The organism is Burkholderia sp. AW33-5, from assembly GCF_053427615.1.
In genome coordinates this window covers 1-115343 of sequence record NZ_JBSAXA010000007.1, presented here as the reverse complement: position 1 = coordinate 115343, position 115343 = coordinate 1, and the positions used below count along the sequence as shown (strand labels likewise).

Genomic DNA, 115343 nt, shown 5'->3' with positions numbered 1-115343 from the left:
ACCCTCTGTGACAGCAGAAGAAATGGTTACTGCATGTCAATTTCCGCCACGGATTCAGGCTCGATGGCGAACGAACTTCAGAAATTCATGGGAAATAACCGAAACGACGGCACGTCTTAAAACCGCGCCCGGCCTTGCCAGCCGGCCGTCTGCGCCTGTTATCGGGGTGGTCGATCCCGCTCCGGCAATCGCACTGTCCGCTCAGGTTCTCGCAACTTACAGCGCAGGTTTCCCAAACGCCGGCATTATCGCATGGAAGTAGGACATGTCCGAATTCAGTCCGAAAACCATAGGATCAGTCCGCATCTGCGATCTCACGGTAATAAGCGGTAATTAACTCCGATTGCACTCCGGAATTAACAATGCCCGTGTCGCGGCAAACGGCGTGCGTCGCGCTGATTGAAACGTTTTCGATACCGGCGTCCAGGCAGGCGCGACGGTTGTCTCGGTCTCACAGGTCGGTTATAACCGTGCGACGAATATCGGCCGCAGGCCGTTCTTTAAACCCGTCTTGGAGCCCTCATGCCGAACCTGGAATCCGCCCAGCAATTCCTGATGACCCGCGGCCTCGACTTTGGCCTCAATCTCCTCGCCGCGATCGTGTTGTGGTTCGTCGGCCGCTGGGCGATCCGCATCGCCACGCGCCTGCTCGGCAAGGTCGTGCGCCGCAGCGGCAAGGTCGACCCCACGCTCACCGACTATCTGACCTCCGTCGTCAGCGTGCTGCTGACGATCCTGCTGATCCTCGCGATCCTGCAGATCTTCGGCGTGCAGACCACGTCGTTCGCCGCGCTGCTCGCCGGCCTCGGCCTCGCGATCGGCACCGCCTGGGGCGGCCTGCTCGCCCACTTCGCCGCCGGCGTGTTCATGCAGGTGCTGCGGCCGTTCAAGATCGGCGACGTGGTCAGCGCGGGCGGCGTCACCGGCACGGTGAAGGAACTCGGTCTGTTCGGCACGACGATCATCACCGCCGACAACATCGTGACGATCGTCGGCAACAACAAGATCTTCTCGGACAACATCTCGAACTACAGCGCGACGCCGCATCGCCGCGTCGACCTGACCGCCAAGATCGCGAACGGCGTGGATGCGGTCGATGCGATCAACCGCCTGAAGTCGCAGATCCAGCAGATCCCGAACGTGCTGCCTCAGCCGGCGCCGGACGTCGGCGTGCTGCAGTTCACGCCGGAAGGCCCGCTGCTGTTCGTGCGTCCGTCGACGCAGCCGGAGAACTACTGGCAGGTGTACTGCGATACCAATCGCGCGATTCTCGAGACGTTCCGCGACGCGCAATACCCGACGCCCGAAACGCCGATCTTTCATCGCACGACCTGATGGAACGATGGCGCCCGACGGCCCGCCGGATTCTGGCTGAAGCGGCCTGCGTCGAGCAGCCGGAACGGCCGATACCGCCACTCGGCAATCGGCCGGACCGCACGGACGAAAAAAAAGCGTGGCAGCCGCCACGCTTTTTTATTGCGCCGAAGCGAAAACGTTCGGCTCAGTGGCCGCCCGTGTTCGGCGTATCGCCCGATCGCCGCCCGCGCACCAGCTTCCACAGCGCGCCCAGCGCAACCGGCACGATCGCCGCACCGATCCCGGCCAGCACGATCACGTTCAGATACTGGCGGATGAACGGAATATTGCCGAAGAAGTAGCCGAGCAGCACCAGCAGCAGCACCCAGACCAGCGCGCCGATCACGTTGAACAGCTGGAAGCGCGCGACGCTCATCGACGACGCGCCGGCGACGAACGGCGCGAACGTGCGCACGACCGGGATGAAGCGCGCGAGCACGATCGTCTTGCCGCCGTGCTTGTCGTAGAACGTGTGGGTCTTCTGCAGCGCCGCGCGATCGAGGAAACGCTCGAGCACCGGGATATGCGTATTGAACACCTTCGGCCCGATCCAGCGGCCGATCAGGTAGTTGACGGTATTGCCGGCAATTGCCGCGACCAGCAGCAGCACGATCAGCCCGCCGACGTTCATGTCGCCCGTCGCCGCGAACGCGCCGCCGATGAACAGCAGCGAATCGCCCGGCAGGAACGGCAGCACGACGAGCCCCGTCTCGCAGAACACGATCAGGAACAGCACCAGATACACCCACGCACCGTACTGCCGGATGAAGTCGCCGAGGAACGCGTCGATATGCAGGACCAGGTTGACGAAATGAAGCAGCGTATCCAAATGCGATTCCTCGAAGGCGAAAGGGCCGGAACGGCCGAAAAAGCGGAAGTGCCCGCCGGACAAGGCGGCGCGCGGAACGGAGCCATCATACCGAAACTACCTTAAGGCTCCGTGAAAAAACGTAACCGGCCGCGGCCCGGCACGCCCCCGCCGCCTCGCTATAATTCGGCCATGTCCGAAATCACCGAAACGGCCGCGGGCGCCGCGCCCGCCCCTGCTCCGCGCCCGCTGCGCGCGATCCAGCCCCTGCCCGACCAGCTGATCAGCCAGATCGCGGCCGGCGAGGTCGTCGAACGCCCGGCGTCGGTCGTCAAGGAACTGCTCGAAAACGCGATGGACGCCGGCGCGACGACGCTGCGCATCGTGCTCGAGGAAGGCGGCGTCAAGCGCATCTCGATCACCGACGACGGCTGCGGAATCCCGCCCGACGAACTGCCGCTCGCGCTGATGCGTCACGCGACGAGCAAGATCCGCTCGCTCGAGGAGCTCGAGGCGGTCGCGACGCTGGGTTTTCGCGGCGAAGCCCTCGCGTCGATCGCGTCGGTCGCCGAAATGTCGATCACGAGCCGCACGGCCGACGTCGCGCATGCGACGAAGATCGACTCGACCACGGGCGCGCTGTCGCCGGCCGCCGGCGCGGTCGGCACGACGATCGAGGTGCGTGAGCTGTACTTCAACACGCCCGCGCGCCGCAAGTTCCTGAAAAGCGAGCAGACCGAGTTCGGCCACTGCCTCGAAATGATCCGCCGCGCGGCGCTCGCGCGGCCGGACGTCGCGATCTCGGTGCTGCACAACGGCAAGGCCGTCGAGCACTGGAACGCGACCGAGCCCGCACTGCGGGTCGCGAAGATTCTCGGCGACGGCTTCGCGACCGCGCACCTGCCGCTCGACGAGCAGGCCGGGCCGCTCGCCGTCTACGGCTGCGCGGGCCTGCCGACCGCGAGCCGCGGCCGCGCCGACCAGCAATACTTCTTCGTCAACGGCCGCTTCGTGCGCGACAAGTTGCTCACGCACGCGGTGCGCGCGGCGTACGAGGACGTCCTCCACGGCGATCGCTACCCGTCGTACGTGCTGTTCCTCGACCTGCCGCCGGAAGCCGTCGACGTCAACGTGCATCCGTCGAAGATCGAGGTGCGGTTCCGCGATTCGCGCTCGATCCACCAGTACGTTTTCCACGCGGTGCAGCGCGCACTCGCGCGCCACGCGGGCGCGTCGCCGGAAACCACCGCGGGCGGCCATGCCGCGCAACTCTCGCCGGCGCCGAGCGGCCCCGCGTCGTTCCTGAATACGCCGCTCGGCCAGGGCGCGGCCACCGGCACGGGCGGTAGCGGCTTCTCGTCGCCGCCGTCATCGTCGTCGGGCAACACGTGGATGCGCCAGGCGCGCATGACGCAGGGCACGCTGCCGGTCGCGCAACCGCTCGCGCTCTACGATGCGCTGTTCGGCCGCAAGGACACGGGTGCGGGCACACCGGACGGCACGACGATCGTCGCCCGCGATTCGGCCGATGCGGCCAATGCGCCAGTCGCGCCGCTGCCGGGCTTCGCCGCGTCGTCGCTTGGCGCCGCCGTACACGACGAGCAGCCGCTCGGCTTCGCGCTCGGCCAGATCCACGGGATTTACGTGCTCGCGCAGAACGCGCACGGCCTCGTGATCGTCGACATGCACGCGGCGCACGAACGGATCCTCTACGAACAGTTCAAGAACGCGCTCGCCGACCGCACGGTCGCGGTGCAATCGCTGCTGCTGCCGATATCGATGACGGCGACGCCGGTCGAGATCGGCACGGTCGAGGAAGAACGCGACACGCTCGAATCGCTCGGCTTCGACCTCGCGGTGCTGTCGCCGACGACGCTCGCGATCCGCGCGGTGCCCGCGCTGCTGAAGGACGCCGACTTGCAGTCGCTCGCGCGCGCGGTGCTCGCCGACCTGCACGCGTTCGGCGGCTCGCGCGTGCTCACCGAGCGCCAGCACGAGCTGCTCGGCACGCTCGCGTGTCACCACGCGGTGCGCGCGAACCGGCGCCTGACGCTCGACGAGATGAACGCGCTGCTGCGCCAGATGGAAGCGACCGAACGCGCGGACCAGTGCAATCACGGCCGGCCGACGTGGTATCAGCTCACGCTGAACGATCTCGACCGTCTCTTCATGCGCGGCCAATGAACGCTTCACCGCAGTCCCGCCCAACGACGATCGCCTGCCTGCTCGGCCCCACCGCATCGGGCAAGACGGCCGCGGCGCTGGCGCTTGCCGCGCGCCGTCCGATCGAGATCGTCAGCGTCGATTCGGCGCTCGTCTACCGCGACATGGATATCGGCACCGCGAAACCGACGCGCGACGAGCGCGCGAGCGTGCCGCACCACCTGATCGACATCATCGACCCGGCCGACGCCTATTCGGCGGCCGAATTCCGCGCGGACGCGCTGCGCGTGATCGGCGAGATCGCCGCGCGCGGCCGCACGCCGCTGCTCGCGGGCGGCACGATGCTGTACTACAAGGCGCTGACGCAGGGCCTCAACGATCTGCCGACCGCCGATCCGGCCGTGCGCGCCGAGCTCGATGCCGACGCCGCGCGCGACGGCTGGCCGGCACTCCATGCGCGGCTCGCGCAGGTCGACCCGGCGACGGCCGCACGGCTCGCGCCGAACGATTCGCAGCGGATCCAGCGCGCGCTCGAAGTGTTCCTGCTGAGCGGGCAGCCGATGTCGGCGCTGCTCGCCGCGCCGCGCCGCGCGGACGATGCCGCCGCCGCGTACCGCTTCGTCCCGGTGGCGCTCGAGCCGTCGGACCGCGCGGTGCTGCACGCGCGCATCGCGCAACGTTTCGACGCGATGCTCGACGCGGGCTTCATCGACGAAGTCGAACGGCTGCGCCGCCGCGAGGATCTGCATCTCGGCCTGCCGTCGATGCGCTGCGTCGGCTACCGACAGGCATGGGAATTCCTCGACGGCGACACCGATTACCGGACCATGCGCGACAAAGGCATCTTCGCGACGCGCCAGCTGTGCAAACGGCAGATCACTTGGCTGCGCGCGATGCCGGAGCGGATCGTCGTCGACTGCGTCGCGCCGGATTCGACCGACCGCGCGGTCGATGCGCTCGAGCGCGTGCTGGACGGCCGTATCGAGGATCGCTAACGGAGCCCCATCGGCCCGCATCGCCCCTGCCCCGGAAAGAAGCTCTTCGCGGAATTTCGTGAACCGATGACGATGCGTGTGCCTCTGGCCGCGAAGATCCCGGCTCTGTCGCCGCGATGACCGCGGTCATCCGTTGTGCGCGAATGCCAGCACGATCGCGTTGCCCAGTTCATCAACAACCCGGTCCGACGCGCCCGGGGCCGCAAACATCGTGAACTCGACATCGGGCAGGGCCGGCAGGCCGGCATCCGGTGGGATCGCACGCAAGCCATGCGCCAGTTGTGTATGCACGATTGGCGTCACCGCAAAGCCCGCGTGCGCGGCGGCGCACAGGCCTGCGCCGCTCGGGCACACGAGCACGATCCGGTAATCCACGCCCGCGCGGGCCAATGCTGCCAGCGAGGCCTCACGATACGGGCAGGGTTCCGGCAGAAGCGCAATCGGCACCGGTACACCCGGCGTGAGCGGCGCCCAATCCGCACCGGCCCACACAAGCGGCTCGCGCCACAGCACGCGTCCGGTGGGCCCGCCGTGGCAGCGTCCACCCATCACCACATCCAGCTCGCCGTGATCCAGCGCCTGGAGCAATTCTCCCGGGATACCGACTCTGATGCTGAACGCGATGCGCGGGTACCGCGCGGCAAACGCCTGCATCACATGCATCAGCCTGACATTGGCGAGGTCTTCCGACAGACCCACGCGGATCGTGCCCGCACTCGGTTCGCGCAGCAGTTGCGCCCGAGCGTCCTGATTGAGCGCGAGGATGGCGCGCGCGTAACCCAGCAGCAGTTCCCCGTCCACCGTGAGCGTGACCGAGCGCGTGGTGCGCACGAGCAGGTCACGGCCGATCTGTTTTTCCAGGCGCCGAAGATGCGCGCTGACGGCGGACTGCGTCAGATTCAGACGGGCCGCGGCATGCGTGAATCCGCCTTCCTGGACGACGGCCACGAAAGAGCGCAACAAAACGGTATCGAACATGAGATGTCCCACAATACAGTGCGAATGCTACTGAATAGCGCGATGATACTTCGTTTATATTTCGAATCGAACTATGTTCTGATGAGGGCCGTCAACCCGTCAGGAGCCGTTCCATGTCGACCTTGCTGCATATCGAATCTTCTCCGCGCAAGTCGCGGTCCGCATCACGCGACGTTGCGCACGCGTATCTGGAAGCCTGGCGCGACGCGCATCCGGAGCATCGGGTCGACGTGCTCGACCTCTGGGCGACGCCATTGCCGGAACTCGACGGCGATGCGCTCGATGCCAAATACGCGGACTTGAGCGGCACGCCGCTCAGTGAAGGCCAGCAACAAGCGTGGGCAGGTTTCCGGCAGCTCGCGCAGCGGATGCACGACGCGGATACGCTGCTGTTCTCCGTGCCGCTGTGGAATTTCTCCATCCCCTACAAGCTCAAGCATTTCATCGACGCCGTGTCCCACCGCGGCCTGCTCTTCTCATTCGACGAGCGTGGGTTAGCGGGATTGCTGAACGGCAAGAAAGCAGTCGTGATCTACGCGAGAGGCCTCGACTATTCGAGGCAATCGAGCACGCCCGCCGAGTCGTTCGACTTTCAGCGGCCGTTTCTTGAAGCGTGGCTGCGCTTCATCGGTATCACCGACATCGAATCGATCATCGTCGAGAAAACGCTGTTTGGACCTGAAGTCGATCACGCGGGCAGAGAGGCTGCGCGCGAACAGGCAGTGACGCTGGCACACGCAGCTTCATCATCCGCTTCGGCTTCGGTTGATGGCTGAACTGGCCATGGCTGGAAGCATCAACAACGCCATCAAGGTCATCGAGCGTCGGGCTTAAGGGTATCCGGACGGGGAGTCCTTCTCCCCGGAGATTCGCGTCGCGTCCCCCGGGAATCCTCGAAGAACCGAAAAAAAAGCCGCCCGGATCGACTCCGGGCGGCTTTCCTTGCTGCATCTTGCGTGCGGTGCGTCAGACCACGACCGTCTGCGCCTCGCCTTCACGGCTTGCACGCACGGTGCCGATCTTCCATACCTGCTCGCCGGCGGCCGTCAGGTCGGCGATCGCAGCGTCGGCATCGGCCGCCGCGACGATCACGGCCATCCCGATCCCGCAGTTGAACACGCGGTGCATTTCGGCGTCGGCGACGCCGCCGTGCTCCTGCAGCCACTTGAACAGCGGCGGCAGCGGCCACGCGTTCTGGTCGAGCTCGGCCGTGAGGCCTTCGCGCAGCACGCGCGGAATGTTCTCGACGAGGCCGCCACCGGTGATGTGGGCCATGCCCTTCACCGACAGCTTCTGCATCAGCGCGAGCAGCGGCTTCACGTAGATGCGCGTGGGCGCCATCAGCGTGTCGGCCAGCGAACGGCCGTGGAAATCGGCGGACAGGTCGGGGTTCGCGCGCTCGATGATCTTGCGCACGAGCGAGAAGCCGTTCGAGTGGATGCCGCTCGAGGCAAGGCCGAGCACCACGTCGCCTTCGGCGATCGTGCTGCCGTCGATGATCTTGCTCTTCTCGACCGCGCCGACCGCGAAACCGGCCAGATCGTATTCGCCGTCCGGGTACATGCCCGGCATTTCGGCCGTCTCGCCGCCGATCAGCGCGCAGCCCGACAGTTCGCAGCCGTGCGCGATGCCCTTGACGACCGTTGCGGCCGTGTCGACATCGAGCTTGCCGCACGCGAAGTAGTCGAGGAAGAACAGCGGCTCGGCACCCTGCACGAGGATGTCGTTCACGCTCATCGCCACCAGGTCCTGGCCGACGGTGTCGTGTTTGTTCAGATGAAAGGCCAGCTTGAGCTTGGTGCCCACGCCGTCGGTGCCCGACACGAGCACGGGCTCCTTGTACTTCTTCGGCACTTCGAACAGCGCGCCGAACCCGCCGATGCCGCCGAGCACGCCGTCGCGCAGGGTTTTCTTCGCAAAAGGCTTGATCTTGTCGATGAGCGCGTCGCCTGCGTCGATGTCGACGCCTGCGTCACGGTAGGACAGACCCTGAGCGTCGGGAGCGGATTTCGGAGGATTCATGGGGGAATGCGAGAAGGTCGGTAAAATGCGATTTTACCCGAAGCCGGCCCGTTGGCCGGAATTCCCAGCACCGAATCGTCAGGGATTGCATCTTGGTCGACACGTCCCCGTTTTCATCGCCACGCGAGCCGCGCCGAAACCCGCGCGCCGCCGTGCGTGCGGCCGCGTGTGCAGGCACCGGAGCAGCCCCCCGCGCGTGCCCGGCGTACGGCGCGCGTTTCATCAACCGACCCGCATTGTGACTGTTGTGTCCCGTCAACTGACGCTCGATCTCGGCACGCCGCCGCCCGCCACGTTCGACAACTTCATCATGAATGAAGAGAACGACGAGCTCATCTCGCGGCTCCAGAAGCTCGACCTCGCGCTCGCGGCAGGGCCCGTGCCGGACCGGTCGTTCTATATCTGGGGCGAGCCCGGCAGCGGCCGCACCCACCTGCTGCAGGCGCTCGTGAGCGACGCGTCGTACGGCTACGCGCGCTACCTGACGCCGCAAAGCCCGCTCGGCGCATTCACGTTCGACCCGCGCATCGGCATCTACGCGATCGACGACTGCGACCGGATGAGCGACACGCAGCAGGTCGCGCTGTTCAACCTGTTCAACGAGGTCCGCGCGCACCCGTCGAGCGCGTTCGTCGCGGCGGGCCCCGCGGCGCCGCTCGCGCTCGACGTGCGCGAGGATCTGCGCACGCGCCTCGGCTGGGGGCTCGTGTTTCACCTGTCGCCGCCGTCCGATGCCGGCAAGATCGCCGTGCTGAAGCTCGCGGCGAAGGAGCGCGGGATCGCGCTCACCGACGACATCGCCGCCTACCTGCTGACCCATTTCCGCCGCGACATGCCGAGCCTGATGGCGTTGCTCGACGCGCTCGACCGCTTCTCGCTCGAGCAGAAGCGCGCCGTCACGCTGCCCCTGCTGCGCCGGATGCTGGCCCGCCCCGGCGACGACATCGCACCACCGGGCACAGGCCCGAACCGCTTCGAGTAAAATGCGCATCCATGACTAATCTGGCACTCTTTGACCTCGATCACACGCTGATCCCGACCGATAGCGACCACGAATGGGGCCGCTTCATGGTGAAGCTCGGCATCGTCGACGCGGAAAGCTTCTCGCGTCAGAACGATCAGTTCTTCGCCGACTACAAGGCCGGCAAGCTCGACATCCATGCGTACCTGTGCGCGATGCTCACGCCGCTCGCGAAGTACTCGCGCGCGCAGCTCGCCGAATGGCACGAGCAGTACATGCACGAGGTGATCCGCCCCGCGATGACGCCCGCCGCGCTCGAACTCGTGCGCAAGCATATCGATGCCGGCGACCTGTGCTGCGTCGTGACCGCGACCAACGAGTTCATCACGCGTCCGATCGCGACCGCGTTCGGCGTCGACACGCTGATCGCGTGCGAGGTCGAAACGACCGACGGGCACCCCGACTCGCCGTACACGGGCCGGCCGACCGGCACGCCGAGCTATCGCGAAGGCAAGATCGTGCGCACCGAAGCGTGGCTCGCGTCGCTCGGCAAGCACTGGGACGACTTCGAACACAGCTACTTCTACAGCGACTCGCACAACGACATCCCGTTGCTCGAGAAAGTCACCGACCCGATCGCGACCAACCCCGACGACACGCTGCGTGCGCATGCAAGCGACCGCGGCTGGCGCATCCTCGATCTCTTCTGAACGTCGTGATCAAAAAATTCATTCGCAAGCTGCTCGGCCAGGACGGCGCCGAACAAACGTCGCCCGTCGAGGCGCCCGCCGCCGACACGGCCCCTGCCCAGCGCCCCGCGAAGGGTAGCCGCGGCAGCACCGCCAGGAAGCCGCGCAGCAATCACGAACCGACCGTCGTGCCGGCCAGCGTGCATCAGATCGATCCGTCGCTGATCTCGCGCAATGCCGTACGCGTGACCGACACGCTGCAGCAGGCGGGCTTTCGCGCGTTCATCGTCGGCGGCGCGGTGCGCGACCTGCTGCTCGGCATCGCACCGAAGGACTTCGACGTCGCGACCGACGCGACGCCGACCGAGGTGCAGCGCCTGTTCCGCCGCGCGCGCCTGATCGGCCGCCGCTTCCAGATCGTCCACGTGCAGTTCGGCCAGGAACTGATCGAGGTGTCGACGTTCCGCGCCCTGGTCGACGCCCCGCCCGAAGCCGCCGCGGCCGAGCCGCCGAAGCGCCTGAAGCGCGACGAACTCGATCGCCGCACGCATGCGGTGGACGCCAGCGGCCGCGTGCTGCGCGACAACGTGTGGGGCGAACAGCACGAAGACGCCGCGCGCCGCGACTTCACGATCAACGCGATGTATTACGACCCGTCGACGCAGACGGTGCTCGACTACCACGACGGGATGGCCGACATGCGCGCCCGTCTGCTGCGGATGATCGGCGACCCAGCCACGCGCTATCGCGAGGATCCGGTGCGGATGCTGCGCGTCGTGCGTTTCGCGGCGAAGCTCGGCTTCGAGATCGAGCCGCACACGCGCGAGCCGATCAACGCGCTCGCCGACCTGATCAACAACGTGCCGGCCGCGCGCCTGTTCGACGAAATGCTGAAGCTGCTGCTGTCGGGCCACGCGCTCGCATGCCTGAAGCAGCTGCGCAAGGAAGGCCTGCACCATGGGCTGCTGCCGCTCCTCGACGTCGTGCTCGAACAACCGCAGGGCGAGAAGTTCATCACGCTCGCGCTGAACAACACCGACGCGCGCGTGCGCGCCGGCAAGACGGTGTCGCCGGGCTTCCTGTTCGCGACGCTGCTGTGGCACGACATGCGCCAGCGCTTCGAGCAATACTCGGCGGAAGGCGAATTCCCGGTGCCGGCGCTCCATCGCGCGATGGACGACGTGATCGACATGCAGACCGAGAAACTCGCGATCCACAAGCGCTACTCGGCCGACATGCGCGAGATCTGGGGCCTGCAGCTGCGCCTCGAAAAACGCTCGGGCCGCAGCGCGATGCGGCTGCTGGAACACCAAAGGTTTAGAGCGGGGTATGATTTCCTCCTGTTACGCTGCGAATCCGGCGAGCTCGATGCGGAAGTCGGACAGTGGTGGACGGATTTCATCGAAGGCGACGCGGCCGCGCGCGAGGCACTCCTCACGCAGGGCGGCTCGAAGGAAAAATCGCCCCGCAAGCGGCGCCGCCGCGGCGGTGCGCGAAATCGCAAGCCGGGCGAAGGCGCCGCCGAGCAGGCGCCGGACACCGCGGGCGGTTCCGACGACTGACGCGCTCGCCGGCGAACGACGTAGGAAGTGATGCCATGACGGTTGCATATATCGGACTGGGGGCGAATCTCGGCGATGCGCGCCAGACCCTGAAGGACGCGGTGGTGTGCCTCGCGCAGCAGCGCACCATCTCGATCCTCGGCAAATCGAGCCTGTATCGCACGGCGCCCTTCGAAGCGGGCGGCGACGATTACTACAATTGCGTCGTCAAGCTCGACACGACGCTGTCGGCCCGTGAGTTGCTCGCGCTCTGCCAGAAGATCGAACATCACTTCGGGCGCGAGCGCCCGTATCGCAACGCGCCGCGCACGCTCGACCTCGACATTCTGCTGTTCGGCACGGATTCGATCGACGAACCCGACCTGATCGTCCCGCATCCGCGCCTCACCGATCGCGCATTCGCGCTCGTGCCGCTCGTCGAGATCGAGCCCGCGCTCGACATCCCCGCGCGCGGCCGCGCCGATGCGTACCTCGCCTCCGTCGCGGATCAGCGCGTCGAGAAGGTGCAGACCTGTCAGTGCCTGATGCAGAAGGCCCTTGCCGCCGGCGCTGACGCCGACAAGAACCGCTGCCGATGAACATCACTCCGCTGACCGTCACCGCGCCCGACCTGCGCGCCCCGCATCGCTATCTGGTGATCGAAGGGCCGATCGGCGTCGGCAAGACGACGCTCGCGCGCCTGTTCGCCGAGCGCTGGTCGATGCAGACGCTGCTCGAGCGCCCGCAGGACAACCCGTTCCTCGAACGCTTCTATCGCGACACCGCGCGCTACGCGCTGCCCGCGCAGCTGTCGTTCGCGCTGCAGCGCGCGCAGCAGGCGCGCGAACTGATCGGCGCGCTCGATACGGGCCGGCCCGTCGTCGCCGATTTCATGCCGCAGAAGAACGACATCTTCGCGCGGCTGAACCTGCCGGAAGACGAATGGCAGTTGTACCGGTCGATCGCGACGCACCTCGACGTCCCGCAGGCCCCCGCGCCCGATCTCGTCGTCTACCTGCAGGCGAGCCCCGAAGTGCTGTTCTCGCGCATCCAGAAGCGCGGGCTGCCGATGGAGCTGCAGATCAGCGACGCGTACCTGCGCTCGCTGGTCGATGCGTACAACGAATTCTTCTATCACTACGACCGCACGCCGGTGCTCACGGTCGCAGCCGAACACCTGAACCCGCAAGACTCCCCCGAAGACCTCGCGCTGCTGATCGAGCGCATCGACACGATGCGCGGCCGCAAGGAATTCTTCGTCAAGGGCGAAACGGCGCGCTGACGCGTCCTCGCCCGTCGTTCCTCCCCCATCGAACCGGATTTCCCATGACCTATCTCCAGGAATCGAGCCGGCCTGCCGTCACTGTGCCCAAGCTGCAGGCAATGCGCGAAGCCGGCGAGAAGATCGCGATGCTCACCTGCTACGACGCGAGCTTTTCCGCGCTGCTCGATCGCGCCGGCACCGACGTGCTGCTGATCGGCGACTCGCTCGGCAACGTGCTGCAGGGCCACACCACCACGCTCCCCGTGTCGATCGACGACATCGCGTACCACACCGCATGCGTCGCGCGTGCGCAGCCGCGCGCGCTCGTCGTTGCCGATCTGCCGTTCGGCACGTACGGCACGCCGGCAGAGGCGTTCGCAAACGCGGTCTCGCTGATGCGCGCCGGCGCGCAGATGGTCAAGCTCGAAGGCGGCGAATGGCTCGCCGACACGATCCGCTTCCTCGTCGAACGCTCGGTGCCGGTGTGCGCGCACCTCGGCCTCACGCCGCAGTCGGTTCACGCGTTCGGCGGCTTCAAGGTGCAGGGCCGCACGGAAGCCGGCGCCGCGCAGCTGCTGCGCGATGCGCGCGCGGTCGAGGACGCGGGCGCGCAGCTCGTGGTGCTCGAAGCGGTGCCGACGCTCGTCGCGTCCGAAGTCACGCACATGCTGAAGATCCCGACGATCGGCATCGGCGCGGGCCTCGAATGCTCGGGCCAGGTGCTGGTGCTGCACGACATGCTCGGTATTTTCCCCGGCAAGCGCCCGCGTTTCGTGAAGGATTTCATGCAGGGCCAGCCGAACATCCAGGCGGCCGTCGAGGCGTACGTGAGCGCGGTGAAGGACGGCACGTTCCCGGGCCCTGAACACTCGTTCTGACGCGCGGCCGGCGCCCGTTCGATACGAAAAAAGCGCGGCACCCTTTGCGGGGCGCCGCGCTTTTTCTTTGGATGCCGTGTTGCCGAAGGTCAGCGGTGCCGGTTCTTCCGGCACGCGGCCCCGTCGTTCATCGCGTCATTTCAATACCGCATCGAGCGCGCCGCGCAGTGCATTGGTCAGCAGCAGCGCCTCGGCGCGCGCCAGATCGTCGAGCGTGACGACGCGCTCCTCGGCGCCGAATGTGCGGTCGTCGAGCAGCACGCCGCGCATCACGCCCGGCAGCACGCCGCTCGACAGCGGCGGGGTCACCCACCGGCCGCCGAGCTTCACGAACAGGTTCGAACGCCCGCCTTCCGTCACCTCGCCGCGCTCGTTGACGAACAGCATGTCGAAGCCGCCAAGCGCCTCCGCCGCCTGCCATGCGCGGTCGTATTCGGCGCGGCGCGTCGTCTTGTGCAGCAGCAGCGCGTCGTCCGTGCGGGTCGGTGCGAAGCCGTGCGCGGATGCGAGCATCACGCCGACCGGCCCGGCGGGCAGCGGTTTCAGCGTCGCGGCCGTGATGTCGACCGTGCCATCCTTCGCGAGCGCGAGCTTCATCCGGTACGGACCGTCGCCGTCGAGCGCCGCGCAGCGCGCGTCGATCTCGCGGCGCAACGCATCGGCGTCGAGGCGGAAGCCGAATGCATCCGCGCTGCGCTGCAGCCGCGCGAGATGGCGCTTGAGATGCCGGATGCCGTCCGCACGCGTCGCGGCGGTGGTTTCGAACAACTGGAAGCCTGGATCGGCGTCGGTCAGGAATCGCGCTTTCAATTCGCACTCCGCATATTCGTCGGCGGCGACGCTGTCGAGCACGATGCCCGCGCCAACACCCATCGTGCCGCGCCGCCGGCCGGCGGCGGCCGTTGCCGCGTCACGCGTGTCGATCGTTGCGGCGGCATCGACATCGACCGGCTCGAGCGTCAGCGTCCGGATCGCGACCGACAGGCAGAAATCGCCGCAGCCGGCCGCCTCGTCGGGCGACGCATCGCCTGCCGATGCGCGTTCCGTCGGTGCGTCGAGCCAGCCGATCGCGCCCGTATAGAGCCTGCGCGGCGTCGATTCGATCGCGTCGATCAGTTCCATCGTCTTGTGCTTCGGCGCACCGGTGATCGATCCGCACGGAAACAGCGCGCGCAGCATCTGCGCGAACGTGGTGCCGTCGCGCCAGCCGGCCTCGACCGTCGACGTCATCTGCCATACCGACGCGTACGGCTCGACCGAGAACAGCGCCGGCACCCTGACCGTGCCCGTGCGCGCGATCCGCGACACGTCGTTGCGCAGCAGGTCGACGATCATCACGTTTTCCGCGCGGTTCTTCGGATCGTTCGCGAGGAACGCGGCGGCCGCCGCGTCGTCGCGCGGATCGGCCGAGCGCGGCGCCGTGCCTTTCATCGGCCGCGCGCGCAGCACGTCGCCGTGCTTCTCGACGAACAGCTCCGGCGAGCACGACACGACCCACGCACCGTCGGGCAGCGCGATCAGCGCGCCATAACGCACGGGCTGACGCGCGCGCAGGCGCCGGTACAGCGCGAGCGGCGTGCCGAACATGTCGAAATTCAGCCGGTACGTGTAGTTGATCTGGTACGAATCGCCCGCGCGCAGCGCGTCGTGCACCGCGGCGATCGCCGCGTCGAACGCGTCGCGCGACACGCTCTTCGCGACATGCGCGACGCCCGCGATCGACGGCGGGCCGCCGCCGTCCTGCTGCGCGAGCCACGCGTCGACTTCGTCGCGCGACAGGCGCTCGCAGCGCGCATACAGCAAAAAGCGCAGCGGGGCATGGCCCGGCTGCGCTCTTTCGAGGTTGCGTCCGAATTCGTAATCGCCGACGACGACCGCATGCAGCCCGTCGCGCAGATCCTGCGCCACTGCCGCATCGAGCTCGTCGAGCCGTGCCGGATCCGTGCACACGCGTTCGCGCACGAAACCGGAATACAAACGACTCGACCGCGCGGACGCGGTCGAGTCGCAATCGTCCAAGAGCGCGAACGACGCGCTCTCGTTGCCTTCAGTCATGCCGTTACTCGAAGAAGCTCTTCACCCGGTCGAACCAGCTCTTGCTCTGCGGGCTGTGACGCGCACCGCCCTCGGCCAGCGACTTCTCGAACTGCTTGAGCAGGTCGCGCTGCTGGTCGGTCAGCTTCACGGGCGTCTCGACCTGCACGTGTACGTACAGATCGCCCGCGATGCTCGAACGCAGACCCTTGATCCCCTTGCCGCGCAGGCGGAACGTCTTGCCCGACTGCGTGCCTTCCGGCACCGGGAACGTCGCACGGCCGGCCAGCGTCGGCACCTCGATCTCGCCGCCGAGTGCGGCGGTCGTGAACGGAATCGGCATCTGGCAGTGGAGATCGTCGCCGTCGCGCTCGAACACCGAGTGCGGCTTGATGTGGATCTCGACGTACAGGTCGCCCGGCGGCCCGCCGTTGATGCCCGGCTCGCCGTTGCCGGCCGAGCGGATCCGCATCCCGTCGTCGATGCCGGCCGGGATCTTCACTTCGAGCGTCTTGGTTTCCTTCACCTTGCCCGACCCGTGGCAGTGCGCGCACGGTTCGGGAATGTAGGTGCCGGTGCCGTGACACTTCGGGCAGGTCTGCTGGATGCTGAAGAAACCCTGCGACATGCGCACCGTGCCCTGGCCGTGGCAAGTCGGGCAGGTTTCCGGCTTCGTGCCGGGCTTCGCGCCCGACCCGTGACAGACTTCGCACGACACCCAGCTCGGCACGCGGATCTGCGTGTCGTAGCCGTGCGCGGCCTGCTCGAGCGTGATTTCCATGCTGTAGCGCAGGTCGGCACCGCGATACACCTGCGGACCGCCGCGGCCGCCACGCGCGGCACCGCCCGCGGCCTGACCGAAGATGTCGCCGAAGATGTCGCCGAACGCATCCGCGAAGCCGCCGAAACCCTGTCCGCCCGCACCACCCATGTTCGGATCGACGCCCGCGTGGCCGTACTGATCGTACGCCGCGCGCTTCTGGTCGTCCGACAGCATTTCATAGGCTTCCTTCGCTTCCTTGAAATGCTCTTCCGCATCCTTGCTGTCCGGATTGCGGTCAGGGTGATACTTCATCGCAAGCTTGCGATACGCCTTCTTGATTTCGTCGTCGCTCGCATTCTTCGCGACGCCCAGAACCTCGTAGTAATCCCGTTTCGCCATATCGATTCGCTGTGCCGTCGCGCGTCACGCACGCGGCGGCTCCTTTCGCCCGCAGTAAAGTCTCTCGACTCGTCTGGCGCTGCGCCGTCCGCGGACGGCTCGCGCAGCACCCGCCAAAAAACAAATGTGCCCGGAGGGCCGCGAAGCCCGCCAGGCGTGGAGTCGATCCGGCCATCCGGAAGGAAAGACAGACCGCTGTTCAGCCGCGCCGCGCGCGTGTCGCGCGCGGCGTGCGGTGCCATGGCAACCCGGCTTAGTCCTTCTTCACTTCCTTGAACTCGGCGTCGACGACGTCGTCCGCAGCCTGCTGCGCACCGCCCGCGTGGGCCGCGCCTTCCGCTGCACCCGCCGCGCCGGCCGCACCGGCCTGCTGCGCCTGCATGTCGGCGTACATCTTTTCGCCGAGCTTCTGCGAAGCCTGACCGAGTTCCTCGACCTTCGCGTCGATCGCCGCCTTGTCGGCCGACGTATCCTTCAGCACGTCCTCGAGCGACTTCAGCGCCGCTTCGATCTTTTCCTTCTCGCCCGCGTCCAGCTTGTCGCCGTACTCGGTGAGCGCCTTCTTCGTGCTGTGGACCAGCGCGTCGCCCTGGTTGCGCGAATCGGCCAGCTCGCGCAGCTTGTGGTCTTCCGCTGCGTTCGCTTCCGCGTCCTTGATCATCTGGTCGATTTCAGCGTCGGACAGGCCCGAGTTCGCCTTGATCGTGATCTTGTTTTCCTTGCCGGTCGCCTTGTCCTTCGCGCCGACGTGCAGGATGCCGTTCGCGTCGATGTCGAAGGTCACTTCGATCTGCGGCACGCCGCGCGGCGACGGCGGGATGCCTTCGAGGTTGAACTCGCCGAGCAGCTTGTTGCCTGCCGCCATCTCGCGTTCGCCCTGGAACACCTTGATCGTCACGGCCGACTGGTTGTCGTCCGCCGTCGAATACACCTGTGCGTGCTTCGTCGGGATCGTCGTGTTCTTGTTGATCATCTTCGTCATCACGCCGCCGAGCGTCTCGATGCCGAGCGACAGCGGGGTCACGTCGAGCAGCAGGACGTCCTTGCGGTCGCCCGACAGGACCTGGCCCTGGATCGCCGCGCCGACTGCGACGGCTTCGTCCGGGTTCACGTCACGGCGCGGATCCTTGCCGAAGAACTCCTTCACCTTCTCCTGCACCTTCGGCATGCGGGTCTGGCCGCCGACCAGGATCACGTCGTCGATGTCCGACACCTTGACACCGGCGTCCTTGATCGCGATGCGGCACGGTTCGATCGTGCGCTCGACCAGATCCTCGACCAGCGCTTCCAGCTTCGCGCGGGTGATCTTCAGGTTCAAGTGCTTCGGACCCGATGCGTCTGCCGTGATGTACGGCAGGTTGATTTCGGTCTGCTGGCTCGACGACAGCTCGATCTTCGCCTTTTCAGCGGCTTCCTTCAGGCGCTGCAGCGCGAGCACGTCCTTCGACAGGTCGACGCCCTGCTCCTTCTTGAACTCGCCGATGATGTAATCGATGATGCGCTGGTCGAAGTCCTCGCCGCCGAGGAACGTGTCGCCGTTGGTCGACAGCACTTCGAACTGCATTTCGCCGTCGACGTCCGCGATCTCGATGATCGACACGTCGAACGTGCCGCCGCCGAGGTCATACACGGCGATCTTGCGGTCGCCCTTCTCGGCCTTGTCGAGGCCGAACGCGAGCGCGGCCGCCGTCGGCTCGTTGATGATCCGCTTGACTTCGAGGCCCGCGATACGACCGGCGTCCTTGGTTGCCTGACGCTGGCTGTCGTTGAAGTATGCCGGCACCGTGATCACGGCTTCCGTGACCGGCTCGCCGAGGTAGTCTTCGGCCGTCTTCTTCATCTTGCGCAGCACTTCCGCCGAAACCTGCGGCGGCGCCAGCTTCTCGCCGTGCGCTTCGACCCATGCGTCGCCGTTGTCGGCCTTGATGATCGCGTACGGCATCAGGCCGATGTCCTTCTGGACTTCCTTCTCTTCGAAACGGCGGCCGATCAGGCGCTTCACCGCGAACAGCGTGTTCTTCGGGTTGGTCACGGACTGACGCTTGGCCGGTGCGCCGACGAGCACTTCGTTGTCGTCCATGTAGGCGATGATCGACGGCGTCGTGCGCGTGCCTTCCGAGTTCTCGATGACCTTGACCTGGTTGCCTTCCATGATGGCGACGCACGAGTTCGTGGTGCCGAGGTCAATACCGATGATCTTTCCCATTTTTCCTAATCTCCAGAAATGCCTGTTTGCTGCGCGAAACCCCGCGTTTTTGGGCAGTTTCGCGCGCCAGAATTCAACTCTGTTCCCGAAATGCGTCCGGCCGATCCGTTTTCAAGACCCGCCGAGCGATGCGGATATTAAATTTTTTCAATCGACGCCGGTAGCTGGATCGTGCGGACCATCGTCGCGGTCCGACGGCGCGCCGGCCGCCGCTGCGATCTTCGCGCGCGCCGCCGACACCGCCGCCTGGAACTGCGCGAGGCCATGCCAGCCGGTCGCGCGGCCGAGCCGCTTGCCGCGGTGGAAAAAGACCCACGTCGGCACGCCGTGCAGGCCGAAGCGGCGCCCCAGCTCATGATGTTCGTACACGTTGCAATGGAACCACTTCAGGTCCAGCGCGCGGATCGCGTCCGGCTGGGCGAGCATCGCCTTCTTCGCGATCTCGCAGTTGAAGCAGTCGACGCCCCAGAAGAACATCACCGCGAGCGCATCGCCGGCGCCGGCGATCCCGGCGTCGAACGTGTCGGCCGCCAGCGCCTGCATGTCGAACGCTTCGAACGCGGCCGGATCGACGCCGGCGGGAACCATCGCGGCAGCCTTACTTCGGCTGGGCGACCGTGACGAGCGCCGGGCGCAGCACGCGGTCCGCGATCGTGTAGCCCTTTTGGAGGACGGTCACGACGGTATTCGGCTCCTGATCGGCCGGCACCATCGAAATCGCCTGGTGCTGGTGCGGATCGAACTTCTCGCCGACCGGGTTGATCGCGACGACGCGGCCCTTCTCGAGCGCGCTCGTCAACTGGCGCAGCGTCAGCTCGACGCCTTCGCGCACCTTCGTGATGTCGCCGGACGTGTCGCTGACGGCGGCCTCGAGGCTGTCCAGCACGGGCAGCAGGTGCTCCGCGAAGCCTTCGATCGCAAACTTGTGCGCCTTCGAGACATCTTCCTGCGCACGGCGGCGGACGTTCTCGGTCTCGGCCTTCGCCCGGAGGAAGCTCTCCTGCAGCTCGGCGACCTTGGCTTGAGCCTCCGCGAGCGCCGCGTCGGCTGCTTCGGCGGCGGGAGCAGCGCCTTGCGCCGCCTGCTTCTCGCTGCCGATGTCTTCGGCCGATTGGGTAGACGGGTTCTCTTGCGTGTTTTCCATGTCGCTGAAAGTCGATTAGAGGTTGAAGCCAAATCGGCAACCGCCGGACCGTATGCCGGCGGCACCGCACATTGTTGGTGCAAATAAGGGCGAAAACTGCGATTTCAAGAGGGTTATTCGCCGGCATTCGCCAATACCGCGAAACAACCGCGCTGCGCGTCGCCCGATTGCGCGCATTTGTCGCCAGATTGGACGAAACGGCCTGTAACAACGCTTACCAGGCAAGTACTAGCCCGGCACAGGGGGCTGCACTACACTCCACTCAAGCGTCGAGAAAGCGCGTTTACCCTAGCTTACCGCCGCCTGACATCCACCTGGCGCTGCATTCACCGTCCCATCGAGGCGAGTACCGTGAAACTGACCTTTGCCATATCGGTGGTCGCGCTGGTACTGATTGCCGGCACCACCACCATCTGCCTGTCCGGAGCCGTGACCGACCGCACGACCGAATACGGAAGCGCGCGGGCGACGTTCGACCAGATGTTCAGCTCCCACCAGAAAATCTGTCGATGATGCGCCGGTCGCGCTTGGTCGGCCGGCCGTGCAGTTCCGCCGCCGGCTCGCGATACGTGCGGCGCCGCTCCAGTTCGGCGAGCCGCGCGACGCGCCCCGCTTCCGTTTCCTCGTAAAGCGTCTGCGCGATGCTCGCGGGCCCGCGCACGTCGCAAATGCCCAGCACGGCAATGTGCCAGACGACACCGTCGATCGCAATCTCGACCTCGTCGCCGACGCGCACGTCCTTCGCCGGCTTGACCGCCGCGCCGCCGATCTTCACGTGGCCCTTGTCGACCGCGTCGGACGCGAGCGAGCGCGTCTTGAAGAAGCGCGCTGCCCATAGCCATTTGTCGATGCGCAGCTTCGCACCGGGTTCCGTCGAAATCTTGTAGTTCATCGCGCTCAACTCACCGTTTCGGGCTGCGCGGCCTTCACCGGCCAGCCCTGCAGATTCTCGGCGACGATCTCGCCCACCGCGCCGATCCACGCGGGCGCGCCGTTCAGGCACGGAATCCGGTGGAAGGCCTGACCGCCGCCCGCGATGAATTCGTCGCGTACCTCCATCCCGATCTCCTCGATCGTCTCCAGACAATCGGCCGTAAAACCGGGACAGAACACGTCCGCTCGCCGCACGCCGGCCTCACCGAGTTCGCGCAGCGTCGGCGCCGTGTACGGCTGCAGCCACTCGGCCTTGCCGAAGCGTGACTGGAACGTCACGCGGCACTCGAGCGTCGACAGCCCGAGCGCGGCCATCAGCAGCGCGCCCGTCTGCTGGCACTGTTCATGATAGGGGTCGCCCAGGTCGAGCGTGCGTTTCGGCACCCCGTGAAAGCTCAGCACGAGCTTGTCGCCGGCCGCGAAGTCGGGCCGGCCGTGCTGCGCCCAGTACTGGCGCACCTGCTCGGCGAGCGCATGGATGTAGGCGGGATGGTCGGCATATTGCCGCACCGTGCGCACTTCCGGCTGGTTGCGCATCCGCGCGAGCGCGGCGAATGCGGCATCGAACGCGGTCGCGGTGGTGGACGCCGAATATTGCGGATACATCGGCATCAGCAGCACGCGCTCGACGCCCGCGCGCTTGAACTGCGCGAGTGCCTGCGCAATGCCCGGGCTGCCGTAGCGCATCGCATAGTCGACCGTCACCTGGTAGTCGTTCGATGCGAGCAGGTGGCGCACGCCTTCGGTCTGGCGCTCGGTATACACGCGCAGCGGCGAGCCCTCGGGCATCCAGACGGCCGCATATTTCTTCGCGGACGCGCGGCCGCGCAGCGGCAGGATCAGCGTGCGCAGCAGCACCTGCCAGACGACCTGCGGGATTTCGACGACGCGGGGATCCGACAGGAATTCGGCCAGATAGCGCCGCACCGCGCGCGGCGTCGGAGCGTCGGGCGTGCCGAGATTGATCAGCAGCACGCCGATGCGATGGGCGGCCGCAACGCTCGAAGGCGGTTCAAGATCGAAACGCATGGGCAGGAACGTGCTCGGGGCACGCAGTCGGACGGCCCTCAATTATAGCGGGCCGCCTCGCTCGGGTCGGCTGGCCGTTCGGCCGACTGGCGGCGCACGCGGCGTCGCGGCACGATGGCGGAACGGTATCGGTTCGGGTTATTGCTGGCTCAGCGTGAGCGACAGCAGCCGCGCGGTGATGTCGACGATCGGGATCACGCGGTTGTACGCCATGCGGGTCGGGCCGATCACGCCGAGCGTGCCGACGATCTGGCCGTTCACCTCGTAGGGTGCGGTCACGACGCTCATTTCCTCGATCGGCACCAGCGTCGATTCGCCGCCGATGAAGATCTGCACGCCCTGGGCGTGGCTCGACACGTCGAGCAATTGCAGGAGGCCCGTCTTTTGGTCAAACACGTCGAACAGCTTGCGCAGCCGCGCCATGTCGGACGACAGATCCGCCACTTCGAGCAGGTTGCGCTCGCCGGAAATGAGCACGGTGTCCTCGGTGTCGGGCACCTCGGTGCTGGCCGTCACGGCCGCATGCATCAGCGTGGTCATGTCGCCGCGCAGCTGGTCGATCTCGTCACGCAGGCGGCGGCGCACCTCGTCGAACGACAGCCCGGCGAAATGCGCATTGATGTAGTTGGACGCCTCGGTGAGCTGCGACGGCGAATAGTCGCGCGGCGTCGCGAGCATCCGGTTCTGCACGTCGCCCTCGGGCGTGACGATGATCAGCAGGATGCGCTTGTCCGACAGCCGCATGAACTCGATCTGCTTGAACACGTGGCTGCGGCGCGGCGTCAGCACGACACCCGCGAACTGCGAAAGGTTGGACAGCACGCTCGCCGCGGCGGCCACCACCCGCTGCTGCGGTTCGCCGGCCTGCAGCGTGTTCTGCACCTGGCGCGCGACGGCCTCGGCATCGATCGGCGCCTCGACCGTCAGCATCGTGTCGACGAACAGGCGATAGCCGCGCGGCGTCGGCACGCGGCCGGCCGACGTGTGTGGGCTCGACACGAGGCCGAGCTCCTCCAGGTCGGACATCACGTTGCGGATCGTTGCCGGGCTCAGCTCGAGCCCCGAGTAACGGGACAACGTGCGCGAGCCGACCGGCTGACCGTCGGCGATATACCGTTCGATCAGGGTTTTCAGGAGGGTTCGTGCGCGAGGATCTAGCATGGTGGAAAATTTTAGCGCAACCGCGCGAGCACGGCGAGTGGCCGCGGCCACTGTCGCGCGGGCTGACCGATCCGGCCCCGTCTTCACACAGCCGGTTCTTTTCGTCAACGAGCTATGGTGTAATGCCGGCATGAAAACCGGTAATCAGTTCAATACTGTCGCGCTCGTGGGCCGGAGCAACACGCCCGGCATCGCCGAGCCGCTCGCCACGCTGGCTGGCTGTATCGCGAAGCTCGGCTTCGAGGTCGTGTTCGAAGCCGAAACCGCGCGCGAGATCGGCATCTCCGGCTATCCGGCGCTCACTCCGGCGGAAATCGGCGCGCGCGCGGACGTGGCGGTCGTGCTCGGCGGCGACGGCACGATGCTCGGCATCGGCCGCCAGCTCGCGCCGTACAAGACACCGCTGATCGGGATCAACCACGGGCGGCTCGGCTTCATCACGGACATCGCGGCGGCCGACATGCAGGCGCGCGTCCCGGTGATCCTGTCGGGCAAGTTCGAGCGCGAGGAGCGCTCGCTGCTCGAGGCCCGGATCGTGCGCGACGGCGAACCGATCTACCACGCACTCGCGTTCAACGACGTCGTCGTGAACCGCAGCGGCTTTTCCGGGATGGTCGAATTGCGTGCGTCGGTCGACGGCCGGTACATGTACAACCAGCGTTCGGACGGCCTGATCGTCGCCACGCCGACTGGCTCGACCGCGTACGCGCTGTCGTCGGCCGGGCCGATCCTGCACCCGCAACTCCAGGGCATCGTGCTCGTGCCGATCGCGCCGCATGCGCTGTCGAACCGGCCGATCGTGCTGCCCGACGATTCGAAGATCGCGATCCAGATCGTCGGCGGCCGCGACGTCAACGTGAACTTCGACATGCAGTCGTTTACCGCACTGGAGCTGAACGACACGATCGAGGTGCGCCGCTCGAAGCACACGGTGCCGTTCCTGCACCCGGTCGGCTACAGCTATTACGCGACGCTGCGCAAGAAGCTGCACTGGAACGAACACGCATCGAACGAAGACGACAAGGCGTCCTGACGCACCCGAGCCCGACACCATGCTTCGCCACCTCTCGATTCGCGACTTCGTCATCGTCGCCGCGCTCGATCTCGAATTCGACAGCGGCTTCACCGTCTTTTCCGGCGAAACCGGCGCCGGCAAATCGATCCTGATCGATGCCCTCGCCCTCGCGCTCGGCGAACGCGCCGACGCGAGCGTCGTGCGCGCCGGCTGCGGCCGCGCCGACATCACCGCCGAATTCACGCCGCACGACCGCGTCGCGCGCTGGCTCGACGAACACGCGTTCGACGCCGAGGACACCGTGATGCTGCGCCGCGTGATCGACGCGAACGGCCGCTCGCGCGCATTCATCAACGGCACCAGCGCGACGCTCGCGCAGTTGCGCGAGCTCGGCGAGATGCTGGTCGACATCCACGGCCAGCACGCGCACCAGTTGCTGATGCGCCCCGATGCGCAGCGCGAGCTGTTCGATACGCACGCGGGGCTCGTCGCCGATGCCGCGAACGTCGCACGCGCGTGGCGCGTCTGGCGCGACGCGACGCAGGCGATCGACGCCGCGAAGGCGCACGAGCGCGAACTGCAGCTCGAACGCGAGAAGCTCGCATGGCAGCTCGCCGAGCTCGACAAGCTCGCACCGCAACCGGGCGAATGGGACGAAGTCGGCAGCGAGCACAAGCGCCTGTCGCATTCGGCGAACCTGATCGCCGGCGTGCAGGGTGCGCTCAACGCGCTGTCCGAGGCCGACGACGCGATGCTCCCGCAGCTCGGCGCGATCGTGTCGAAACTGCGCAGCCTGGCCGACTACGACTCGGGGCTCGGCGACGCGCTCGCATCGCTCGAACCGGCCGAGATCCAGCTGCAGGAAGCCGTCTATTCGCTGTCGCACTACGCGCAGCGCCTCGATCTCGACCCGGCCCGGCTCGCGCAGGTCGAGACGCGCCTCGACGCGCTGCACTCGACCGCCCGCAAGTTCCGGCTGCCGCCCGACACGCTGCACGAGGAACATGCGGCACGCCGCGCGCAGCTCGCCGCGCTAGACGCAGCCGCCGATCTCGGCGCGCTCGAAGCCGCGCAGGCCAAGGCATGGGAAGCCTATCTCACCGACGCGAAACACCTGTCGAAGGCGCGCGCGCAGGCCGCGAAGGCGCTCGGCACGGCCGTCACGGCGGGCATGCAGGAACTGTCGATGGCAGGCGGCAGCTTCGAAGTCGCGCTCGTGCCGCTCGCCGACGGCGGCCCGCACGGGCTCGAGCAGGTCGAATTCCGGGTCGCCGGACACCCCGGCGTGCCGCTGCGGCCGCTCGCGAAAGTCGCGTCGGGCGGCGAACTCGCACGGATCAGCCTTGCGCTCGCTGTGATCGCGAGCGCCGCCAGCCCGACGCCGACGCTGATTTTCGACGAAGTCGACACGGGCATCGGCGGCGGCGTCGCCGAGGTGGTCGGCCGCCTGCTGCATCAGCTCGGGCGTGACCGCCAGGTACTGTGCGTGACGCACCTGCCGCAGGTCGCCGCGCGCGGCGACCATCACTTCCAGGTCGCGAAGGGTGCCGACGACCGCGGCGGCACCGTCTCGTCGGTCGTCCCGCTCGACAAGGCGAGCCGGGTCGAGGAAGTCGCCCGCATGCTCGGTGGGCTCGAGATCACCGCGACGACGCGCAAGCACGCGAAGGAAATGCTGGCGGCCTGACGCGGGCACCCGGGTCGCGAATGAAACAAGACCGGTGCATGCGCCGGTCTTGTTTCATCGGCAGCAGCGGCCGCCCGATCGCGCCCGCCCTGCCCCGATAATCCGAACGCTCGATTCGAACGCCCGACTCAAACACCCGTTTCGACCGCGCCGAACACCCGCTCCCACAACGCCGTCACGGCCGCCCGTTCGTCGGCCACCAGCGCCGGATCGACCCGCGCCTTTTCCATCCCGTCGAGCCGCAGCTTGTGCTGCAGCTTCCGGTACTTGCGGTACGCGGCGCCGACACGTTCGGCTTCGTCCTCGCCCATCAGCCCGAACCGGGCCACCTCGCGCAGCAGTGCGATATTGCCGGTGTTGCGGATCAGCTCGGCATCGCTCGACGCATGCAGCAGCACCCAGTACTGGACGATGAATTCGATGTCGACCATCCCGCCGCGATCGTGCTTCAGGTCGAACAGGTCCGTCTGGTTCGGGTGGCCGGCGAACACCTTGCCGCGCATGTCGACGATCTCCTTCGCGAGCACCGCCCCGTCGCGCGGCGTCGTCAGCACCTGCTGGCGGATCGCCTCGAAGTCCGCGCCGATCTGCGTGTCGCCCGCGCTGTAGCGAGCACGCGTCAGCGCCTGGTGCTCCCACACCCACGCGGTGTTCGCGGCGTCTCCCTCGCGCAGCTGGTAGCGGCGGAACGCGTCGAGATCGGTCACGAGCAGTCCGGCCTCGCCGTTCGGCCGCAGCCGCAGGTCGATGTCGAACAGCGCGCCCGCGCCGGTCGCGGTCGTGAGCCACGTGATCAGCCGTCGCGTGAAGGTCGTGTAGACGTCCGCCGAGCGCTCGTCGGGGTCGTCGTACAGGAAGATCAGGTCGAGATCCGACGCGTAGCCAAGCTCCTTGCCGCCGAGCTTGCCGTACGCGATCACCGCGAACTTCGGCACGTCGCGGTGGCGCTTCGCGAGCTGCGACCAGACCACCTCGATCGTCACGTCGAGCACCGCGTCGGCGAGCTCCGACAGACGATCGCTCACGTGCTCGACCGACAGCTGGCCCGCCAGATCGATCAGCAGGATGCGGAACACCTCCGCGTGCTGCGCATGCCGCAGCAGGTCCATCTGCTGCTCGGGGCCGTCGGCGGCCGCCAGGCGCGCACGCAATGCGTCCTTGAACGCCGGCCAGTCGAACGGGCTCGCGATCGCTTCGTCGTCGAGCAGTTCGTCGAGCAGTTGTGGATGACGGATCAGGTAGCCGCCGCCCCAGCGCGTCGCGCCGAGCACCGACAGCACGCGATCGAGCGCGGCCGGATACTCGGTCAGCAGCGCGAGATAGACGCCGCGCCGGCTGACCGTCTCGAGCAGGTCGAACAGCCGCACGATGGTGTCGTCGCGGCGCGCGGCGTCGATCCGCGGCGCGGCCTCGAGCGCGCGCTGCGCAACGCTGTCGAAGCGTTGCCGGCTCTTTTCCGGCAGGCCCGCGTAGCGCGACGACTGCCAGATCGCGCGCAGCCGCGCGAGCACGGTCGCCGGATCGCTGAAGCCGAGGCCGTCGAGGCGCGCGCGCAGCGTGTCGTCTTCGCCGTCGTCGGCGAGCGCCCCGCTCCAGATCCACGATGCGGTGGTGTCCTCGCCCGCCGCGCAGGGGCCGCCGTTCGCCTTGTCGGCAAAGATCTGGTCGAACTGCGCCTCGACGAAGGTGCGGTAGCCGTCGAGCACCGTCATCAGCGCCGCGTAGTCGGCAAAGCCGAGCGACGCGGCCAACGCCGCGCGCTCGTTCGGATCGACCGGCATCGCGTGCGTCTGCGCGTCGTCGCGGTACTGCAGCCGATGCTCGAGCGTGCGCAGGAAGTTGTAGGCGTCGGTCAGGCGCTCGCGCACGTCCTCGCCGATCAGCCCGCGCGCCTGCGCATGGCGCAGCACCGCCAGCGTCGGCCGCACGCGGAATTCCGCATCCTGGCCGCCGCGGATCAGCTGGAACACCTGCGCGCTGAATTCGATCTCGCGGATCCCGCCGCGCCCGAGCTTGATGTCGTCGGCCTTGTCGGGCCGCATCGACGCGCGGCGCGCGGCTTCCTGGCGAATCTGCTGGTGCAGCGAACGGATCGCGCCGATCACGCCGAAGTCGAGATAGCGGCGGTACACGAACGGCTTGACGATCGATTCGAGCTGCGACTCGAGCCGCCGCGCCGCGTCGCTGTCGCCTTCCGACACGAGCCGCCCCTTGATCCACGCGTAGCGCTCCCATTCGCGCCCCTGCACGTAGAAATATTCCTCGAGCATCCCGAGGCTGCACACGAGCGGCCCCGAATCGCCGTTCGGGCGCAGCCGCATGTCGACGCGAAACACGTAGCCGTCGGCCGTGACTTCGGACAGCACGCCGATCAGGCGCCGGCCGAGCCGCGTGAAGTATTCCTGGGTGGACAGCGGCGAGCGCGTGCCGCCGGCCGTCTCGCCGTCGTCCTCGTAGACGAAGATCAGGTCGATGTCGGACGACACGTTCAGCTCGCGGCCGCCGAGCTTGCCCATCCCGACCACGCCCAGCACGACGCGCTGGCCGTCGGCGCCGCGCGGCTCGCCGTACATCGCCTCGAGTTCGGCCGACAGCAGCGCGAGCGAGCGCTGCACGGCCACCTCGGCGAGATCGGTCATCGCGGACGTCACCTCGGCGACATTCGCGACGCCCCGCAGGTCGCGCTCCGCGACCGCGCCGAACACCTCGACACGCAACTGCCGCAGCGCGCGCTTCAGTTGCTCGTCGCCCGGCGCGGCCGCGCCGGCCGGCGAAGCGAGCAGTTCGGTCAGGCGCGCGTCGAGCTGCGCGCGGGCGAGCGGCGCGGCGGCCCACGCGGCGATCTGGTTGGACAGCGCGGGACGCGCGGCCACCGCGCGGGCGATATAGCGGGAGTAGGACGGGCTGATCAGGGCGAAAGCGTCGGTCATCGAAAAGCGGGCTTGGCGGTAAGGCCCGCCGCCGCGGGAGAACGCTTGCGCGCCCCGCCGCCGACAGGCCCCGTGGACTCGGCGCGGTGTCGCGACGCGGATGCGCCGCCGCGAAAACCGCGCGCCGGAAAGCCCGTGCCGCGCCGCCGCAACGGCCGCCGGCACGAACCCCTGTGATACATTTCAACGTCAGTCTGCAAAACTACCATATCGCCGCCCTTCCGCCGCATGTCCGACCGTCAGGAATCCGCCTTAGCTGAGCCCGAAGCGGGACCTCCGAAGCACGATCATCCAGTCCTGCGTCGCGTGTTCAGGGTGACGCTGGCGGTCGGGATCGGCACGTACTTCGTCGCGGCCGGCGCGTTCCTCGGGCTGCGCTACGTGGTGCTGCCGCGCATCGACGAATTTCGCCCGCGCATCGAGCGCGCGGTGTCCGACAAGCTCCACGCGCAGCTTTCGATCGGCAAACTGTCCCCCCACTGGTCCGGCATGCAGCCGGGCGTCGAAGTCGCCAACCTCACCATTCGCGGCCGTGACGGCCAGATCGCGCTGTCGGTCCCGCACGCGACGGCCGCGTTGTCGTGGATGTCGCTGCTACGGCTGTCGCCCGCGCTGTCGAGCCTGATCGTCGACCATCCGGACCTCGTCGTCGCGCGCGCGGCCGACGGCTCGCTGAGCATCGCGGGCGTCGGCGTCGCGACCACCCATGGCGGCAACGACACGTTCAGCACCTGGCTGCTGAAGCAGGAAGCGATCGTGCTGCGCAACGGCACGCTGCGCTGGCGCGACGCGCAGCACGACGCACCGGAGCTCGCGCTGTCCGGCATCCGCCTCGCGGTGCTCAACCACGGCCGCGAGCACAAGGCCGCGCTGCAGGCGCCCGCGAACGGCACCCTGCTGCTCGGTCCGCTCGATTTCCGCGCGCGCTTCCGGCACAAGCCGCTCGCGCCGATCGGCAAGCCGACGAACTGGACCGGCGACGCATATCTGTCGACCGGCCCCGTCGACCTGCAGACGCTCGGCCGCTATCTCGACATCCCGCTCACGATGCACGCGGGCCGGATCGACAACGCGATCTGGGCGACTTTCGAGAACGGCCACCTGCGCTCCGCCGGCGGCGACCTGCAGGGCGCCGACGTCGTGCTGCGCGTGCGGCCGACCCAGCCGCGCCTCGACGTGCCGACGGTCGGCTTCGGCTGGGACATGGCGCTCGACACCGGCCGCGACTACACGCTGCACCTGACGCGCTTCAACGCGGAGCTCGGCCAGCCGCCGCTGCCGGACGGCACGCCGCTCGCCCGCTCGCTCGCGCTGTCGACGCTGACCGCCCGCTACCGCGTGCCGGCCGCCGACCAGGGGCAGTTGCTGAGCGTCGTCGGCGACCGCGTCGATCTCGGCATCCTCAGCGAGTTCATCCGCGGGCTGCCGCTGCCGGCGCGGCTGCGCAACGAACTGATCAAGCTCGACCCGCGCGGAATGGTGTCGAACTATCACATCGAGGTCGAACGCGCGAAGCCGGCGCGGGCCGAGCTCGCCGACGAAGAGCGTCGCACCGGCGCCGCGCCGATCGTCCGCTACCGCTTCCTCGGCGACCTGCAGGGCATCAGCTTCGCCGCGCAGGAGCCGCCTCCCGGCCTCTCGCCGCGCGGCCATCCGCGCGCCGGCTGGCCGGGCGTCGAGAACCTGTGGGGCCGCGTCGACGCGAACGAGACGGGCGGCGCCGCGCACTTCGATACCGTCAACGCGGCGGTCACGGTGCCGGGCGAATTCGACGAGCCGCGCCTCACCTTCGACCGGCTGCGCGGCAACGCGAAATGGGTGATCACGCCGGCGCCGGGCGAAAAGCACGCGCGCGTCGACGTGACGCTGCCCGACCTGTTCGTCGCGAACCCGGATGCGGAAATCGCGGTGTCGGGCTCGTACACGAACCCCGGCCACGGCCGCGGCTCGCTCGACCTGCGCGCGGATTTCGCGCGCGCGTCGGTGGCGCGCATTCCGCGCTACCTGCCGACCGGGATGTCCGAGCACCTGCGCGACTATCTCGGCCATGCGCTGCAGGACGGCCAGGTGACCAAGGGCGCGTCGATCGTCGCCCGCGGCCCGCTCGAGAAATTCCCGTTCGAACACGAGCCGGACGCCGGCGTGTTCCATATCGTCGCGCCGTTCACCGGCGGGCGCTTCGAGCCGACGCCGTACCCGCCGCGCAAGCTCGCGAACGGCACGCCGAGCGTCTGGCCCGCACTCGACGGGATCGACGGCGTGTTCGAGCTCGCGCAGAACAAGCTGCATTTCGACATCGCGCGCGCGCACTACAAACACGTCGCGCTGACGAAGGTTGCCGGCCGGATCGACGATCTCGGCAACCCGTCGAAGTCGCCGCTCATCATCGACGGCCATGCGCAAGGCCCGCTCGCGGACCTGATCGACTACGCCGACAACAGCTCGCTCGGCGCGATGAGCGGGCACATCGGCCGGCGGATCGATGCGCAGGGGCCCGCGGCGCTCGCGCTCAAGATCACGATTCCGCAACACGTTCCGCATCCGCATACCCATGTCGAAGGCGCACTCGCGTTCGGCGGCAACACGCTGTCGGCCGATGGCGTGCCGCCGCTGTCCGCGCTGCGCGGCAGCGTGCGTTTTTCCGAGACCGGCGCGTCGCTGCAGGGCCTGTCGGGGCGCTTCCTCGGCGGCCCGGTGCGTGCGAACGGCAACTTCCAGTCGCACGGCCCGTACGCGGTGGACGTCGACGGCAAGCTCGCGCTCGACGCCGCGCGCGGCCTGAACCTGCGCGGCACGGCCGCGGCGCTGCTCGAGCACGTGGTCGGCGACGCACCGTACCAGCTCGCCGTGCGCGGCGCGCCGGGCCGTCTGCCGGCGGTCACCGCGCGTTCCGACCTGACGGGCGTCGCGCTCAACTTCCCGGCGCCGTTCGCGAAACCGGCCGGCACGCCGATGCCGTTCCGCTTCACGCTGCAGCCGGCCGCCCAGGCGGGCGGCAAGCGCCTCGAGCATGCCGACCTGACGCTCGGCCCCGTGGCCGCGACCTACCTGCTCGACGCGACGCCCGGCCAGCCGCTGCGCGCGGTGCGCGGCGCGATGGGCATCCACCGGATGCCCGACCTGCCGCAGGACGGCGTGAGCGCCGCCGTCGACGTCGACGAACTCGATGCCGACGCCTGGCTCGCGCTGGCCCGCACGCTGCAGCACGACGCGCCGCGCGCGCCGGAACCGCAAACCGCGCCGCGCATCGACGTCGCGAGCTTCACGCCGAAGCGCTTCGCGCTCCACTTCGGCACGCTGAAGCTGCTCAAGCGCAACTGGGAAAACGTGATCATCGGCGCGTCGCACATCGACGAGCTGTGGCAGGCGAACATCGCGTCGAACCAGGTCTCCGGCTACCTGTCGTGGGCGCCGGGCGGCGGCCACAACGGCGCGGGCGTGCTGAATGCGCGGCTCGCGAAGCTCGTGATTCCGCAGAGCGCGCAGCACGACCTCGTCGGCCGCGCGATGAACCTGCCGACGCCGACCGACCGGCCGATGCCGTCGGTCGACCTGATCGTCGACCAGGTCGTCGCACGCGATCACGACATCGGCCGGCTCGTCGTCAATGCGCGCAACATCGAGGAAGACGGCGCGCCGGTGTGGCAGCTCGACAAGCTCGAGCTGGCGAACCCGGCCGCGAAGCTGACGGCGACCGGCAACTGGCGCACGTCGCGCCGCGCGCTGGCCCGCGGCGTCGACGAGAACGATGCGCCGCGCCGCAGCGTGTTCGACTTCAAGCTCGACGTCGGCAACGCGGGCGCGCTGCTCGACCTCGTCGGCCTGCCGCGCACGCTGGCGGACGGCCACGGCACGGTGACCGGCAAGGTCGGCTGGCGCGGCGGCCCGACTGCGGTCGATCTGCCGTCGCTCGGCGGCCAGATCGCGCTCGACCTGGAGCACGGCCAGATCCTGAAGGTCGATCCGGGCGCCGCGAAACTGCTCGGCGTGCTGAGCCTGCAGAGTCTGGCGCGCTTCCTGACGCTGAATTTCCGCGACGTGATCGGCAAGGGACTGCCGTTCGACAAGATCACGGGCACCAGCCGGATCTCGAACGGGATCGCACGCACCGACGACTTCTCGATGACGACTGCGCCGGCCAACGTGACCGTGCGCGGCGCGGTCGACCTCGGCACCGAGACGCAGGACCTGCACGCGCACGTCGCGCCGAAGATCGGCGCCGGCACGGCCGCGATCGCGGCCGCGATCATCAATCCGCTGCTCGGCGTCGGCGTGCTGGCGGCGAACTACGCGCTGTCGGAGACGCTGTCGCACGCGTTCGCGCTCGACTACACGATCACCGGCTCGTGGGCGCATCCGCACATCGAGCGGGTGCGGGGCGATCAGGGTAAGATGAATCACGGTCCGGCCGATGCGGCGAGCCACTGACGCGCGCAAGGTGCCGGGCCGCACCCCATTTATGATGCAACCGATCCAGCGATGACCGATCACACCCGTTCCGCCACACCCTTTCGGGTCGCCGCGCTGCAGATGGTGAGCACGCCGGACGTCGCACGCAATCTCGCCGAAGCCGGCCGCCTGATCGCGGAAGCGGCCGGCGACGGCGCACAGCTCGTGCTGCTGCCCGAGTATTTCTGCTTCATGGGCCATCGCGACACCGACAAGCTCGCGCTCGCCGAACCCTACCGCGACGGTCCGATTCAGCGCTTCCTTTCGGGGGCGGCGCACCGTCACGGCGTCTGGGTGATCGGCGGCACGCTGCCGCTGAAGGCGCCCGAACCCGATCGCGTGCTGAACACGACGCTCGTGTTCGACCCGAGCGGCCACGAAGCGGCCCGCTACGACAAGATCCATCTGTTCAACTTCGAGAAAGGCGACGAATCGTTCGACGAGGCGCGCACGATCCGCGCGGGCGACACGGTCGTCGCGTTCGACGCGCCGTTCGGGCGGGTCGGCCTGTCGGTCTGTTACGATCTGCGCTTTCCGGAGCTGTATCGCAGAATGGGCGACTGCGCGCTGATCGTCGTGCCGTCGGCGTTTACGTATACGACGGGCCGCGCGCACTGGGAAATGCTGCTGCGCGCGCGGGCCGTCGAGAACCAGTGTTACGTGCTCGCGGCCGCGCAAGGCGGCAAGCACGAGAACGGCCGGCGCACCTGGGGCCACAGCATGCTGATCGACCCGTGGGGCGAAATCGTCGCGGTCCGCGACGAAGGCGCGAGCGTCGTGACCGGCGCGCTCGATCCGCAGCGCATCGCCGACGTGCGCCAGAGCCTGCCCGCGTGGCGGCATCGCGTGCTGGCCTGAACATCCGATCCGCCCTGGCGCTTGAAACGCCGCCCGGCCAACCCATCTGCCCAGCACGCACCCGACAACTTTTTGAGAACCCTCGATACCCGCATGAACATCATCGAACCCGGCATCCGCAATCTTGCGCTGGCGAAGGACATCCTCCTCACGCCGTACGGCCTCGACGAGAGCCTGCTCACGCGCACGATCGCCGACATCTTCACGCATCGCGTCGACTACGCGGACCTGTACTTCCAGGCCACCCGCAGCGAAGCGTGGAGCCTCGAGGAAGGCATCGTGAAGTCGGGCAGCTTCAGCATCGACCAGGGCGTCGGCGTGCGCGCGGTCGCGGGCGACCGCACCGCGTTCGCCTACTCGGACGACCTGTCGCCGGAAGCCATCGCCCAGGCGGCCGCGGCCACCAAGGCGATCGCGGCGGCCGGCGGCGGCCGCCAGAAGATCAAGGCGGCGACGTCGCTGAAGGGCATCTCGGGCCGCGACCTGTACCTGCCGTCCGATCCGCTCGCGTCGCTCGACGCGACGGCCAAGGTCAAGCTGCTCGAGCGCATCGAGCAGATGGCGCGCGGTCGCGACCCGCGCGTCACGCAGGTGATGGCGGGGCTCGCCGGCGAATACGACGTCGTGCTGGTCGCGCGCAGCGACGGCGCGCTCGCCGCCGACATCCGCCCGCTCGTGCGCGTGTCGGTCACCGTGATCGCCGAACAGAACGGCCGCCGCGAAATCGGCTCCGGCGGCGGCGGCGGCCGCTTCGACTACGGCTACTTCACCGACGAAGTGCTGTCGCGCTACGTCGACGACGCCGTGCACGCGGCGCTCGTGAACCTCGACGCGCGCCCCGCCCCGGCCGGCGCGATGACGGTCGTGCTCGGGCCGGGCTGGCCGGGCGTGCTGCTGCACGAGGCGATCGGCCACGGCCTCGAGGGCGACTTCAACCGCAAGGGTTCGTCGGCGTTCGCCGGCCGGATCGGCGAGCAGGTCGCCGCGAAGGGCGTGACGGTGGTCGACGACGGCACGCTGCCGAATCGCCGCGGCTCGCTGAACATCGACGACGAAGGCAACCCGACGCAGTGCACGACGCTGATCGAGGACGGCATCCTGAAGGGCTACATCCAGGACACGCTGAACGCGCGCCTGATGAAGATGCCCGTCACCGGCAACGCGCGGCGCGAGTCGTATGCGGCGCTGCCGATGCCGCGCATGACCAACACGTACATGCTGAACGGCGACAAGGATCCGCAGGAAATCATCGCGTCGGTGAAGAACGGCCTGTACGCGGTGAACTTCGGCGGCGGCCAGGTCGACATCACGAACGGCAAGTTCGTGTTTTCGGCGTCCGAGGCGTACATGATCGAGAACGGCAAGATCACCTACCCGGTGAAGGGCGCGACGCTGATCGGCAGCGGCCCGGAATCGCTGAAGTACGTGAGCATGATCGGCAACGACATGTCGCTCGACTCGGGCGTCGGCGTGTGCGGCAAGGAAGGCCAGAGCGTGCCGGTCGGCGTCGGCCAGCCGACCCTGCGGATCGACAAGATGACGGTCGGCGGTACGGCATAACCGCATCGCGGCGCAGACAATCCGCGCATTTCGACGAAAGCGCGCGGATTGTCCGCATTTTCGAGCATCCCCGGTTGCCAGCGGCCCGGCGACCGGGTATAAATTCCGAATCAACTTTTTGACGAACCGAATCTCCGTCATGTCCGCCAAGTTTTATTTTTACTTTTTTTGGCATCTCAGACCGCTGGCGGATCGAGAGGGTTGATGGCGCGTAAAGCGCAACCGAAATTCCCGAAAAAACCGCCGGCGAACCCGGCGGTTTTTTTTCGCCCTTCGCCACCCGGTCGCCGCCGCAGCGCATCCCGCGGCCCCGACCGAAATCACTGAATCGCTTGAATTGATGAATCTGCCGCACGCGCACTGACCGAACGGCGCCCGCAAAATTAGGAGAAACAGCATGCCCCCGCACAACACCGACGACGTCCGCATTCGCGAGCTCAAGGAACTGACGCCGCCCGCCCACCTGATCCGCGAATTCGCGTGCTCCGAGGCCGCGTCCGAGCTGATCTACAACTCGCGCCAGTCGATGCACCGCATCCTGCACGGGATGGACGACCGGCTGATCGTCGTGATCGGACCGTGCTCGATCCACGATACGAAGGCGGCGATCGAGTACGCGGGGCGGCTCGTGAAGGAGCGCGAGCGCTTCAAGGGCGAGCTGGAAATCGTGATGCGGGTGTACTTCGAGAAGCCGCGCACGACGGTCGGCTGGAAGGGGCTCATCAACGATCCGCACCTCGACAACAGCTTCAAGATCAACGAAGGGCTGCGCACCGCGCGCGAACTGCTGCTGCAGATCAACGAGATGGGGCTGCCGGCCGCGACCGAATACCTCGACATGATCAGCCCGCAGTACATCGCCGACCTGATCTCGTGGGGCGCGATCGGCGCGCGCACGACCGAGTCGCAGGTGCACCGCGAGCTCGCGTCGGGGCTGTCGTGCCCGGTCGGTTTCAAGAACGGCACCGACGGCAACGTGAAGATCGCGGTCGACGCGATCAAGGCCGCATCGCAGCCGCACCATTTCCTGTCGGTGACCAAGGGCGGCCACTCGGCGATCGTGTCGACGGCCGGCAACGAGGACTGCCACGTGATCCTGCGCGGCGGCAAGACGCCGAACTACGACGCGGACAGCGTGAACGCCGCGTGCGCGGACATCGGCAAGGCCGGCCTCGCCGCACGCCTGATGATCGACGCGAGCCACGCGAACAGCTCGAAGAAGCACGAGAACCAGATCCCCGTGTGCGCGGACATCGGCCGCCAGGTGGCGGCCGGCGACGAGCGCATCGTCGGCGTGATGATCGAGTCGCACCTCGTCGAGGGGCGCCAGGACCTGAAGGAAGGCTGCCCGCTGACCTACGGCCAGAGCATCACCGACGCGTGCATCGCGTGGGACGACAGCGTGAAGGTGCTCGAAGGTCTCGCGGAATCGGTGAAGGCACGGCGCGTCGCGCGCGGCAGCGGCAACTGATCGCCGACAGGCCCGAGGCGGCGCGCGCGGCCCGCGCCGCAAGAAAAAGCCCGGCTCGCGCCGGGCTTTTTTCGTTGACGGGCAGCCGCCGTCAGGATCTCACTCCAGCGCGCCCGAGCCGAAGATCTCGGTATTGATGCGCGCCGGCGCGACGCCGAGCGCGACCAGCGCGTCGCGCTGCGCCTTCATGAACGCGATCGGGCCGCAGACGTAGTAGTCGGCATCCGGCACCAGCGCGTATTGCTTCACGCGTTCCGGCGTCAGGCGCCCTTCGAGGTCGTGATCGACGCCGCCCCGGTCGTTCGGGCCGACCAGCTCGTACAGCACCGTGCGCTTCACGTTCGCGTGTTCGCGCACCGTATCGTTCAGCCATTCGCGGAACGCATGCACCGCGCCCGACCGGCATGCGTGGACGAACCGCACCTCGCGCGCACTGCCCTCGCCGGCCAGCGTCGATGCCATCGACACCATCGGCGTCAGGCCGACGCCGCCGGAGATCAGCACGACCGGCGTATCGACGCCGCGCTTCAGCGAGAATTCGCCCATCGGCGCGGTCACTTCGACGATCGCGCCCTCCTCCACGCCGTCATGCAGCAGCGTCGACACCTTGCCGGCCGGGATCGCTTCCGGCTGGCCGGCCTCGCGCTTCACCGAGATGCGCAGCCACTTGCCGTGCGGCGCGTCGGACAGGCTGTACTGGCGCGGCTGGTCGACGCCGAGGTCGCCGACGAAACGCTTCACCGTGACGTACTGGCCCGGCGCGAAGATCGGCGCCTCGCCGCCGTCGGCGGGCGTCAGGTAGAACGACGTGATCTCGTCGCTTTCACGCACCTTTCGGGCGACCTTGAACGGACGGAAGCCGCTCCACGCGGCGCCCGCGTACAGATCGGCCTCGGCGCCGATCAGGATCTGCGCGAGCTGGCCGTACGCGACACGCCATGCCTCGAGCGTCTGAGCATCGACCGCGTCGCCGAGCACTTCGACGATCGACGCAAGCAGGTTCTCGCCGACGATCGGGTAATGCTCGGGACGGATGTTCAGGCTCGCGTGCTTGTGCGCGATATGCGACACCGCGCCGCCGAGCGCGCCGAGGTTGTCGATGTTCGCCGCATATGCATAGACCGCCTTCGCGAGCGTTTCCGGCTGGCTGCCGGTCTTCTGGTGCGTCTGGTTGAACAGGTTCTTCAGTTCCGGATGGCGCGCGAACATGCGCTGGTAGAAGTGCTTCGTGATCGTCGCGCCGTGCACGGCGAGGACAGGGGCAGTGGCCTTCACACGAGCCATCTGGTCAGCAGTGATGTGGGTCATGTTCGTATTCTCCGTTAAACATGCTCATACGATACATCTTTAAAAATCGATGGCCCCCCGGGCAAATTGTCGCAGCGCGCAACAACGCTGCCGCGCGTCAGCGGACGCGCCCGCGCTCCCACAGCACGTCCGAACCGCCACCCGCGCGGTTCAGCACGCGCGCCAGCACGAACAGCAGGTCCGACAGCCGGTTCACGTAACGCCGCGGCGCATCATTGAGCGCGTCGTTCCGCCCGAGCGCGACGATCGAGCGCTCCGCGCGGCGGCACACCGTCCGGCATACGTGCGCGAGCGACGCCGCGCGCGAGCCGGCCGGCAGGATGAACTCCTTCAGCGGCGGCAGCGTCGCGTTGTAGTCGGCGAGCCAACGGTCGAGGCGCGCGAGGTGCGTGTCGTCGAGCACCGCATCGCCGGGAATGCACAGCTCGCCGCCGAGATCGAACAGATCGTGCTGGATCGTGACGAGCGCGGTGCGCACGTCGTCCGGCAGCGGCTCGGCGAGCAGCACGCCGAGGTTCGAGTTCAGTTCGTCGACGTCGCCGATCGCGGCGATCCGCGCGTCGTCCTTGCCGATGCGCCGTCCGTCGCCGAGGCCCGTGGTGCCGTCGTCGCCCGTGCGCGTCGCGATCTTGCTCAAGCGGTTACCCATGCGAATGTCCTCTCGTGCGCGGCCGCGATGCGGCCCGGTTGCCCAGGAACGCGATTATCGCAGCCCGCGGCGGCGGGCGCAGCGGGCGTTACAGCGTAGAATGGGCCGAAAGTTTGACAAGCAGTCGTCAGGAGACATTCGTGAATCACCCTGCCCCGCCGGCCACCGCGCGCCGCCCGCTGCCCTCCGCCATGCTCGATGCGCTGCGCGCCGCCTTCGGCGAGCGCGTGTCGACCGCCGACGCCGTCCGCGCCCATCACGGCCGCGACGAATCGCCGTTCGATCCGCAACTGCCCGACGCCGTCGTATTCGCCCACAACGCCGATGAAGTTCGCGAAGTCGTGTCGCTGTGCGCGCTCTACGGCGTGCCGCTGATCCCGTACGGCGCCGGCTCGTCGCTCGAAGGCCACCTGCTCGCCGTGCGCGGCGGCGTCTCGCTCGACCTGTCGGAAATGAACCGCGTGCTGTCGATCAACGCGGAAGACCTGACCGTCACGGTCGAGCCGGGCATCACGCGCAAGGCGCTCAACGAAGCGCTGCGCGACACCGGCCTGTTTTTCCCGATCGATCCGGGTGCCGACGCCAGCATCGGCGGCATGACCGCGACCCGCGCATCGGGCACCAACGCCGTGCGCTACGGAACCATGCGCGAGAACGTGCTCGGCCTCACCGCCGTGCTCGCCGACGGCCGTGTCGTGAAGACGGGCTCGCGCGCGCGCAAGTCGTCGGCCGGCTACGACCTCACGCGGCTGTTCGTCGGCTCCGAAGGCACGCTCGGCGTGATCACCGAGATCACGCTGCGCCTGCATCCGCTGCCCGAAGCCGTGTCGGCCGCGATCTGCACGTTCCCGTCGATGGGCGACGCGGTGCGCACCGTGATCGAGACGATCCAGATCGGCGTGCCGATCGCGCGCGTCGAGTTCGTCGACTCGCTCGCGGTGCGCTCGATCAACCGCCACTCGAACCTGACGCTCGCCGAAGCGCCGACGCTGTTCTTCGAATTCCACGGCACCGAAGCCGGCGTGAAGGAACAGGCCGAGCTCGTGCAGACGCTCGCGGGCCAGAACAACGGCCAGGGCTTCGAATGGGCGACCCGCCCCGAGGATCGCACGCGGCTCTGGGCCGCGCGCCACAACGCGTACTTCGCGATGCTGCAGCTGAAACCCGGCTGCCGCGCGGTGACGACCGACGTGTGCGTGCCGATCTCGCAACTCGCCGCGTGCGTCGAGGAAACCGAAGTCGACCTGCGCGCGTCGTCGCTGCCCTGCCCGATCGTCGGCCACGTCGGCGACGGCAATTTCCACGTCGCGATCCTGATCGATCCCGACAAGCCCGAGGAAATCGACGAAGCCGAACGCATCAACGACCGGATCGTCGAACGCGCGCTGCGCCTCGGCGGCACCTGCACCGGCGAGCATGGCGTCGGCCTGCACAAGATGCGCTTCCTGCCGAAAGAGCACGGCGACAACGCGATCGACGCGATGCGCGCGATCAAGCTCGCGCTCGATCCGCGCAATCTGATGAATCCCGGCAAGATCTTCACGTGCTGACATGGCGGCGCGCCGCCGCGCCGCCCGCAGGAGACCCGATGAACGCTTCCGTCGAACTGTCGAGCGCGACCCGCGCGCAGCGCCAGCGCGAAGTCGTGCAGGCGCTGATGGCCGTGCTGCCGACGCATTGCCTGCTGTTCCGCGACGAAGACACCGCGCCGTACGAATGCGACGGCCTGTCGGCGTACCGCCGGCTGCCGCTCGCGGTCGCGCTGCCCGAAACCGAATCGCAGGTGCAGCGGATCGTGCAGATCTGCCGCCGCATGGAGGTGCCGATCGTGCCGCGCGGCGCGGGCACGAGCCTGTCCGGCGGCGCGCTGCCGATCGCGAACGGCGTCGTGCTGTCGCTCGCGCGCTTCACGCGCATCGTCGAGGTCGATCCGTACGCGCGCACGGCCACCGTGCAGCCCGGCGTGCGCAACCTCGCGATTTCGGAAGCCGCCGCGCCGTACGGGCTGTACTACGCGCCCGATCCTTCGTCGCAGATCGCCTGCACGATCGGCGGCAACGTGGCGGAGAATTCCGGCGGCGTCCACTGCCTGAAATACGGGCTGACGGTGCACAACGTGATGCGCGTGCGCGCGGTCACGATCGACGGCGAGATCGTCGAATTCGGCTCGCTCGGCCTCGACACGCCGGGCCTCGATCTGCTCGCGGTGATGATCGGCAGCGAAGGGATGTTCGCGATCGTCACCGAGATCACGGTGAAGCTGATTCCGAAGCCGCAGACCGCGCAGCTCGTGATGGCGAGCTTCGACGATGTCGTGAAGGGCGGCGAGGCGGTTGCCGCGATCATCGCGTCGGGCATCATCCCGGCCGGGCTGGAGATGATGGACAAGCCGGCCACCCAGGCCGTCGAGGCGTTCACGCATGCGGGCTACGACCTCGACGCGAAGGCGATCCTGCTGTGCGAATCGGACGGCACGCCCGAGGAAGTCGCGGAGGAAATCGTCCGCATGACGGCCGTGCTGCGCGAACATGGCGCAACGCGGATCCAGGTATCGCGCAACGAAAGCGAGCGGCTGCGCTTCTGGTCCGGCCGCAAGAACGCGTTTCCGGCCGCCGGGCGCATTTCCGCCGACTATTACTGCATGGACGGCACCGTGCCGCGCCGCGCGATCGGCCCCCTGCTCGCGCGCATCGAGCAACTCGAGACGCGCTACGGGCTGCGCTGCATCAACGTGTTCCACGCCGGCGACGGCAACATGCATCCGCTGATCCTCTACAACGCGAACGATCCGGACGAGCTGCACCGCGCCGAACAGTTCGGCGCGGAAATCCTCGAATGCTGCGTGGAATTCGGCGGCAGCGTGACGGGCGAGCACGGCGTCGGCATCGAAAAGCTCAATTCGATGTGCGTACAGTTCTCGCCGCAGGAGCGCGATGCGTTCTTCGCGGTCAAGCGCGCGTTCGATCCGGCCGGGCTGCTCAATCCCGACAAGGGCATCCCGACCCGCGCGCGTTGCGCCGAGTACGGCCGCCAGCACGTGCGCGGGGGGCTGCTGCCGCACCCCGACCTGCCGCGCTTCTGAGCGCCGCGCAGTCGCGCGGCCCGTGCCGGCCGCGCGCGTGGCGGCGGCATGCCTTCGTCATACGGGGCTTAGGGATAGTCGCGATGTGGATTCGCGCCACCCCGGTACAATCGACCGGACAACAACGAGGCAGCAACAGAACATGGAAGAGGACGACATCGTCGCCGGATGGGCCGAGCGCATCCGTGCCGCCAGTGCCGACGGCCGGCCGCTGCGGATTCGCGGCGGCGGCACCAAGGACTGGTACGGCCAGGCGCTGGACGGCGAAATACTCGACACGCACTCGTTTCAGGGCATCGTGTCGTACGACCCGGCCGAGCTCGTCGTCACGGTCCGCGCGGGCACGCCGCTCGCGCAGCTTGAAACCGTCCTCGCCGAGCGCGGCCAGATGCTGGCGTTCGAGCCGCCGCATTTCGGCCGCGCGGCCACCGTCGGCGGCTGCATCGCGGCGGGCCTCGCCGGCCCGCGCCGCGCGACCTGCGGCGCGCCGCGCGACTTCGTGCTCGGCGTCACGCTGATGAACGGGCGCGGCGAAGTGCTGCGCTTCGGCGGGCAGGTCGTGAAGAACGTCGCCGGCTACGACGTGTCGCGGCTGATGGCCGGCTCGCTCGGCACGCTCGGGCTGATGCTCGACCTGTCGATCAAGGTGCTGCCGGTGCCGGTCGCCGAAGTCACGCTGAAGTTCGAGATGACCGCGACCGACGCGGTGCGCAAGCTCAACGAATGGGGCGGCCATCCGCTGCCGGTCAGCGCAAGCGCGTGGCGCAACGGCACGCTGGTGCTGCGGCTGTCGGGCGCCGAGGCCGCCGTGAAATCGGCGAAGACGCTGCTCGGCGGCGAAGTCGTCGACGCGGTCGAGGCCGAGCGCTTCTGGGCCGGCCTGCGCGAGCACACCGATCCGTTCTTCAACGGCATTCCGCCCGGCTATGCGCTGTGGCGCCTCGCGCTGCCGTCGATCACCGAACCGATGCACCTGCCCGGCACCCAGCTGATGGAATGGGGCGGTGCGCAGCGCTGGTGGATCACCGACGCCGACGCGCAGACGGTGCGCATGAGCGCGAAGCAGGCCGGCGGCCATGCGACGCTGTTCCGCGCGGGCGAATCCTACGACCGCAGCGCGGGCGTGTTCACGCCGCTGCCCGCGCCGCTGATGAAGATTCACCGCGGGCTGAAGACGGCGTTCGATCCCGCCCGCATCTTCAACCGCGGCCGGCTCTACCCCGATCTCTGAGGGCTCGATGCAAACGAACCTCGCCGATTTCATCCGCAATACGCCCGACGGCGACGAGGCCGACGCGATCCTGCGCAAGTGCGTGCATTGCGGCTTCTGCACCGCGACGTGCCCGACCTACCAGCTGCTCGGCGACGAACTCGACGGCCCGCGCGGCCGCATCTACCTGATCAAGCAGATGGTCGAAGGCGCGCCCGTCACGCGCAGCACGCAGCAGCACCTCGACCGCTGCCTCACCTGCCGCAGCTGCGAGACGACCTGCCCGTCGGGTGTCCAGTACGGCCGGCTCGTCGAGATCGGCCGCAAGCACGTCGAGGCGCATGTGCAGCGCCCCGTGCAGCAGCGGCTCGTGCGCCGCGTGCTCGCCAGCCTCGTGCCGAACGAGGCGCTGTTCTCGCCGATCATGCGGCTCGGCCAGCACGTGCGGCCACTCTTGCCGAAACGGCTGCGCGACAAGGTGCCGCCGCGCACGCGGCTGCTCGAATGGCCGCAGCGCACGCATCCGCGCAAGATGCTGATGCTCGCCGGCTGCGTGCAGCCGTCGATGCTGCCGAACATCAACATCGCGACCGCGCGCGTGCTCGATGCGCTCGGCGTCGAGACGATCGTCGCGCCCGACGCGGGGTGCTGCGGCGCGATCCGCCTGCACCTGAACTATCACGACGAAGCGCTCGACGACGCGCGCCGCAACATCGACGCGTGGTGGCCGTACGTCGAGCAAGGCGCCGAGGCGATCGTGATGAACGCATCGGGCTGCGGCGCGACGGTGCTCGAATACGCGCACCTGCTGCGCGACGATCCGGCGTATGCGGAGAAGGCGCAGCGCATCGTCGCGCTGACGCGCGACATCTCCGACGTGCTGCTCGCGTTCGAGGCCGAGCTCTCGACGCTCGCGCGGCGCCGCGCGATCCATACCGTCGCGTATCACCCGCCGTGCACGCTGCAGCACGGCCAGCAGTCGCGCGGCAAGGTCGAGCGCCTGCTCGAGACGCTCGGCATCGACGTGCGGCTGCCGGCCGACAGTCACCTGTGCTGCGGGTCGGCCGGCACCTATTCGCTGACGCAGCCATCGCTGTCGTACCGGCTGCGCAAGCAGAAGCTGCTGAAGCTGCAGGCGCTCGAGCCGCAGATGATCGTGTCCGGCAACGTCGGCTGCATCGCGCACCTGCAAAGCGGCACGCAGATTCCGGTCACGCACTGGATTCAGCTCGTCGAGCATCTGCTGTACGGCTAGCGCGGCACCCGCGGCGGCGTCCGTATAATGGGCGAATCGAAGCGGCGCGTGCCGTGCCGCATTCGTCACCGTACTCGCCGCCGTAATCGCTTCCCCGTGCCTGCTTCCGTGCCCGTCATGTCCGACTTCGCCGCCCGTCTCGATTCCGTTCACCGCCGCATCGCCGACGCCGCCCGCGCGGCCGGCCGCGATCCCGCCACCGTCTCGCTGCTCGCCGTGTCGAAGACGTTTCCCGCCGACGACGTGCGCGCCGCGCATGCGGCCGGACAACGCGCGTTCGGCGAGAACTATGTGCAGGAATCGATCGACAAGATCGACGCGCTCGCCGACCTGCGCGCGGACCTCGAATGGCATTTCATCGGGCCGCTGCAATCGAACAAGACGCGCCCGGTCGCCGAACGGTTCGACTGGGTCCATTCGGTCGACCGGCTGAAGATCGCGCAGCGCCTCGCCGAACAGCGCCCCGCGCACCTGCCGCCGCTCAACGTGTGCGTGCAGGTGAACATCAGCGGCGAGGCGTCGAAGAGCGGCGTCGCGCCGGCCGACGTGGCCGATGTCGCGCGCGCGGTCGCCGCGCTGCCGGCGCTGCGGCTGCGCGGCCTGATGGCGATTCCCGAACCGGCCGGCGATACCGACGCGCAACGCGTGCCGCATCACGCGCTGCGCGCGCTGTTCGATGCATTGCGCGCCGAGGGCCTGCCGCTCGACACGTTGTCGATGGGCATGTCCGCCGATCTCGAAGCCGCGGTGCTCGAAGGCGCGACGATCGTGCGCGTCGGCACCGCGATCTTCGGCGCGCGCGACTATTCGCACTGAGCGCTGCCCTTTTCCGCCTTTCCGTTCACTCATCTGCTCAATCGGACATCATGAAAATCGCATTCATCGGCGGCGGCAACATGGCCGCGGCCCTCATCGGCGGCCTGATCAAGCGCGGCGTCGCCGCTGACGGCCTGTACGCCATCGACGTCAACGAGGACGCCCGCGCACGCACGGCGCAGCAGTTCGGCATCCGCACCGGCGCGGCCATCGACGCGACGCTGGCCGCCTACGACGCGATCGTGCTCGCGGTGAAACCGCAGGTGCTGAAGGACGTCGCGCAAGCGCTCGCGCCGCATTTGAAATCGCAGCTCGTGATCAGCATCGCGGCAGGCATCCGCGGCACCGACCTCGCCCGCTGGCTCGGCGACTACGCGCGCGTCGTACGCACGATGCCGAACACGCCCGCGCTGGTCGGCATGGGCGTGACGGGTCTCGCCGCGCTGCCGGGCGTCGACGCGGCCGGTCGCGAGCTCGCGTCGAACGTGCTCGGCGCGGTCGGCGAGATCGTGTGGTTCGACGACGAAGCGCAGCTCGATGCGGTCACTGCGATCTCGGGCAGCGGCCCGGCCTACGTGTTCTATTTCATCGAAGCGCTGCAGGAAGCCGCGCGCCGCCTCGGCATGAACGACGAACAGGGCCGCGCGCTTGCGGTCGCGACGTTCGCGGGCGCCGCGCAACTCGCCGCGCAATCGGGCGAGCCGGCAAGCGTGCTGCGCGAGCGCGTGACGTCGAAGGGCGGCACGACGGCCGCCGCGCTCGCGTCGTTCGACGCGCAGGGCGTGAAGGAAGCGATCGTGCGCGGCGCGCTCGCAGCCGAGGCACGCGCGAAGGAAATGGGCGACGAGCTCGGCCGCGCATAAGCGCCGCGACCGCCGCCGGGTTTCCGGCACCGGCAACAAAAAAGCGGCCTCGGCCGCTTTTTTGCTGGCATCGCGCGTCGGCGCGCGGCCACTTCAGTTGCCGGCCGCACCCGCCAGCAGGTAATGCGCGGCGATTCCCGCGAACAGCACGCCGCCGAGCCAGTTGTTGTGCCGGAACGCCGCGAAGCACGGCATCCGCTCGCGCCCCTTGATCAGCGTGTAGTGATACAGCGCGCAGCCGACCGCCGCCGCCCAGCCGGCCCAGTACGCGAGACCGAAGCCGAGCGTCACGCCGATCCATACGTAGATGCCGAGCGTCACCGCATAGCATGCCATCACGGCCGCGACGTCGAAGCGGCCGAACGTCAGCGCGGACGTCCGAATGCCGATCTTGATGTCGTCGTCGCGGTCGACCATCGCGTATTCGGTGTCGTACGCGACCGACCAGAAGATGTTCGCGATCAGCATCACCCACGCGAGCATCGGCACCGTGTCCTGCACGGCCGCGAACGCCATCGGGATGCCGAAGCCGAACGCGATGCCGAGATATGCCTGCGGAATCGCGAAGAACCGCTTCATGAACGGATACGAACCGGCGACGAACAAGGCGACGACCGACAACTCCTTCGTCAGCGTGTTGAGCGGCAGGATCAGCAGGAACGCGATGAACGACAGCACCACCGCGATCGCGACGGCTTCCCATGCGCGGATCTTGCCCGACGTCAGCGGCCGGTCGGCCGTGCGCTTCACGTGACGGTCGAAATCGCGGTCGGCATAGTCGTTCATCGCGCAGCCGGCCGAGCGCATCAGCAGCGTGCCGAGCGCGAAGATCACGAGCAGCGGCCAGCGCGGATGGCCGTCCGATGCGATCCACAGTGCGTTGAGCGTCGGCCAGAGCAGCAGCAGGCTGCCGATCGGCTTGTCCATCCGGACGAGCCGCAGATACAGGGGAAAGCGGGCAAGCATGGCGAAGCACCGGGAAGATAATCCCGGCATTTTAGAGCCGAGGCACGGTTCGCGTCATGTCGGGATGGCCCGCGGCCGCGTGCCGCGGCACGCGCGTCGGCCACGCCGGCCCGCTGCAAGCGGCCGAAGCAGCCCTGGCCGCCAATCAAGGGACAGATGCGCGGCAAACATGCACGGGCGGCCAAGGCAGGATTCGATCCGCTGCAGGCGACCCGGCCCCGATTTGAGCTCGGGCTGCCGCCGATGCCGGCCGCGTCGAACTTACGCGAGCAGCGACCGCAGCATCCACGCGGTCTTTTCATGCGTCTGCAGGCGTTGCGTCAGCAGGTCGGCGGTCGGCTCGTCGCTCGCCGCATCGGCGATCGGGAAGATTTCGCGCGCCGTGCGCACGACCGTCTCGTGCCCTTCCACGAGCTGACGGATCATCTCTTCGGCCGCCGGTACGCCGTTCGCTTCCGGCACCGACGACAGCTTCGCGAAATCCGCGAAGGTACCCGGCGCGACGACGCCGAGCGTGCGAATGCGCTCGGCGACCGAGTCGACCGCGAGCCACAGTTCGTTGTACTGCTCTTCGAACATCAGGTGCAGCGTGTTGAACATCGGACCCGTGACGTTCCAGTGGAAATTGTGGGTCTTCAGGTAAAGCGAGAACGTATCGGCAAGCAGACGCGACAGGCCGTCCGCGATTTTCCTGCGGTCCTTGTCGCTGATGCCGATGTTGATCTGCGTGGCGTTGCCTTTCCTGGCCATCTTCGGAACTCCTCATTCGAAATGTTGAACCGGAGAAAATGCGTCGAGCAATCCGCATGCCGCGTCGCACGGCATCCGTTCACGCCTCGCCCGTCTGGTGCGGCGAGCGATTCGCGCGCTCAGCCGCCGGCGCTCGACACGAGCGGCGCGAGCGCGTGCAGCGCCTGCGCGACCAGCTCGGCCGCGCCGCCGACGACGATCGCGAAACCGACGATACGCCGCGCCCACTCGGCCGGCGTGAACGCGGCGCGCATGTTCAGCATCAATTGCGTCATGATCGTCACTCCTTCGACACGATCCTGGAAGAAAAAACGGCCGGTCGTGCGACCGGCCGTTTCACGTTACAGCGAAACTGCGTTACCGCATCGCGACATTCACTTGAGGTCGAAGCGGTCGAGGTTCATCACCTTGTTCCAGGCCGCGACGAAATCCCGCACGAACTTCTCGTTCGCGTCCGCGCTGCCGTACACCTCGGCCAGCGCACGCAACTGCGAGTGCGAACCGAAGATCAGGTCGACGCGCGTACCCGTCCACTTGACCTGGCCCGACGCACGATCGCGCCCTTCGAACACGTCGTTCGCGGCCGACGCCGGCTTCCACTCCGTGCCCATGTCGAGCAGGTTCACGAAGAAGTCGTTGGTCAGCGAGCCCGGACGATCGGTGAACACGCCGTGCGTTGAGTCACCGACGTTCGCGCCGAGCACACGCAGGCCACCGACGAGCACCGTCAGCTCCGGCCCGCTCAGCGTCAGCAGCTGGGCCTTGTCGACCAGCAGCGCCTCGGCCGGCGTCTTGTACGCGCTCTTCAGATAATTGCGGAAACCGTCCGCAACCGGCTCGAGCACGGCCATCGCTTCGATATCGGTCTGCTCCTGCGACGCGTCCATCCGGCCCGGTGCGAACGGCACCGTCACCGCGACACCCGCGTTCTTCGCGGCCTGTTCGACGCCGGCCGCACCGGCCAGCACGATCAGGTCGGCGAGCGACACCTTCTTGCCGCCCGTCTGCGCATCGTTGAACGCCTTCTGCACACCTTCCAGCGTCTCGAGCACCGTCGCAAGCGCGGCCGGCTGGTTCACTTCCCAGTCCTTCTGCGGCGCCAGACGGATGCGCGCACCGTTCGCGCCGCCGCGCTTGTCCGAACCGCGGAACGTCGAGGCCGACGCCCATGCGGTCGACACGAGCTGCGCGACCGACAGGCCCGATGCAAGCACCTTCGCCTTCAGCGCCGCGACGTCGGCGTCATCGATCAGCTTGTGATCGACAGCCGGGATCGGGTCCTGCCACAGCAGTTGCTCGGCCGGCACTTCCGGGCCGAGATAGCGGGCGCGCGGGCCCATGTCGCGGTGCGTGAGCTTGAACCAGGCGCGCGCGAACGCGTCGGCGAACTCGGCCGGGTTCTCGTAGAAGCGGCGCGAGATCTTCTCGTAGGCCGGGTCGAAACGCAGCGACAGGTCGGTCGTCAGCATCGTCGGGCGATGCTTCTTCGCCGGATCGAACGCATCCGGAATCACCGCGTCGGCGCCCTTCGCGACCCACTGATGCGCGCCGGCCGGGCTCTTCGTCAGTTCCCATTCGTAGCTGAACAGGTGCTTGAAGAAGTCGTTGCTCCACTTCGTCGGGGTCGACGTCCACGTGACTTCGAGGCCGCTCGTGATCGCGTCGCGGCCCTTGCCCGATGCGTACGTGCTCCTCCAGCCGAGACCCTGCTGCTCGATGCCGGCCGCTTCCGGTTCCGGACCGACGTTCGATGCGGGGCCCGCGCCGTGCGTCTTGCCGAACGTGTGGCCGCCGGCGATCAGCGCGACCGTCTCTTCGTCGTTCATCGCCATCCGCGCGAACGTCTCGCGGATGTCGCGTGCCGCCGCGACCGGGTCGGGATTGCCGTCCGGGCCTTCCGGGTTCACGTAGATGAGACCCATCTGCACGGCCGCGAGCGGATTCTCGAGGTCACGGTCGCCCGAGTAACGGCTGTTCGGGCCGCCGCTCAGTTCCAGCCAGATCTTTTCCGAACCCCAGTAGACGTCGTCCGGTTCCCACGTGTCGACGCGGCCGCCGGCGAAGCCGAAAGTCTTGAAGCCCATCGACTCGAGCGCGACGTTGCCGGTCAGGATCATCAGATCGGCCCACGAGATGTTGCGGCCGTATTTCTGCTTGATCGGCCACAGCAGCCGGCGCGCCTTGTCGAGGTTGCCGTTGTCCGGCCAGCTGTTCAGCGGGGCGAAGCGCTGTTGCCCGCCGCCCGCGCCGCCACGGCCGTCGGCGGTCCGGTACGTGCCGGCGCTGTGCCAGGCCATCCGGATGAACAGGCCGCCGTAGTGGCCGAAGTCGGCCGGCCACCAGTCCTGCGACGTCGTCATCAGCGCCTGCAGGTCGCGCTTCACCGCCGCGAGGTCGAGCTTCTTGAACGCTTCCGCGTAGTCGAAATCCTTGTCCATCGGATCGGACAGCGCCGAGTGCCGATGCAGGATGTTGAGATTGAGCTGGTTCGGCCACCAGTCCTTGTTCGACGTGCCGCCGGCCGCCGTATGGTTGAACGGACATTTCGATTCGGTCGACATGCTTTTTTCTCCTTTACTTGCTCGTAAGCCCCACTTGCCGAGCGCGGTTCGTGGAGCATTGCGGGGGGATGAAACGGAACCGGTTGGTCCTGTCGTGCTACGGGGTGTCAGGCGGCGTGGCCTTCGATGCGGACTGCGGGACTTCGGACATGCAATGCTCCCTCATGGCTGAACGGCAGTGAGTCGGGAAAGACAGAACCGGCATGCCGCGGCACTCATCCGCCATACACACGGTCCGCCAGATACGCGAACGCAATCGGGCGCAGGCTCCGGGCCGCGGCCCTCGCGCGATTTACGACCTCGTCGCGCGAGGGGATGTTCCGCTGCGCGTGCTGCAATACCGCCCACATCATGATATCGCCCTTTGATATCTGTATTCAGCGTGCAAATCGGACCGTCTATCGAGTGCGATCCATAAAAATGATTCTATGTATTTCTATCGCTTATTTGAATTTGATAAATTTCATCTATCCGATAGGCAAAAATAAACGGGGTCGCCAGGCCCCGTTGACTGCCTGCCTCAGATGCATCGCACCCTGCTCAATTCATCGTCGCGGGCATGTCGAGCTTCGCGACGCCCGGCAGTTCGCACGCGGCGATCGCCTCGCTGATCGCGTCGATCGCCGGCATCCGCGTGAAGCTCTTGCGCCACACCAGCACGACGCGGCGATCCGGCACCGGCTCGTTGAACGGCACGTACGACAGCAACTCGGCGTCGGGACCGTTCGCGCGCGGGCCGATCTCGGCGACCGACATCCGCGGCAGCACCGTGATGCCGACACCGCTCGCGACCATATGGCGAATCGTTTCGAGCGACGAGCCTTCGAAGGTCTTCTGGATGCCGTCGGCCGTCTGCGAGAAGCGCATCAGCTCCGGGCACACGCCGAGCACGTGATCGCGGAAGCAGTGACCGTTGCCGAGCAGCAGCATGGTTTCCTGCTTCAGATCCTCGGCGTCGATCTCGTTGCGCTTCTCCCACGGATGGCCGGCCGGCAGCGCGACGACGAACGGCTCGTCGTACAGCGGCCGCACCATCAGGCCGGTTTCGGGGAACGGCAGCGCCATGATCGCGGCGTCGATTTCGCCCTGCTTCAGCAGTTCGAGCAGCTTCAGCGTGTAGTTCTCCTGCAGCATCAGCGGCATCTGCGGCACGCGCTGGATCATCTGCTTGACGAGCGTCGGCAGCAGGTACGGCCCGATCGTGTAGATCACGCCGAGCCGGAACGGGCCGACGAGCGGGTCCTTGCCCTGCTTCGCGATCTCCTTGATCGCGAAGGTCTGCTCGAGCACGCGCTGCGCCTGCGTGACGATCTGGTCGCCGATCGGGGTCACGCTCACTTCGCTCGCGCCGCGCTCGAAAATCTGCACGTTGAGCTCGTCTTCCAGCTTCTTGATCGCCACCGATAGCGTCGGCTGGCTCACGAAGCATGCTTCGGCCGCGCGACCGAAATGCCGCTCGCGCGCGACCGCGACGATGTACTTCAATTCAGTCAGGGTCATTGTGGGTCAATCAGGGTTATACAGGCGATAGGTTTAATTTATACACCCGTTGGCACCGATTCGCCAAGTTTCTCTGCATCGAGATGCGCCGAATCGCCGCCGAATGGCGGTTTTAAATCCGTCCCCGAATGCGCGGATCAGGCCTTCAGGTACTGCTCGCGCGCGCCGAGCCAGCGTGCGAGATGCTGCGTGACCACGTCGGGATACGCGGCGATCAGTCGCGCTGCCGCGTCGCGGGCCGGGTCGATCAGCCAGCCGTCGGTCTCGAGGTTCGCGAAGCGCAGCATCGCGGCGCCGGACTGGCGCGCGCCGAGGAATTCGCCGGGGCCGCGGATTTCGAGGTCGCGCCGCGCGATCTCGAAGCCGTCGGTCGTCTCGCGCATCGTCTTCAGCCGCTCGCGGCCGGTCAGCGACAGCGGGCCCGTGTAAAGCAGCACGCAGACCGACGCCGCGGTGCCGCGCCCGACGCGGCCGCGCAACTGATGCAGCTGCGCGAGGCCGAAGCGCTCCGCGTGCTCGATCACCATCAGCGACGCGTTCGGCACGTCGACGCCGACCTCGATCACGGTCGTCGCGACGAGCAACTGCACCTCGTTGCGCGTGAAGGCTTCCATCACGGCCGCCTTGTCGGCCGGCGACAGCCGCCCGTGCACGAGCCCGACCTTCAGCTCGGGCAACGCCTCGGCCAGCGTCTCGTAAGTCTCGACGGCCGTCTGCAGCTGCAGCGTCTCGCTCTCCTCGATCAGCGGGCACACCCAGTACACCTGGCGGCCGGTCAGCGCGGCCTCGCGCACGCGGGCAATCACCTCTTCGCGCCGCGCATCGCCGACGAGGCGCGTCAACACCGGCGTGCGGCCCGGCGGCAGCTCGTCGATCGTCGACACCTCGAGATCCGCGTAATACGTCATCGCGAGCGTGCGCGGAATCGGCGTGGCCGACATCATCAACTGGTGCGGCTGGAAATCGCGCGCGCCGTTGGCCGCGTTCGCGGCCTTCGCGCGCAGCGCGAGACGCTGCTCGACGCCGAAACGGTGCTGCTCGTCGACGATCACGAGGCCGAGCCGCGCGAATTCGACCGTGTCCTGGATGATCGCGTGCGTGCCGATCACGAGCTGCGCGGTGCCGAGCGCCGCGGCTTCGATCGCCGCGCGCTTTTCCTTCGCCTTCAGGCTGCCCGCGAGCCATGCGACCGAGACGCCGAGCGGTTCGAGCCACGCGCGCAGCTTGCGTGCGTGCTGCTCCGCGAGGATTTCGGTCGGCGCCATCAGGGCGGCCTGGTAGCCGGCGTCGATCGCCTGCGTGGCCGCCAGCGCCGCGACGACCGTCTTGCCGCTGCCGACGTCGCCCTGCAGCAGCCGCTGCATCGGATGCGCGAGCGTGAGGTCGTGCGCGATCTCGTCGACGACGCGCGACTGCGCGCCCGTCAGCGCGAACGGCAGCGCCGCGTAGAGACGCGTCGTCAGCGCGTCGGCATCGGCCGCGGTGCGGCGCGGCATCGCGGGCGCCGCGCGCGTGCGGCGCTCCTCGTGCGCACGCTTGAGCGACAGCTGCTGCGCGAGCAGCTCCTCGAACTTGATGCGTGTCCACGCCGGATGCGAGCCGTCCATCAGCGCGGCTTCATCGGAATCGACAGCCGGGTGGTGCAGGATCCGCACGGCCTGCGCGAGCGTCGGCACGCCGAGCGGCTTCAGGTAGTCGCGTTCGATCTCGGGCGGCAGCAGCTCGGGCAGCGGCGTGCGCTCGACCGCGTTCTCGATCGCCTTGCGCAGATACGCCTGCGACACGCCGGCCGTGCTCGGATAGACGGGCGTGAGCACCTGCGGCAGCGGCGCGTCGGCTTCGACGACGCGCACGGCCGGATGCACCATCTCCATTCCGAAGAAGCCGCCGCGCACGTCGCCGCGCACGCGCAGCCGCTGGCCGACGGCCATCTGCTTGACCTGCGAGCCGTAGAAATTGAGGAAGCGCAGCACGAGCTGCTCGCCGTCGTCGTCCTGGATCTTGACGACGAGCTGACGCCGCGGCCGGTATGCGACTTCGTTGTCGAACACCACGCCCTCGGTCTGCGCGATGCCGCCCGGCAGCAGTTCGCCGATCGGCGTGAGCGTGGTTTCGTCCTCGTAGCGCATCGGTAGATGCAGCACGAGATCGATCGAGCGCGTGAGGCCGAGCTTCGCGAGCTTGTCGGCAGTCTTCACGGCGGCGGTCTTCACGGGTTTGTCGGCGGCCGGCTTCTTCTTGCGCTTCGCGCCGGACGTGCCGGCTGCCCCCGCCTCGTCGCCGTCCGCGCCCGGGTCGACGTCGGGCGCGGCGGCGGCCGGCTGCGCGAGCCGCCCGTCGGCGCCGCGCTTCGGGCCCGCGCGGCGCGGCGCGCCACCGCGCGGCTCCGCGCTTTGCGCGGGTAACGCGGCATCGTCCGCGTCGAACGGATCGGCGGAATCGGCAACGGCGGCGGAGGAACGGCGTGGTGACACTGGCATCGGATCGTCTGGGTGCTTCGCAAGGCAAGTACAATAGCGGCTTTCACGTCGTCCGAACGAACGACGCCGGCCAGGCCGCGCATCCCGCCATCATAGCGGCTCGCGCGCCCCATTCATGCGTTTCCGCCCTGTCGGCGGCGCCCGCCGGCCGTTTCGAACCAGCCCGCATGTTCACGCTTTCCGATTTCGATTTCAATCTGCCCCCCGAGCTGATTGCGCAGACCGCACTGCCCGACCGCACCGCGAGCCGCCTGCTCGAGGTCGACGGCACCGTCGAGCCCGCGCGCCTCGTCGACCGCCGCTTCGCCGAGCTGCCGTCGTGCATCGCGCCCGGCGACCTGCTCGTGTTCAACGATACCAAGGTGCTGAAGGCGCGTTTCTTCGGCCAGAAGGCCAGCGGCGGCAAGATCGAGGTGCTGATCGAGCGCGTGACCGGCACGCATACCGCGCTCGCGCAGATCCGCGCGAGCAAGTCGCCGGGCGCCGGCACGACGCTGCGTCTCGCCGACGCGTTCGACGTGACGGTCGGCGAGCGCGTCGAGCCGTTCTTCACGCTGCATTTCCCGGAGCCGTGCCTCGCGCTGATCGAGCAGCACGGCCGCCTGCCGCTGCCGCCGTACATCGAGCACGACGCCGACGCGAACGACGAGACGCGCTACCAGACCGTCTATGCGAGCAACCCGGGCGCGGTCGCGGCGCCCACGGCCGGGCTCCATTTCGACCAGCCGCTGCTCGAGAAGCTCGACGCGATGGGCGTCGAGCGCGCGACGCTGACGCTGCACGTGGGCGCCGGCACGTTCCAGCCGGTGCGCGTCGAGAACCTCGCCGAGCACCGGATGCACAGCGAGTGGTACGACCTGCCGCAATCGCTCGTCGACAAGATCGCCGCGACCCGCGCGCGCGGCGGCAACGTGATCGCGGTCGGCACGACGTCGATGCGCGCGCTCGAAGCCGCGGCGCGCAGCGCCGACGAAGCGGGCCGCCCGCTCGCGGCGACGCAGGCCGAGACCGACATCTTCATCACGCCGGGCTACCGTTTCCGCGTCGTCGACCGGCTCGTGACGAACTTCCACCTGCCGAAGTCGACGCTGCTGATGCTGGTGTCGGCGTTCGCGGGTGTCGAGACGATCCGCGCCGCGTACCGGCACGCGATCGACGAACGCTACCGCTTCTTCAGCTACGGCGATGCGATGCTGCTCACGCGGCGCGACACGCCGGAAACGCCGCGCGCGTGAGCGCGGCAGGTGCGAAGACGCACCGGCCCGCGACCGCGCAGCCGCCGTTGCACCGTTGTCCCGCTGCGCGCGCTCCGATGGCGCGCGCCCCGCTTTTCCCAGCCGCCGGCTTGCCGGCGGCGTTTCCAACATGCGCCGGACTTGCGATCCGGAGTCAGCGCTTCAGCGCATACTCCGGTCCCATGCAAGGCTTCTTCGGTGGCAAGGAGAATGACGCGATGACCGAAGGTTCATCCCACGATACGCACGCTCCCGTGCAGGACCGCCCGGCCAACGGGCTCGAATTCGAACTGCTGACGACCGACGGCCATGCGCGCCGCGGCCGCGTGAAGCTCAACCACGGCGTGGTCGAGACGCCGATCTTCATGCCGGTCGGCACGTACGGCACCGTGAAGGCGATCCAGCCGCGCGAGCTGCACGAGATCAACGCGCAGATCATCCTCGGCAACACGTTCCACCTGTGGCTGCGCCCCGGCCTCGAGACGATCGACGCGCACGGCGGCCTGCACGGCTTCATGGGCTGGAACAAGCCGATCCTGACCGACTCGGGCGGCTTCCAGGTGTTCTCGCTCGGCGACCTGCGCAAGATCACCGAGGACGGCGTGACGTTCGCATCGCCGATCAACGGCGACAAGCTGTTCCTGTCGCCGGAAGTGTCGATGCAGATCCAGAAGGTGCTGAACTCCGACATCGTGATGCAGTTCGACGAATGCACGCCGTACGCGACCAACGGCGTGCCGACCACGCACAAGGAAGCGGCCGACTCGATGCGCATGTCGCTGCGCTGGGCGAAACGCTCGCTCGACGAGTTCGACCGGCTCGGCAACCCGAACGCGCTGTTCGGGATCGTCCAGGGCGGGATGTTCGAGGACCTGCGCGACGAGTCGCTCGCGGGCCTGTCGGAGCTCGGCTTCCACGGCCTCGCGATCGGCGGGCTGTCGGTCGGCGAGCCGAAGGAAGACATGATGCGCGTGCTGCGGCACGTCGGCCCGAAGCTGCCGGCCAACAAGCCGCACTACCTGATGGGCGTCGGCACGCCGGAGGATCTGGTCGAGGGCGTCGCGAACGGCGTCGACATGTTCGACTGCGTGATGCCGACCCGCAACGCACGCAACGGCTGGCTCTTCACGCGCTTCGGCGACGTGAAGATCCGCAACGCGACGCACAAGAATTCGCTGAAGCCGCTCGACGCGAGCTGCACGTGCTACACGTGCCGGAACTTCTCGCGCGGCTACCTGCACCACCTGCACCGCGTCGGCGAAATCCTCGGCGCGCAGCTCAACACGATTCACAACCTGCACTACTACCTGCAACTGATGAGCGAGATCCGCGACGCGATCGAGACCCATACGTTCGACGCGTTCCGCCAGCGCTTCGCGGAGGATCGCGCGAGAGGGGTCGACTGACCGGGGGCGGCGGCCCGCGTGGCTGCGCACCGCTGCCCGCACCGCTGCCCGCACCGCGCCACGTCACATAAGACATGTACTAAATATCGCGTCCCGACGGCCGGTCGTGGCCGCCGAATATTACAATCGCCTTTCCAAACGAGCCGCAACGGTGCCGTTTCATGCTTTAACAGCTTGATCCGAAAGCGCATTTGCTGCGCCGTTTGCACATGGGGCCGGTGGTAGAATAACCGGCTTAATTTTCGATCTTCCCCTACGGAGAGACCAACGTGCCGTTCATTTCCAATGCCTTCGCGCAAGGCGCCGGTGGCGCCGAATCGAGCCTGATGAGCTTCCTGCCGCTCATCCTGATGTTCGCGGTGCTGTACTTCATCATGATCCGTCCGCAGATGAAGCGCCAGAAGGAACACCGCAACATGCTCGCGGCCATGGCGAAGGGCGACGAAGTCGTCACGAGCGGCGGCCTCGTCGGCAAGGTGACGAAGGTCACCGAAGGCTACATCGGCGTCGAAATCGCCGAAGGCACCGAAATCACCGTGCAGAAGGCTGCCGTCACGACCATTCTGCCGAAGGGCACGATCAAGTCGCTGTAAGGCTTTTACCGAGCGTCCGGCTCCCCGCGTCGTGCCCGCCTGAGAGAGCGGGCCGCCGCGGCGCCGGACGCGACGCTTTCACGCCAACCACCCGTTCGGCCCCCTCATGAATCGTTATCCACTCTGGAAATATGTCGTGATGGTCGTGGCGCTCGCCATCGGCCTTCTGTACACATTGCCCAACTTCTTCGGCGAAGCGCCGGCGGTGCAGGTGTCGAGCGGCAAGGCCACGGTCAAGCTCGACTCGACCACGCTGACCCAGGTCGAATCCGCGCTCGCCTCCGCGCAGATCACGCCGGACGACGTCACCTTCGAGAACACGGCGTCCAACGCGAACATCCGCGTGCGCCTGAAGGACACCGATACGCAGCTGCGCGTCAAGGACCTGCTGCAGAAGTCGCTGAACGCCGATCCGAACGATCCGCAGTACGTCGTCGCACTGAACCTGCAAAGCGCGTCGCCGCGCTGGCTGACCGCGCTGCACGCACTGCCGATGTATCTCGGCCTCGACCTGCGCGGCGGTGTCCACTTCCTGCTCCAGGTCGACATGACGGGCGCGCTCACGAAGAAGCTCGACTCCGACGCGTCCGACGCGCGCACGCTGCTGCGCGACAAGAACATCCGCGACGGCGGCGTGAGCCGCGTCGACCAGTCCGTCGTCGTCAACTTCAGCGACGCGCAGACGGCGGAAGACGCCCGCAAGGTGCTCGCCGCGTCGGTCACCGAACTGCAATGGGCGACCCAGCCCGGCGGCGGCGGCACGCAAGTCGTCGGCACGTTCACGCCGGCCGTGCAGAAAGCCGTCGAGGACGCCGCGCTCAAGCAGAACCTGACGACGCTCCACAACCGCGTGAACGAACTCGGCGTGTCCGAGCCGATCCTGCAGCAGCAAGGCAGCGACCGCATCGTCGTCGAACTGCCGGGCGTGCAGGACACCGCGAAGGCGAAGGACATCATCGGCCGCACCGCGACGCTCGAGGCGCGCCTCGCCGATCCGATCAACACGCACCCGAACCCGAACGACCCCGTGCCGCCGGGCGAGGAGCTGTTCACGCAGGGCAACCAGGCGCCCGTGCTGCTGAAGAAGGACGTGATCTTCACCGGCGACCGCATCATCGATGCGTCGGCCGGCTTCGACGAACACCAGCGTCCGTCGGTCAACATCCGCCTCGACTCGGCGGGCGGCCGCTCGGTGCGCGCGGTGTCGCGCGAGAACATCGGCAAGCCGATGGCGATGGTGCTGTTCGAGAAGGGCAAGGGCGAGGTGCTGACGGTCGCAACGATCCAGTCCGAACTCGGCGACCGCTTCCAGATCACGGGCCAGCCGACGCCGCAGGCCGCGGCCGATCTCGCGCTGCTGCTGCGCGCCGGTTCGCTCGCCGCACCGATGGACATCATCGAGGAACGCACGATCGGCCCGAGCCTCGGCGCGGACAACATCAAGATGGGCGTCCACTCGGTGATCTGGGGCTTCTGCGCGATCGCCGTGTTCATGATCGCGTACTACATGCTGTTCGGCGTGATCTCGGTGATCGGCCTGTCGGTGAACCTGCTGCTGCTCGTCGCGGTGCTGTCGCTGATGCAGGCGACGCTGACGCTGCCGGGTATCGCGGCAATCGCGCTCGCGCTCGGCATGGCGATCGACTCGAACGTGCTGATCAACGAGCGCGTGCGTGAAGAACTGCGCGCCGGCCAGCCGCCGCAGACCGCGATCCAGGCCGGCTACGCGCACGCATGGGCGACGATTCTCGACTCGAACGTCACGACGCTGATCGCCGGCCTCGCGCTGCTCGCCTTCGGCTCGGGCCCGGTTCGCGCGTTCGCGATCGTGCACTGCCTCGGCATCCTGACGTCGATGTTCTCCGCGGTGTTCTTCTCGCGCGGGATCGTCAACCTCTGGTACGGCGGCCGCAAGAAGCTGAAGTCGCTCGCGATCGGCCAGGTGTGGAAGCCGGAAGGCGCCACGGCCGGCGCCTCGTTCGCCGCGGCCGACGAATCGACCGACACCGCGCGCGCCGCGAAGCTCGCCGCACCCGCGAAGGGCAACGCACCGCGTGCCGGCAAGCCGCAGTTGCGCAACCGCGCGCAGCAAGGCGTGTCGCCGAAGAAACCGGGCTCGACCCAATAAGGCCCCGGAGACGAAGCCATGGAATTTTTCCGCATCCGTAAAGACATTCCGTTCATGCGGCACGCGCTGGTGTTCAACGTGATCTCGCTGGTCACGTTCCTCGCCGCCGTGTTCTTCCTGTTCCACCGCGGGCTGCACCTGTCCGTCGAATTCACCGGCGGCACGGTGATCGAGGTGCAGTACCAGCAGGCCGCGCAGCTCGAACCCGTGCGCGACACGCTCGGCAAGCTCGGCTACGCCGACGCGCAGGTGCAGAACTTCGGCACGTCGCGCAACGTGCTGATCCGCCTGCAGTTGAAGGAAGGCCTCACGTCCGCGCAGCAGAGCGACCAGGTGATGACCGCGCTGAAGGCGCAGAGCCCCGACGTGACGCTGCAGCGCGTCGAGTTCGTCGGCCCGCAGGTCGGCCGCGAGCTCGCGACCGACGGTCTCCTCGCGCTCGCGTGCGTGGTGATCGGCATCGTGATCTACCTGTCGATCCGCTTCGAATGGAAGTACGCGGTCGCCGGCATCATCGCGAACCTGCACGACGTCGTGATCATTCTCGGCTTCTTCGCGTTCTTCCAGTGGGAGTTCTCGCTGGCGGTGCTCGCGGCGATCCTCGCGGTGCTCGGCTACTCGGTCAACGAGTCGGTCGTCATCTTCGACCGGATCCGCGAAACGTTCCGCCGCGAACGCAAGATGAGCGTGTCGGAGGTGATCAACCACGCGATCACGACCACGATGTCGCGGACGATCATCACGCACACGTCGACGGAAATGATGGTGTTGTCGATGTTCTTCTTCGGCGGCCCGACGCTGCACTACTTCGCGCTCGCGCTGACGGTCGGCATCATGTTCGGCATCTACTCGTCGGTGTTCGTCGCGGGCTCGCTCGCGATGTGGCTCGGCATCAAGCGCGAAGACCTGATCAAGGAAAAGAAGACGGCGCACGATCCGGACGATCCGAACGCGGGCGCGCAGGTTTAAGCGCCGCGTCGTTTCGGCGGATACCCGAAGGCCGGTCCTGTTGGACCGGCCTTTTTTCATGCGCGAGCCGCGTCCGCTTCCTCCGGCGCGGCCGCACGGACCGTCGGCTACAATCGCTTCACCATCCCGCCCCGCCACCCGTCGAAGCCGCGGTCCCTCATGATGCCTGCCTCGCGTGTCGTTCATCGCATCGTCGCCTGGAGCACCGGTGCCGCCGCCGCGGCTGTGTTCGTTGCATGCGCATCGGCCGCCCGCGCGCAATCCGCGTCCGCCCCGCACGCTGCTGCTGCTGCGGCGGCGTCACAACCGTCACCCTGCCCGCCCGACTGGGAACCGCAGCTCTGCGAACTGAAGGCCGCGGTCGAAGTGCTGAAGAAGCAGCACCTGACCGACGTCGACATCGGCGCGTTGCTCGACGCCACCGTGCACGACGGCATCAAGACGCTGCCGTACGCGCGCTTCTTCAACGCAAAGGAAGAGCAGGAACGGCGCGACGACGAGCGCCGCGCACGCGACGGCACGCCGGGAATCGGCATCGTGTTCGAGACGCGGCCCGACGGGCTGCACATCATCGACGTGATCCCGGACGCGCCAGCCGAACAGGCCGGTGTGCGGCCCGACGATCTCGTCGTCGCGATGAACGACCGGAGCGTCGTCGGCATCGACAGCAGCGAGGTCGTGAAACTCGCGAAGGGCGACGCCGGCGTGCCGCTGAAGCTCACGGTCCGGCGTGGTCCGAACCCTGCGACGCTGACCTTCGCGCCGGTCCGCGCGATCGTCCGGCCGCACCCGGCGACCGCAAGGCGGCTCGCCGGCGACATCCTGTACACGCGGCTGTCGAGCTTCCCGGAGCCGGCGGTCGGCAACTATATCGACGCGGTGCAGGCCGCGCGCCGCGGGGGGCCGCCGGTGAAAGGCGTGATCCTCGACCTGCGCATCAACGGCGGCGGCGCATTGAATGCGGCGATCGGCATCACCGCGCTGTTCGCCGGGCGCGACCGCACTGCGATGACGACGCTCGAGCGCGACGGCACGAAGCGCCGCCGCTTCACGACCAACTGGCCCGACTACGAACTGCCGGTCATGCACGGCCAGGATCCGCTCGCGCCGCTGCAGGCGGACGACTGGTGGCGCACCGTGCCGCTCGTCGTGCTCGTCGACGGACAGAGCGCGTCGGCCGCCGAAGCGACCGCGGCGGCACTGAAGGATCTCGGCCGCGCGCGGCTGCTCGGGATGCCGACCTACGGAAAGGGGCTCGCGCAGACCGGCGTCGACCTGATCGACGGCACGCGCATCAATTTCACGTTCGCGCGCAACCTGCGGCCGAACGGCTGCCCGATGGACGGCTATGGCGTCGTGCCGGACTGGCTCGTGCCGCCGCGCCGCGACTCGGACGTCGACGGCGTGCTGCTCTGGTACCGCGAAGTCGATCTCGCCCGCGCGCCGTATGCGGACCGGCTGGCGCCCGATCCGTTCGCGCAGGTACGCAAGGCACGGCAAACACTGCGCGAAGCACGCGTGCGCGAAAAAATCGATACGTCGAAGAGCGCGGCGCTGCCGCAGCGGGAATTCGGCACGGATGCCGACTGGCAGTTCCGGCAGGCGCTTGACGCGCTCGCCGGCCGGCCGGTGCGGACCGTCGCCGCGCCCGCGCAACTGATGCCGGCGCAGCCGGTATGCGAGCGCGTCAGCGACTGACGCGCCGCCGCGCGCCCCGCGTCACCGGAAGCCGAACCGCCGGCGCAGCACGACCAGCGCCGCGAGGCTCAACACGGCCGCGAACATCAGGTAGAAGCTCGGCGCGGTCTTCATCCCGGTCGCGCGGATCAGCCACGCGATGATGAACGGCCCGAAGCCGCCGAAGATCGTCACCGCGACGTTATATGCAAGCGACATCCCGGTCGTACGCGTCTGCACCGGAAACACTTCGGACAGCAGCCCCGGCAGCGCCGCGAAGTAACCGGTCATCAGGAACGCGAGCAGCACCTGCAGCGCGATCAGCGTGCCGAAGCCCGGATGCGCGACCAGGTATGCGAACGCCGGATAGATCAGCACGAGGATGCCGACGGCCGGCGCGAGCATCACGCGCACGCGTCCGTACCGATCCGACCAGTGGCCGACGAGCGGCGCGAACGCCATCTGGATCACGCCGACGACGAGGATCGCGGCGAACGCGGCCGACGGCGCAAGGCCGAGCTGCTTCACGCCGTAGGTCGGCATGAACAGCACGAGATAGGTCGCGACGGTGCCGAGCACCACCACGCCCATCGCGGCGACGAGCCGTGCCTTGTGCGACGCGAACGTGTCGCGCAGCGGGCTCGCGGTGCTTTCGGCGGCGAGGAATTCGGGCGTCTCGTCGACCTTCGAGCGGATGTAGTACGCGACGGGCCCGAGCAGCAGCCCGAAGAAGAACGGGATGCGCCAGCCCCACGCGGCCATCTGGTCGGCCGTGAGCTGTGCGTTCAGCACGGTGCCGAAGCCGGCGGCGAGCAGCGTCGTGAGCCCCTGGCTCGCGACCTGCCAGCTTGCGAAGAAGCCGCGCCGGCCCGGCACATGCTCGGCCAGGAACGCGGTCGCGCTGCCGAATTCGCCGCCGGCCGAGAAACCCTGCATCAGCCGCGCGGCGACGAGGATCAGCGGCGCGGCAACGCCGATCGTCTGGTAGGTCGGCAGCACCGCGATCACCAGCGTGCCGGCCATCATCAACAGGATCGACAGCGTGAGCGCAGCCTTGCGGCCCGCGCGGTCGGCGTATGCGCCGAGCACGATCGCGCCGAGCGGGCGCATGAAGAACGACACGCCGAACGTGCCGAGCGTGAGCAGCAGCGACACGGTGTCGTTGCCGGCCGGGAAGAACAGCTTCGAGATCGTCACCGCGAAGAAGCCGTAGACGACGAGGTCGAACCATTCGAGCGCGTTGCCGATCGACGCGGCGACCACCGCGCGCCACACGCGCGGCGACGAGGCAATGGAGCTGGACTGCGTGACGGCGTGCATCGGCGATCTCCTTGTCGTTGTACGTTGTATCCGGCGCGCCGGTTCTCGCGCCGCGAGCTGCGCCGACGATTATAGGCGCGCAAAAAAAACCGCCGCGCCCCCTGAAAACGGGAGCGCGGCGGCTGGCTCGCGACGGGCCGGCGGCGTGACGCGGCGGCCGGCCCGGTCGGGCGCGTTACTGCTGCTTGACGGCTTCGGCCGTGATCAGCAGCTTCGTCTTCATCTTGAAGCCGTACTGCTTGCCGTAGTCGAGGCCGAAATCGTCGCGGCTGAATTCGCCGACCGCGTCGACGCCGCACACTTCGCGCTTGAGCATCGGATGCGGCATGCACTTGAACGAATCGATCTTCAGCGTGACCGGCTTCGTGACGCCGTGCAGCGTCAGGTTACCGACCACCGACACCGGCTTGTCGCCGTCGAACTTGATGGCGCCCTTGTAGTTCGCCTGCGGGAACTTGGAGACGTCGAAGAACTCGGCCGTCTGCAGGTGCTCGTCGAGCTTCGCGCTGCCCGTGTGGATCGACGCGATGTCGGTCGTCACGTCGACCGTACCGGTCTTCGCCGCGCGGTCGAGCGTCACGGTGCCGCTCGACTTGTCAAACTTACCGCGCCAGACCGACAGGCCGCCGAAGTGGTCGGCCTCGAAGCTCGGGTACGTATGGCTCGGGTCGAACTGGTACGTCGCGCTGTCGGCGAATGCCGAGAACGACAGCGAAGCGGCCAGCGCGCCCGCGGCGATGATCAGATGCTTTTTCAAACGATTTCTCCTTGGAACAGCGCCGCGCCCTCGCGCGGCATTCGGGGTGATGCGACAGTCCGCCGCTTACTTCGTGGCGACGAGATGGAACTTGATCTGCACTTCATCGGCGACGATCGACGTGTCCTTCCACTCGCCGGTGCCGACGTTGAACGCCGAACGCTTGATCGGCAGCACGCCGTCGAAGGTCTGCGTCGCGCCGCTCTGCGTGACCGTGACGGGCACCGTGATGGTCTCGGACTTGCCCTTGATCGTCAGCTTGCCGGTCACGTTGTACTTGTTGCCGCCCGCCGGCGCGATCGCCGACGACGCGAAGGTCGCCTGCGGATACGCCTTCGCGTCGAACCAGTCCTTGCCCGCGACCTGGTCGTTGTACATCTTGTCGCCGAGGTCGAAGCTCGCGATGTCGATCGTCATTTGCGCGCTGCCCTGCGCGGCCTTGGCCGGGTCGAACTTCACCTGCGCGGAGAACTTCTTGAATGCGCCTTCGGTCGGCACGTTCATCTGCTTCGACACGGCTGACACCTTGCTCTTCGCGAGATCGACGTCGGCGTGCGCCGCGGCCGACGCGACAAGTGACACCGCGGCGAACGCGGTCAGCATGGAGCGGGAGAAAGACACTTTCATGGGATCCTTCATTTGGCGGAGGGAAGCATCCGCGACAGCAGGCCGTCGCGGTCCAACAACTGGTGCTTGAACGCCGCGAGCACGTGCATGGCGACGAGCGCAAGCAGAATGTAATTCAAAGACACGTGCAGCGTCTTGAAGGTTTCCTTCAGCGCAGGATCGGGATCGATCAGGCGCGGCAGCGGCACGATGCCGAGATAGACGACCGGGATGTTCGACGCGGAGCTGTACAGGTAGCCCGTCACCGGAATCACGATCATCAGCGCGTACAGCAGCATGTGCACGCCGTGCGACACCGCACGCTGCCACGCCGGCGTGCCGCCCGGCAGCGGCGGCGGCACGTGGGTCGCGCGCCACAGCACGCGCACGACGGCCAGCGCGAACACCGTCACGCCGATCCACTTGTGCCACGAGAAGTACTTGAGCTTCGTCGGCGTGAAGCCGGGGATGTCGGTCATCACCCAGCCGAGTGCGAAGCCGCAGACGATCAGCAGCGCGATCAGCCAGTGCAGCGCGATCGCGGTGTGCGCGTAGCGTGCCGGCGCGGCCGGCGGCGATTTCGATGCCATCATGGATTCCTCAGTTGAGCGAACGGCTGCGCCGGTAAATTCGTCCGACGCTTGTCAAGGCCGCCATGCTACCGCAACCTTTTGTCACGCGCGGACTCCGAGGACAGGCGCGCCAGCCCGCTGTCAGGTTTGCGCCATGTTACCGCCCGGTCACCCGGCAACCGGACGTTGACACGCCGAAAAAGCCGTTTTGGTAAGATTGGCGCGGGTTCCGGCCCCGTCGACGCGTTCCCCCGCCCGTCGCACCACCGCCTTTTCCATGCAACGACACGACCTGATTGCCTGCCACGAATGCGACGCACTGTTGCATAAACCGCGCCTGAGCGGTCGCGAAATCGCGCGCTGCCCGCGCTGCGACGCGCTGCTCTATCGCAACAGCACCACGCAGATCGAGCGCATCAGCGCGCTTGCGGTCGCGGCGCTCGTCACGTTCGTCATCGCGCAGGCGTTCCCGATCCTCGAAATGGACCTCAACGGCACCCGCGTGCAGACGACGCTGATCGGCGCGATCGACGCGCTGTGGCATCAGGGCATGGAGGCCGTCGGCGTGATGGTGTTCTGCTCGACCGTGCTGTTCCCGCTCGTCGAGATGGCCGCGCTGCTTTACGTGCTGCTGCCGATCCGGCGTGGCGTCGTGCCGCCGGGCCTCAACTTCGTGCTGCGCACGATCCAGCTCGTGCGGCCGTGGGGGATGATCGAGGTGTTCATGCTCGGGATCGTCGTGACGATCGTCAAGATGGTGAGCCTCGCGCGCGTCGTGCCCGACGCCGCGCTGTTCGCGTTCGGCGCGCTCACGCTGATGACCGCCGTCGTGCTGATGTTCGATCCACGCACGCTGTGGGACATCGCCGACGACCTGCGCGCCGGGCGCTCGCCCGCCTCGCCCGACGGCACCACTTCGCCGCCGCAAGCGCCCCGCCAATGACGATGCCGACCGCCGCTCGCGAGGGCTACGCCAGCTGCCACGCATGCGGGCTCGTGCAGACGATCGACCGTCCGCACGCGCATTGCGCGCGCTGCGGCAGCACGCTTCACTTCCGCACGCCGAACAGCATCATGCGCACGTGGGCGCTGCTGATCGCGGCCGCGATCCTCTATATTCCGGCGAACCTGCTGCCGATCATGCGCACGTCGTCGATCGTCGGCTCGCAGGAGGACACGATCATGAGCGGCGTCATCTATTTCTGGACGTCCGGCGACTGGCCGCTCGCGGTCGTCGTGTTCGTCGCCAGCATCCTCGTGCCGATGCTCAAGCTCGGCGTACTGACGCTCCTCGTCGGCACCGCGCAGCGGCGCACCGTATGGCGGCCGCTGCAGCGCACGCGCCTGTACCGGATCGTCGAGCGGATCGGCCGCTGGTCGATGCTCGACATCTTCGTCGTGACGCTCACCGTCGCGCTCGTCCATTTCCGTTCGCTCGCCGTCATCACGGCCGGACCCGGCGCGCTCGCGTTCGGCTCGGTCGTGATCCTGACGATGCTCGCGTCGATGCAGTTCGATCCCCGCCTGATCTGGGATCCAGTCGAAACCTCAGGGAAACACCATGAATAGTCCGCAAGGCCCGCAGCAAGACGCGTCCCGGCCGCCCGATCCGGCGATCTCGACGAAAAGCGGCTGGCTGCCGTCGCTCGTCTGGCTCGTGCCGCTGATCGCCGCGCTGATCGGTATCGGCCTCGTGATCAAGTCCGTGCGCGAGCGCGGCCCGGAAGTCTCGATCAGCTTCCACAGCGCGGAAGGGCTCGAGCCGGGCAAGACGCAGGTCAAGTACAAGGACGTCGAGATCGGCATGGTCAAGACGATCAAGCTGTCGAAGGACCTGTCGCGCGTGCTCGTCCAGGTGCAGTTGAAGAAGGAGGCCGAGGACTTCGCGGTCAAGGGCTCGCGCTTCTGGATCGTGCGTCCGCGCGTCGGCGCGACCGGCGTGTCGGGCCTCGGCACGCTGCTGTCGGGCGCGTACATCGGCGTCGATGCCGGCCACGGGCAGGACACGCAGACCGACTTCACCGGCCTCGAGACGCCGCCGGCCGTGACCGGCGACCAGAAGGGCACGCAGTACGTGCTGCGCGGCGATTCGCTCGGCTCGGTCGACATCGGCTCGCCCGTCTACTACCGCCGCGTGCCGGTCGGCCAGGTGGTCGGCTTCTCGCTCGACAAGGACGGCACGGGCGTCACGTTCAACGTGTTCGTCAATGCGCCGTACGACCAGTACGTCGGCGTGAACTCGCGCTGGTGGCAGGCGAGCGGCGTCGATCTGCGGCTCGATTCGAGCGGCCTGAAGCTGAACACGCAGTCGCTCGCGACGGTGATCCTCGGCGGCATCGCGTTCCAGACGCCGCCGAACCAGGACAGCGGCGCGACGGCGCCGAACAACACGACCTTCCGCCTCGGCTCGGACGAGACGGACGCGATGCGCGATCCGGACGGCCAGCCGCTGCAGGTCGTGATGAACTTCAACCAGTCGCTGCGCGGGCTCGCGGTCGGCGCGCCGGTCGACTTCCGCGGCATCGTGCTCGGCGAAGTGACGAACATCGGCATCGACTTCGATCCGAAGACCAAGAACTTCCTCATGCCGGTGACGATGAACGTGTATCCAGAGCGGCTCGGCCCGCGCTTCCGCGAAACGATCGAGAGCAAGGGCGAAGCCGGCCGCCGCGAGATCGTCGAGCGCCTCGTCAGGCACGGGCTGCGCGGCCAGCTGCGCACCGGCAACCTGCTGACGAGCCAGCTGTACGTCGCGCTCGACTTCTTCCCGAAGGCGCCGGTCGTGAAGATCGACGCGGCACGCCAGCCGCTCGAGCTGCCGACCGTGCCGAACACGCTCGACGAACTGCAGCTGCAGGTCGCCGACATCGCGAAGAAGCTCGACAAGGTGCCGTTCGACCAGATCGGCGCAAACCTGAACAGCGCGCTGTCGAACGCCGACAAGCTGTTCAAGCAGCTCGACACGCAGGTCGCGCCGGAAGCGCGCGACACGCTGTCGGCCGCGAAGCAGACCTTCTCGACCGCCGAGGCGACGCTGCAGCAGGATTCGCCGCTGCAGTCCGACGTGCGCGGCGCGCTGAAGGAACTCACGCGCACGCTGCAATCGCTGAACGCGCTCGCCGACTATCTGGAGCGCCATCCCGAATCGCTGCTCAAGGGCAAGCCAGGAGATCAATAATGACGACGACACGCGTGAACATCCTCGCGAGCGGCGCGGCGGCAGTCTTCGCCGCGCTCGCGCTCGCCGCGTGCAGCTCGCCGCCCGCGCGGTTCTATACGCTGAGCCCGGCCGACGCCGCCGCGCCCGTGCGCACCGCGCCCGCCAACCCGTCGTTCCTGATCGAGGTGCCGTCCGTCGGCGTGCCCGAGCAAGTCGCGAAGAACCAGCTCGTCGTGCAGAAGAACGCCGCGCAGGTCGACGTGCTCGAGCAGGAGCGCTGGGCCGCGCCGCCCGCCGACGAAATCCGCCGCGCGTTGTCCGACGACCTCGCCGCGCAGCTCGGCACGATCGACGTCGCGAATTCCGCGTATCCGGCCGGCGTGCCCGTCTATCGGATCAGCGTGAACGTGCAGCGCTTCGAGTCGTGGCCCGGCAAACGCGCGGCGATCGATGCGGTGTGGAGCGTGCGCGCGCTCGGCACGCAGGCCGTGATGACGTGTCGCACGAGCGTCGCGGAGCCGGTCGCCGACGGCTACGACGCGCTCGTCGCGGGCCACCGGCGCGCGCTCGACGTGATCGCATCGCAGGCCGCGTCCGGCGTGCGCGCGATGGCCGCGCGGCGCGGCGCCGCGGCTGCGTCGACCACCTCGACGACCGCATCCGGCAAGGCAACGGCCGCTGCACCCGCGGTGCCCTGCCCGGCCAGTCCGACACCCGGCGACGACGCGGGCGCGACCGGCAAGTCCGGCGCGTAAGCGCGACGCGCAGGCCGGCGTCCGACGCATGCGCGCGGTGCGCCTGCGCTCGGCACGCGCCGCCCGATAGACGTCGCCGGCATCGATCCGCGTGCGCACGCAACCGCGCACGCGAACCTGCCGCCCTCGCCGCTTCGGCCGACGCTGCCCGGCATCCATCGGCCGGACGGCGGGTTTGCACTGTTTGTCAAAATCCGCCGGAACCGGCACCACGCAATACGGTCGGCTTGCGTTTTCGCGCCCGATTGACGATCCTACGCACTTTCCGGCTCGCGCCGCTCGTCGTGCGCGCCCGCCGGCGGCGATCCGCCCGTCGTGTCCGGTCCGATCGCCGCGTCTCCCGGGGCGCGCATGCGTGTCCGCGTGCACCGCACCGGGGCAGCCGCATCGCGGGTCGCCGCGCGTCGTCCGGCCACCCGGCCAGCCTCACCGTTCTCCCCGGCGCCGCGCCGTGTTCCGGCCGGCATCCCGAACCCGCCCGTCCAGGGCTTTCGCTATTCCGTTTATGTTTCGTTCCCTGACGACCCTGATCAAGAAGTGGCGCGCGTCGCGCAATGCGGGCCACCAGCTCGACGCGCTGCTCGCGCATGCCGACGCGGACGCGCCGTACGCCGAGCGCAGCGAATGGCTGATCGAGCTCGCGCACTGGCTGCGCCGCAACGGCGCGATGCAGGTCGCGCACGACGCGCCGGCCGAACGCGACGCCGACGCCCGCGCATATCCGGCGCACGCGCGGCTGCGCTACCTGTTCCACGTGCTGGACCGCAATCCGGCATGGAAATCGCACGCCGCACGCATCCTGCGCGGGATCCTGCGCGAATGCGACGGCATCTCGCTGCTCTGCGACGCGGGCATGCCCGTGCATTCCGGCTTCTTCGGCGCGCTGTTCGAGCGCATCGACACGTCGCTGATCCCGCCCGCGCCGAACCGCCGCGAACTGACGGCGCTGTTCACGCTGATGTTCCCGACGCCCGAAGACGTGCAATGGATCGACGCGCTGCCCGACGACCTGCTCGCCCGCCTCGCCGAGCTGATCTCGTTCGACGTCACCGACGAAGAGCGCCACGAGCCCGGCTCGTTCTCGCGCGATCTGCTCGCCGCGCTGCACAACCTGACCTGCCAGATCAGCTCGACCGGCCTGTCGCAGACGGTGCGCAGCCGCCTGTCCGACGACGACGCACGCAAGCCGCTCGAAACGCAGCCGTTCTATCGGCTCACGCGCGCGATGCTCGCGGTCGAGACCGCGCACGCGGCCGTCGAGGACGGCGGCGACCCGAGCAAGCTGCTGCACGAGGTGAACTACCTGCGCGTGCTGCTCGACGAATGCCGGATCGCCGTCGACGACGTGTTCGCGCACCTGTACCGCAACGGCGTGTCGGTCGACATCGTGTTCCAGGTCGAACGCACGCGCATGCGCATCCTGCGCGCGGAAATGCTGCTCAACGCGTGGATGGCACGCGACGACCTGCGCGGGATGGCGCGCCTGACGGCCGAGCTCGTCGACGCGAACCAGAACAGCCAGAGCGTGTCGCACCTCGTGCGCAGCAACTTCTCGCTGTTCGCGCGCAAGCTCGTCGAGACCAACGCGGACACCGGCGAGCACTACATCTCGCGCGGCCGCGCCGAGTACCTGAAGATGCTGCGGATGGCCGCGGGCGGCGGGCTCGTCACCGTCGTGACCGTGTGCGTGAAGTTCGCGATCACCGGCGCGCACCTGCAGTCGATGCTCGAAGGGCTGCTCGCGGGCGTCAACTACGCGGCGAGCTTCATGCTGATGCACTTCCTGCACTTCACGCTCGCGACCAAGCAACCCGCGATGACCGCGCCGACGCTCGCGCGCGAGCTCGACGACACCGGTCACGAGGCAGGCGTGAAGGCGTTCGTGGCATCGGTGATCGCGCTGATCCGCACGCAGGCCGCGGCGATTTCCGGCAACGTGCTCGTCGTGCTGCCCGTGTGCCTGCTGGTGCAGCTGTTCTCGAGCAACCTGATGCACGCGAACCTGATCTCGCCGGAGAAGGCGCACGCGACGCTGCACTCGTTCTCGCTGCTCGGCCCGACGCCGCTCTACGCGGCGCTGACCGGCGTGCTGCTGTGGGCGTCGAGCCTGCTCGCGGGCTGGGCCGACAACTGGTTCGTGCTGCATCGGGTCGGCGACGCGCTGACGTACAACCGACGGCTGCGGCTCACGCTCGGTGCGTCGGGTGCCGCGAAACTCGCGCACTTCTGTCGCTCGAACGTCGCGGGCGTGGTCGCCAACGTGGGTCTCGGCCTGATGCTCGGCCTGGTTCCGGCGATCGTCACCGTGTTCCTGTTCCCGTTCGAGGTGCGCCACGTGACGCTGTCGGCCGGGTCGATCGGGATCGCGCTCGGCGTGCTCGGCAAGGGCGCGCTCGGCACGCCCGAGCTGTGGTGGGCCTGCGCCGGCGTCCTGAGCATGGCGATCCTCAACGTGCTCGTGAGCTTCGCGCTCGCGTTCACGATGGCCGTGCGCTCGCGCAGCCTGCGCCGCACCAAGGTGCGCGCGCTGGTCGGCGCGATCGTCCGCACGGTGCTGTCGAAGCCGTCCGCGCTGTTCTGGCCGGCCGGCACCCCGGCCGCGCGGGCCAGCCAGCCGGGCTCGCACTGATCCTTCGACGGCAGCGTGCCATCCGGGCGGGCGCCGCGGCACGGGCCTGCCGGCTCGCCGTCGCGGCCGGCGCACCGGCGCCGGCGTCCCGAATCGGATGCAACGCCGGCTCCGGCCGCGCGCGCCGCGTACAATAGTGGACTTTTGCACGTCCTCACCCGCCTTATGTCCTCGCCCACCCTGTACGAATTCTTCGCTCCCTGCCCGCGCGGCCTCGAAGCGGCGCTTGCCGCCGAGCTGGCCGAAATCGCCGGCCGACATCTGGACGGCGCGCCGTTCACCGCGGGCGCGCAGGTGCCGGGCGGCGTTCATTTCCGCGGCGGCTGGGCCGCCGGCATGGCCGCGAACCTCCATTCGCGGATCGCGAGCCGGATCCTGCTGAAGATCGCGCACCGCCCGTACCGCACCGAGCAGGACGTCTACGCGCTCGCGCTCGAGCAGCCATGGGAACGCTGGTTCGCATCGACGCAGACGCTGCGCGTCGACATCACCGCGATCAAGTCGCCGCTGAAGAGCCTCGAATTCGCGACGCTGCGCGTGAAGGATGCGATCTGCGACCGGATGCGCGACAAGACCGGCGCACGCCCGAGCATCGACACCGGCGCGCCGGACGTGCGCGTGTTCGCGTTCCTGACGGCCACCGAGTGCACGCTGTACCTCGATACGTCGGGCGAGCCGCTGTTCAAGCGCGGCTGGCGCCTCGACAAGGGCGCGGCCCCGCTGCGCGAGAACCTCGCGGCCGGCATCCTGCGCCTGACGGGCTGGACGCCCGGCACGCCGCTGTACGACCCGATGTGCGGCAGCGGCACCTTCCTCGCGGAAGCCGCGCAGATCGCGCTCGGCGTCGCACCGGGCGTCGAGCGCCGGTTCGGCTTCGAAAAGCTCAAGCAGTACGACATCACCGCATGGCAGGGCCTGAAGGTCGCGGCGCTCGACGCGAAGCGCGCGGCGCGCGGCAAGCGCGATTCGCTGGGCGTGTACGGCAGCGACATCTCGGGCGACATGCTCGAGAAGGCGCGCGCGAACCTCGAGCGCGCGGGCGTGCCGTCGGTGTGGCTCAAGCAGGTCGACGCGCGCGGGATGACGCCGCCGTGCGACGGCCCGGGCATCATCCTCGCGAACCCGCCGTACGGCGAGCGGATCGAGGTACGCGGCCGCAGCGCGCGCGGCGAGGTGCGCGAGACCGGCCGCAACCGCGGCAACGACGACGCTTTCCGCCGCACGCACACCGACGCGCCGGACAGCGAATTCTTCAACGCGCTGGGCGATGCGCTCAAGCAGCGCTTCACGGGCTGGCAGGCGTTCCTGCTGACGTCGGACCGGTCGCTGCCGGGCCAGCTGCGCCTGCGCGAATCGGCGAAGACGCCGCTGTTCAACGGCGCGCTCGAATGCCGGCTGTTCCGCTTCGACCTGATCGCCGGCAGCGTGAAGGCACGCCCGGCCGCGCCGGAAGGCGACGCCTGACACGCGAGACGGCCGCCGCGGCCGCCTGCTGACACCCCACGACGCCCGGCCTGTGCCGGGCGTTTTTCTTTCCGCCGCACCCACGCGGGCGGACGCCCCGCGTGCCGCCCCGCCACCCGCGCGCCGATGCGCTTCCCGCACCGCCCTTACCCGCCCAGGCCGTCAGGTTCGCCCTTTTGTCAGCACCGCCACGACTACTGACAGCACGCTGTCAGCAGCCCCCGATCACACTGCAATCCCGGCGCAATGCAAGGCTGGTTTCCATCAAGAACCCGAACAACAAGGAGCTCGTCATGACGTCCGCAACTGCAACTGCAACCGAAACCGCAACCCTGGAACGCGCGATCGCGTGGTTCGACATCCCGTCCCTCGATTTCGACCGGGCGATCCGTTTCTACGAAACCGTGCTGCAGACGACGCTGCAGCGCGAAGTCATCGGCGGCGTGCCGATGGCCGTGTTCGATCACGAAGCGTCGAGCACGGGCGGCAGCATCGTGTTCGATCCGCAGCAGATGAAGCCGAGCGCGAACGGCGTGCTCGTGTACCTGAACGCCGGGGAATCGGTCGTGGCGGCGCTCGAACGCGCGAAGCGCGCAGGCGGCGTCGTGCAGGGCTCGGTCGTCGAGCTGCCGAACAACTACGGCTACATCGGCTACCTGATCGATACCGAAGGCAACCGCGTCGGCCTGCACGCACCGAAATGCCACTGAGTGCATCCACGAGCCGGCCGGCACGGCGCTATCATCGCGAAGTCCCCGTAGCCGTTGGAGTCGAGGTTCAGCCATGACGCGCCGTGCAGACCGCCTGTTCCAGATCGCCGAGCTGCTGCGCGGGCGCCGTCTCACGACCGCGCAGCAGCTCGCCGACTGGCTGTCGGTATCGCCGCGCACGGTCTATCGCGACGTGCGCGACCTGCAACTGTCAGGGGTGCCGATCGAAGGCGAAGCCGGCATCGGCTACCGGCTGAACCGCAACGCGAGCCTGCCGCCGCTCACGTTCACGGCCGAGGAGCTCGCGGCGCTCGCGGCCGGCGCGCGGATGCTCGAGACCTGGGGCGGCGCGCGCTTCGCGGGCGGCGCGCGTTCGGCGCTCGCGAAGATCGCGTCGGCGATGCCGGCCGACAAGCGCACCGCGCTCGATCGGCTGCCGGTGTTCGCGCCGTCGTTCCACATCGACGAGACGTTCTGCGCGAAGGTCGACGCGATCCACCAGGCGGTCGACACGCACCACATCGTCAGCTTCGACTACCGCGACCGGCTCGGCGCGCACACGAAGCGCCGCGTATGGCCGCTCGGGCTCGTCTACTGGGGCGGACGCTGGACGATCGGCGCGTGGTGCGAGCTGCGCGACGACTTCCGCACCTTCGACATCGCGCGAATGGGCGACATCACCGTGCACGAGCAGTTTCCGGACATGGAAGGCCGGCGCATCGCCGACTACATGCGGATCGCGGAAGCGCCGATGCGCTGACGCGCGCCGCCGCCATTCGCATGCCGGGGCGTCCGCGCCCCGGCAACGCCCGTCATTCCCCGAACACGACCGGCCGCTGCGGCCGCTCGTCGACGTGCAGCGAAAACACGTCGGGGCGCGCATAGTGCCCGACCACGTCGAAGTCGTAACGCGCACGCACGAGCTCGTCCGTATCGATGCGCGCGGTCACGAGCCCGGCCTCGCCGATCAGCGGCTCCGTCAGCAGGTCGCCGAGCGGCCCGACGATCACGCTGCCGCCGCGGATCAGCGGCCGCTCGGGATCCCAGCCCGGCACGTCGATGCCGAGCGCGCGCGGCGACGGCTGCACCTGGCACGCGCTCACGACGAAGCAGCGCCCTTCGTGCGCGATGTGCCGCATCGAGCTTTGCCACAGGTCGCGCTCGTCGACGGTCGGCGCGCACCAGATCTGCACGCCTTTCGCATACATCGCGCAGCGCAGCAGCGGCATGTGGTTCTCCCAGCAGATCGCGGCGCCCGCACGGCCCGCGGCCGTGTCGATCACCGGCAGTGTCGAGCCATCGCCCTGCCCCCAGATCAGCCGCTCGGTGCCGGTCGGCATCAGCTTGCGGTGCTTCGCGACGAGCCCGTCGCGCGGCTCGAAGAACAGAGCCGTGCAGTAAAGCGTGCTGCCGCCACGCTCGATCACGCCGATCACGAGGCTCGCGCCCGTGCGCTGCGACAGCGCGGCCAGTTCGTCCGTTTCGGGCCCCGGCACGTCGATCGCCTGCGCGGCGTAACGCGCATACGCGTCGCGGCCCTCGGGCAGCCGGTAACCGAGCCGCGTGCCGAAGATCTCGCCCTTCGGATAGCCGCCGAGCACGGCCTCGGGCAGCACGACGAGCGACGCGCCGCTGTCGCGGATCGCGGCTTCGTAGCCGAGGATCGTGTCGAGCGTGGCGCGCGTGCCGGCGGGCGATGCGCCGATCTGCAGCGCGGCGATGACTGAGGTGGACATGAAGGCGTCTCCGGTGAGTGGGTGACGCCATCTTTATCGATATCATTTCATCGATCAAATCGATAAAACGATAACTGACATGAATACGGATGATATCGCCGCGCTCGACCTGAATCTGCTGAAGGTGTTCGAGGCGCTGTACGAGGAAGGCGGCGCGAGCCGCGCGGCGCTGCGGCTCGGCCTCACGCAATCGGCGGCGAGCGCGGCGCTCGCGCGGCTGCGCGTGATCTACGCCGATCCGCTGTTCGTGCGCACCGGCCGCGGGCTCGCGCCGACGCCGCGCGCGGACGAACTGAAGCCGATCCTCTCCGACGCGCTCGACCGCTGCCGCGCAAGCCTCGCGATCGCGGCCGACGGCGGCGAGCGGGTCGGCCGTACGATCTCGATCGGGCTGTCGGACGACTTCGAGATCGCGCTCGGCCGCGCGCTGATTGACGCGGTCGCCCGCGAAGCCGCGGGCATCCGGCTGATCTTCCGGCAGACGCACAGCGGCATCGCGGGCGACGCGCTGCTGCGGCACGGCGTCGATCTCGCGATCGCGTCGGGCGGATTCTCGGCGAACGGGCTGAGCCGGCGCGCGGTCGCGACGGGCGGCTACGCGTGCCTGATCGATCCGGCCGGCCGCGCGCACGCGCCGAGCACGCTCGCGCTCGCCGATTTCGTGCAGCGCGACCACCTGCTCGTGTCGTCGGGCGGCGTGATCGGGATCGTCGACGAAGCGCTGGCCGCGCTCGGCCATAAACGGCGCGTCGCGGCGTCGACCACGCATTTCGCGGCGCTGCCGTACCTGCTCGCCGGCTCCGACGCGGTGGCGACGATTCCGGCGCACGCGGCTCGCGCGATCGCGCAGGCGACGTCGCTGCGCGCGCTCGCGTGCCCGGTCGAGCTGCCGCGCTATCCGGTGGAAATCGGCTGGCGCACGAGCACGCAGCGCGACCCGGCGATCGTGCGCGTGCGGGATACGATCGCCGCCTGCGTCGCGACCATCGTCGCACCGTGAAAAACGGGGCGCGATTCGGCGCGTGACGGTCGGACCGCCCTGGCTGGCCGCCAGCCTGGGCAGGCGGCGGCGCCGGAACGCGTCGCGGCGATCGGGCAGACCTGTTGCCGCCACAAGAACGACCGGGGTCGGATTCGTCTAACCTGACGGCCGGCAGCGTCCGGGCGCAACCGGTAAAATGCCGAACCATGAAACCCGAAATCTGGACCCCGCATGTGACCGTCGCGGCGCTCGTCGAGCGTGCCGGTCGCTTTCTCGTGATCGAGGAAGAAACCTCGACGGGCCTGCGCATCAACCAGCCGGCCGGCCATCTCGAAGCCGGCGAGACGCTCGCCGACGCCGTGATCCGCGAGACGCTCGAGGAAACCGCGCATCCGTTCGTGCCCGACGCGCTCGTCGGCGTCTATCTCGCGCACTACGACCGCCCCGACAGCGCCGGTGCGACCTACCTGCGCTTCACGTTCTGCGGCACGGCCGGCGAGCCGCTGCCGGGCCACATGCTCGACGACGGCATCGTCCGCACGCTGTGGATGAGCGCCGACGAACTGCGCGCGTGCAGCGAGCGCCACCGCTCGCCGGCGGTGATGCGCTGCGTCGACGACTATCTCGCCGGGCGGCGCATTCCGCTCGATTTCGTGCACACGCATTCGGTCGCGCCGCGCCCGGAAGCATTCGACCGTCAGGCGGTAAACAAATGAGCAAGCGCCGTGTAGTAGTGGGCATGTCGGGCGGTGTCGATTCGTCGGTGACCGCGTGGCTGCTGAAGGAACAGGGGTACGACGTGGTCGGCCTGTTCATGAAGAACTGGGAAGACGACGACGACGGCGAATACTGCTCGACGCGCCAGGACTGGATCGACGTGGTGTCGGTGGCCGACCTGATCGGCATCGACGTGGAAGCCGTGAACTTCGCGGCCGAATACAAGGACCGCGTGTTCGCCGAATTCCTGCGCGAATATTCGGCCGGCCGCACGCCGAACCCGGACGTGCTGTGCAACGCCGAGATCAAGTTCAAGGCGTTCCTCGACCACGCGATGTCGCTCGATGCGGAAATGATCGCAACCGGCCACTACGCGCGCGTGCGCGAACGCGACGGTCGCTTCGAACTGCTGAAGGCATTCGATCATACGAAGGACCAGTCGTACTTCCTGCACCGGCTGAACCAGGCGCAGCTGTCGAAGACGATGTTCCCGCTCGGCGAGATCCCGAAGACGAAGGTGCGCGAGATCGCCGCGCAGATCGGCCTGCCGAACGCGAAGAAGAAGGACTCGACCGGCATCTGCTTCATCGGCGAACGGCCGTTCCGCGACTTCCTGAACCGCTATCTTCCGACGAAACCCGGCCCGATGAAGACGCCCGACGGCAAGGTGGTCGGCGAGCACATCGGCCTCGCGTTCTACACGTTCGGCCAGCGCAAGGGCATCGGCCTCGGCGGCAGCAAGGACGGCAGCGGCGAACCGTGGTTCGTCGCGGCGAAGGACATCGCGTCGAACACGCTGTACGTCGTGCAGGGCCACGACCACCCGTGGCTGCTGTCGCGCGAACTCGTCGCCGGCAACGTGAGCTGGGTCGCGGGCGAGCCGCCGGCCGAAGGCTTCTCGTGCGGGGCGAAGACGCGCTACCGGCAGGCCGATGCGGCCTGCACGTTCGGCCGGGCCGCGCTCGATCAGGCCGACGGCGAGCGCTTCTCGCTCGCGTTCGACGACGCGCAATGGGCGGTCACGCCCGGCCAGTCGGCCGTGCTGTACGACGGCGAGATCTGCCTCGGCGGCGGCATCATCGAGTTCGCGGCCACCGGCCAGCCCGGCCAGACGGCGCCGGCGGCAACGCACGCGGGCGCGCTCGCGGAAGCACGCTGACATCCATTCGGTTTAGACTTGCGGCACGCCGCGCCCGGCGGAACACGATTCCGCCGCGGCCGGTGCGCCGCCGCGCAGCGTACGCATGGCGGCATTTCAAGATGCTTACGGAGCCCCCATGCTTTCACGACGCTACCTCGCGATGTGGTGTGCCGTCCTGCTGCTCGTTGCCGCGGCCGCACTCGCGTCGATCCACGTGCTTTCCTGGCTGTGGATCATCCTCCCCGTCGCCCTCGTCGCCCTCGGCCTGTACGACCTGAACCAGGACCGCCACGCGATCCTGCGCAATTACCCGCTCTGGGGCCATTTCCGCTTCCTGTTCGAGTTCATCCGCCCCGAGATCCGCCAGTATTTCGTCGAGGACGACACCGACGAGAAGCCGTTCTCGCGCGCGCAGCGCAGCCTCGTCTACCAGCGCGCGAAGAACGTCGCCGACAATCGCCCGTACGGTACCGAGCTGAACGTGAAGGCCGTCGCGCACGAATGGATCAGCCACTCGCTCGCGCCGACGAAGCTGCCGAACCATGACTTCCGCATCCGGGTCGGCGCGAACCGCGCGCAGCCGTACGACATCTCGATCTTCAACATCTCGGCGATGAGCTTCGGCTCGCTGTCCGCGAACGCGATCCGCTCGCTGAACCTCGGCGCGAAGAAAGGCGGATTCGCGCACGACACTGGCGAAGGCTCGCTGTCGAAGTACCACCGCGAGAACGGCGGCGACATCATCTGGGAAATCGCATCCGGCTACTTCGGCTGCCGCAACGACGACGGCACGTTCAATCCGGACAAGTTCGCGAAGCAGGCCGCCGATCCGCAGGTCAAGATGATCGAGATCAAGCTGTCGCAAGGCGCGAAGCCGGGCCACGGCGGCGTGCTGCCGGCCGCGAAGATCACGCCCGAGATCGCCGAGACACGCGGCGTGCCGATGGGCAAGGACTGCATCTCGCCCGCGACGCACTCGCAATTCTCGACGCCGCGCGGGCTGCTCGAATTCGTCGAGCGGCTGCGCACGCTGTCCGGCGGCAAGCCCACCGGCTTCAAGCTGTGCATCGGCCATCCGTGGGAATTCTTCGGGATCGCGAAGGCGATGGTCGAGACGGGCATCGTGCCGGACTTCATCGTCGTCGACGGCGCGGAAGGCGGCACCGGCGCGGCGCCGCTCGAATTCACCGACCACGTCGGCGTGCCGCTGCAGGAAGGGCTGCTGCTGGTGCACAACACGCTCGTCGGCATCGGCGTGCGCGACCGCGTGAAGATCGGCGCGAGCGGCAAGATCATCACCGCGTTCGACATCGCGCGCACGCTCGCGATCGGCGCGGACTGGGTGAATTCGGCGCGCGGCTTCATGTTCGCGGTCGGCTGCATCCAGGCGCAGCACTGTCACACCGACCGCTGCCCGACCGGCGTCGCCACGCAGGACCCGGTGCGCCAGCGCGCCATCGTCGTGCCCGACAAGGCCGAGCGCGTGTACAACTTCCACCGCAATACGCTGCATGCACTGCAGGAACTCGTGCAGGCGGCCGGCCTCGGCCATCCGTCCGAGCTGCGCGCGCATCACATCGTGCAGCGGGTCGCGCCGCACGAGGTGCGGCTGATGTCGCAGTTGCTGAAGTACCTGAAGCCCGGCGCGCTGCTCGACGGCCAGACCTGCGGCTATACGCTGTACGACAAGTGGTGGCCGATCGCGCGCAGCGATTCGTTCGTGCTCGGCGAAACCGTTTACGCGTCGATCGAGTGACGCGATCGCCAGCCGCCGGGCGGCTCGCCATGAGAAAAGCGCCCCGCGGGGCGCTTTTCTTTTGTCTGCCCGATCCGCCGTCGGCGGTCGGTCAGCCCTGCGGCAGCGTGTCGACGAACGTCTGCCGCTGCGACAGCTTCACGAAATGCTTGTCGAGGTTCGGATGGCGATCGCGCCAGTTGAGTTCGGGCATCCGGAAGTCGAGGTAGCCGAGCGCGCAGCCGAGTGCGATGTCGGCGAGCGTGTAATGATTGCCGACGCACCACGTCTTGCCGCCGATGCCCTGCGACATCGCGACGAGCGCGTCGTCGATCTTGCGCTGCTGACGCGAGACCCAGCTCGCGCTGCGCTGCGCTTCGTCGCGCAGCGTGTGTTCGAGACGAATCGCCACGGCCGCGTCGAGCACGCCGTCACCCAGCGCTTCCCAGCACCGCACTTCGACACGTTCGCGCCCCGACGGCGGAATCAGCTTGCCGACCGGCGACAGCGTATCGACGTATTCGCAGATCACGCGGGAATCGAACACCGCGGCACCATCCTCCATCACGAGACACGGGACCTTGCCGAGCGGATTCGATGCATGAATGTTCGTATCCGGCGCCCACACGTTCTCGAGCTCCAGCTTGTAGTCGATCTTCTTTTCAGCAAGCACGATCCGCGCCTTTCGGACGTACGGGCTGCTGAGCGAACCGATTAATTTCATCATCTGCCTTTTTAAGGGAACCGCCGAGAGTATACGTTGTCGCCGATCATAACCGGCCGGCGTGGCCGGGCAGAAAATCTGCCCGTCCGGCCTGTGGATGGTTTGCAACAGCCGTCGCCGAGCCCCGTCCGGCGCGGCTTGCAGCCGCGCCTCTCACACACCGCGTCCGGCGGCGCTACAATCGCACGATGAATGCGCCCCTCGATACCGCCATCGCCGTCGACGTCTACCGCCAGCGCCGCGAACGCGTGCTTGCCGCACTGCGCGCCGCGGGCGGCGGCGTCGCCATCGTTCCCACCGCGCCGGAAATGCTGCGCAACCGCGATACGGCCTTCCCGTACCGGCATGACAGCTACTTCCACTACCTGACGGGCTTCACCGAGCCGGATGCCGTGCTCGTGCTGAACGCCGCCGGGTCGCAAGGCACGCCGGAATCGATCCTGTTCTGCCGCGCGAAGAATGCCGATCGCGAGATCTGGGAAGGTTTCCATTACGGGCCCGAGGCCGCGCGCGACGCGTTCGGCTTCGACGCGGCCTACGCGGTCGACGTGATCGACACCGAAATGCCGCGCCTGCTCGCCGATGCGGGCACCGTGCACTATCGGTTCGGCGCCTCGGCCGAGTTCGACCGCCAGCTCGCCGGCTGGATCGATGCGGTGCGCGCGCAGGCGCGCACGGGTGTCGCCGCGCCGGACGCGCTGCTCGACCTCACGCCGCTCGTCGACGACATGCGGCTCGTGAAGGACGAACACGAACTCGCGATCATGATGCGCGCCGCGCACATCTCCGCGCTCGCGCACCGTCGCGCGATGCAGGTGTGCCACCCGGGGATCCGCGAATACGAACTCGAGGCCGAGCTGCTGTACACGTTCCGCAAGCATGGCGCGCAGGCGCCCGCGTATGGCTCGATCGTCGCGGCCGGCGCGAACGCGTGCGTGCTGCACTACCCGGCCGGCAACGCGGCCGCGCGCGACGGCGACCTGATCCTGATCGATGCCGCGTGCGAACTCGACGGCTACGCGTCGGACATCACGCGCACGTTCCCGGCCAACGGGCGCTTCTCGCCCGCGCAGCGCACGCTGTACGACATCGTGCTCGCCGCGCAGCAGGCCGCAATCGACGCGACGCGCGCGGGCGTGTCGTTCGAGGCGCCGCACGACGCGGCCGTGCGCGTGCTGGCGCAAGGGCTGCTCGATACGGGCATCATCCCGAAGACGCGCTTCTCGAACGTCGACGACGTGATCGCCGAGCGCGCATACGCGCGCTTCTACATGCACCGCACCGGCCACTGGATCGGCATGGACGTGCACGATTGCGGCGACTACCGCGAACGGCTCGCCGCGCGCGACGCCGACGGCGCGTTGCCGTGGCGCACGCTGAAACCCGGCATGACGCTTACCGTCGAGCCGGGCCTGTACGTGCGGGCCGCCGACGACGTGCCGTCCGAATACTGGAACATCGGCATCCGCATCGAGGACGACGCGATCGTGCGCGAGCACGGTTGCGAGCTGATCACGCGCGACGTGCCGGTGGCGGCCGCCGAGATCGAGGCGTTGATGCGCGCGGGCGCGGCGCACGGCGCGTGAGCGTGCCGCAGGTCGCCCTCGCCCCGCTGTCGAGCCACCGTTGTCTCGTTGTTGACCGCTGTTGACCGTTACCCCGTTTCACGAACACTGATGACGACCGCTTCCTCCCCGGCCACGCCGGACTACGATCTCGCCATCGTCGGCGCCGGCCCCGTCGGGCTCGCGCTCGCCGGCTGGCTCGCCCGACGTAGCGCGACGCAGCACGCGTCGATCGCGCTGATCGACGCGCGCGAGCCGGCCGCGAGCGCGAACGACCCGCGCGCGATCGCCGTATCGCACGGCAGCCGCGTGCTGCTCGACACGCTCGGATGGCCGGGCGACGCGACGCCGATCGAACACATCCACGTGTCACAGCGCGGCCATTTCGGCCGCACGCTGATCGACCGCGACGAGCACGACCTCGCCGCGCTCGGCTACGTCGTGCGCTACGGTTCGATCGTGCAGGCGCTCGCGCAGGCCGTGCGCGGCACGCGCGTCGACTGGCTCACGTCGACCACCGCGCGCACGCCGCAACAGGACGCCGACGGCGTCACGCTGACGCTCGACGGTCCGCAAGGCGAGCGCACGCTGCGCGCGCGCATCGTCATCAACGCCGAAGGCGGGCTGTTCCACGAACAGCAGGCCGATAAAGGCAAGCATCGCCGCGACTACGGTCAGACCGCGATCGTCGGCACGGTCACGGTCTCGGCGCCGCGCCCGAACGTCGCATGGGAACGCTTCACGCACGAAGGCCCGCTCGCGCTGCTGCCGCTTGGCGGTCCGCGCCAGGCCGAGTATTCGCTCGTATGGTGCTGCACGCCCGACGAAGCGGCCCGCCGCGCCGCCCTTCCCGACGACGCGTTCCTGCGCGAACTCGGCGCTGCCTTTGGCGAGCGGATGGGGCAGTTCGTCGCGATCGCGGGGCGCGCATCGTTCCCGCTCGGGCTGAACGCGGCACAAACGCTCGTCAACGGGCGCATTGCGATCGTCGGCAACGCCGCGCAAACGCTGCATCCGGTCGCCGGCCAGGGGCTCAATCTCGGGCTGCGCGATGCGCATACGCTCGTCGACGCGCTGTCCACCCAGGGCTTCGAACCGACCGCGCTCGCAACCTTCAACGCGCGGCGTGCACTCGACCGGCGCTTCACGATCGGCGCGACCGACACGCTCGCGCGGTTGTTCACGGTCGACACCGGCCCCCTTCCGCTGTTGCGCGGCGCGGCGCTCACCGCGCTCGAATTCGTCCCGCCGCTGAAGAAGGCGATCGCGCGCCAGATGATGTTCGGCCAGCGCAACTGACGCGCGGCGCGGCGCGCGTTGCGTGTCGTCGGCGCCGTGCAAACCGGGTCAAATCGGCGGGGCATGGGAATACGGTAAAATGCGCGTTTTCCCTCCGCCCTTTTTTGCCCGCGACGCCCGGCGCTCGCGGGCGGTGCCATTGCGATGCCCGTTATCGGCCCTCACGTATTGCGTAACAATCTGTTCGTCGCCCCGATGGCCGGGGTGACGGATCGCCCGTTCCGCCAGCTGTGCAAGCGGCTGGGGGCCGGATACGCCGTGTCCGAGATGGTCGCGTCCAATGCGCAGCTGTGGAAGAGCGCGAAGACGATGCGGCGAGCGAACCACGAAGGCGAAGTCGAGCCGATCGCGGTGCAGATCGCCGGCGCCGATCCGGCGATGATGGCCGAAGCCGCCCGCTACAACGTCGACAACGGCGCGCAGATCATCGACATCAACATGGGCTGCCCGGCGAAGAAGGTCTGCAACGTCGCGGCCGGCTCCGCGCTGCTGCAGAACGAGCCGCTCGTGCAGCGGATCGTCGAGGCCGTCGTCGCGGCGGTCGGCACGGGGCCGGATGCAGTGCCCGTCACGCTGAAGATCCGCACCGGCTGGGATCGCGAGCACAAGAACGCGATCACGGTCGCGCGCCTCGCCGAGGCGGCCGGCATCTCGATGCTGACCGTGCACGGCCGCACGCGCGCCGACCTCTACCGCGGCGACGCGGAATACGACACCATCGCGGCCGTGAAGGCGGCCGTGCACATCCCGGTCGTCGCGAACGGCGACATCACGTCGCCGGCGAAAGCGAAGGCCGTGCTCGACGCAACCGGCGCCGACGCACTGATGATCGGTCGTGCCGCGCAAGGCCGGCCATGGCTGTTCCGTGAAATCGATCATTTCCTGCAAACCGGCGAGCTGCTGCCCCCGCCGCGGATCGACGAGATCCAGCACGTGATGAACGAACACCTGGAAGACCACTACGCGTTCTATGGTGAATTCACCGGCGTCCGTACTGCGCGCAAGCACATCGGCTGGTACACTCGCGGCCTTTCCGGTGCCAACGGGTTCCGGCACAGGATGAACACGCTCGATTCCACCCGCGAGCAGCTCGCCGCCGTCAATGCATTCTTCGAGGCGCAAAAGGCGCTGTCGGACCACCTCGTCTACGTCGATGACGAAGAGGAAAACGGCCAGGGCGAGTCGGACGACCATAACCAGTTAGCAGCATGAGCAAGCACAACATCGAACAATGTGTCCGCGAGAGCCTGGACGTGTATTTCCGGGATCTAGACGGCTCCAATCCGCACGACGTCTATGAAATGGTGATGTCCTGCGTCGAAAAGCCGATGCTCGAGGTCGTGCTCGTACAGGCCGGCGGCAACCAGTCGCTCGCCGCCGAGTACCTCGGCATCAATCGCAATACGCTGCGCAAGAAGCTGCAGCAGCACGGCCTGCTGTAGGCAGCCGTCCCGTCCCCGTTTCCCTGGCTATTGGTGGTTCCATCATGATCAAGCAAGCGCTCATTTCCGTTTCCGACAAGACCGGTATCGTCGACTTCGCGAAGTCGCTGTCCGACCTCGGCGTCAAGCTGCTGTCGACCGGCGGCACCGCGAAACTCCTCGCCGACGCGGGCCTGCCCGTTACCGAAGTGGCCGACTACACGGGCTTTCCGGAAATGCTCGATGGGCGCGTGAAGACGCTCCACCCGAAGGTGCACGGCGGCATCCTCGCCCGCCGCGACCTGCCCGAGCACATGCAGGCGCTGGAACAGCACGGCATCCCGACGATCGACCTGCTGGTCGTGAACCTGTATCCGTTCGTCGCGACGATCGCGAAGGACGACTGCACGCTCGCGGACGCGATCGAGAACATCGACATCGGCGGTCCGACGATGCTGCGCTCGGCCGCGAAGAACCACCGCGACGTGACGGTCGTCGTCGATCCGGCCGACTACGCGGTCGTGCTCGACGAAATGAAGGCGAACGGCAACGCGATCGGCTACGCGACCAACTTCCGCCTCGCGACCAAGGTGTTCGCGCACACGGCACAATACGACGGCGCGATCACGAACTACCTGACGAGCCTGACCGACGAGCTGCAGCACGCATCGCGCAGCGCGTACCCGGCCACGCTGAACATGGCGTTCGACAAGGTGCAGGACCTGCGCTACGGCGAGAACCCGCACCAGAGCGCAGCGTTCTACCGCGACCTCGCGGCACCGGCCGGCGCACTGGCGAACTACCGCCAGCTGCAGGGCAAGGAACTGTCGTACAACAACATCGCGGATTCGGACGCGGCGTGGGAATGCGTGAAGACGTTCGACGCGCCGGCCTGCGTGATCATCAAGCATGCGAACCCGTGCGGCGTCGCGGTCGGCAACGACTCGGCCGATGCATACGCGAAGGCATTCCAGACCGACCCGACGTCGGCGTTCGGCGGCATCATCGCGTTCAACCGCGAAGTCGACGAGACGGCCGCGCAGGCGGTGGCGAAGCAGTTCGTCGAAGTGCTGATCGCGCCGTCGTTCTCGGACGCCGCGAAGCAGGTGTTCGCCGCGAAGCAGAACGTGCGCCTGCTCGAAATCGCGCTGGGCGATGGTCATAACGCGTTCGACCTGAAGCGCGTGGGCGGCGGCCTGCTCGTGCAGTCGCTCGATTCGAAGAACGTGCAGCCGAGCGAACTGCGCGTCGTCACGAAGCGTCAACCGACCGCGAAGGAAATGGACGACCTCCTGTTCGCATGGCGCGTCGCGAAGTACGTGAAGTCGAACGCGATCGTGTTCTGCGGCAACGGCATGACGCTCGGCGTCGGCGCCGGCCAGATGAGCCGCGTCGATTCCGCGCGCATCGCGAGCATCAAGGCACAGAACGCGGGCCTTACGCTGGCCGGCTCGGCCGTTGCGTCGGATGCGTTCTTCCCGTTCCGCGACGGTCTCGATGTCGTCGTGGCGGCTGGCGCGACCTGCGTGATCCAGCCGGGCGGCTCGATGCGCGACGACGAGGTGATCGCGGCGGCCGATGAACACGGCATCGCGATGGTCCTGACGGGCGTGCGTCACTTCCGTCACTGATCGCACGCGGCCCGCGCGGCCGCTGCATGCAAACCCGGCGGCATCGCACCCGCCGGGTTTTTTATTGCGCGGCGCCGGCGCACACGACCATGCGACCGGCACCGCACACCATTCGTTGTAGTATCGCTGCATCAGGTTTTTCTCCTCACTCATGCGAATTCTCGGCATCGACCCCGGCCTGCGCGTCACCGGCTTCGGCATCATCGACGTCAGCGGCCATCGGCTCGCCTATGTCGCGAGCGGCGTGATCCGTACGCCAACGGCCGACCTGGCCACCCGACTCGGCACGATCTTCCAGGGCGTATCGACGCTCGTGCGCGAACACGCGCCCGACCAGGCCGCGATCGAGCAGGTGTTCGTCAACGTGAACCCGCAGTCGACACTGCTGCTCGGTCAGGCGCGCGGCGCCGCGATCTGCGGGCTCGTCGCCGGCGGCTTGCCGGTGGCCGAATACACCGCGCTGCAACTGAAGCAGGCCGTCGTCGGTTACGGCCGCGCGACCAAGTCGCAGATGCAGGAGATGGTCACGCGACTGCTCAATCTCACGGGCCAGCCCGGCAGCGACGCGGCCGATGCGCTCGGGATGGCGATCTGCCATGCACACAGCGGTAATACGCTCGGCACGATCAGCGGCCTCGCGCCGGCGCTCGCGAAAAAGGGGCTGCGGGTGCGGCGCGGACGGCTCGTCGGCTGACGCAAACGGCACGCATGTCTACGGCGCGTCGCGCATTGCGCCTGCGACCGCCCTGCCCGCCCGATCGCCTCATCGCCCTGCATCACGCACGCGTGTCGCATCGCCCGACCTGAAGGCCAACCCATCGGCATCGCGCCGCACCTGCGCTACACTCGCGCTTTCTTCCTCGCTTCCCGCCATCCATGATCGGTCGCATCGCCGGCATCCTGCTCGAAAAGAACCCGCCCCACCTGCTCGTCGACTGCAATGGCGTCGGCTACGAGATCGACGTGCCGATGAGCACCTTCTACAACCTGCCGCAGACCGGCGAGCGCGTCGTGCTGCTCACGCAGCAGATCGTGCGCGAGGACGCGCACCTGCTGTACGGCTTCCTGACGCCGCAGGAGCGCACGACCTTCCGCGAACTGCTGAAGATCACCGGTATCGGCGCGCGCATGGCGCTGGCCGTGCTGTCCGGCATGAGCGTGCAGGAGCTCGCGCAGGCGGTGACGATGCAGGACGCCGCACGTCTCACGCGCCTGCCCGGCATCGGCAAGAAGACCGCCGAGCGCCTGCTGCTCGAGCTGAAGGGCAAGCTCGGCGCGGACCTCGGTGCGCTCGCCGGCGCCGCATCCCAGTCCGATCACGCGACCGACATCCTCAACGCGCTGCTCGCGCTCGGCTACTCGGAAAAGGAAGGCCTCGCCGCGATCAAGAACGTGCCGGCCGGCACCGGCGTGTCCGAGGGCATCAAGCTCGCGCTCAAGGCATTGTCGAAGGCGTAACACCCGCCCGAACCGGCTTTCGGAGCCAGTGTCGCGCCGCCGTGCGGCGCGCACCAGTCGGCCGTTCGGCCAGTTCGACCGCGTGACCGCGCGCGGTACAATGGCCGCATGATTGAAACCGACAAACTCGCCGCCGAGCGGATCATCGCCGCCACGCCCACCTCGTCGCACGAGGAGGTGTTCGAACGCGCGCTGCGGCCGCGCCAGCTCGACGACTACGTCGGCCAGGAAAAGGTGCGCGGTCAGCTCGAGATCTTCATCGAGGCCGCGAAGCGCCGCTCCGAGCCGCTCGACCACGTGCTGCTGTTCGGGCCGCCGGGCCTCGGCAAGACCACTCTCGCGCACATCATCGCGCGCGAGATGGGCGTGAATCTGCGCCAGACCTCGGGCCCCGTGCTCGAGCGCGCGGGCGATCTCGCCGCGCTGCTGACCAACCTCGAAGCGAACGACGTGCTGTTCATCGACGAAATCCACCGGTTGTCGCCGGTCGTCGAGGAAATCCTGTATCCGGCGCTCGAGGATTACCAGATCGACATCATGATCGGCGAAGGGCCGGCCGCGCGCAGCGTGAAGCTCGACCTGCAGCCGTTCACGCTGGTCGGCGCGACCACGCGTGCGGGGATGCTGACCAACCCGCTGCGCGATCGCTTCGGGATCGTCGCGCGCCTCGAGTTCTACGATGCCGACCAGCTGTCGCGCATCGTGCGGCGCTCGGCGTCGCTGCTGAACGCACAGATCGATCCGAACGGCGCGCTGGAAATCGCGAAGCGCTCGCGCGGCACGCCGCGGATCGCGAACCGGCTGCTGCGTCGCGTGCGCGACTATGCGGAAGTGAAGGCCGACGGCCAGATCACCGCGGCCGTGGCCGACGCCGCGCTCGCGATGCTCGACGTCGATCCGGTCGGCTTCGACCTGATGGACCGCAAGCTGCTCGAGGCGATCCTGCACAAGTTCGACGGCGGCCCGGTCGGTATCGACAACCTCTCGGCGGCGATCGGCGAGGAGCGCGACACGATCGAGGACGTGCTCGAACCATACCTGATCCAGCAGGGTTTCCTGCAGCGCACGCCGCGCGGGCGCGTCGCGACACTGCTCACATACCGCCACTTCGGGCTCTCCGCACCCGATGCCGGCAATACCGAACGCGGAATGTGGGATACCGCCGACGGGAAGTAACCCGCCGCCCACGCCACACCTGCCATGACCACGCCGCCCAGCCCGCATCCCGCCACGCCCACGCCGGGTCCGCGCTGGGTCGAACCGATCCGCAAGCGGCTCGTGGCCGGCATCACGCACCTGACGACGGGCGGCGGCGGCCCGTCGATCGACCTGTCGTCGCCACCCGGAGACCCGGGGCTGTTCGGCCCCGACGCCGTCTGCTGGCGCGTGCATGCCGATTTCACGTCGATGATGACGGGCGGCATTGCTGCGCTGCTGCTGCAGGCGCTCCATCCGCTCGCGCTGGCGGGCGTCTGGGATCACTCGTCGTTTCGCACCGACATCCTCGGCCGCTTGCGGCGCACCGCAACGTTCATCACGGGCACGACGTTCGGCAGCCGCGCGGACGCACTCGCGCTGATCGAGCGCGTAAGAGCGATCCACGCGCGCGTATCGGGTACCGCGCCCGACGGCAGGCCGTACCGAGCCGACGATCCGGCGTTGCTGACCTGGGTGCATGTCGCGGAAGTATCGAGCTTCCTCGCCGCACATTTGCGCTATGTGAATCCGTCGCTGTCGGGCGAGCAGCAGGACGGCTACTACGCGGAGACGGCATTGATCGCCGAGCTGCTCGGCGCCCGGGATGTTCCCCGTTCGCGCGCGGAAGTCGCGGCCTATTTCACGCGCATGCAGCCCGAACTCGAAGCAGGGCCACGCACCTTCGACGTCATGGACATTCTGCTGAATGTGCCGATCTCTACGCCCGCGCTACGGCCGGCCGCGTCGCTGATCATGCATGCGGGCATAGACCTGCTGCCGAACTGGGCGCAGCGCATGCTCGGCGTGTCGACGTTCGCGCCGTTGCGACGCGCGGTGGTCCGGCCCGGTGTCAGGGCGGTCGCGCCCGTGCTGCGCTGGGCGCTCGTCAACGGCGCCTCGAAACGCGCACGCCGACGCGCGACGGCGACGCCGCCCGACGGTACCCCGCCCGCCTGACGATCCGTTTCTTCGGATCATTTCAATTTGTCGTGACCGTGATATTCCCGTGACCGCCGCGTCGATGCGATCAATGGCGGCAAGAAGTATCCGAAAGGAGAATTCGAGAAGCTGCGCCAGCCGATTACGGCCGACAAGCTCGGCAGGATCGCGTACGCGCTCGGCTACAGGACGCGCCAGGCACTGCCGCACCCAAACCTGAAATGGAAGGCCGCCCCCGGCCGATCACGCCGGCAGCACCGGCATGACCGCATCAAAGTACCTTGCGATACCCGTCGTCGTCGCTCGCGGTATCCAGGTGCGACACGTCGGCCCATTGCACGACCTGCGCACGGCCATCGACGTAATCGACGACGTTGATGCTGGTGTTGAGCAACTGATAGCTGCGCGGCGCCGAGAGGTCGAGACCGTTGGCAAAGCGATACACGCAATCGAGCACGCCGCCGTGCGCGACGCAGGCGATGCGCCCGCCCGGATGCGCGGCGACGATCGGCTCGAGCGCATGCAGCACGCGATGATAGAACTCGCGCTGCGACTCGCCGCCGTCGGGCGCGAAACCCGGGTCGCGCGTCTGCCACGCGGCGTAGGCGTCCGGAAACAGCGTCTCGATCTCGGTGCTGTCATGCCCCTGGAACACGCCGTACGCACGCTCGCGCAGCCCTTCGCGCAACCGCAGCGGCAACCCGAGCGCATCGGCAAAGGGTTGCGCGGTCTGCTGCGCGCGCATCAGGTCGCTCGAATAGATCGCGTCGATGCGCTGCCCTTCATGCGCGTCCCGCGCGAGCCGGACGGCCAGCCGCTGCGCCTGCGCGAGCCCCGTGTCGGCCAGCGGAATGTCGATATGGCCCTGGATGCGCTTGATGCGGTTCCAGGCCGTCTCGCCATGACGAATGAAGAGAATCTGCGTGGTGGCCATCGCGGCGCGTCTCCGGGAAAGAATCAGGGCCGCACTTGCAGCCAGAACGTCACGGGGCCGTCGTTGACGAGCGACACCTGCATGTCGGCGCCGAATTCGCCCGTCTCGACGACCGGATGACGCGCGCGCGCGGCCGCGACGAAATAGTCGAACAGGCGCGCGCCTTCGTCGGGCGGCGCGGCCGGCGTGAAGCTCGGCCGCAGCCCGCTGTTGGTATCGGCCGCGAGCGTGAACTGCGACACGAGCAGCAGGCCGCCGGCGCCGCCCGCGCCGTCGACGTTCGACACCGGCAGGTTCATCTTGCCGGCCGCGTCGCTGAACACGCGATAGCCGAGCAGCTTCGCGAGCAGTTTGTCGGCGGCGGCCTCGGTGTCGCCGCGCTCCGCGCAGACGAGCGCGAGCAGTCCTGCGCCGATCTCGCCCGTCGTGCGGTCGCCGACGCGCACGTCGGCGCGCTTCACGCGCTGGATCAGCGCGATCATGCGGTCAGCGTGACGCGCGCGAAGCGGCGCTTGCCGACCTGAACGACGAACTCGCCGGCCTCGACCTTCAGGCCCTTGTCGGACACCGTCGCACCGTCGATCTTCACGCCGCCCTGCTCGATGTTGCGCAGCGCTTCGCTCGTCGACGGCACGAGGCCCGCCTGCTTCAGCAGCTGGCCGATCGCGAGCGGCGCGCCCGCGAGCGTGACCGACGGGATGTCGTCCGGCACGCCGCCCTTCGCGCGATGATTGAAATCTTCGAGCGCACGCTCGGCGTCGGCCTGCGAATGGAAGCGCGCGACGATTTCCTGCGCGAGCAGCACCTTGAAATCGCGCGGATTGCGGCCGCCTTCGGCGTCGCGCTTGAAGCCGGCGATTTCGTCGAGGCCCCGGAACGACAGCAGTTCGAAGTAACGCCACATCAGCGTGTCCGAGATGCTCATCAGCTTGCCGAACATGTCGGTCGGCTTCTCGCTGATGCCGACGTAGTTGCCCTTCGACTTCGACATCTTCTCGACGCCGTCGAGGCCTTCGAGCAGCGGCATCGTCAGAATGCACTGCTGTTCCTGGCCGTATTGCTTCTGCAGTTCGCGGCCGACGAGCAGGTTGAACTTCTGGTCGGTGCCGCCGAGTTCGAGGTCGGCGTTCAGCGCGACCGAGTCGTAACCCTGCATCAGCGGGTACAGGAATTCGTGGATCGAGATCGGCACGCCGCTCTGGAAACGCTTCGTGAAATCCTCGCGCTCGAGGATCCGCGCGACCGTGTAGCGCGACGCGAGCTTGATCATCCCGTCCGCGCCGAGCGGCATCGACCATTCGCTGTTGTAGCGGATTTCGGTCTTCGCGCGGTCGAGCACGAGCGCGGCCTGTTCGAAGTAGGTCTTCGCGTTCGATTCGATCTGTTCGCGCGTGAGCGGCGGACGCGTCGCGTTGCGGCCCGACGGGTCGCCGATCAGCGACGTGAAATCGCCGATCAGGAAGATCACGGTGTGGCCGAGATCCTGCAGCTGACGCATCTTGTTCAACACGACCGTATGGCCGATGTGGATGTCGGGCGCGGTCGGATCGAGGCCGAGCTTGATGCGCAGCGGCGTGCCGGTGGCCGCGCTGCGCGCGAGCTTCTGCGCGAACTCTTCCTCGATCAGCAGTTCGTCGACGCCGCGCTTCGTGACGGCGAGCGCATGGCGGACTTCGTCGGTGATCGGGAAAACAGGCTTGGAACTGGGTTCGGTGCTCATCGGTGCCAGGAAGAATGTCGCAAAGACAGGGATTTTCCCATAACTTGCGCGTGCATCGCTTAACGATGCGTCAGGTTGCGCGGATAATCGGGCGCAAGGCGCGCGGCACCGGCCCGCGCCGCTCGATCCAGGAGAACCCAACGTGCCGCAACGACATCCGCAACCCGCCCATCCGGCCGACGGCATCTACTTCGGGCTGATGTCGGGAACCAGCATGGACGGCGTCGACGGCGTCGCCGTGCGTTTCGAGACCGGCCGCGCGCCGGTCGTGCTCGCGGAAGCGTTCGTCGGCTTCGCGCAATCGCTGCGCGACGCGCTGTTCGCGCTGCAGCAGCCCGGCGACAACGAGATCGACCGCGAATCGCTCGCGGCGAACGCGCTCGTCGCGCGCTACGCGGTGTGCTGTCACGAGTTGCAGCGCACCGCCGGCCTGTCGCGCGACGAGATCCGCGCGATCGGCGTGCATGGCCAGACGGTCCGGCACCGTCCCGAGCGCGGCTACACGCGCCAGCTCAACAATCCGGCACTGCTCGCGGAGCTGGCCCATATCGACGTGATCGCCGATTTCCGCAGCCGCGACGTCGCAGCCGGCGGCCACGGCGCGCCGCTCGCGCCTGCGTTCCACGCGACGATGTTCGGCGCGCCGGGCGAGACGCGGGTCGTCTGCAACCTCGGCGGCATCAGCAACATCACGATCCTGCCCGGTGATGGCGGCGACGTGCGCGGCTTCGACTGCGGGCCCGCGAACGCGCTGCTCGACGCATGGGCGACTCGCCACCTCGGCAAGCCGTACGACGACGGCGGCAAGTTCGCCGCGCGCGGCACGGTGCACGCGCCGCTGCTCGACGCGCTGCTCGACGAGCCCTACTTCGCCGCGCTGCCGCCGAAAAGCACCGGCCGCGATTTGTTCAATCCCGCGTGGCTCGACGCGAAGCTCGCCGCGTTCGCGCAGGTCGCGCCGGAACACGTCCAGGCAACGCTGACGGCGCTCACCGCCGTCTCGGTCGCCCGCGAAGTCGCGCAACACGCGACGGATTGCAAAGCCGTGTTCGTCTGCGGCGGCGGCGCCCGCAATCCGGTGCTGCTCGCCGCGCTCGCGGAAGCGCTGCGCGAGGCCGGCGTGCCGGCGACGGTGGAGACGACGGCCGCGCTCGGCGTGCCGCCGCAACAGGTCGAAGCGCTCGCGTTCGCGTGGCTCGCGTATCGCTTCACCGCGCGCCAGCCCGGCAACCTCGCGAGCGTGACGGGTGCCGCGGATGCGCGCGTGCTAGGCGCGCTTTATCCGCGCTGACGGAAGGCCGAAGGAAGCGGTTCGCGCCGCGCATGGGCACAAAAAACGGGGCATGAAGCCCCGTTTTTCATTCCGGCGAACCGGACAGATTCCGTCGTGCGCTCAGACCGAGAACGACGAGCCGCACCCGCAGGTGGTCGTTGCGTTCGGGTTCTTGATCACGAACTGGGCGCCGTTGAGGTCGTCCTTGTAGTCGATCTCGGCGCCGACCAGGTACTGGTAGCTCATCGAGTCGATCAGGAGCTGGACGCCGTTCTTGTTCATCACGGTGTCGTCCTCGTTGACTTCCTCGTCGAACGTGAAGCCATACTGGAAGCCCGAGCAGCCGCCGCCCTGCACGAATACGCGCAGCTTCAGGTCGGGATTGCCCTCTTCGTCGATCAGTTGCTTGACCTTGTCGGCCGCGGCGTCGGTGAAGACGAACGGTACCGGCATTTCGGTGGTCGTTGCTGCGGATTCGGTAACAGCGTTCATGCGAACTCTCCAAAAAGCTTTAGCCGCTATTGTAGGGCCGATCAGAAGATCGTGCTGATGTCCATGAAATCAATAGGTTCTTGTTGATTTCCGTAAAGGAAACGGCCCGCGGGGCCCCGCCGCGCGGGCATAAAAAAACCGCCAGCGTGAAAGCTGGCGGTTTTTCCGGCGGACGCCGCCCGGAAGCGGCGCGGCCATGAAGCGGAATTAACGCTTCGAGAACTGCTTTGCGCGACGTGCCTTGCGCAGACCAACCTTCTTACGCTCGACTTCACGTGCATCGCGCGTGACGAAGCCTGCGTTCGACAGCGACGGCTTCAGCGTCGCATCGTAGTCGATCAGCGCGCGGGTGATGCCGTGGCGCACTGCGCCTGCCTGACCCGTTTCGCCGCCGCCGTTCACGTTCACCTTGATGTCGAACGTCTGGCCGTGGTTCGTGAGTTCCAGCGGTTGACGCACGATCATCAGCGACGTTTCGCGCGAGAAGTAGTCAGCGATGGGCTTGCCGTTGACGATGATGTCGCCCTTGCCAGCCTTGATGAAGACACGTGCGACTGCGCTCTTGCGGCGGCCCGTACCGTAGTTCCAGTTACCGATCATGTGGGCTCCCCTTAGATCTCGAGCGCTTTCGGCTGTTGAGCCGAGTGCGGATGCGTCGCTTCAGCGTAGACCTTCAGCTTCTTGATCATCGCGTAGCCGAGCGGGCCCTTCGGCAGCATGCCCTTGACCGCCTTCTCGAGCGCACGGCCCGGGAAGCGTTCTTGCATCTTGCCGAACGTCGTTTCATAGATACCGCCCGGGTAGCCCGAGTGACGGTAGTACTTCTTGTCCAGAGTCTTGTTGCCCGTGACCTTCAACTTGCTTGCGTTGATGATGATGATGAAATCACCAGTGTCGACGTGCGGGGTGAACTCAGGCTTGTGCTTGCCGCGCAGACGGCGTGCCACTTCGCTGGCAACACGGCCGAGAACCTTATCCGTCGCGTCAATCACGTACCATTCGCGCGTCACCTCATGGGCTTTTGCGGAAAACGTCTTCATGATCGATCCAAAAAAAATGCTTTGCCCGATGTGTTCTTCCTGCTTGTCTGTGTGCGCTTCGAGGCGCGGTGCAGGCTCTCCCTGTTCTTTTTCCGTGGGCATGAATGCGGAAAAGCCCTGAATTATAAAGGAAATACGGCAGCGCGGTCAAAAAGAATCCACGTCCCGCGCCGGCGGCGCCCGAAATGGGCCAAAATCCGGTCGTGCCCCGATATGCCAGGCGAACCGAGCGCCCGGGGAGGCACCCATCGACGCGCGGCACCTGACCTTGCCGCGCCAGACCGGCCGACAACGGAAAAACAACAAACAAGCACGATGAAACAAGGACTTACGCCCCTTCTCGCGGCCGCATTGCTGGCCGCCGCAGCGCCCGCCGGCGCCGCCCGGGCCGGCTGCGAGGCCAAGCTCGACGCACTCGACGCTCGTATCGCCGACGCCCGCGGCGCCCACGCCGAAGATCGCATCGCCCGCCTGCGCGCGGTACGCGAACGCGTACGCCATTTCTGCGCGCGCGGTCATGACCACGCATCGGCCGCGCAGGTTTCGCCCCCTGCCGCCGGCTCGACCGACACGTCAAGCGGCGCGGCATCGCACGCGGCCGCACGACAGCCCGCGTAAACGGAGTCAAAGACAGGGAATCAACGACCGACATCGAAGCGCGCAAACTGCGCGTCGATGCTTGCATGGGACGAAAAAAAGCCCGAACGGCTGGTTCGGGCTTAATCCACCTTAGGAGGAGGGTGGAGGAGACATGCGGAGGTTGCCGCAGCGCGACAACCAATGAGGCTCATTATACGAATGCGCCGGCGACTTCACAAGAAAATTTGCATTACGAAATCCACAACCATAATGCGGAATATGATGGATTTCGCCTCCAGATCGCGTTTTCTCTTTTGAAATCAACCGATTGGGAAACAAGGACGCAACCGGAAGTCCACCACATCTAGAACAAAACCCCTAAAGCGGGCAGGGAAATCGACGTTCGGCGCGCCGCCAGGCGCCGCGTGCGGTGGCGCGACGTTGCGCGTCGTGCAGCGCATCAGCCGACCGTTGCACTGCGGGCTACAATGCATGATCGAATTCGAATCAGGCAACGCTGGAGTGCAAGCATGGAATGCAAAGTAAGCTGGATGGGTCAGGACGGCATGGCGTTTTCCGCTCAGACCGGAAGCGGGCACCTCGTCGCGATGGACGGCGCACCGGAAGGCGGCGGCCATAATCTCGCGCCGCGCCCGATGGAAATGGTGCTGGTCGGCACCGGCGGCTGCACCGCGTACGACGTCGTGCTGATCCTGAAGAAGAGCCGCCAGGAAGTCACCGGCTGCTCGGTCACGCTGAAGGCCGAACGCGCAAGCGAAGATCCGAAGGTGTTCACGAAGGTCCACTTCCACTTCACCGTCACGGGCCGCAACCTGAACCCGGCCACGGTCGAGCGCGCGATCAACCTGTCGCACGACAAGTACTGCTCCGCGTCGATCATGATCGCGAAGACGGCCGAGCTCACGCATTCGTTCGACATCGTCGCGGCCTGAACGCCTGGCAGCCACGCATGAAAAAAAGGGCCGGCGCTCCTGACGGAGCGCCGGCCCTTTCGCATTCGAACGGCAAAGCAGGCCGATAAGCCGGATTCTGTGCACGCTGCACGCCGAAGCGCACGGCGCGTGGCAGCCATTCCTCTAGGCGCGCCATTGCTGACGCGCTCAAGCTTCCTACCCGCAGACGAGACGGGGGCACCGTCCTGCATCCGAAAATGCGCGCCTGCCTACTTGGAATTGCTCCGGGTGGAGGTTACCGTGCCGGCGGACGTCGCCGTCGCCGCGGTGCGCTCTTACCGCACCGTTTCACCCTTACCTGATCCCGGCTTGCGCCGGGCCATCGGCGGTTTGCTTTCTGTTGCCCTGTTCCGCGTGTCGCCACGGATGGCCGTTAGCCATCACCCTGCCCTGTGGAGTCCGGACTTTCCTCGCCCTCGCCTGCCCGAAGGCGGCGAGGCCGCGACTGCCTGGCCTGCTTTGCGACGCGCATTCTAGCACTGCGCGCCGCCGCCGGCAGCGCGCGACCGGCGGCCGCTGCGGAAAACCGCCGGATCGTCGTAGAACGCGGGCACGGCGTTCGCGTCACACCAGCCCGGCACGCCGAGCACCGGGAGCGGCGCGAAATCGCGGCTCGTCAGGTCACGGGTCGCGAGTTCGCCGGCGATCCGCTCATCGACGTGCGCGGCGCGCTGCGCGTCGGGCCACGAGAAATAGTCGTCACTCACTTCGACGATCCACGTGTGCGCGGTGCAGGACTTGTACGGCACGACGAGCTTCTCGAGCAGCGCATGGCCGACGAGCCGCGCCTCGCAGCGCATGCCCCACGCGTCGCGCGCCGCCACCAGCAGTTGCTGCCAGTTGAAGCCGCGCAGCGCGCCGGCGAGCGCGCGGTCGGCCGTCACGAACAGCGCGGCGTTCTCGTCGAACAGCGTGAGCGCATCGCGCAGCGTGCCGCGCACGGGACCGACGCCGCCCGCGGCGTCGATCGCCGCGGCCTGGCGTGCGTTCAGCGCGGCCTTGGTGCGCGGATACGCGAACCAGACGAGCGCATTGAAGAAGTCGTGAAGATTGTGGCGGGTCGGGACGCCGCCCGTGTCGGCGATATGCGTTTCGTATGCGATGCCTGGCGGCAGCTCCGCCTGCGGCACGAAGCGCAGCGGCCGGCCTCGGCCGCTCGCCCGCGTACCGCCGCGCAGCGCGCCGTTCAACGCATCGAGCAGCGCGGTCTCGCCCGTGAGCGCCGCCGCCTGCAGCGTACGACCGGGCGCCGCGTAAGACGCGAGCCACGGCGCCGACCAGTCGATCTGCGCGAATACCGCCGCCCCGCCGCCGGCCGTCAGGCCGGCCTCGCGCGGCGGCGTGCCGGTCACGCGAACTTCCAGCCGATCGTTTCGCCGGCGCGCAGCGGGACGACCGGCGTATCGCCCGCGAAGACCTCGCGCGGCAGTTCCCAGGTCTCGCGGCGCAGCGTGATCGTCTCGGTGCTGCGCGGCAGCCCGTAGAAATCGGCGCCGAAGCGGCTCGCGAAATTCTCCAGCTTGTCGAGCGCGCCGGCCTGGTCGAACGCTTCCGCATACAGCTCGAGCGCGTGCAGCGCCGTGTAGCAGCCCGCGCACCCGCACGCGGTTTCCTTCGCGCCGCGCGCGTGCGGCGCGCTGTCGGTACCGAGGAAGAAGCGCGGGTTGCCCGACGTCGCCGCTTCGACGAGCGCGACGCGGTGCGTTTCGCGCTTCAGCACCGGCAGGCAGTAGTAATGCGGGCGAATCCCGCCGACGAACAGCGCGTTGCGGCTGTACAGCATGTGCTGCGGCGTGATCGTCGCGCCGAGCAGGCCCGGCGCCGCGTCGGCATCGCGCACGTAGTCGGCCGCGTCCTTCGTCGTGATGTGCTCGAACACGACCTTCAGGCCGGGGAAATCGCGGCGCAGCGGCGTCATCACGCGGTCGATGAACACCTTCTCGCGATCGAACATGTCGATCGCCGGATCGGTCACCTCGCCGTGCACGAGCAGCGGCATGCCGGTTTCCTGCATGACCTCGAGCGTCTTCGCGCACTTCGCGAGATCGCTGACGCCGTGATCGGAGTTCGTCGTCGCGCCGGCCGGATACAGCTTCACGCCGTGCACGAAGCCGCTGTCGCGCGCGCGGCGGATTTCGTCGGGCGCCGTGTTGTCGGTCAGGTACAGCGTCATCAGCGGCTCGAACGCCATGCCCGCCGGCAGCGCGGCCAGGATTCGCTCGCGATAGGCCTGCGCCTGCGCGGTGGTCGTGACGGGCGGCTTCAGGTTCGGCATGACGATCGCGCGGGCGAACTGGCGCGCCGTGTGCGGCAGCACCGCGGCCAGCATGTCGCCGTCGCGCAGGTGCAGGTGCAGGTCGTCGGGACGGGCGAGCGTAAGCGTCGCCGGAGAGGAAGCGTTCGAGGCAGTCATAGGAGGCGTCGTGAGGAACGGGCTGGCCATCTGCGGGGCCGGAACGCGCGTGCGCGGGCCGACTGACGGCAAACCGCAACACGAGGCCTTCGGCCGGCGGAATCCGCTTTTTACCGCTCAAGGCTCGGTGATATGCTAGAAGCCACATTGTACCGGGGTTCACCCGGTTGGTTACCCCGCTTCCGCCCCCGCCCCAAGTAAAATGTGCCAACTCCTAGGAATGAACTGCGCCGCGCCGACGGACGTCACATTCTCCTTCACAGGTTTCGCGGCCCGGGGCGGCCTCACCGATCACCATGCCGACGGCTGGGGGATCGCGTTCTTCGAGGACAAGGCGTGTCGCCTGTTCATCGACCAGCAGGCGTCGGCCACGTCGCCGATCGCCGAAATGGTGAAGCGCTACCCGATCAAGTCCAAGAACACGATCGCGCACATCCGCAAGGCCACGCAGGGCCACATCCTGCTCGAGAACAGCCACCCGTTCATGCGCGAGCTGTGGGGGCGGCACTGGATCTTCGCGCATAACGGCGATCTGCAGGACTACGAACCCGACCTCGACGGCAGCGTCTACCATCCGGTCGGCACGACCGACAGCGAAAAGGCGTTCTGCGTGCTGATGCAGGGGCTGCGCGAAGCGTTCCCCGGCGCGCAGCCGCCGTTGCCGGAGCTGTTCGAGCGCGTCGGCGAGCTGACGCGCGGCATCACCGATCACGGCGTGTTCAACTTCCTGATGTCGAACGGCCAGGCGCTCTTCGCGCACTGCTCGACGCGGCTGCACTACCTCGTGCGGCGCTGGCCGTTCTCGACCGCGCATCTGGTCGACGAAGACCTGTCGATCGACTTCGCGAAATACACGACGCCCGAGGATCGCGTCGCGGTGATCGCCACGCAGCCGTTGACCGACAACGAAATCTGGACCTCGTTCGAACCGGGCGAGCTGATCATGTTCCAGTGCGGCGACGTCGCCGCGCGGATGCAGATCCCGGTGCCCGAACGCGTGCTCGAGAAGCTGCGCAACCCGGCGCTCGACGCATCGGCGTCCGCGCCGTGCGGCGGTGTGCGGCGCGAGGCGCTGGCGGCCGGCACCGCGGACGACGCCGACGACCCGATCGACTTCTGAGTGCGCCGCGCCGTCGGGCGCCCGCCTTTCCCGCCTTCCGCGTGTGTGCGAACGTCACGGCCCGGCGATCGCCGGCAGTGAAAGTCTGCGCCCGATGACGTTACACGTTTCCTTCAGATCGCCATTAGATACACGCGATCAACGACATACAACATTCGCTTTTATTTTATTAATTTTCGAGTAAAAATAATACATCGATGAAAAAACAAAACAAGAGCCAATCGAAAACGGATAATCCAGAAACCATAGAATAAAACACAAACAAAATACCGTCCGTGCGTTATCCCACCGACCGGACGATTCCGGCCAGCCTGTAGAAAAACCCGCCAAACCCTTCCCCACCAAGGCTTTCAGTTCGATTAACCACACAATTCAGAAATACCACCCCATACCGTTACCATCCCTACATATCTTGGTTTTCCGACAATCGACCGCCCCGTCGATTAGTAGACTCGCTCCATCTTCGGTGTAACGCATCCTGATTGGCACTCGACGCAGCCCCGGCTGCCGCACGCCCATTCGAAATACACGTCACCGTGGAATGCGCATTCGCCGCATACGGCGAATACCAGTTCAAATAACGAGAGAGGGGCTTGTCGTGAATCACTCATTTCGATCGATATGGAGCGAGGCCGCCGGCTGCTGGGTCGCGGTTGCGGAAACGGCCCGGGCGCGCGGCAAGCGTTCGGGCAGCCAATCGGCCGCAAGCCGTCGTGTCGGCCACACGGCCATCCGCCGCTCGCCGTTGCGCGTCGCCGCGCTCGGTGCCGCGCTGGCCGCACTGTCGGCCGGCTCCGCGTACGCATCGACCTGCGGCGACGGTTCGGTGGTCGCCAGCGGCGGCAGTTGCGCGCTCGGCAGCGTCAGCCCGACCGTCAACGACAACCGGGCCGGCGCCACGACCGTGTCGGGCGGCGACACGGTCGGCGTGACGGGTGCATGGACGGGCGCCGCCGGCGACCCCGGCTATACGCTCACGCCGATCGGCAATACGTCCATCGTGTCGGGCGACCCGAACCAGCCGCTGCTGTCGCTCGGCGGCAAGACGCAGAGCGTCAGCACGCCCGACATGATCACGGGCACCCATACGTCGATCGCCACGTACAACTCGTCCGCGTTCGCCGCGTCGACGGCCGGCTCGACCAACGTGCCCGTCTACCATGACGTGAACGGCAACCAGTACGTGAACCTGCGGATCGGCACCGTCGACAACACCGGCGGCACGCTGAACGTGTCGATCGGCAACCCCGCGAACGCGCCCGACGCGGCCGGCAACGCGATCTCGATCGCGCCGAAGCAGACCGACCTGACCTTCGCGGACGGCACCGGCTCTGCAAAAAGCGTCGTCAACTGGAATTCGCGCAACCAGGTCTGGCTCGGCACCGGCGACTATCTCGCGAGCGGCGGTGCCGTCGGCAATCTCCAGCTCGACGTGCCGGCCTATGCGGGCACCTTCACCGCGTTCGACGGCAGCACGTGGACCGTCACCGACGCGGCGTCGCTCGCCACGTACAACGACTTCCTGGTGCGCTCGGTCCAGAGCGGCGCGCTCGGCTCGCAGGCCGCCTACGACACGGCGTTCGGCCAGGCCGTCACGTTCTCGAAGGAAACCTTCCAGTATGCGAACAACGTGTCCGCCGGCGACAAGAACACGCTGCCGATCGATCACCTGTCGGCCATGCACGGCACCGGCGCGAACGCGACGCTGCAGATCGGCAAGGACGGCCAGATCGACTTCCGCGGCACCAACACGATCGCGTCGAGTTCGGCCGTCCTCGCGGAAAACGGCGCGCACTTCGTCAACGACGGCCGCCTGTCGGGCGACTTCACGCTGGTGCGCCTGCTGAGCGGCGCGAGCGGCGTCAACAACGGCACGATCTCGTCCGGCTACGCGTCCGGCGACAATTTCGACACGAGCGGCAGCGCGCCGCCCGACAACTTCGGCTTCCACGCGTACACCGAGGGCAACGGCGTGTACGCGAGCGGCACGGGCACCTCGTTCGTCAACAACGGCGTGATGAACGTCGGCGCATGGACGCTCGACGGCAACCGCCCCGACCTGAAGAACTACGCGGTGGCCGTGACGAGCGGTGCGAACGCGTCGAACGCCGGCACGATCAACGTCGGCGTCAACGCGACGACGCTCGACAGCCAGGTGATCGGCGGCCTCGCGGCCGGCGGCACCTTCACGAACGCGGCCGGCGGCACGATCTATCTCGGCCGCGCGGCCCAGTACGGACCCGGGGCAGCGGCGAACGACGTCGCGCTGTCCGCGCATTCCTACGGGATCCTGCTCGGCGCATCGGGCACCGCCAGCAACCTCGGCTCGATCGTGATCGGCTCGCAGACGCAAAACGGCGCCGGGATGGCGAGCATCGACTCGACGTCCGGCACGCTGCGCAACGCGGGCACGATCGTCGTGAACGGCGCGGCACCCGGCACGCCGTTCGCCAACGTCGGCATGCTCGCGGCCAATACGGCCGCGACCGTGACCAACACGGGCACGATCACGCTGAATGGCGTGAACGGCATCGGCATCATGGTGGTCGGCACCGGTGCGACCGCGACGGCCGCGACGTCGACCGGCACGATCAACGTGGCCGGCGGGCTCGATCCGGCGTCGGACACGCGCAACTACGGCGTGTGGGCCGAAGGGCCGCGCGCGAAGGCCACGGTCGACGGCGCGCTCAACCTGACCGGCAACGGCGCGATCGGCGTCCATGCACGCTCGGGCGCGACGATCAACGTCGACGCCAACGCCGTGCCGGCCTTCATGTCGGGCACGAACCAGACCGGCTTCTACGCATACGGCGCCGGCTCGAAGATCAATGTCGCCGCGCAGCATCTGAGCGTCGATACCGACGATTCGACGCTGTTCCGCATCGCGGGCGGCTCGGCCTACACGGGCGCGTCGGCGGCCGGCACGCTGACGACCGACGTGAACGGCCAGCGCGCGCGCGGCGTGCTCGCGACGGGCGCCGGCACGACGCTGTCCACCGGCCACGCCACCTACAACGTCAACGGCGCGAACGGCATCGCGGTCGCGGTCGAAGGCGGTGCGAAGGGCACGATCGACTCGGGCGCGACCATCGACCTGAATGCGGCCGGCGCGATCGCGGGCACCGTCGACGGCCAGGCACACGCGCTCAGCGGCGCGAACGCCGGTACGCCGGTGGCGACGACGCTGACCAACAACGCGGCGGTCGCGTCGTCGACGGCCGGCGTGACCGGCTTCGTCGCGCAAAACCTTGGCACGCTCGAAAACCGCAATACGGTGCTGCTGACCGGCGCCGGCTCGACAGGGGTCGTGGCCGGCACGCTCGGCACGGTGAACAACGCATCGGCGATCCGCGTATCGAACGGCACCGGCGCGCTCGTGCAGGGCGCGTCGGCCACGCTCGCCAACGCGGGCACGATCGAGGCGGACGACGGCATCGCCGGCGTGCACCTGACGGGGTCCGGCGCGTCGGTCGCGCTGTCGGGCGCGGGCACCGTCGTCGCGAACGGCAGCGCCGACGGCGTGCTGATCGACTCGACCGTGTCGGGCGGCGGGATCGCGGCCGGCGCGACGTCGATCGCGGTGGGCGGCGCCGGCAAGGGCATCGACAACCTCGGCGCGAACACGACGATCGTGCTGTCGGGCACGCAGATCGGCACGACCGGCAACGGCGCCGACGGACTGTCGTCGACCGGCGCCGGCGCGCGCATCGCGACCGATGCGGCGACCGTCGTGCGCACCGCCGGCGACGACGCGCGCGGCCTCTTCGTGACGGGCGCGGATTCGACGCTCGCCGCCGACGGTACGACCGTCGCGACGACGGGTGCCGGCGCGCACGCGATCGTCGCGGGCAGCGGCGCGACCGCGCTGCTGTCGGGCGCGAAGGTGTCCACGGCGGGCACGGCGGCCGACGGCCTCGTCGCACGGAACGGCGGCCGCATCGGCGACACGGGTTCGTCGATCGCGAGCGCGGCCGGCAACGGCGCGACGGTCGACGGTGGCGGCGTGCTCGCGCTGACCGGCACGACGCTCAAGGGCGCGACGGCCGGCGTGCTGAGCACCGACACGCTCGCGACCGCCGCGACCAGCGCCGTGCTCGTCGACGGCGGCAGCGTCGCGTCGGTGGCCGGGCCGGCGTTCGCCGCGCGCGGCGGCACGGTCGACATCGCGGTGCGCAACGGCACCGTCGTGACGGCCGGCAACGGCACGCTGCTGGACCTCGCGAACGGCAGCACCGCGACCTTCAACGCATCGGCCGTGAATCTCGCCGGCGACATCGTGTCGGACGCGTCGAGCACCGGCAACGTGTTCCTGACGAACGGCACGACCCTCACCGGCAAGATCGACCCGGTCGCGCTGACCGTCGACGGCACGAGCACGTGGCACATGACCGGCAGCTCCGTGCTGAGCAGCCTGAACAACGCGGGTCTGGTCGCGTTCGGCGCGCCGACGGCGGCAGGCAGCTACCGGACACTGACGACGGGCAGTTATGTCGGCAACGGCGGCACGATCGCGCTGAACACCTATCTCGGCGCCGATGCGTCGCCGACCGACCGGCTGATCGTGAACGGCGGCGCCGCGACGGGCACGACGGGGCTGAAGGTCGCGAACACGGCCGGCACCGGCGCGCAGACGACGGGCGACGGTATTCCGGTGGTCGTCACGACCAACGGCGGCACGACCTCCGCATCGGCGTTCCATCTCGCGGGCCCGGTGCAGGCAGGTGCCTACGAATACCGGCTCTACCGCGGCGGCCAGAGCGATGCGAACGGCTGGTATCTGCGCTCGCAACTCGCCCCGACGGACCCGGGCGATCCGGTCGGCCCGAACGTCATCGACGGCGGCGGCAATCTCGCGTACCGTCCGGGCGTTGCAGGCTATGCGATGACGCCGCTGCTGAACGCGGATTACGGCTTCTCGACGCTCGGCAAGCTGCACGAGCGCGTCGGCGACATCTACAACCTCGAGAAGCAGGCGCCGGGCAACCGCGACGGCGTCTGGGGCCGCGTGGGCGGACAGAGCCTCGATGCGAACGCGGGCCGCTTCGCGGCCGACGAGCGCACGTTCTTCGCGCAGTTCGGCAAGGACTGGACGCTCGACCAGGCGCCGGCCGGCGGCAGCACGCATGCGGGCGTGACGGCGAGCATCGGCGTCGCGAACGCGAGCTTCAGCGACATGGCGCGCGCCGGCACGGCGGGCCTGTCGACGTCGACGGGCTCGGTCGAGATGCATGCGCAGAGCATCGGCGGCTACTGGACGCGCTACCTGTCCGACGGCACCTACTTCGACAGCGTCGGCCAGGTCACGCACTACGGCAACCGCTATCGCGACAGCTACGGCAACGAGGCATCGCAGAACGGCTTCGGCATCGCACTGTCGCAGGAGGTCGGCAAGCCGTTCGGGATCGGCGGCACGCCGATTGCGGTCGAGCCGCAGGCGCAGCTGATGTACCAGTACCTGAAGCTGAACGGGTTCAACGACAACGTGTCGGCCGTGTCGGGCACGACGACCAGTGCGTTGCGCGGACGCGTCGGCGTGCGCATCTTCCGGCCGAACCTCGATGCGAACGCGGGCGGCGGCGCCGCGACGCCGTATTTCACGGCCGACGTGCTGCACGACTTCCTGTCGCCGGGCCAGACCGTCGTCGGCGGCACGCCGTTCGCGACGCACCTGGGCCGCACGTGGTACGAGCTCGGCCTTGGCGTGACCGCGGGCTTCGGCAAGTCGGGCGAGTTGTACGCGAACGTGAAATATGCGCGCAACATCGGCGGCGATTACCGGCGCGGCGTGACCGGGCAGGTCGGTTACCGCTACAGCTGGTGACGCCCGGTGCCGGAATCCGTCCGTCGCCGGCGGCGGCCGACGGGCAACCGGCGAAAAAAAACCGCCCGGCGTTCGGCCGGGCGGTTTGCGCATGCCGCGCGCACGAAGCGCGCGACGCACGAGCGCTCAGTGCAGGATCTTCGCGAGGAAGTCCTTCGCGCGATCCGACTTCGGATTCGAGAAGAAATCGTCCTTGCGGTCGTCCTCGACGATCGCGCCCTTGTCCATGAAGATCACGCGATGGGCGACCTTCTTCGCGAAGCCCATTTCGTGCGTGACGACCATCATCGTCATGCCTTCCTGCGCGAGCTCGACCATCACGTCGAGCACTTCGTTGATCATTTCCGGATCGAGCGCGGACGTCGGTTCGTCGAACAGCATCGCGATCGGGTCCATCGACAGCGCGCGCGCGATCGCGACCCGCTGCTGCTGGCCGCCCGACAGCTGGCCCGGAAACTTGTGCGCATGCGCCTTCAGGCCGACGCGATCGAGCAGCTTCATGCCCTTCTCGGTCGCTTCGTCCTTGCCGCGGCCGAGCACCTTGATCTGCGCGAGCGTCAGGTTCTCGGTGATCGACAGATGCGGAAACAGCTCGAAATGCTGGAACACCATCCCGACCTTCGAGCGCAGCTTCGACAGGTTCGTCTTCTTGTCGCCGACCGACTGGCCGTTCACGAGAATCTCGCCCTGCTGGAACGGCTCGAGGCCGTTCACGGTCTTGATCAGCGTCGACTTGCCCGAGCCCGACGGGCCGCACACCACGACCACTTCGCCTTTCTTCACCTCGGTCGTGCAATCGGCGAGGACCTGAAACTGGCCGTACCACTTCGAAACGTTCTTGATGGAAATCATCTTGTGACCTTTTTCTGGAGACCTTTGACGAGGGCAGACGCCACCGAGCAAATCACGAAATAGCATGCACCCGCGAACAGGACCATCTCGACGGTCGTGCCGTCGCGATCGCCGATGTTGGCGGCCGTGCGGAAGAAGTCCGCGAGACTGATCACGTACACGAGCGACGTGTCCTGGAACAGGACGATCGCCTGCGTGAGCAGCAGCGGCACCATCGCGCGGAACGCCTGCGGCAGGATCACGAGGCGCATCGCCTGCGCGTAGTTCATGCCGAGCGCGAACGCGGCGTTCACCTGCCCGCGCGGCACCGCCTGGATACCGGCGCGGATGATCTCGGAATAATACGCGGCTTCGAACAGCGAGAACGCGACCATCGCCGACGCAAGCCGGATGTCGATCGTCGGCGACAGCCCGAGCACACCCTGCAGCACCTGCGGCACGATCAGGAAGAACCACAGCAGCACCATCACGAGCGGGATGGAGCGGAACACCGTCACGTATGCCTTCGCGAACCACTCGAGCGGCTTCACGCCGGACAGCCGCAGCAGCGCCAGCAGCGTGCCCCAGACGATGCCGATGACGATCGCGATCAGCGTGATCTTGAACGTGACGATCGCCCCCGTCCACAGCGTCGGGATCGCGCCGGGAATACTACTCCAGTCGAACTGATGCATCACTTGCCTCCGATGTAGCCAGGCAGCCGCGTGCGGCCTTCGATCCAGCGCATGAACGCCATCACGACGAGGTTGATGAGCACGTATGCGAGCGTCACCGCGATGAACGACTCGTAGGTCTGCGCGGTGTAGTCGACGAGCTGTCGGGCCTGCGCGGACAGGTCGAGCAGGCCGATCGTCGACGCGACCGCCGAGTTCTTGAAGATGTTCAGGAACTCGGACGTGAGCGGCGGCACGATGATCCGGTAGGCAACCGGCAGCAGCACGTAGCGGTACGTCTGCCATTGCGTGAAGCCCATCGCGAGGCCGGCCGCGCGCTGGCCCTTCGGCAGCGCGTTGATCCCCGAGCGCACCTGTTCGCACACGCGCGCGCCCGTGAACAGGCCGAGACAGATGATCGACGCGGTGAAGAACTGCGTGCCGGGCGGCAACTGCTTGATCCAGGTGCCGATCGACGCGGGCAGCAGTTCGGGCACGACGAGGTACCAGACGAAGAACTGCACGATCAGCGGGATGTTCCGGAAGATCGACACGTATACGGTGCCGATCGCGGACAGCCATTTGTTCGGCACCGTGCGCAGCACGCCGAACAGCGAACCGACGATCAGCGCGACGACCCAGGCGACGAGCGACACCTCGATCGTCACCCAGAATCCGGACATCAGCCATCCGAAGTAAGTCGTCGGCTCGCCGGTCGAGACGGGGCTCAGGAAGATGCCCCAGTTCCAGTGGTAAGACATAGGCAAGACTCCAGCAAAAAGAAACGGAAGAAGCGAGGCCTCTTCCGTTTCAGTAGCGTCATTTCTGCGTCAACGGCTGCGTGGTCAGTCGAGCGCCTTGTCGTTCGGGTTCGCGTACAGCTTCTTCATCGAATCGGACAGCGGGAAGTTCAGGTTCAGCCCCTTCGGCGGGATCGGGTTCTCGAACCACTTCGCGTAGATCTTCGCGGCTTCGCCCGATTTCTCGACTTGCGAGATTGCGTCGTCGACGACCTTCTTGAAGTCAGCATCGCCCTTGCGCATCATGCAGCCGTACGCCTCTTCCGACTGCGGCGTGCCGACGATCACCCACTCGCCCGGCTGCTTCGCCTTCGCGCGTTCGCCCGCGAGCAGCGCGTCGTCCATCATGAACGCGACCGCGCGGCCCGACTCGAGCGTGTTGAACGAGTCGCCGTGGTCCTTCGCGCTGATGATGTTCATGCCCAGCTGCTTGTCGTTGTTCATCTTGCGCAGCAGGCGCTCGGACGTCGTGCCGGCGGTGGTCACGACCGTCTTGCCCTTCAGGTCCGCAAAGTCCTTCACGCCGGAATCCTTCTTCGTCATCAGGCGCGTGCCGATCACGAAGATCGTGTCGGAGAACGCGGCCTGCTGCTGACGCTCCGTGTTGTTGGTCGTCGAGCCGCACTCGATGTCCACCGTGCCGTTCTGCACGAGCGGGATGCGGTTCTGCGACGTCACCGGGATGTTCTTGACCTGCAGGTTCGGCAGGTTCAGCTTCTTCTTCACCGCGTCCACGACCTTCATCTGGAAGTCGCGCGAATAACCGACGACCTGCTGGTTCTGGTCATAGTAGGAGAACGGAATCGACGATTCGCGGTGGCCCAGCGCGATCACGCCCGTGTCCTTGATCTTCTTCAGCGTGCCGGTCTCCTGTGCATGCGCGCCGCTCGCGAACGCGCACAGCGCCGCGACCATCAGGACTGCCTTCTGGTATTTCATTTTGGTCATCTCCTTGGCTAAAACCCGCGCCAGTGTATCAAAGTAATATTTTTGAAAGTACTGGTTGTTTACCGTACTACGAATCGTCCTGTACGAAGCCGTCCTCCCGGCTTCGCGCGCCTCCTGCAGGGCCTGAATGCACACGCGGGCGGTGCCGGATTCGGCACCGCCCGCGAGGGTTCATGCACACAATCGGGTGGATTGCGTCATGCTTTTGTCATAGTCATCCGATCGACTCGGAAATGACCGATCAGGGATACAGGCCGCGCATTTCGCGCGCCATCAGGATGCGCTTGCACGCAACGATGAACGCCGCCGTACGCACCGACACCTTGTGCTCTTCCGCGACCGCCCACACGCCGGCGAACGCTTCGCGCATCACGCGCTCGAGACGGTGGTTGATCTCGTCTTCCGTCCAGAAGAAGCTCGAGAAGTCCTGCACCCACTCGAAGTACGACACGGTCACGCCGCCCGCGTTCGCGATCACGTCGGGGATCACGAGCACGCCGTTCGCGCTCAGGATGTCGTCGGCCGCCGTCGTCGTCGGGCCGTTCGCGCCTTCGACGATGATCTTCGTGCGGATCTTCGATGCGTTCTTCTCGGTGATCTGGTTTTCCAGTGCCGCCGGGATCAGGATGTCGGTCTCGACCGTCCAGAACTCGTCGTTCGGCATCGGTTCGGCGCCTTCGAAGCCCGCGACGCCGCCCGTGCGTGCGACGTGGTCGAGCAGCTTGTTCGAATCGAGGCCGGCCGGCTGGTAGATCGTGCCCGTGTGATCCTGCACCGCGATCACCTTCGAACCCGCTTCCTGGAACAGCTTCGCCGCGATGCCGCCGACGTTGCCGAAGCCCTGCACCGCGATGCGCGCGCCTTCGATCTCGAGGCCCTTCTTCTTCGCCGCCTCGCAACCGACGACGAACACGCCGCGGCCCGTCGCTTCCTTGCGGCCGAGCGAACCGCCGAGCGAGATCGGCTTGCCGGTCACGACGCCGGTCGACGTCTGGCCCTGGTTCATCGAGAACGTGTCCATCATCCACGCCATCACCTGTTCGTTGGTGTTGACGTCCGGTGCCGGAATGTCGGTGTTCGGGCCGATGATGATGCCGATTTCGCTGGTGTAGCGACGCGTCACGCGTTCGAGCTCACCGCGCGACAGCTTGCGCGGGTCGACGCGGATGCCGCCCTTCGCACCGCCGTACGGCACGTTCACGGCCGCGTTCTTCACCGACATCCATGCCGACAGTGCCATCACTTCCGACAGCGTCACGTCCTGGTGGTAGCGCACGCCGCCCTTGCCCGGACCGCGCGACACGTTGTGCTGCACGCGATAGCCCTCGAAGTGCGCGACGGTACCGTTGTCGAGCTCGATGGGCACGTCGACGATCAGGATGCGCTTCGGACGCTTCAGCGTTTCCAGCCAGCGCGACAGCGAACCGAGGTACGGTGCGACGCGATCGACCTGCTGAAGGTAGTTGCCCCACGGGCCGAGATCGTCGGCATGAAGGTAGGACGGGATGGACTGCAGTTGCGAAGACATGGACGCTCCAACGTTCAACGGATTGCGCACATTGTCGAAAAACCCGTTTTTTTTATCCAATGCCGTTTGCTTATTCGATTATGCGTTTCTTGCATGATCGCGATTTTTCGCAAATCCACGGTCGATTTGCGCAAGAACGCCCGCGATCGGTCGTGCATCGCGTCGGCGAAAAATCGGCGGGAAAATGCGCGGAACGCCCGCCGGACAAGCGTCCGACGGGCGCGGCAAGCGCGTCGGCGGCGGCGCGCTCGGCTGGCGCGGTTAACCGCCCACGGTTAACCGGCGGTTTCGCGCAGCTCGTCGCGCACGACTTCCCACAGCGCGCGCACGAGCTTCTGATGCGGGTCGTCGCCCTGCAGCGCGAGCTTGTCGCAGTACAGGCGGATCTCCATCGTCAGCGTGAACGGGTGCGTGCCGCCGCGCGCGGACCGGTCGAGCCGGATCAGGCGGCCGCTGGCCACCGCATCCTCGACGGCGCTGTGCGGCAGGAACGCGACGCCGTGGCCCGCGAGCGCCATCGCCTTCAGTCCTTCGGCCATGTCTGTTTCGTACACGCGATCGAGGAACAGCGACGTCGGTGCGTTCGCAACGATGACTTCGGTCATCCGGCCGAGATACGCGTTCGGCGTATAAGACAAGTACGGCACGCGCGCCTCGGCCGTGCCCGGCAGCGTGTAGCGCGGCCGGCCCGCGCGGCCCGGCGCCGAAAATGCGCTGATCGGCTCGCTGCCGAGGACCAGCATGTCGTAGCGGGCCGGATCGAGCGCGACGGGGTGGCTCGGGTGGTGGTAGCCCATCACGAGATCGCAGCCGCCCTCGACCAGCGACAGCACGGCGTCGTGCACGTTCAGCGCGCGCAGCCGCGTGTGGACCTGCCCCATCTTCGCTTCGATCCGCTGCAGCCAGCGCGGAAAATACGTGAGCGACAGCGTATGCGGCACCGCGAACTCGATGGTCGGCACCGGCGCGCCGACGTGGCCGCGCAGCAGCGTGCGCGCCTCGTGCGCCTGCGACAGCATCGTCAGCGCCTGCTCGTAGAAGATCTGACCGGCCTGCGTGAGCCGCGTCGGATAAACCGAACGATCGATCAGTTCGGTCGCGAGCCACGCCTCGAGCGCCTGGATGCGCCGCGAGAACGCGGGCTGCGACACGTGCCGCAGTTCGGCGGACCGGCTAAAGCTGCGCGTTTCCGCGAGCGAGACGAAGTCTTCGAGCCATTTCAGTTCCATGCAGGCGGGCGCGACGGGCGGCGGTCGGGAGGAAGCCAGCATTCTACCGGCGGGCGGGCCGGCCCGGCGGTGCGGCGGGCAGCCCGGCGAGCCGGCCCGGGCGCCGGCCGGCGGATGGCTTGCGCGCCGCCCGGGCACCCGCATGCGTGCCGATCGCCCACGGCGGCGGCGGCCGGACCGGTTCGGCCGGAATCGCCCCGCGCCAATGGTAAAATGCTGGATTCTCCTCCCCTCGTTCGCACCGGCCCCAAAGGCCACGCCCGATCATGTCCGACACTCGTCCCGATACGCTTTTCGCCCTCACCGCGCTCTCGCCCATCGACGGCCGCTACGCCAGCAAGACCGAAGCGCTGCGCGACTGGCTCTCCGAAGCCGCCTTCATGCGCCACCGCGTCACCGTCGAGGTGCACTGGCTGATCGCGCTGTCGCGCGCCGGCTTCGCGGAAGTCCCGCGCTTCTCGGACGCCTCCGAACAGTTCCTGCTGCAGCTCGCCGAGCGCTTCACCGCGCACGACGCCGCGCGCATCAAGGAAATCGAGCGCGTGACGAACCACGACGTGAAGGCCGTCGAATACTGGCTGAAGGAATCGGTCAAGGGCCAGGCCGAACTCGAGAAGGCCAGCGAATTCATCCACTTCGCGTGCACGTCCGAGGACATCAACAACACGTCGCACGGGATGATGCTCGCCGGCGCGCGCGAGCACGTGATCGTGCCGGCGCTGCGCACGGTCCACCAGCGCCTCGTCGCGCTGTCGCACGCGCTTGCCGAGCAGCCGATGCTGTCGCGCACGCACGGCCAGCCGGCCAGCCCGACGACGCTCGGCAAGGAACTCGCGAACGTCGCCGCCCGCCTCGCGCGCGCGATCACGCGCATCGAGAAGGTCGAGATCCTCGGCAAGATGAACGGCGCGGTCGGCAACTTCAACGCGCATCTTTCCGCGTATCCGGAATTCGACTGGGAAGCGTTCTCGCGCGACGTGATCGAGAACCGCCTGAAGCTCACCTTCAACCCGTACACGATCCAGATCGAGCCGCACGACTACATGGCCGAGCTGTTCGATGCGGTCGCGCGCGCGAACACGATCCTGCTCGACCTCGACCGCGACGTGTGGGGCTACATCTCGGTCGGCTACTTCAAGCAGAAGACGAAGGCGGGTGAAATCGGCTCGTCGACGATGCCGCACAAGGTCAACCCGATCGACTTCGAGAACTCGGAAGGCAACCTCGGCCTCGCGAACGCGACGCTGCGCCACCTCGCCGACAAGCTGCCGGTGTCGCGCTGGCAGCGCGACCTGACCGACTCGACGGTGCTGCGCAACATGGGCGTCGCACTCGGCTACTCGCTGCTCGCGTACGATTCGCTGATCCGCGGCCTCGACAAGCTCGAAGTGAACCCGCAGCGCCTGAACGAAGACCTCGACAACTGCTGGGAAGTGCTCGCGGAGCCGGTGCAGACGGTGATGCGCCGCTACGGCATCGAGAACCCGTACGAGCAGCTGAAGGAACTGACGCGCGGCAAAGGCATCACGCGCGAAGCGCTGCAGGAATTCGTCGGCACGCTGGCGATCCCGCAGGACGCGAAGGACCGCCTGCTCGCGATGACGCCTGCGTCGTACATCGGCAAGGCCGTCGAACTCGCGAAGCGGATCGCGTAAGCGCCGCCGTCGCCGGACGGAAAAAAAGCCCGATGCGAGCAATTGAACTGCA

At 67.7% G+C, this 115343-nt stretch carries 97 protein-coding genes, 1 other RNA gene and 1 pseudogene; 58 read left to right on the top strand and 41 right to left on the bottom strand.

Annotation, left to right across the window (positions count from 1 at the left end):
• The first annotated feature begins 522 nt into the window (after positions 1–522).
• Positions 523–1335, top strand: a complete 813-nt coding sequence (locus ACV22V_RS14555) for a mechanosensitive ion channel family protein (protein WP_059700668.1) — start codon at positions 523–525, stop codon at positions 1333–1335.
• A gap of 166 nt (positions 1336–1501) precedes the next feature.
• Here ACV22V_RS14555 and ACV22V_RS14550 read toward each other — a convergent pair whose 3' ends face one another.
• Positions 1502–2185 carry a DedA family protein gene (locus tag ACV22V_RS14550; protein WP_059700741.1) on the bottom strand — a complete coding sequence of 228 codons (684 nt, stop codon included), beginning with the start codon at positions 2183–2185 and terminating at the stop codon, positions 1502–1504.
• A gap of 171 nt (positions 2186–2356) precedes the next feature.
• Here ACV22V_RS14550 and mutL point away from each other — a divergent pair, with 171 nt between their 5' ends.
• Positions 2357–4348 carry a DNA mismatch repair endonuclease MutL gene (mutL, locus tag ACV22V_RS14545; RefSeq protein ID WP_448014314.1) on the top strand — a complete coding sequence of 664 codons (1992 nt, stop codon included), beginning with the start codon at positions 2357–2359 and terminating at the stop codon, positions 4346–4348.
• A complete protein-coding gene (gene miaA / locus ACV22V_RS14540; RefSeq protein ID WP_175915738.1) occupies positions 4345–5322 on the top strand; it encodes a tRNA (adenosine(37)-N6)-dimethylallyltransferase MiaA in 978 nt (325 codons plus the stop codon). The genes mutL and miaA overlap by 4 nt, the downstream gene beginning before the upstream one ends.
• Before the next feature lie 126 nt (positions 5323–5448).
• On the opposite strand, the gene ACV22V_RS14535 is transcribed toward miaA, so the two are convergent.
• Positions 5449–6300 (bottom strand): LysR substrate-binding domain-containing protein, encoded by an 852-nt coding sequence (locus ACV22V_RS14535; protein ID WP_059820485.1) that lies wholly within the window; start codon positions 6298–6300, stop codon positions 5449–5451.
• A gap of 113 nt (positions 6301–6413) precedes the next feature.
• On the opposite strand from ACV22V_RS14535, the gene ACV22V_RS14530 reads away from it, so the two are divergent.
• Positions 6414–7076 (top strand): FMN-dependent NADH-azoreductase, encoded by a 663-nt coding sequence (locus ACV22V_RS14530; protein WP_059689042.1) that lies wholly within the window; start codon positions 6414–6416, stop codon positions 7074–7076.
• 190 nt (positions 7077–7266) lie between these two features.
• Here the strand turns inward: ACV22V_RS14530 and purM are convergent, their stop codons facing one another.
• Positions 7267–8322: a phosphoribosylformylglycinamidine cyclo-ligase gene (gene purM, locus ACV22V_RS14525; RefSeq protein ID WP_059451336.1), complete on the bottom strand. Its 1056-nt coding sequence runs from the start codon at positions 8320–8322 to the stop codon at positions 7267–7269.
• 247 nt (positions 8323–8569) lie between these two features.
• On the opposite strand from purM, the gene hda reads away from it, so the two are divergent.
• The 6 genes from hda to panB are packed head-to-tail and all read left to right on the top strand — an operon-like array spanning position 8570 to position 13655.
• On the top strand, positions 8570–9304 hold the full coding sequence (hda, locus tag ACV22V_RS14520; RefSeq protein WP_006760485.1) for a DnaA regulatory inactivator Hda: 735 nt from the start codon (positions 8570–8572) through the stop codon (positions 9302–9304).
• Between the two features lie 11 nt (positions 9305–9315).
• On the top strand, positions 9316–9993 hold the full coding sequence (locus tag ACV22V_RS14515) for a histidinol-phosphatase (protein WP_059535426.1): 678 nt from the start codon (positions 9316–9318) through the stop codon (positions 9991–9993).
• Between the two features lie 5 nt (positions 9994–9998).
• Positions 9999–11534, top strand: a complete 1536-nt coding sequence (gene pcnB, locus ACV22V_RS14510; RefSeq protein WP_059535424.1) for a polynucleotide adenylyltransferase PcnB — start codon at positions 9999–10001, stop codon at positions 11532–11534.
• A gap of 35 nt (positions 11535–11569) precedes the next feature.
• Entirely contained in the window at positions 11570–12112 is a 543-nt protein-coding gene (folK, locus tag ACV22V_RS14505) for a 2-amino-4-hydroxy-6-hydroxymethyldihydropteridine diphosphokinase (protein ID WP_059535422.1), read from the top strand.
• Positions 12109–12795, top strand: a complete 687-nt coding sequence (locus ACV22V_RS14500; RefSeq protein WP_448014311.1) for a deoxynucleoside kinase — start codon at positions 12109–12111, stop codon at positions 12793–12795. The genes folK and ACV22V_RS14500 overlap by 4 nt, the downstream gene beginning before the upstream one ends.
• A gap of 44 nt (positions 12796–12839) precedes the next feature.
• A complete protein-coding gene (gene panB / locus ACV22V_RS14495) occupies positions 12840–13655 on the top strand; it encodes a 3-methyl-2-oxobutanoate hydroxymethyltransferase (protein WP_448014310.1) in 816 nt (271 codons plus the stop codon).
• Positions 13656–13790: 135 nt separating this feature from the next.
• Here the strand turns inward: panB and ACV22V_RS14490 are convergent, their stop codons facing one another.
• From ACV22V_RS14490 to grpE, 5 genes are all read right to left on the bottom strand, one after another.
• Positions 13791–15710 carry a chorismate-binding protein gene (locus ACV22V_RS14490; protein ID WP_448014308.1) on the bottom strand — a complete coding sequence of 640 codons (1920 nt, stop codon included), beginning with the start codon at positions 15708–15710 and terminating at the stop codon, positions 13791–13793.
• 4 nt (positions 15711–15714) lie between these two features.
• Positions 15715–16851, bottom strand: a complete 1137-nt coding sequence (gene dnaJ / locus ACV22V_RS14485; RefSeq protein ID WP_059535417.1) for a molecular chaperone DnaJ — start codon at positions 16849–16851, stop codon at positions 15715–15717.
• Between the two features lie 253 nt (positions 16852–17104).
• Positions 17105–19057, bottom strand: a complete 1953-nt coding sequence (gene dnaK / locus ACV22V_RS14480) for a molecular chaperone DnaK (RefSeq protein ID WP_059535415.1) — start codon at positions 19055–19057, stop codon at positions 17105–17107.
• A gap of 147 nt (positions 19058–19204) precedes the next feature.
• Entirely contained in the window at positions 19205–19645 is a 441-nt protein-coding gene (locus ACV22V_RS14475; protein ID WP_059535414.1) for a thioredoxin family protein, read from the bottom strand.
• A gap of 10 nt (positions 19646–19655) precedes the next feature.
• Entirely contained in the window at positions 19656–20201 is a 546-nt protein-coding gene (gene grpE, locus ACV22V_RS14470; RefSeq protein ID WP_448014306.1) for a nucleotide exchange factor GrpE, read from the bottom strand.
• 351 nt (positions 20202–20552) lie between these two features.
• On the opposite strand from grpE, the gene ACV22V_RS14465 reads away from it, so the two are divergent.
• Positions 20553–20714: a hypothetical protein gene (locus tag ACV22V_RS14465; protein WP_006476841.1), complete on the top strand. Its 162-nt coding sequence runs from the start codon at positions 20553–20555 to the stop codon at positions 20712–20714.
• Here the strand turns inward: ACV22V_RS14465 and ACV22V_RS14460 are convergent.
• From ACV22V_RS14460 to hrcA, 3 genes are all read right to left on the bottom strand, one after another.
• Positions 20686–21093: an RNA-binding S4 domain-containing protein gene (locus tag ACV22V_RS14460; RefSeq protein ID WP_059535412.1), complete on the bottom strand. Its 408-nt coding sequence runs from the start codon at positions 21091–21093 to the stop codon at positions 20686–20688. The two genes, ACV22V_RS14465 and ACV22V_RS14460, sit on opposite strands and share 29 nt — an antisense overlap.
• A gap of 5 nt (positions 21094–21098) precedes the next feature.
• Positions 21099–22163, bottom strand: coding sequence for a ferrochelatase (hemH, locus tag ACV22V_RS14455; RefSeq protein WP_059535410.1), 1065 nt, complete (start codon positions 22161–22163; stop codon positions 21099–21101).
• 138 nt (positions 22164–22301) lie between these two features.
• On the bottom strand, positions 22302–23324 hold the full coding sequence (gene hrcA / locus ACV22V_RS14450; RefSeq protein ID WP_011544637.1) for a heat-inducible transcriptional repressor HrcA: 1023 nt from the start codon (positions 23322–23324) through the stop codon (positions 22302–22304).
• A gap of 130 nt (positions 23325–23454) precedes the next feature.
• Between hrcA and ACV22V_RS14445 the strand changes: the two genes are divergently transcribed.
• Positions 23455–24357, top strand: a complete 903-nt coding sequence (locus tag ACV22V_RS14445) for an NAD kinase (protein WP_059535408.1) — start codon at positions 23455–23457, stop codon at positions 24355–24357.
• A 19-nt stretch (positions 24358–24376) separates the two neighbouring features.
• Positions 24377–26026 (top strand): DNA repair protein RecN, encoded by a 1650-nt coding sequence (recN, locus tag ACV22V_RS14440; protein WP_059535406.1) that lies wholly within the window; start codon positions 24377–24379, stop codon positions 26024–26026.
• 128 nt (positions 26027–26154) lie between these two features.
• Here the strand turns inward: recN and glnE are convergent, their stop codons facing one another.
• Positions 26155–28956, bottom strand: coding sequence for a bifunctional [glutamate--ammonia ligase]-adenylyl-L-tyrosine phosphorylase/[glutamate--ammonia-ligase] adenylyltransferase (gene glnE, locus ACV22V_RS14435; protein WP_448014303.1), 2802 nt, complete (start codon positions 28954–28956; stop codon positions 26155–26157).
• A gap of 228 nt (positions 28957–29184) precedes the next feature.
• On the opposite strand from glnE, the gene ACV22V_RS14430 reads away from it, so the two are divergent.
• From ACV22V_RS14430 to aroG, 5 genes are all read left to right on the top strand, one after another.
• Positions 29185–33384, top strand: coding sequence for a YhdP family protein (locus ACV22V_RS14430; RefSeq protein WP_448014301.1), 4200 nt, complete (start codon positions 29185–29187; stop codon positions 33382–33384).
• A 51-nt stretch (positions 33385–33435) separates the two neighbouring features.
• The gene (locus ACV22V_RS14425; RefSeq protein WP_448014299.1) at positions 33436–34263 is read left to right on the top strand and encodes a carbon-nitrogen hydrolase family protein; all 828 of its coding nucleotides are present in this window, start codon (positions 33436–33438) and stop codon (positions 34261–34263) included.
• Between the two features lie 93 nt (positions 34264–34356).
• Complete coding sequence (gene tldD / locus ACV22V_RS14420) at positions 34357–35823, top strand: metalloprotease TldD (RefSeq protein ID WP_059451318.1); 1467 nt, start codon at positions 34357–34359, stop codon at positions 35821–35823.
• A gap of 4 nt (positions 35824–35827) precedes the next feature.
• Positions 35828–36028 (top strand): hypothetical protein, encoded by a 201-nt coding sequence (locus ACV22V_RS14415; RefSeq protein WP_448014420.1) that lies wholly within the window; start codon positions 35828–35830, stop codon positions 36026–36028.
• A 192-nt stretch (positions 36029–36220) separates the two neighbouring features.
• Positions 36221–37294 carry a 3-deoxy-7-phosphoheptulonate synthase AroG gene (gene aroG / locus ACV22V_RS14410; protein ID WP_059465445.1) on the top strand — a complete coding sequence of 358 codons (1074 nt, stop codon included), beginning with the start codon at positions 36221–36223 and terminating at the stop codon, positions 37292–37294.
• A 99-nt stretch (positions 37295–37393) separates the two neighbouring features.
• Here the strand turns inward: aroG and hmpA are convergent, their stop codons facing one another.
• Together hmpA and ACV22V_RS14400 are read right to left on the bottom strand one after the other, a co-directional pair.
• Positions 37394–38602: an NO-inducible flavohemoprotein gene (hmpA, locus tag ACV22V_RS14405; protein WP_448014296.1), complete on the bottom strand. Its 1209-nt coding sequence runs from the start codon at positions 38600–38602 to the stop codon at positions 37394–37396.
• 97 nt (positions 38603–38699) lie between these two features.
• Positions 38700–39251: a cob(I)yrinic acid a,c-diamide adenosyltransferase gene (locus ACV22V_RS14400; protein ID WP_448014294.1), complete on the bottom strand. Its 552-nt coding sequence runs from the start codon at positions 39249–39251 to the stop codon at positions 38700–38702.
• A 140-nt stretch (positions 39252–39391) separates the two neighbouring features.
• Here ACV22V_RS14400 and ACV22V_RS14395 point away from each other — a divergent pair, with 140 nt between their 5' ends.
• The 6 genes from ACV22V_RS14395 (at position 39392) to proC (ending at position 46477) form a co-directional block, all read left to right on the top strand.
• Positions 39392–40801, top strand: a complete 1410-nt coding sequence (locus tag ACV22V_RS14395; protein WP_059535391.1) for an FAD-binding oxidoreductase — start codon at positions 39392–39394, stop codon at positions 40799–40801.
• Positions 40802–40839: 38 nt separating this feature from the next.
• Positions 40840–42333, top strand: coding sequence for an FAD-linked oxidase C-terminal domain-containing protein (locus tag ACV22V_RS14390; RefSeq protein ID WP_059535522.1), 1494 nt, complete (start codon positions 40840–40842; stop codon positions 42331–42333).
• A gap of 142 nt (positions 42334–42475) precedes the next feature.
• Positions 42476–43564, top strand: a complete 1089-nt coding sequence (gene glcE, locus ACV22V_RS14385; protein WP_448014293.1) for a glycolate oxidase subunit GlcE — start codon at positions 42476–42478, stop codon at positions 43562–43564.
• A 7-nt stretch (positions 43565–43571) separates the two neighbouring features.
• Entirely contained in the window at positions 43572–44798 is a 1227-nt protein-coding gene (gene glcF / locus ACV22V_RS14380) for a glycolate oxidase subunit GlcF (protein WP_448014292.1), read from the top strand.
• Positions 44799–44915: 117 nt separating this feature from the next.
• Positions 44916–45614 carry a YggS family pyridoxal phosphate-dependent enzyme gene (locus ACV22V_RS14375; protein WP_448014291.1) on the top strand — a complete coding sequence of 233 codons (699 nt, stop codon included), beginning with the start codon at positions 44916–44918 and terminating at the stop codon, positions 45612–45614.
• Between the two features lie 50 nt (positions 45615–45664).
• Positions 45665–46477: a pyrroline-5-carboxylate reductase gene (proC, locus tag ACV22V_RS14370; RefSeq protein WP_059689053.1), complete on the top strand. Its 813-nt coding sequence runs from the start codon at positions 45665–45667 to the stop codon at positions 46475–46477.
• Positions 46478–46570: 93 nt separating this feature from the next.
• On the opposite strand, the gene ubiA is transcribed toward proC, so the two are convergent.
• The 6 genes from ubiA to recG all read right to left on the bottom strand — a co-directional run bounded on the left by ubiA (position 46571) and on the right by recG (position 54734).
• Positions 46571–47443 carry a 4-hydroxybenzoate octaprenyltransferase gene (ubiA, locus tag ACV22V_RS14365; protein ID WP_059535384.1) on the bottom strand — a complete coding sequence of 291 codons (873 nt, stop codon included), beginning with the start codon at positions 47441–47443 and terminating at the stop codon, positions 46571–46573.
• Between the two features lie 261 nt (positions 47444–47704).
• Complete coding sequence (gene dpsA / locus ACV22V_RS14360) at positions 47705–48193, bottom strand: non-specific DNA-binding protein DpsA (protein ID WP_059465436.1); 489 nt, start codon at positions 48191–48193, stop codon at positions 47705–47707.
• Positions 48194–48312: 119 nt separating this feature from the next.
• Positions 48313–48468, bottom strand: coding sequence for a hypothetical protein (locus tag ACV22V_RS14355; RefSeq protein WP_448014290.1), 156 nt, complete (start codon positions 48466–48468; stop codon positions 48313–48315).
• 99 nt (positions 48469–48567) lie between these two features.
• A complete protein-coding gene (gene katG / locus ACV22V_RS14350) occupies positions 48568–50754 on the bottom strand; it encodes a catalase/peroxidase HPI (protein ID WP_448014288.1) in 2187 nt (728 codons plus the stop codon).
• Positions 50755–51294: 540 nt separating this feature from the next.
• Positions 51295–52254, bottom strand: a complete 960-nt coding sequence (locus ACV22V_RS14345; RefSeq protein WP_059535381.1) for a hydrogen peroxide-inducible genes activator — start codon at positions 52252–52254, stop codon at positions 51295–51297.
• A 137-nt stretch (positions 52255–52391) separates the two neighbouring features.
• The gene (recG, locus tag ACV22V_RS14340) at positions 52392–54734 is read right to left on the bottom strand and encodes an ATP-dependent DNA helicase RecG (RefSeq protein ID WP_448014287.1); all 2343 of its coding nucleotides are present in this window, start codon (positions 54732–54734) and stop codon (positions 52392–52394) included.
• Between the two features lie 167 nt (positions 54735–54901).
• Between recG and queA the strand changes: the two genes are divergently transcribed.
• The 6 genes from queA to ACV22V_RS14310 all read left to right on the top strand — a co-directional run bounded on the left by queA (position 54902) and on the right by ACV22V_RS14310 (position 62763).
• Complete coding sequence (gene queA / locus ACV22V_RS14335; protein ID WP_059535378.1) at positions 54902–55969, top strand: tRNA preQ1(34) S-adenosylmethionine ribosyltransferase-isomerase QueA; 1068 nt, start codon at positions 54902–54904, stop codon at positions 55967–55969.
• A gap of 218 nt (positions 55970–56187) precedes the next feature.
• Entirely contained in the window at positions 56188–57375 is a 1188-nt protein-coding gene (gene tgt / locus ACV22V_RS14330; RefSeq protein WP_059535520.1) for a tRNA guanosine(34) transglycosylase Tgt, read from the top strand.
• Between the two features lie 269 nt (positions 57376–57644).
• Positions 57645–57968 carry a preprotein translocase subunit YajC gene (yajC, locus tag ACV22V_RS14325; protein ID WP_006476868.1) on the top strand — a complete coding sequence of 108 codons (324 nt, stop codon included), beginning with the start codon at positions 57645–57647 and terminating at the stop codon, positions 57966–57968.
• Positions 57969–58074: 106 nt separating this feature from the next.
• Complete coding sequence (gene secD, locus ACV22V_RS14320) at positions 58075–60096, top strand: protein translocase subunit SecD (RefSeq protein ID WP_059535377.1); 2022 nt, start codon at positions 58075–58077, stop codon at positions 60094–60096.
• Positions 60097–60114: 18 nt separating this feature from the next.
• Positions 60115–61065, top strand: a complete 951-nt coding sequence (gene secF, locus ACV22V_RS14315) for a protein translocase subunit SecF (RefSeq protein WP_059465429.1) — start codon at positions 60115–60117, stop codon at positions 61063–61065.
• A gap of 159 nt (positions 61066–61224) precedes the next feature.
• Positions 61225–62763 (top strand): S41 family peptidase, encoded by a 1539-nt coding sequence (locus ACV22V_RS14310; protein WP_448014283.1) that lies wholly within the window; start codon positions 61225–61227, stop codon positions 62761–62763.
• A 21-nt stretch (positions 62764–62784) separates the two neighbouring features.
• Here the strand turns inward: ACV22V_RS14310 and ACV22V_RS14305 are convergent, their stop codons facing one another.
• The 4 genes from ACV22V_RS14305 to ACV22V_RS14290 form a co-directional block, all read right to left on the bottom strand.
• Positions 62785–64062 carry an MFS transporter gene (locus ACV22V_RS14305; protein WP_448014282.1) on the bottom strand — a complete coding sequence of 426 codons (1278 nt, stop codon included), beginning with the start codon at positions 64060–64062 and terminating at the stop codon, positions 62785–62787.
• Between the two features lie 175 nt (positions 64063–64237).
• Positions 64238–64819 carry a YceI family protein gene (locus ACV22V_RS14300; RefSeq protein ID WP_059535372.1) on the bottom strand — a complete coding sequence of 194 codons (582 nt, stop codon included), beginning with the start codon at positions 64817–64819 and terminating at the stop codon, positions 64238–64240.
• Between the two features lie 66 nt (positions 64820–64885).
• Positions 64886–65446, bottom strand: a complete 561-nt coding sequence (locus ACV22V_RS14295) for a YceI family protein (protein WP_059820514.1) — start codon at positions 65444–65446, stop codon at positions 64886–64888.
• A gap of 8 nt (positions 65447–65454) precedes the next feature.
• Positions 65455–66015: a cytochrome b gene (locus ACV22V_RS14290; protein WP_059535370.1), complete on the bottom strand. Its 561-nt coding sequence runs from the start codon at positions 66013–66015 to the stop codon at positions 65455–65457.
• A gap of 259 nt (positions 66016–66274) precedes the next feature.
• Between ACV22V_RS14290 and ACV22V_RS14285 the strand changes: the two genes are divergently transcribed.
• The 8 genes from ACV22V_RS14285 (at position 66275) to ACV22V_RS14250 (ending at position 75475) form a co-directional block, all read left to right on the top strand.
• On the top strand, positions 66275–66940 hold the full coding sequence (locus tag ACV22V_RS14285; protein ID WP_448014281.1) for a paraquat-inducible protein A: 666 nt from the start codon (positions 66275–66277) through the stop codon (positions 66938–66940).
• Positions 66937–67566, top strand: a complete 630-nt coding sequence (locus ACV22V_RS14280) for a paraquat-inducible protein A (RefSeq protein WP_059535367.1) — start codon at positions 66937–66939, stop codon at positions 67564–67566. Before ACV22V_RS14285 ends, ACV22V_RS14280 begins: the two co-directional genes overlap by 4 nt.
• Entirely contained in the window at positions 67559–69175 is a 1617-nt protein-coding gene (locus tag ACV22V_RS14275; protein WP_059535365.1) for a PqiB family protein, read from the top strand. Before ACV22V_RS14280 ends, ACV22V_RS14275 begins: the two co-directional genes overlap by 8 nt.
• Entirely contained in the window at positions 69175–69912 is a 738-nt protein-coding gene (locus ACV22V_RS14270) for a PqiC family protein (RefSeq protein ID WP_448014280.1), read from the top strand. The genes ACV22V_RS14275 and ACV22V_RS14270 overlap by 1 nt, the downstream gene beginning before the upstream one ends.
• Positions 69913–70417: 505 nt before the next feature.
• Positions 70418–72541 (top strand): site-specific recombinase, encoded by a 2124-nt coding sequence (locus ACV22V_RS14265; protein ID WP_448014279.1) that lies wholly within the window; start codon positions 70418–70420, stop codon positions 72539–72541.
• A gap of 165 nt (positions 72542–72706) precedes the next feature.
• A complete protein-coding gene (locus tag ACV22V_RS14260) occupies positions 72707–74005 on the top strand; it encodes a THUMP domain-containing class I SAM-dependent RNA methyltransferase (RefSeq protein ID WP_059535360.1) in 1299 nt (432 codons plus the stop codon).
• 293 nt (positions 74006–74298) lie between these two features.
• Positions 74299–74715, top strand: a complete 417-nt coding sequence (locus tag ACV22V_RS14255) for a VOC family protein (protein ID WP_059535358.1) — start codon at positions 74299–74301, stop codon at positions 74713–74715.
• A 73-nt stretch (positions 74716–74788) separates the two neighbouring features.
• A complete protein-coding gene (locus ACV22V_RS14250) occupies positions 74789–75475 on the top strand; it encodes a helix-turn-helix transcriptional regulator (RefSeq protein WP_059535356.1) in 687 nt (228 codons plus the stop codon).
• Positions 75476–75527: 52 nt separating this feature from the next.
• Here ACV22V_RS14250 and ACV22V_RS14245 read toward each other — a convergent pair whose 3' ends face one another.
• On the bottom strand, positions 75528–76451 hold the full coding sequence (locus tag ACV22V_RS14245; protein WP_448014278.1) for a carbon-nitrogen hydrolase family protein: 924 nt from the start codon (positions 76449–76451) through the stop codon (positions 75528–75530).
• A 79-nt stretch (positions 76452–76530) separates the two neighbouring features.
• On the opposite strand from ACV22V_RS14245, the gene ACV22V_RS14240 reads away from it, so the two are divergent.
• The 4 genes from ACV22V_RS14240 (at position 76531) to ACV22V_RS14225 (ending at position 81047) form a co-directional block, all read left to right on the top strand.
• Positions 76531–77451: a LysR family transcriptional regulator gene (locus tag ACV22V_RS14240; RefSeq protein WP_059700691.1), complete on the top strand. Its 921-nt coding sequence runs from the start codon at positions 76531–76533 to the stop codon at positions 77449–77451.
• Positions 77452–77639: 188 nt separating this feature from the next.
• On the top strand, positions 77640–78149 hold the full coding sequence (locus ACV22V_RS14235) for an NUDIX hydrolase (RefSeq protein ID WP_059535350.1): 510 nt from the start codon (positions 77640–77642) through the stop codon (positions 78147–78149).
• Entirely contained in the window at positions 78146–79309 is a 1164-nt protein-coding gene (gene mnmA / locus ACV22V_RS14230) for a tRNA 2-thiouridine(34) synthase MnmA (protein ID WP_448014276.1), read from the top strand. Before ACV22V_RS14235 ends, mnmA begins: the two co-directional genes overlap by 4 nt.
• Before the next feature lie 118 nt (positions 79310–79427).
• Entirely contained in the window at positions 79428–81047 is a 1620-nt protein-coding gene (locus ACV22V_RS14225; RefSeq protein ID WP_448014274.1) for an FMN-binding glutamate synthase family protein, read from the top strand.
• A gap of 91 nt (positions 81048–81138) precedes the next feature.
• Here the strand turns inward: ACV22V_RS14225 and ACV22V_RS14220 are convergent, their stop codons facing one another.
• The gene (locus ACV22V_RS14220) at positions 81139–81750 is read right to left on the bottom strand and encodes a glutathione S-transferase family protein (RefSeq protein ID WP_059820513.1); all 612 of its coding nucleotides are present in this window, start codon (positions 81748–81750) and stop codon (positions 81139–81141) included.
• Positions 81751–81938: 188 nt separating this feature from the next.
• Here ACV22V_RS14220 and ACV22V_RS14215 point away from each other — a divergent pair, with 188 nt between their 5' ends.
• From ACV22V_RS14215 to ACV22V_RS14170, 10 genes and pseudogenes are all read left to right on the top strand, one after another.
• On the top strand, positions 81939–83336 hold the full coding sequence (locus ACV22V_RS14215; protein WP_448014273.1) for an aminopeptidase P N-terminal domain-containing protein: 1398 nt from the start codon (positions 81939–81941) through the stop codon (positions 83334–83336).
• 90 nt (positions 83337–83426) lie between these two features.
• Complete coding sequence (locus ACV22V_RS14210) at positions 83427–84614, top strand: UbiH/UbiF/VisC/COQ6 family ubiquinone biosynthesis hydroxylase (RefSeq protein ID WP_448014272.1); 1188 nt, start codon at positions 83427–83429, stop codon at positions 84612–84614.
• A 144-nt stretch (positions 84615–84758) separates the two neighbouring features.
• Positions 84759–85826 carry a tRNA dihydrouridine synthase DusB gene (gene dusB / locus ACV22V_RS14205; RefSeq protein WP_059689065.1) on the top strand — a complete coding sequence of 356 codons (1068 nt, stop codon included), beginning with the start codon at positions 84759–84761 and terminating at the stop codon, positions 85824–85826.
• Positions 85823–86056, top strand: a complete 234-nt coding sequence (locus tag ACV22V_RS14200; protein WP_006476892.1) for a Fis family transcriptional regulator — start codon at positions 85823–85825, stop codon at positions 86054–86056. The genes dusB and ACV22V_RS14200 overlap by 4 nt, the downstream gene beginning before the upstream one ends.
• Positions 86057–86100: 44 nt before the next feature.
• Positions 86101–87666: a bifunctional phosphoribosylaminoimidazolecarboxamide formyltransferase/IMP cyclohydrolase gene (gene purH, locus ACV22V_RS14195; protein WP_223962096.1), complete on the top strand. Its 1566-nt coding sequence runs from the start codon at positions 86101–86103 to the stop codon at positions 87664–87666.
• A 151-nt stretch (positions 87667–87817) separates the two neighbouring features.
• On the top strand, positions 87818–88360 hold the full coding sequence (ruvC, locus tag ACV22V_RS14190) for a crossover junction endodeoxyribonuclease RuvC (protein WP_059465409.1): 543 nt from the start codon (positions 87818–87820) through the stop codon (positions 88358–88360).
• A gap of 182 nt (positions 88361–88542) precedes the next feature.
• Entirely contained in the window at positions 88543–89124 is a 582-nt protein-coding gene (ruvA, locus tag ACV22V_RS14185; protein WP_059451998.1) for a Holliday junction branch migration protein RuvA, read from the top strand.
• 108 nt (positions 89125–89232) lie between these two features.
• The gene (gene ruvB, locus ACV22V_RS14180) at positions 89233–90300 is read left to right on the top strand and encodes a Holliday junction branch migration DNA helicase RuvB (protein ID WP_448014270.1); all 1068 of its coding nucleotides are present in this window, start codon (positions 89233–89235) and stop codon (positions 90298–90300) included.
• Positions 90301–90324: 24 nt separating this feature from the next.
• Entirely contained in the window at positions 90325–91278 is a 954-nt protein-coding gene (locus ACV22V_RS14175) for an oxygenase MpaB family protein (protein WP_448014268.1), read from the top strand.
• Positions 91279–91335: 57 nt separating this feature from the next.
• Positions 91336–91464, top strand: a pseudogene (locus ACV22V_RS14170) (ParB/Srx family N-terminal domain-containing protein); the annotation flags it as partial.
• Positions 91465–91531: 67 nt separating this feature from the next.
• On the opposite strand, the gene ACV22V_RS14165 reads toward ACV22V_RS14170, so the two are convergent.
• The 3 genes from ACV22V_RS14165 to tyrS are packed head-to-tail and all read right to left on the bottom strand — an operon-like array spanning position 91532 to position 93914.
• Complete coding sequence (locus ACV22V_RS14165) at positions 91532–92194, bottom strand: histidine phosphatase family protein (RefSeq protein WP_059535333.1); 663 nt, start codon at positions 92192–92194, stop codon at positions 91532–91534.
• A gap of 23 nt (positions 92195–92217) precedes the next feature.
• On the bottom strand, positions 92218–92676 hold the full coding sequence (gene dtd / locus ACV22V_RS14160) for a D-aminoacyl-tRNA deacylase (protein WP_448014267.1): 459 nt from the start codon (positions 92674–92676) through the stop codon (positions 92218–92220).
• Positions 92673–93914, bottom strand: coding sequence for a tyrosine--tRNA ligase (tyrS, locus tag ACV22V_RS14155; RefSeq protein ID WP_059535332.1), 1242 nt, complete (start codon positions 93912–93914; stop codon positions 92673–92675). The genes dtd and tyrS overlap by 4 nt, the downstream gene beginning before the upstream one ends.
• 142 nt (positions 93915–94056) lie before the next feature.
• Between tyrS and ACV22V_RS14150 the strand changes: the two genes are divergently transcribed.
• Positions 94057–95205: an anhydro-N-acetylmuramic acid kinase gene (locus ACV22V_RS14150; protein WP_059535330.1), complete on the top strand. Its 1149-nt coding sequence runs from the start codon at positions 94057–94059 to the stop codon at positions 95203–95205.
• A 102-nt stretch (positions 95206–95307) separates the two neighbouring features.
• Here the strand turns inward: ACV22V_RS14150 and erpA are convergent, their stop codons facing one another.
• From erpA to rplM, 3 genes are all read right to left on the bottom strand, one after another.
• Positions 95308–95679 carry an iron-sulfur cluster insertion protein ErpA gene (gene erpA, locus ACV22V_RS14145; protein ID WP_059451991.1) on the bottom strand — a complete coding sequence of 124 codons (372 nt, stop codon included), beginning with the start codon at positions 95677–95679 and terminating at the stop codon, positions 95308–95310.
• 207 nt (positions 95680–95886) lie between these two features.
• On the bottom strand, positions 95887–96279 hold the full coding sequence (gene rpsI / locus ACV22V_RS14140) for a 30S ribosomal protein S9 (protein WP_011883283.1): 393 nt from the start codon (positions 96277–96279) through the stop codon (positions 95887–95889).
• An 11-nt stretch (positions 96280–96290) separates the two neighbouring features.
• Complete coding sequence (gene rplM / locus ACV22V_RS14135; protein WP_009687896.1) at positions 96291–96719, bottom strand: 50S ribosomal protein L13; 429 nt, start codon at positions 96717–96719, stop codon at positions 96291–96293.
• Between the two features lie 315 nt (positions 96720–97034).
• Here rplM and ACV22V_RS14130 point away from each other — a divergent pair, with 315 nt between their 5' ends.
• Positions 97035–97337 carry a hypothetical protein gene (locus tag ACV22V_RS14130; protein WP_448014418.1) on the top strand — a complete coding sequence of 101 codons (303 nt, stop codon included), beginning with the start codon at positions 97035–97037 and terminating at the stop codon, positions 97335–97337.
• A 449-nt stretch (positions 97338–97786) separates the two neighbouring features.
• On the top strand, positions 97787–98251 hold the full coding sequence (locus ACV22V_RS14125; RefSeq protein WP_082721941.1) for an OsmC family protein: 465 nt from the start codon (positions 97787–97789) through the stop codon (positions 98249–98251).
• Positions 98252–98321: 70 nt separating this feature from the next.
• Here ACV22V_RS14125 and rnpB read toward each other — a convergent pair.
• From rnpB to pyrC, 3 genes are all read right to left on the bottom strand, one after another.
• Positions 98322–98733: RNase P RNA component class A (gene rnpB / locus ACV22V_RS14120), an RNA gene on the bottom strand.
• 12 nt (positions 98734–98745) lie between these two features.
• Positions 98746–99624: a DUF3025 domain-containing protein gene (locus tag ACV22V_RS14115; RefSeq protein WP_448014264.1), complete on the bottom strand. Its 879-nt coding sequence runs from the start codon at positions 99622–99624 to the stop codon at positions 98746–98748.
• A complete protein-coding gene (gene pyrC, locus ACV22V_RS14110; RefSeq protein WP_059689071.1) occupies positions 99621–100685 on the bottom strand; it encodes a dihydroorotase in 1065 nt (354 codons plus the stop codon). Before pyrC ends, ACV22V_RS14115 begins: the two co-directional genes overlap by 4 nt.
• 202 nt (positions 100686–100887) lie before the next feature.
• On the opposite strand from pyrC, the gene ACV22V_RS14105 reads away from it, so the two are divergent.
• Entirely contained in the window at positions 100888–101805 is a 918-nt protein-coding gene (locus tag ACV22V_RS14105; RefSeq protein WP_059535322.1) for a class II glutamine amidotransferase, read from the top strand.
• Between the two features lie 598 nt (positions 101806–102403).
• Positions 102404–107626 carry an autotransporter outer membrane beta-barrel domain-containing protein gene (locus ACV22V_RS14100; RefSeq protein ID WP_448014262.1) on the top strand — a complete coding sequence of 1741 codons (5223 nt, stop codon included), beginning with the start codon at positions 102404–102406 and terminating at the stop codon, positions 107624–107626.
• A 126-nt stretch (positions 107627–107752) separates the two neighbouring features.
• Here ACV22V_RS14100 and ACV22V_RS14095 read toward each other — a convergent pair whose 3' ends face one another.
• The 6 genes from ACV22V_RS14095 to ACV22V_RS14070 form a co-directional block, all read right to left on the bottom strand.
• A complete protein-coding gene (locus ACV22V_RS14095) occupies positions 107753–108478 on the bottom strand; it encodes an amino acid ABC transporter ATP-binding protein (RefSeq protein WP_059465398.1) in 726 nt (241 codons plus the stop codon).
• The gene (gene gltK, locus ACV22V_RS14090) at positions 108475–109152 is read right to left on the bottom strand and encodes a glutamate/aspartate ABC transporter permease GltK (RefSeq protein WP_059535318.1); all 678 of its coding nucleotides are present in this window, start codon (positions 109150–109152) and stop codon (positions 108475–108477) included. Before gltK ends, ACV22V_RS14095 begins: the two co-directional genes overlap by 4 nt.
• Positions 109152–109892: an amino acid ABC transporter permease gene (locus ACV22V_RS14085; protein WP_059535316.1), complete on the bottom strand. Its 741-nt coding sequence runs from the start codon at positions 109890–109892 to the stop codon at positions 109152–109154. The genes gltK and ACV22V_RS14085 overlap by 1 nt, the downstream gene beginning before the upstream one ends.
• An 84-nt stretch (positions 109893–109976) precedes the next feature.
• Complete coding sequence (locus ACV22V_RS14080; RefSeq protein WP_059689134.1) at positions 109977–110870, bottom strand: glutamate/aspartate ABC transporter substrate-binding protein; 894 nt, start codon at positions 110868–110870, stop codon at positions 109977–109979.
• 250 nt (positions 110871–111120) lie between these two features.
• Positions 111121–112407 (bottom strand): Glu/Leu/Phe/Val family dehydrogenase, encoded by a 1287-nt coding sequence (locus tag ACV22V_RS14075; protein ID WP_059465395.1) that lies wholly within the window; start codon positions 112405–112407, stop codon positions 111121–111123.
• Between the two features lie 275 nt (positions 112408–112682).
• Positions 112683–113636, bottom strand: coding sequence for a LysR substrate-binding domain-containing protein (locus tag ACV22V_RS14070; protein WP_059535314.1), 954 nt, complete (start codon positions 113634–113636; stop codon positions 112683–112685).
• 266 nt (positions 113637–113902) lie between these two features.
• Between ACV22V_RS14070 and purB the strand changes: the two genes are divergently transcribed.
• Positions 113903–115291 (top strand): adenylosuccinate lyase, encoded by a 1389-nt coding sequence (gene purB / locus ACV22V_RS14065; protein WP_059535312.1) that lies wholly within the window; start codon positions 113903–113905, stop codon positions 115289–115291.
• The last annotated feature ends 52 nt before the right edge of the window (positions 115292–115343 follow it).

Coding starts and splice junctions, on each gene's coding strand:
- ruvB (WP_448014270.1), top strand. CDS start 89,233: ATGATTGAAACCGACAAACTCGCCGCCGAGCGGATCATCGCCGCCACG.
- ACV22V_RS14225 (WP_448014274.1), top strand. CDS start 79,428: ATGCTTTCACGACGCTACCTCGCGATGTGGTGTGCCGTCCTGCTGCTC.
- ACV22V_RS14235 (WP_059535350.1), top strand. CDS start 77,640: ATGAAACCCGAAATCTGGACCCCGCATGTGACCGTCGCGGCGCTCGTC.
- ACV22V_RS14295 (WP_059820514.1), bottom strand. CDS start 65,446: ATGAAAGTGTCTTTCTCCCGCTCCATGCTGACCGCGTTCGCCGCGGTG.
- ACV22V_RS14250 (WP_059535356.1), top strand. CDS start 74,789: ATGACGCGCCGTGCAGACCGCCTGTTCCAGATCGCCGAGCTGCTGCGC.
- dnaK (WP_059535415.1), bottom strand. CDS start 19,057: ATGGGAAAGATCATCGGTATTGACCTCGGCACCACGAACTCGTGCGTC.
- tldD (WP_059451318.1), top strand. CDS start 34,357: ATGAACATCATCGAACCCGGCATCCGCAATCTTGCGCTGGCGAAGGAC.
- mutL (WP_448014314.1), top strand. CDS start 2,357: ATGTCCGAAATCACCGAAACGGCCGCGGGCGCCGCGCCCGCCCCTGCT.
- ACV22V_RS14535 (WP_059820485.1), bottom strand. CDS start 6,300: ATGTTCGATACCGTTTTGTTGCGCTCTTTCGTGGCCGTCGTCCAGGAA.
- queA (WP_059535378.1), top strand. CDS start 54,902: ATGTTCACGCTTTCCGATTTCGATTTCAATCTGCCCCCCGAGCTGATT.
- aroG (WP_059465445.1), top strand. CDS start 36,221: ATGCCCCCGCACAACACCGACGACGTCCGCATTCGCGAGCTCAAGGAA.
- ACV22V_RS14500 (WP_448014311.1), top strand. CDS start 12,109: ATGAACATCACTCCGCTGACCGTCACCGCGCCCGACCTGCGCGCCCCG.
- secF (WP_059465429.1), top strand. CDS start 60,115: ATGGAATTTTTCCGCATCCGTAAAGACATTCCGTTCATGCGGCACGCG.
- ACV22V_RS14555 (WP_059700668.1), top strand. CDS start 523: ATGCCGAACCTGGAATCCGCCCAGCAATTCCTGATGACCCGCGGCCTC.
- ACV22V_RS14175 (WP_448014268.1), top strand. CDS start 90,325: ATGACCACGCCGCCCAGCCCGCATCCCGCCACGCCCACGCCGGGTCCG.
- ACV22V_RS14310 (WP_448014283.1), top strand. CDS start 61,225: ATGATGCCTGCCTCGCGTGTCGTTCATCGCATCGTCGCCTGGAGCACC.
- hrcA (WP_011544637.1), bottom strand. CDS start 23,324: ATGCTAGATCCTCGCGCACGAACCCTCCTGAAAACCCTGATCGAACGG.
- tgt (WP_059535520.1), top strand. CDS start 56,188: ATGACCGAAGGTTCATCCCACGATACGCACGCTCCCGTGCAGGACCGC.
- ACV22V_RS14255 (WP_059535358.1), top strand. CDS start 74,299: ATGACGTCCGCAACTGCAACTGCAACCGAAACCGCAACCCTGGAACGC.
- miaA (WP_175915738.1), top strand. CDS start 4,345: ATGAACGCTTCACCGCAGTCCCGCCCAACGACGATCGCCTGCCTGCTC.
- dpsA (WP_059465436.1), bottom strand. CDS start 48,193: ATGGCCAGGAAAGGCAACGCCACGCAGATCAACATCGGCATCAGCGAC.
- grpE (WP_448014306.1), bottom strand. CDS start 20,201: ATGGAAAACACGCAAGAGAACCCGTCTACCCAATCGGCCGAAGACATC.
- ACV22V_RS14125 (WP_082721941.1), top strand. CDS start 97,787: ATGCATGATCGAATTCGAATCAGGCAACGCTGGAGTGCAAGCATGGAA.
- ACV22V_RS14425 (WP_448014299.1), top strand. CDS start 33,436: ATGACCGATCACACCCGTTCCGCCACACCCTTTCGGGTCGCCGCGCTG.
- gltK (WP_059535318.1), bottom strand. CDS start 109,152: ATGCATCAGTTCGACTGGAGTAGTATTCCCGGCGCGATCCCGACGCTG.
- ACV22V_RS14430 (WP_448014301.1), top strand. CDS start 29,185: ATGTCCGACCGTCAGGAATCCGCCTTAGCTGAGCCCGAAGCGGGACCT.
- tyrS (WP_059535332.1), bottom strand. CDS start 93,914: ATGAGCACCGAACCCAGTTCCAAGCCTGTTTTCCCGATCACCGACGAA.
- ACV22V_RS14075 (WP_059465395.1), bottom strand. CDS start 112,407: ATGTCTTCGCAACTGCAGTCCATCCCGTCCTACCTTCATGCCGACGAT.
- glcE (WP_448014293.1), top strand. CDS start 42,476: ATGGAAGAGGACGACATCGTCGCCGGATGGGCCGAGCGCATCCGTGCC.
- ACV22V_RS14515 (WP_059535426.1), top strand. CDS start 9,316: ATGACTAATCTGGCACTCTTTGACCTCGATCACACGCTGATCCCGACC.
- ACV22V_RS14475 (WP_059535414.1), bottom strand. CDS start 19,645: ATGGTTCCCGCCGGCGTCGATCCGGCCGCGTTCGAAGCGTTCGACATG.
- ACV22V_RS14200 (WP_006476892.1), top strand. CDS start 85,823: ATGAGCAAGCACAACATCGAACAATGTGTCCGCGAGAGCCTGGACGTG.
- mnmA (WP_448014276.1), top strand. CDS start 78,146: ATGAGCAAGCGCCGTGTAGTAGTGGGCATGTCGGGCGGTGTCGATTCG.
- ACV22V_RS14275 (WP_059535365.1), top strand. CDS start 67,559: ATGAATAGTCCGCAAGGCCCGCAGCAAGACGCGTCCCGGCCGCCCGAT.
- secD (WP_059535377.1), top strand. CDS start 58,075: ATGAATCGTTATCCACTCTGGAAATATGTCGTGATGGTCGTGGCGCTC.
- ACV22V_RS14460 (WP_059535412.1), bottom strand. CDS start 21,093: ATGAACTACAAGATTTCGACGGAACCCGGTGCGAAGCTGCGCATCGAC.
- ruvC (WP_059465409.1), top strand. CDS start 87,818: ATGCGAATTCTCGGCATCGACCCCGGCCTGCGCGTCACCGGCTTCGGC.
- ACV22V_RS14095 (WP_059465398.1), bottom strand. CDS start 108,478: ATGATTTCCATCAAGAACGTTTCGAAGTGGTACGGCCAGTTTCAGGTC.
- ACV22V_RS14345 (WP_059535381.1), bottom strand. CDS start 52,254: ATGACCCTGACTGAATTGAAGTACATCGTCGCGGTCGCGCGCGAGCGG.
- purH (WP_223962096.1), top strand. CDS start 86,101: ATGATCAAGCAAGCGCTCATTTCCGTTTCCGACAAGACCGGTATCGTC.
- ACV22V_RS14085 (WP_059535316.1), bottom strand. CDS start 109,892: ATGTCTTACCACTGGAACTGGGGCATCTTCCTGAGCCCCGTCTCGACC.
- hemH (WP_059535410.1), bottom strand. CDS start 22,163: ATGCGTTTCGATCTTGAACCGCCTTCGAGCGTTGCGGCCGCCCATCGC.
- ACV22V_RS14260 (WP_059535360.1), top strand. CDS start 72,707: ATGTCCTCGCCCACCCTGTACGAATTCTTCGCTCCCTGCCCGCGCGGC.
- ACV22V_RS14080 (WP_059689134.1), bottom strand. CDS start 110,870: ATGAAATACCAGAAGGCAGTCCTGATGGTCGCGGCGCTGTGCGCGTTC.
- ACV22V_RS14245 (WP_448014278.1), bottom strand. CDS start 76,451: ATGTCCACCTCAGTCATCGCCGCGCTGCAGATCGGCGCATCGCCCGCC.
- ACV22V_RS14390 (WP_059535522.1), top strand. CDS start 40,840: ATGAACGCTTCCGTCGAACTGTCGAGCGCGACCCGCGCGCAGCGCCAG.
- ACV22V_RS14375 (WP_448014291.1), top strand. CDS start 44,916: ATGTCCGACTTCGCCGCCCGTCTCGATTCCGTTCACCGCCGCATCGCC.
- glnE (WP_448014303.1), bottom strand. CDS start 28,956: ATGACCGACGCTTTCGCCCTGATCAGCCCGTCCTACTCCCGCTATATC.
- ACV22V_RS14355 (WP_448014290.1), bottom strand. CDS start 48,468: ATGACGCAATTGATGCTGAACATGCGCGCCGCGTTCACGCCGGCCGAG.
- ACV22V_RS14210 (WP_448014272.1), top strand. CDS start 83,427: ATGACGACCGCTTCCTCCCCGGCCACGCCGGACTACGATCTCGCCATC.
- recG (WP_448014287.1), bottom strand. CDS start 54,734: ATGCCAGTGTCACCACGCCGTTCCTCCGCCGCCGTTGCCGATTCCGCC.
- ACV22V_RS14070 (WP_059535314.1), bottom strand. CDS start 113,636: ATGGAACTGAAATGGCTCGAAGACTTCGTCTCGCTCGCGGAAACGCGC.
- rplM (WP_009687896.1), bottom strand. CDS start 96,719: ATGAAGACGTTTTCCGCAAAAGCCCATGAGGTGACGCGCGAATGGTAC.
- ACV22V_RS14280 (WP_059535367.1), top strand. CDS start 66,937: ATGACGATGCCGACCGCCGCTCGCGAGGGCTACGCCAGCTGCCACGCA.
- ACV22V_RS14215 (WP_448014273.1), top strand. CDS start 81,939: ATGAATGCGCCCCTCGATACCGCCATCGCCGTCGACGTCTACCGCCAG.
- katG (WP_448014288.1), bottom strand. CDS start 50,754: ATGTCGACCGAATCGAAATGTCCGTTCAACCATACGGCGGCCGGCGGC.
- ubiA (WP_059535384.1), bottom strand. CDS start 47,443: ATGCTTGCCCGCTTTCCCCTGTATCTGCGGCTCGTCCGGATGGACAAG.
- hmpA (WP_448014296.1), bottom strand. CDS start 38,602: ATGACCCACATCACTGCTGACCAGATGGCTCGTGTGAAGGCCACTGCC.
- recN (WP_059535406.1), top strand. CDS start 24,377: ATGCTTCGCCACCTCTCGATTCGCGACTTCGTCATCGTCGCCGCGCTC.
- ACV22V_RS14285 (WP_448014281.1), top strand. CDS start 66,275: ATGCAACGACACGACCTGATTGCCTGCCACGAATGCGACGCACTGTTG.
- ACV22V_RS14165 (WP_059535333.1), bottom strand. CDS start 92,194: ATGGCCACCACGCAGATTCTCTTCATTCGTCATGGCGAGACGGCCTGG.
- purM (WP_059451336.1), bottom strand. CDS start 8,322: ATGAATCCTCCGAAATCCGCTCCCGACGCTCAGGGTCTGTCCTACCGT.
- ACV22V_RS14130 (WP_448014418.1), top strand. CDS start 97,035: ATGAAACAAGGACTTACGCCCCTTCTCGCGGCCGCATTGCTGGCCGCC.
- ACV22V_RS14240 (WP_059700691.1), top strand. CDS start 76,531: ATGAATACGGATGATATCGCCGCGCTCGACCTGAATCTGCTGAAGGTG.
- dusB (WP_059689065.1), top strand. CDS start 84,759: ATGCCCGTTATCGGCCCTCACGTATTGCGTAACAATCTGTTCGTCGCC.
- rpsI (WP_011883283.1), bottom strand. CDS start 96,279: ATGATCGGTAACTGGAACTACGGTACGGGCCGCCGCAAGAGCGCAGTC.
- ACV22V_RS14490 (WP_448014308.1), bottom strand. CDS start 15,710: ATGACTGAAGGCAACGAGAGCGCGTCGTTCGCGCTCTTGGACGATTGC.
- dtd (WP_448014267.1), bottom strand. CDS start 92,676: ATGATCGCGCTGATCCAGCGCGTGAAGCGCGCCGACGTGCGCGTCGGC.
- ACV22V_RS14290 (WP_059535370.1), bottom strand. CDS start 66,015: ATGGCATCGAAATCGCCGCCGGCCGCGCCGGCACGCTACGCGCACACC.
- ACV22V_RS14105 (WP_059535322.1), top strand. CDS start 100,888: ATGTGCCAACTCCTAGGAATGAACTGCGCCGCGCCGACGGACGTCACA.
- ACV22V_RS14530 (WP_059689042.1), top strand. CDS start 6,414: ATGTCGACCTTGCTGCATATCGAATCTTCTCCGCGCAAGTCGCGGTCC.
- ruvA (WP_059451998.1), top strand. CDS start 88,543: ATGATCGGTCGCATCGCCGGCATCCTGCTCGAAAAGAACCCGCCCCAC.
- ACV22V_RS14265 (WP_448014279.1), top strand. CDS start 70,418: ATGTTTCGTTCCCTGACGACCCTGATCAAGAAGTGGCGCGCGTCGCGC.
- glcF (WP_448014292.1), top strand. CDS start 43,572: ATGCAAACGAACCTCGCCGATTTCATCCGCAATACGCCCGACGGCGAC.
- folK (WP_059535422.1), top strand. CDS start 11,570: ATGACGGTTGCATATATCGGACTGGGGGCGAATCTCGGCGATGCGCGC.
- dnaJ (WP_059535417.1), bottom strand. CDS start 16,851: ATGGCGAAACGGGATTACTACGAGGTTCTGGGCGTCGCGAAGAATGCG.
- purB (WP_059535312.1), top strand. CDS start 113,903: ATGTCCGACACTCGTCCCGATACGCTTTTCGCCCTCACCGCGCTCTCG.
- ACV22V_RS14400 (WP_448014294.1), bottom strand. CDS start 39,251: ATGGGTAACCGCTTGAGCAAGATCGCGACGCGCACGGGCGACGACGGC.
- ACV22V_RS14445 (WP_059535408.1), top strand. CDS start 23,455: ATGAAAACCGGTAATCAGTTCAATACTGTCGCGCTCGTGGGCCGGAGC.
- panB (WP_448014310.1), top strand. CDS start 12,840: ATGACCTATCTCCAGGAATCGAGCCGGCCTGCCGTCACTGTGCCCAAG.
- ACV22V_RS14270 (WP_448014280.1), top strand. CDS start 69,175: ATGACGACGACACGCGTGAACATCCTCGCGAGCGGCGCGGCGGCAGTC.
- pyrC (WP_059689071.1), bottom strand. CDS start 100,685: ATGACTGCCTCGAACGCTTCCTCTCCGGCGACGCTTACGCTCGCCCGT.
- proC (WP_059689053.1), top strand. CDS start 45,665: ATGAAAATCGCATTCATCGGCGGCGGCAACATGGCCGCGGCCCTCATC.
- ACV22V_RS14305 (WP_448014282.1), bottom strand. CDS start 64,062: ATGCACGCCGTCACGCAGTCCAGCTCCATTGCCTCGTCGCCGCGCGTG.
- ACV22V_RS14220 (WP_059820513.1), bottom strand. CDS start 81,750: ATGAAATTAATCGGTTCGCTCAGCAGCCCGTACGTCCGAAAGGCGCGG.
- erpA (WP_059451991.1), bottom strand. CDS start 95,679: ATGAACGCTGTTACCGAATCCGCAGCAACGACCACCGAAATGCCGGTA.